Below are 113804 nucleotides of genomic sequence, written 5' to 3' on the forward strand. Positions count from 1 at the left end.
TCCGGCGGCACCGGCCCCAACGGCACCTCGCCGCAGGCCGCGTCCGCCATCAGCCGCACCAGCTCCGCCTTGCCCGGCACATGGCGGTACAGCGTCATCGTCGACACCCCGAGCGCCGTCGCCACCCGGCGCATCGTCAGCCCGTTCAGGCCCTCGGCGTCGGCCAGTTCCAGCGCCGCGTCGACCAGGCGCTGCCGCGTGAGGGGCTCCGCGTCCGGTCCCGCGCCCGGTCCTGTGTCCGGTCCCGCGCCCCGGTCCGTCCGTGCGACGACCACCGTGCCCACCCCCGGCTCGGGGCGCACCAGGCCCTCCTGGCGCAGCACCCCCAGCGCCTTCGTGGCCGTCGCCATCGCCACGCCCCACTCGCGCGTGACGGCCCGCGTCGACGGCACCCGGTCGCCCGGGGACAGTTCGCCCGACCGGATGCGGCGGCGGAGTTCGGCGGCGATGGCGAGGTAGGGCGGCTCGTTCGTCATCCGGTGGAGTGTACTAGTGCGGTCGGGACGGTGTACGCCCATGTGAGCTGGGGGTTTTGGGGTTCGCTGTGCGGTGCACTAGGGCGGGAGTGGCACCGTACGCGCCGCGCTGCTTTCTTCCTCCCATGACACTCACCGCACACCCCGGACACACCGCCGGACCAGGACCCGCCCGTGCCGGGCGCCGCGAATGGACCGCCCTCGGCGTCCTCATGCTGCCCCTGCTCCTCGTCTCCATGGACGTCTCCGTCCTCTACTTCGCCATCCCCTCCATCAGCGCCGACCTGCGCCCCGGAGCCACCGAACAGCTCTGGATCCTCGACACGTACGGGTTCGTCCTCGCCGGACTCCTCGTCACCATGGGCGCCCTCGGCGACCGCGTCGGGCGCCGCAGAGTGCTCCTCGGCGGCGCCGCCCTCTTCGGCGTCGCCTCCGTCGCCGCCGCCTACGCCCACAGCCCCGGCGCCCTCATCGGCGCCCGCGCCCTTCTCGGCCTCGCCGGCGCCTGCCTCATGCCCGCCACCCTCGCCCTGATCCGCAACCTCTTCCAGGACCCGGCCCAGCGCGCCACGGCCGTCACCGCGTGGACCTCCGTCATGGCGAGCGGCATCTCCCTCGGACCCGTCGTCAGCGGCGCGCTCGTCGAACACTTCTGGTGGGGGTCCGTCTTCCTCGTCAACCTGCCCGCGATGGCCCTGCTTCTCGTCCTCGGGCCCCTGCTGCTTCCCGAGTCCAAGGGCGCGGCCCGTGGCGGGCCGTTCGATCTGCTGAGCGCCGCGCTGTCGCTCGCCGCCCTGCTGCCCCTGGTGTACGGGATCAAGGAGATCGCCAAGGAGGGCTGGGCCGTCCTGCCCGCGATGGGCGTGGCCGGCGGGTTGCTGCTCGGGTTCGTGTTCGTTCGGCGGCAGCGTCGGCTCGACCAGCCCATGATCGACCTCGGGCTGATCCGCACCCGGGCCTACGGCGGCTCCCTCCTCGTCAACCTGCTCGCCATGGTCGCGACCGTCGGCTTCGCCGTCTTCCTCACCCAGTACCTCCAGTCCGTCCTCGGCCAGAGCCCGTTCGAAGCGGCCCTGTGGAGCCTCGTCCCCACCGGTGGCGTTCTTGTCGCCGCCCCGGTGGCCGCGGTGCTCGCCCGGCGGGTCGACCGGGCGTACGTCATGGGTGGCGGGTTCCTCGTCGCCGCCGGCGGCTTCGCCTGGCTCGCCGCGATCGACCGCGCCACGCCCCTCTGGGTGGTCCTGGTGGCCAGTGCCCTCTACGCCGCCGGGCTCGTCTCCGCCATGACCCTCGCCAACGAACTCGCCCTCGGCGCCGCCCCGCCCGAGCGCGCCGGCTCGGCCGCCGCCGTCCTCGAATCGGGGCAGGAGCTGGGCGGGGCGCTCGGCATGGCGGTCCTCGGGTCGATCGGCGCCGCCGTCTACACCGCGGCGATGCCCGCCTCCGCCCCCGCCGCCGCCCGGGAGACGCTGGGAGGTGCGCTGGAGGGCTCGGCGTCCGTCCTCGACGCGGCCCGGGGGGCCTTCACCGAGGCCATGGCCGGTGCTGCCCTGGGCGCCTCCCTGTTGATGGTGGTTGCGGCCGGAGTGGCCTTCGTGGTGCTGCGGCGGACCTGAGCGTGGGGGGCGTTCAGCCCACCAGGCTGTCCCGCCACGCCTGGTGCAGGCTCGCGTAGTGGCCGTCGCCCGAGACCAGGGCCTTGGGCGTGCCGTCCTCGACGATCCTGCCCTGCTCCATGACGAGGACCCGGTCCGCGACCTCGACCGTGGAGAGGCGGTGGGCGATGACCACCGCCGTACGGCCCGCCAGGACCGTGTCCATCGCCCGCTGCACCGCCCGCTCGCCCGGTACGTCCAGCGAGCTCGTCGCCTCGTCCAGGATCAGCACCGCCGGGTCCGCGAGGAGCGCCCGTGCGAAGGCCACCAGTTGGCGCTGGCCCGCCGAGATCCGGCCGCCGCGCTTGCGTACGTCCGTGTCGTAGCCGTCCGGGAGGCTCGCGATGAACTCGTGGGCACCGATGGCCCTGGCCGCCTCCTCGATCTCGTCGCGGGTCGCGTCCGGGCGGCCGATCGCGATGTTCTCCGCCACGGTGCCGGAGAAGAGGAACGCCTCCTGGGTGACCATGACCACGCCCTGGCGGAGGGAGGGGGTGGTGAGGTCCTTGAGGTCGATGCCGTCGAGGAGGACCCTGCCGTCCGTGGGGTCGTAGAAGCGGGAGAGGAGCTTGGCGAGGGTCGATTTGCCCGCGCCTGTCGCTCCGACTACCGCGACCGTCTGGCCTGCGGGGATCGTGAGGTCGAAGGCGGGCAGGACTTCGCCGCCCGTCCGGTACGCGAAGCGGACCTTCTCGAAGACCACCTCGCGGCCCGGTGTGCCCGGGCGTTCCGGCAGTCGGGTGGGGGCCGTCGTCTCCGGGACGCCCGGTTCCTGTGCCAGGAGGCCCGCGATCTTGGCGAGGCTGGCCGCCGCCGACTCGTACGAGTTGAGGAACATGCCGAGGCGGTCGATCGGGTCGTACAGGCGCCGCATGTACAGCACCGCCGCTGCCAGGACGCCCAGTTCCAGCGTGCCGTCCGCGACCCGGTACGCGCCCCACAGGCACATGCCCGCCACCGCCGTGTTCGCGACCAGGCGCGAACCGACCACGTAGCGGGCCATCTCGAGGAGCACGTCGCCGTTGCTGCGCTCGTGGCGCTGGTTGAGGGCCGCGAACTCGGTGTCGTTGGTCCGCTCGCGGCGGAACGCCCGGACCGGGCGGATCCCGTTCATCGTCTCCGCGAACTTCACGATCACGCCCGCGATCGCCGTGGACCGCTCGGCGTACACCTCGCCCGCGCGGCGCTGGTAGATCCGTACGAGCAGGTAGAGGGGGAGGAAGGAGGCCACGGCCACCGCTCCGATGCCGAGGTCCAGCCAGAGGAGGATGGCGGCGATGGAGACGAAGGAGAGGACGACCCCGATCAGTTCCTGGAGGCCCTCCGAGAGCAGCTCGCGGAGCGACTCGACGTCCGTCGTCGAGCGGGAGATCAGCCGGCCCGAGGTGTACCGCTCGTGGAAGTCGACGCTCAGGAGCTGCGCGTGGCGGAAGATCCGGCCCCGGATGTCCAACAGGACGTCCTGGTTGACGCGGGCCGCCACCCGTACGAAGGCGTACTGGAGGAGTCCCGAGAGCGTGGCGCAGAGCAGGTAGCCGAGCGCGACCGCCACCACCGGGCCGTGGTCTCCCGCGCGGAACGCCGGGACGCCCCGGTCGATGGCGTACGCGACGAGCAGCGGGCCCGCCTGGATCGCCGCCTCCTTGAGGAGGAGGACGAGCGCGGCCGTCGTGACCCGCAGGCGGTGGCCGGCGAGGAGGGAGCGCAGCAGCGCGCCCGTCGCGCCGGGGGGTGTCGGCAGGTCGTCGCGGTCGAAGGGGTCCGCGGGTGGTGTCCGGGGGAGTGTCGCCGGGGGTTCGTTCTTGGTGGCGACGGTCGTCTCCGTCATCGGTTCTCGATCCCCTCGTTGTCCTCGCCGGACATCAGCCAGGCGTACTCCTCGCTGCTCCGCAGCAGTTCCTGGTGCGTGCCGACCGCCGTGATGCGGCCCTCGGAGAGCAGCGCGACCCGGTCGGCGAGCATCACCGTCGACGGGCGGTGCGCCACGACCAGCGCCGTCGTCTCGCGCAGCACCTCCCGCAGCGCCGCCTCCACGCGTGCCTCCGTGTGCACGTCGAGCGCCGAGAGGGGGTCGTCGAGGACCAGGAAGCGGGGTTTGCCGACCACCGCGCGTGCCAGCGCGAGGCGCTGGCGCTGGCCGCCCGACAGGCTCAGGCCCTGCTCGCCGACCTGGGTCGCCGAGCCCTCCGGCAGCCGGTCGACGAAGCCGTCGGCCTGCGCCACGCCGAGGGCGCGCCGCAGTTCCGGCTCGCCGGCGCCGGTCGCGGCGCCCATGAGGACGTTCTCCCCGACGCTCGCCGAGAACAGCGTCGGCTCCTCGAAGGCCACCGACACGAGGGTCCGCAGCCGTTCCCGCTCCATCAGGGCGATGTCCTCGCCGTCCAGGAGGATCCGGCCGCCGGTCGCCTCGTGCAGGCGCGGTACGAGCGCGGTGAGCGTCGTCTTGCCGGAGCCGGTGCCGCCGACCAGGGCCAGCGTCTCGCCGGGGCGGATGTGCAGGTCGATCCCGTCCAGGACGGGCGGCGTGCCGTCCGGTGCGTCCGGGTAGCGGAACGACACGCCCTCGAAGCGGACCCCGTCGGGGCCGTCCGCCGCGGTGGGCGAGGCGGTGGCCGTCTCCGGTTCCTCCTCCGCGTCCATCACCTCGAAGTACCGTTCCGTCGCGGTCGCGGCCTCCTGGCTCATCGCGAGGAGGAAGCCGATCGACTCGACCGGCCAGCGCAGCGCGAGCGCCGTCGAAAGGAACGCGACGAGGGTGCCCGCCGACAGGTCGCCGTCCGCGACCTGCACGGTGCCGAGGACCAGGGCCGCCCCGATGGCCAGCTCGGGGACGACGGTGATGACCGCCCAGATCATGGCGAGCAGCCGGGCCTTGGTCAGCTCGGTGCCCCGCAGGAGTTCGGCGAGCGAGCGGAAGGCCCGGGCCTGGCTGCGGTGCCGGCCGAAGCCCTTGATGATCCGGATGCCCAGGACGCTCTCCTCGACGACCGTCGTCAGGTCGCCGACCTGGTCCTGGGCGCGGCGGGCCACGACCCCGTACCGGCTCTCGAAGAGCGAGCAGACGATGACGAGCGGTACGACGGGCGTGAGCAGCACCAGGCCGAGGGACCAGTCCTGGGCGAGCAGCAGCACGTAACCGGCGAGGATCGTCACGCCGTTGACCAGCAGGAAGGTCAGGGGGAAGGCGAGGAACATCCGGACCAGCATGAGGTCGGTCGTGCCGCGCGAAAGCAGCTGCCCCGACGCCCACCGGTCGTGGAAGGCGATCGGCAGCCGCTGGAGCCTGCGGTACAGATCGGCCCGCATCCGTGCCTCGACCCCGGCGAGCGGCCGCGCCACCAGCCAGCGCCGGTACCCGAAGAGGACGGCCTCGGCGATGCCGAGCAGGAGGAGGTAGAGCGCCCCCAGCCAGACGCCGCTCGGATCGTGGTCGGTGATGGGTCCGTCGACCATCCATTTCAGGACGAGCGGGATGACGAGGGACAGACAGGAGGCGACGATCGCGACGATCGCCGCCGTGACCAACCGCCCCCGCACGGGCCGCACGTACGGCCACAGCCGCAACAGCACGCGCACCGCGGAGCGGTCGGGGGACGGATTCTCTGGGGGCAAGGGTTTCTCGGGCATCAGGGCCGACCCTACGGTTCACCACTGACACGTCTCATCCGGTTTTCCCGCCGCCCTGCCGCGCGGGGGGTTCCCGGAGTCGCGGGCCGACCGTCGGACCCGGAGTCGTACCCGGCATCCACCGATCGGCTGATGCCGTTTCGAGCGCGATGGCCGATGCCCGGGATCTGCCGCGCTCGGCAGTCTGGGGACATGACAGCGATCGAAGTGCGGGGACTGCACAAGGCTTACGGCGGCCGGAAGGTCGTCGACGGGGTTTCCTTCGAGGTCGGCGAGGGGGAGATCTTCGGGATCCTCGGCCCCAACGGCGCCGGGAAGACCACGACCGTGGAGTGCGTCGAAGGGCTGCGGACCCCCGACGAGGGGCAGGTGCGCGTCTGCGGGTACGACCCTGCGACACAGCGGGACGACGTCACCCGGGTCCTCGGGGTCCAGCTCCAGGAGAGCGAGCTCCAGGCCAAGCTGACCGTCCGTGAGGCGCTCGACCTGTACGCCTCCTTCTACGAGCGGCCCGCCGACCGGCAGGCGCTCGCCGAGCGGCTCGGGCTGCTTCCGTACCTGCGGACCCGGTTCGGGAAGCTGTCCGGGGGCCAGAAGCAGCGGCTGTTCATCGCCCTCGCGCTCCTCGGCGACCCCCGGGTCGTCGTCCTCGACGAACTCACCGCGGGTCTCGACCCGCGCGCCCGCCGCGAGGTGTGGACGCTTGTCGAGTCCCTCCGCGACGCTGGGGTGACGGTGCTGCTCGTCACCCACTTCATGGAGGAGGCCCAGCGGCTCTGCGACCGGATCGCCGTCCTCGACCAGGGCCGGATCACCGCGCTCGACACCCCCCACGGCCTGATCGGCCGGGCCTCGGCCGCCAAGGAGATCTCCTTCGCCGCCGGCACCCCGCTCGACCCGGAGGCGCTGCGGGCCCTGCCCGGTGCCGTGTCCGTCGGGACGGCGGACGGGCGGACGGTCGTCGCCGGCACGGACGAGACCGTCGCCGCCTTCGTCTCGCTCCTCGCCCGCCAGGGCGTCACGGCCGGTCAGCTCCGGGTCGCCGACGCCACCCTCGACGACGCCTACCTCGACCTGACGGGAACCGATCTCCGATGAGCACTCCCAGCCCCGCCGTGGCCGTCCTGCGCACCGAGGCCCGGCTCTTCACCCGCGAACCGGGTTCCCTGTTCTGGGTGATGCTCTCGCCGACGGTGCTGCTCGTGATCCTCGGACTGATCCCCTCCTTCCGGGAGGCCTCCGAGGACCTCGGCGGGCGCCGCGTCATCGACGTCTACGTCCCTGTCTCCGTCCTGTTCGCCCTCATCATGTCCGGGCTCCAGGCCATGCCCCCGGTCCTCGCCGGCTACCGCGAACGCGGCATCTTGCGCCGGATGTCCACCACTCCCGTACGCCCCGGGGCGCTGCTCACCGCCCAGATCGCGCTGCACGGCGCCGCGGCGCTAGTCTCGTCGCTGCTGGTGATCGCGGTGGGCCGGATCGCCTTCGGCGTCGCCCTGCCGGGGAACCCCGCCGGCTACCTCCTCGCCCTGCTCCTCGCCGTCGCGGGCGGTCTCGCCCTCGGCTCGGCCGTGTGCGCGGTCTCCCGGACACAGAAGATCGCCACCGCCGTCGGTTCGTTCGTCTTCTTCCCCACCATGTTCACGGCCGGGGTCTGGGTGCCCGTCCAGGCCATGCCGGATACGCTGCAGCGGTTCGTCGGGCTCACCCCGTTCGGCGCCGCCTCCGAGGCCCTCGACGCCGCCGCCTCGGGAGGATGGCCCGGCTGGGCCGCGCTCGGTGTGATGGCCCTGTGGACGGCCGCGCTGACCGGCGCCGCGGCGCGCTGGTTCCGCTGGGAATGAGCCGGGAGCGGCCGGGGAACGAGCCGGGAACGAGAGGGGGCGGCGGGATGCCCGTCACCGTCGAGGAGCGCTGGCGCCAGTTCTTCCGCTGGGGGCCGTACGGACTGCTCGGCATCGCCGCCGTGATCGCCGGGGTGTCGGTGGACGTGTTCATGGACCGTACGGAGCGGGTGGCGGCCGGTGTTCTGCTGGCGGCGGTGATCCTCCTCCACGTGGTGTGGGACCTCCGCTGCCGCCGGGTGGTCGCGGCCACCGGGTGGGGGCCCGAGCTGCCCGGGTGCGGACCCGTTCTCGTGCCGGGGGCACCCGGACCCGCCTCCGCTGCCTACTTCCTCGTCCGTACCGCCCTCGCCTTCGCGCTGACCTGGCTCAGCCCCTTCTTCTCGATCTACGCCTGCATCGGCTACTTCGACGCCACCCATCTGCTGCCCCGCCGCCTCTCCCGGGCCGGGCTCCTCGTCACCGCCGTCATCATGGCCGGCTCCCAGTCCGGCAGCCTGCCGCCCGTCTCCCTCGTGCAATGGTTCGCCTTCGGCGGCCTGTTCGCCCTGAACGCCTGCCTCGCCGTGGGCTTCTCCCACCTCGGTACGAAGGAGGCGGAGAAGGCCGCCGAGCGAGCCGCCACCATCGCCGAACTCGGCCGCGCCAACAGCCGTCTCGAACAGGCCCTCGCCGAGAACGCGGCCCTCCAGGCGCAGCTCCTCCTCCAGGCCCGGGAGGCCGGGGTCGCCGACGAGCGGCGCCGGCTCGCCGCCGAGATCCACGACACGATCGCCCAGGGCCTCACCGGTGTCGTCACCCAGCTCCAGGCCGCGTCCGCCGCTGCCCCCGACGCCGGTCGCGCCGAGGCGCACCTCCGGCGGGCCGCCGACCTCGCCCGGCACAGCCTCGGCGAGGCCCGCCGCTCCGTGCGGAACCTCAGCCCGGTCGCCCTGGAGCACGACTCCCTCCCGGAGGCCCTCCGCAAGACGGTCGCCGACTGGGCCGACCGCACCGGCGTCGACACCCGGTTCACCGTGACCGGCGTCGAGGAGCCGCTCCACGACGAGGTGGCCGCCACGCTCCTGCGGATCGCCCAGGAGGCCCTGTCCAACGCCGCACGCCACTCCGGGGCCGACCGGGCCGGCGTCACCCTCTCCTACATGGGCGACGAGATCACCCTGGACGTACGGGACGACGGACGCGGCTTCGACCCGCTCGCCCTTCCCGCTCGGAGCGGCGGCGACGGCGGCGGGTTCGGGCTCGGCGGGATGCGGGCCCGCGCCGCGCGCCTCGCCGGTTCCGTCGTCGTGGAGACCGCACCGGGCGAGGGGACGGCGATCTCCGCTCGCGTACCGTTGGGCGCGCCATGACTGACATCACCCTTCTGATCGTCGACGACCACCCCGTCGTGCGGGACGGCCTGCGCGGCATGTTCGCCGCCGAAGGCTCCGGCTTCCGTGTCCTCGGCGAGGCCCCCGACGGCGTACGGGGCGTCGAACTCGCCCGGGAACTCGACCCCGACGTCGTCCTCATGGACCTGCGCATGCCGGGTGGCGGCGGCGTCGACGCCATCGCCGAGCTCACCCGGCGCGGCGCCCGCTCCCGTGTCCTCGTCCTCACCACGTACGACACGGACACCGACACCCTTCCGGCGATCGAGGCCGGTGCCACCGGCTATCTCCTCAAGGACGCGCCCCGGGAGGAGCTGTTCGCGGCCGTGCGGGCCGCCGCCGAGGGCCGTACCGTCCTCTCCCCGGCCGTCGCCTCGCGACTGGTCACGGCCGTCCGCGCCCCCGCCGCCGCGGCCGCGGGCACCGCGCTCTCCGCCCGCGAGGGCGAGATCCTCGCCCTCGTCGCGAAGGGCACCGCCAACCGGGCCATCGCCGCCGAGCTCTTCATCAGCGAGGCCACCGTGAAGACCCACCTCACGCACATCTACGGCAAGCTGGGGGTCAAGGACCGGGCGGCCGCCGTCGCCGCCGGCTACGACCGGGGGATTCTGGGCCGCTCCTGAGGTCCGGGCCTCACCCCCGGACCCGCAGCAGCACCGTCGAGCGGGCGCCCACCGTGATCGTCTCGCCGCCCCGGTGGAGTGTTCCCGGGGGCGCCGACTGGTCCTCGTGGGCCGTGTCGACGACCAGTTCGTACGACTCCGCCCACGGCGGGCCCGGAAGGCGGAACTCCAGCGGGCGGGGCCCGGCGTGCAGGACGGCGAGGAAGCTGTCGTCGGTGATCTGCTCGCCGCGTTCGTCGCGGCCCGGGATGTCGCGGCCCGAGAGGTAGAGGCCGAGCGTCGCCGTCGGCGCGTACCAGTCCCGTTCCGTCATCTCGCCGCCGTCCGCGCCGAACCAGGCCAGGTCCCGCAGCCCGTCCGCGCCCTGCGGACGCCCCGAGAAGAAGGCCCGGCGGCGCAGCACCGGGTGGTGGTGGCGCAGGGCGAGCAGCCGGCGGGTGAGGGCGAGGAGCTGGGCCCGGCCCGGGTCCTCCGGCAGGGACCAGTCGAGCCAGCCGATCTCGTTGTCCTGGCAGTACGCGTTGTTGTTGCCGCCCTGGGTGCGGCCCATCTCGTCGCCGGCGACGAGCATCGGGACCCCGGTGGACAGGAGGAGGGTGGTGAGGAGGTTGCGGAGCTGGCGGAGACGGAGGGACCGGATCTCCGGGTCGTCGGTCTCGCCCTCCGTCCCGCAGTTCCAGGAGCGGTTGTCGTGGGTGCCGTCCCGGTTGCCCTCGCCGTTGGCCTCGTTGTGCTTCCGCTCGTACGTGACGAGGTCCCGGAGGGTGAAGCCGTCGTGCGCGGTGACGAAGTTGACGGAGGCGTACGGCCGGCGCCCGCCCCAGGCGTACAGGTCGCTGGAGCCGGAGAGCCGGTAGCCGAGGTCCCGTACGTCGGGCAGCGCGCCCCGCCAGAAGTCCCGGACGGCGTCCCGGTAGCGGTCGTTCCACTCGGTCCAGAGCGGCGGGAAGGCGCCCACCTGGTAGCCGCCGTTGCCCACGTCCCAGGGTTCGGCGATGAGTTTGACCCGGCGCAGGACGGGGTCTTGTGCGATGACCGCGAGGAAGGGGGAGAGCATGTCGACGTCGTGCATCGAGCGGGCCAGGGCCGCCGCCAGGTCGAAGCGGAAGCCGTCGACGCCCATCTCCGTGACCCAGTAGCGGAGGCTGTCGGTGATGAGCCGCAGCACCTGCGGCTGCACGACGTGCAGGGTGTTGCCGCAGCCCGTGTAGTCGGCGTACCGGCGGGCGTCGGACTGGAGCCGGTAGTAGCCGCGGTTGTCGATGCCCTTGAGGGAGAGGGTGGGGCCCAGCTCGCCCGCCTCCGCCGTGTGGTTGTAGACGACGTCGAGGATGACCTCGATGCCGGCCGCGTGCAGCGCCCGCACCATCCTCTTGAACTCGCCGACCTGCTGCCCGGTCGTCCCGGAGGAGGAGTAGGCGGCGTGCGGGGCGAAGTAGCCGAGGGAGTTGTAGCCCCAGTAGTTGCGCAGGCCGCGCCGCAGGAGGTGGTCCTCGTGCGCGAACTGATGGACCGGCAGGAGTTCGACCGCCGTCACCCCCAGCTGTACGAGGTGCTCGATCGCCGCCGGGTGCGCGAGCCCCGCGTACGTGCCGCGCAGCCGCTCCGGGATGCCGGGGTGCTGTTGGGTGAAGCCCTTCACGTGCAGCTCGTAGATGACCGAGTCCTGCCAGGGCGTCTTGGGCCTGCGGTCGTCCGACCAGTCGTCGTCGTCATGGACGACGATCCCCTTCGGGACGTACGGGGCGGAGTCCCGGTCGTCGCGGACGGTGTCGGCGACGTGCTGCTGCGGCCAGTCCCGTACGTGCCCGTACACCTCCGGAGGGAGGGAGAAGTCGCCTTCGACGGCCCGCGCGTACGGGTCGAGGAGCAGCTTCGCCGGGTTCCAGCGGGCCCCCGTCCACGGGTCCCACCGGCCGTGCACCCGGTAGCCGTACCGCTGCCCGGCGCCGATCCCGGGCACGAAGCCGTGCCAGATCTCGTGGGTCAGCTCGGTCAGCGGAAGCCGCCGCTCCGTCCCGTCCCCGTCGAACAGGCACAGCTCCACGGCCTCCGCGCCCCCCGCCCACAGGGCGAAGTTGGTGCCGGTCACCCCACCGGGCCCGATCCGGCAGCGGGCCCCGAGGGGCGTCGGCGCCCCCGGCCATACCGGCGGCCCGGCCCGCTCCAGGGCACGTTCCTGTACCGCCTCCTGCTCGGCTGCGCTCGACACCGTCCCGGCCTCCCGCGGCTCGTGGGGCTCGTGGGGCCCGCACCGGGGGAGTGGCGGCGTCCCGGCCACCGCTCCCCCGCGTCGTTCTTTCGCGTCGTCCTCCCTGTTCTGCCCGCACGGCCGTGCTCCCAACATGGCCCGCACGCACGTTTCCCCTGGAGGGGGCCTGTCGTTGGGCCGAGCGTGAATCGTGTATGGAAGCGGGCGAGGTACGCCCTGGCGGTGGCGGGACTGATGGCGGGCCTTGCGGGCTGCACAGCAGCGGGCGGCGAAGGGGGCATCGACATCTCCCTGCCGGGCAAGGCGCGGGCCCCCGGAGATGTCATCCGGGTGAGTCCGGAGGACGGCAGCCGGGGGGTGCCGGCCGCGGGCCCCGTCGAGGTACGGGTGGACAGCGGGCGGCTCGAACGGGTGACGGTCGTCCAAGTGGAGGACGCCCAACGGACCCGGGTCGCCGGCGAGATCTCCGCGGACGGGCTGCGCTGGCGGCCCCGGGCCGACGCCCGGCTCGCGCTGGCCGCCAAGTACAGCGTGGACGCCGTCGCGCTCGACGCCCACGGCCGCCGCTCCGCCCGGCACACCACCTTCACGACCGTGGTGCCGGAGAGCCGGTTCATCGGCTATTTCAAACCGGAGAACCGTTCCACTGTCGGCACCGGCATGATCGTCTCCTTCTCCTTCAACCGGCCCATCGAGAACCGGGACGACGTCGAGCGGGCCGTCCGGATCACCTCGGACCCGCCGGTCGAGGTGGTCGGCCACTGGTTCGGCAAGGAGCGGCTCGACTTCCGCCCCGCCGCGTACTGGCAGCCGGGCACGAAGGTCACCGTCGAGCTCGCCCTGCGCGACGTCGAGGGCGCGCCGGGCGTGTACGGCATCCAGCGCAAGAAGGTCGGCTTCACCGTCGGCCGCTCCCAGGTCTCCCTGGTCGACGCCGCCGCGCACACCATGGAGGTCCGCAGGAACGGCGAGGTCCTGACGACCGTGCCGATCACCGCGGGCGCGCCGAAGACCACCACGTACAACGGGAAGATGGTCGTCACGGAGCTGTACGACGTGACGCGGATGGACGGGCGGACGGTCGGCTTCGGCGGCGAGTACGACATCAAGGACGTCCCGCACGCGATGCGGCTCACCGAGTCGGGGACCTTCCTGCACGGCAACTACTGGGCCTCGGACGACACGTTCGGCACCGCCAACGTCAGTCACGGCTGCGTGGGGCTGCGGGACGACAAGGGCGGCAGCGCGGATTCGCCGGCGGGCTGGTTCTTCGACCGGACGCTCATCGGCGACGTGGTGGAGGTGGTCAACTCCCAGGACCGAACGGTCGCTCCCGACAACGGGCTCGGCGGATGGAACCTGGACTGGACCCGGTGGAAGGCCGGTTCGGCGCTGCGCTGAGCCGAGCCCCTAGGGGGCGTCTTGTCGATCAGGCCGGGCTCGCGGCGTCCGGCACCGCGCCTCGCCGCGTTGTCGTCGGTCGCCAACGTCCCCCGTAGCCCTTCGGGCACGGGAGGTACCCCCACCGCGTTGACTCCCTCCTCCGCCTTGCGAGGCACGGCACCAGACGCCGCTCCCTGATCCGGCCTGATCGACAAGACACCCCCTAGCGCGTCCCCGCCCGTGTCCTTCCCGCGTCCCCCGTGCCCTCCCGCGTCCCTTTTGCCACCGGGTCATCACCCTGCCGCCCTAGCACGCCGATCGGGACGGAACGGTGACATTCGCGAGGATCTTTCGTGTCCTGCGGTGTGATTATCTAGCGCCGTGTGCGCGAGCGGATGCGCACGGGGGTGGGGCCGTGGCGTTGCCAGGCCGCGTGAGGGGAGAAGACCACAGTGAACGGGTTGCCGATATCGGGGGCATCGGTACGAGCGACGGGCCGGCGCGGCCGACGACGCGGGGGCGTCCGTCTGCAGGCGCTGGCCGCGGGGGCGCTGCTCATCGTCCTCACCGCCTGCGGCGGTGGCGAGACGGCCACCGGCGGTGGCAAGGGGGCCCAGGATCCGGCGTCGCAGGGGAGCGGCAAGCCGGAGAACGCCGCCTCGCAGGCGGTCGTGACGGTCCTTCCGAAGGACGGCGCCGACTCGGTGGCCACCAGCGGGGCCCTCAAGGTCACCGCCGAGCAGGGCAAGCTGACGACGGTCGAGGTCGCCGACTCCAAGGGCACCGCGATCGAGGGCAGGATCGCGGCCGACGGTGCCAGCTGGGCGCCCTCCGCGCACCTGTCCGCGGGGACCCAGTACAAGGTCCACGCGATCGCGAAGGACGCAGAGGGCCGCGAGTCGGCGAAGGACACCACCTTCACGACCCTGGTCCCGAAGAACACCTTCATCGGCCACTACACGCCGGAGGACGGTGCGACCGTCGGCGTCGGCATGCCGGTCTCCATCAACTTCACCCGGGGCATCACCGACCCCGAGGCGGTCGAGAAGGCCGTCAAGGTGACGGCCGAGCCGGCCGTGGAGATCGAGGGGCACTGGTTCGGCAACGACCGCCTCGACTTCCGCCCGGAGAAGTACTGGGCCGCGGGCACCAAGGTCACCGTGCACCTCAACCTGGACGGCGTCGAGGGCCGCCCGGGCGTCTACGGCAAGCAGAAGAAGACGGTCACCTTCACCATCGGCCGCCGTCAGGTCTCCACCGTCGACGCGAGCGCCAAGACGATGAAGATCGAGCGGGACGGCGCGATCATCAAGACGCTGCCGATCACCGCGGGCGCCCCGTCGACGACCACGTACAACGGCGAGATGGTCATCAGCGAGAAGTACAAGGTGACCCGCATGAACGGGGCCACGGTCGGCTTCGGCGGCGAGTACGACATCAAGGACGTCCCGCACGCGATGCGTCTGTCCACCTCGGGCACCTTCGTGCACGGCAACTACTGGGCCCCGAAGAGCACCTTCGGCTCCTCGAACGTCAGCCACGGCTGCGTCGGCCTGTCGGACACGCGCGGCGCGGGCGACAGCACGACCCCGGCGGCCTGGTTCTTCGACCGCTCGATCATCGGTGACGTGATCGTCGTGAAGAACTCCAAGGACAAGCAGATCCAGCCGGAGAACGGCCTCAACGGCTGGAACATGCCGTGGGCGGAGTGGACCGCCTAGTCCGCCTCCGCAGGTCACGCGAGGGGCCCGGTGCTGTGAGCAACAGCACCGGGCCCCTTCGCGTTAACGCCTACTAACCTTCCTCCCATGACTGTGAACCTCGAAGTCGCCGATGGCGTCGGCACGATCCGCCTCGACCGCCCCCCGATGAACGCCCTCGACATCGCCACGCAGGACCGGCTGCGCGAGCTGGCCCAGGAGGCGACCGACCGCGACGACGTGCGGGCCGTGATCCTCTACGGCGGCGAGAAGGTGTTCGCGGCCGGCGCGGACATCAAGGAGATGCAGGTCATGGACCACGTGGCCATGGTCAAGCGCTCGCGCGCCCTCCAGGACTCCTTCACCGCGATCGCCCGCATCCCCAAGCCGGTCGTCGCCGCCGTCACCGGCTACGCCCTCGGGGGCGGCTGCGAGCTGGCGCTCTGCGCCGACTACCGGATCGCCGCCGACAACGCGAAGCTGGGCCAGCCGGAGATCCTGCTCGGCCTGATCCCCGGCGCGGGCGGCACCCAGCGGCTTTCCCGGCTCATCGGCCCCTCCCGCGCCAAGGACCTCATCTTCACCGGCCGCATGGTGAAGGCGGACGAGGCCCTCACCCTCGGCCTGGTCGACCGGGTCGTCCCGGCCGCCGAGGTGTACGAGCAGGCGCACGCCTGGGCCGCGAAGCTGGCGCAGGGCCCGGCGGTCGCCCTGCGGGCCGCGAAGGAGGCGGTCGACCAGGGTCTGGAGGCCGACATCGACACCGGTCTCGCCATCGAACGCACCTGGTTCGCGGGGCTGTTCGCCACCGCCGACCGGGAGAACGGGATGCGCAGCTTCGTCGAGGAGGGCCCGGGCAAGGCGAAGTTCGCCTGAGCCGCTTCCGCGGGGGCCGATTCCGTCGGAACGGCCCCCGCGGACGGCTCCGTGCGGCCATGATGGGGGCATGGCGGGCCTGGAGGGTACGGAACAACCGTGGCAGCGCGGCAGCGCCGCCGCCGCACGGTGGTCACCGGCCGTGGATGACGAACAGGTCGCCGACGTACTGGAGTTGTACGGCAACCCGGCCGAGGAGGACGTGCGGCTGCCGTCCCGGCCCGAGTCCGCGTGGGTGGCCCGCCGGCTCACACAGGGCGTGGTCCTGCGCCAGTGGGGGCTCGGCCCGCAGATCGCCGAGCACGCGGTGCTGCTCGTCTCGGAGCTCGTCGGGAACGCCGTCCGGCACACCGGCGCCCGCTCCTTCGCGCTGCGGCTGCACCGGCGGCGCGGCTGGATCCGGATCGAGGTCCGCGACCCCTCGCGCGGGCTGCCCTGCCTGATGCCCGTGAGCGAGCTCGACACGAGCGGCCGCGGGCTCTTCCTCGTCGACAAGCTCTCCGACCGCTGGGGCGTGGACCTCGCGCCGCGCGGCAAGACGACCTGGTTCGAGATGCGCGTCGCCGACCGCGCCTGAACCGTCCGCGCCTGAGCCGACCGCGCCTGAGCCGTCCACGCCTGAACCGTCCGCGCCTGAGCCGTCCACGCCTGAACCGTCCGCGCCTGAGCCGACCGCGCCCGAGCCGTCCTCCGAGGCGCTCCGGGTGCACGAAAGCCCCCGTCCGCCGTAGTGGGGCGCCTGGGGGCTCTCGTGTGGTGCGCCGTGGACGGGGGGGTGTATCCACGGCTGCTATGTCGACCTGGCCCGGGTCAATGGGGGTCGTGTCTCCGACTATGGCAGACGGGTGGCCTCGTCGCCAAAAGTCCCTACCGGTAGAAAATCGGGCAAATGGGGATTGATCGTCTATGAATCATTGGTGACCTGCGGCACTCGCCTTGCAAACATTGAATGGCTATGCGGTTCATCGATTGTTTCCCCGGCCCGTCCGTATGGTGGACGCCCCGGAGTGGCCCGCAAACGTCCTGAATCGGCCTAATCATCACGATTCGGTCGACATCCTTCTTTACTGGACAGGTGAAGCCGACCGACCGCCGCGGCGCCCTCCGGACGGGCGCGGCCGCCGCCCTCGCGGGAACCCTCGCCACCGCCTGCGGTACGGAGCCCCGCCCCGCCCCCGCCGTCTCCCGCCGCCCCGGCACCGCGCCCGCCGCCGCCCCGGTCGCCGCGCCCGCCCCACGCCGCTTCCCCGGCCGGCCCGCCGAGATCGACCACGGCCCCCGCGACCGGCCCCGGGTCGCCCTCACCTTCCACGGCCAGGGCGACCCCGCCCTCGCCCGCACCCTCCTCGGCCAGGCGGAGAAGGCCGGCGCCCGCGTCACCGTCCTCGCCGTCGGCTCCTGGCTCGACGAACACCCCGGCATGGCCCGCCGCGTCCTCGACGGCGGACACGACCTCGGCAACCACACCCAGCACCACATCGACATCAACGCCATGACCGAGGCCGAGGCCCACGCGGAGATCGAGGCCTGCGCCACCCGCCTGCGCCGCCTCACCGGCTCCGTCGGCACCTGGTTCCGCCCCTCCAGGACCCAGCACGCCGCCCCCGCCGTCCTGCGCGCCGCCCACCGCGCCGGATACCCGCACACCCTCTCGTACGACGTCGACTCCCTCGACTTCACCTCACCGGGCGCCGCCGCGATCGTCCGCAACGTCACCGGCTCCGTCCGGCCCGGATCGGTCGTCAGCCTCCACTTCGGCTACCCGGACACCGCCGCCGCGCTGCCCCTCCTCCTCGCCGACCTCGACCGCCGCGGACTGCGCGCGGTCACCACCACGGAGCTGCTGACCTGATGGCACATCACACCGGGCGCACCGGGGCCCTCCTCGCCGCCGCCCTCCTCGTCACCCTCGCGGGCTGCGGCGGCGGGAACGACACCAAGGACGGCGCCGCCGGGGTCAAGAAGGCCGCCGCCCCCGCCGTACCCAAGCCGGCCGCGGCCCCCGCCGGCCTCCCCGGCATGCCGCCGCTCCTCGACCCGAACGACGTCTACGCCGCCGACCGGCCGAACAAGCTCTCCCCGGTGGTCCGGAACTTCCCCTCCCGGGTCTACGTCCCCAACACCACCTCCAACACCGTCTCGGTCATCGACCCCGCCACCTACCGGGTCGTCGAGACGATCCCCGTCGGCAACCAGCCCCAGCACGTCGTGCCCTCCTGGGACATGAAGACCCTCTGGGTCAACAACAACCGGGGCCACACCCTCACCCCCATCGACCCCGCCACCGGGATCGCGGGCAAGCCGGTCGAGGTCCACGACCCGTACAACCTCTACTTCACGCCCGACGGCAAGTACGCCGTCGTCATGGCCTCCCTAGACCGCGAACTCGTCTTCCGCGACCCGCACACCATGGAACGGAAGAAGACCGTCCCGGTGAGCTGCTACGGCGTCAACCACGCCGACTTCTCCGCCGACGGACGGTACTTCGTCGTCTCCTGCGAGTTCTCCGGCGAACTCCTCAAGGTCGACACCGAGAAGATGGAGGTGATCGGACAGCAGAAACTGCCCTTCCAGGGCGCCATGCCGCAGGACGTGAAGATCTCCCCGGACGGCAAGACGTTCTACGTCGCCGACATGATGGCCCACGGCATGTGGGTCCTCGACGGCGAGAAGTTCACCACCCCCACCCTCCTCCCCACCGGCAAGGGCGCCCACGGCCTCTACGTCAGCCGGGACTCGCGCGAGATGTACGTCCCCAACCGCGGCGAGGGCTCGATCTCCGTCTTCGACTTCGCGAAGAACAAGCTCACCAAGAAGTGGTGGCTCCCGGACGGCGGATCCCCCGACATGGGCGGCGTCTCCGCCGACGGCAAGGTGCTGTGGCTGTCAGGGCGCTACAACTCCGAGGTGTACGCCATCGACACCACGAGCGGCAAACAGCTCGCCCGCATCCCCGTCGGCGGCGGCCCCCACGGCCTCGCCGTCTACCCCCAGCCCGGCCGCTACTCCCTCGGCCACACCGGCGTCTTTCGCTAGGGCTCGGTTCACCTCCGGGGACTGCCGGCCCTGAGGGTGGCGGGAATCATCCCGCCACCAGCAGCGCCTCCGACGCCACCGGGCGGAAGCCCGTCGCCTGGAAGACGCGGACGCTGCGGGCGTTGCCCGGCGACTGCTGCGCCCACACCACCCCGCCCGGGGTGAGGTGCCGGGCCGCCGTCGCCAGGGCGCGCCCGAGACCCCGGTGCCGTACGTCCTCGTCGACCTCGATCGCCGCCTCCCAGCGGCCCGCGACGCCCCGGCCCAGGACCAGCAGCCCGCCGTCCGCCGCCCACACCCGGACCTCGTCGCGGAACTTCAGTGCCCGCGCCACCCGGGGATGGGACGGGTCCTCGATCGCGCGGAGCTCCAGCGGCGGAGGGCCCGGCAGGGCGTCGGCGACCGTGAGCAGATCGATCGTGTTCATGCCCCGGCCGGTGCGGGCCATCAGGGCCGCGAGGAAGCCCGGGTTCATGCTCGCCGCGAGCGGATCGCTCGCCGTGGCCGCCAGCTCGGCCCGTATCCACTCCGGATCGGCGTCCGTGAACACCACCGAATGGGCGGTGAAGGCGAGCACCCCCGCGTCCCGCGGGTTCGGCTGCGGCACCACCGTCGTCGAACCGTCCGGGGGCGGGAACTTCCCGCGTGCCGCGTTTGCCAGGATCCGTGCCACGTCGTCGTTCATCCCGCCATCATCCGGCAGGACGGGGGCCAGCTAATCTGACCCCCGTCAGAGAAGCACCGAGAAGGGGCGGAAGCAGTGGCGGACATCGACGCGGCACGCACGGCATTCAACAAGTTCGACGCCGACGGGGACGGTTTCATCACCGCCGCGGAGTACAAGAGCCTCATGGCGAAGTTCGGCGACTTCAACGTCACCGAGTCGGTCGCCGAGGTGCTCATCAAGCAGCGGGACGACAACGGCGACGGCGTCCTGTCCTGGGACGAGTTCTGGGCGCACTACAACAAGGCCTGATCCGCCCGCCCGGGCGGGCGGTGCAACGCTGAGTTGCCGCCCGTCCGGGGCTCGGTGACGATCGTCCGGTGACGCTTCCCGGACCCTTCGGCACCTTGAGCCGTCCGACCGCGGCGGTCCTCGCCGCGCTCGCCGCCCTCGCCGTCATCGGCCTCGCCCTGCTGGGCGCCGGCCTCGCCCGGACAGGTACCGGCGAGCTCCGGATACCCGCCGCCGGCACCACCGCGCTGCTGCGCTTCCTCGTCCTCACGGGCCTCGCCGTCCACATCGGCGAACTCGCCGGACGCCGCCTCGCCGGGGAAGGGCCCCGGCCCCGCGCCCTGTCCGTGCCCGCCGCGCTGCTCGGCGCGGCCGCCTCCGCCGGGCTCCTGCTGCTCCTCGCCGCCGTCAGCGGGCTGAGCCTGCCCGTCGTGTACGGGCTGTGGGAGGGCCGGCTGCTGCTCCTCACCGCCAACGCCTTCGCCCTCGCCGCCCTGTGCGCGGCCTCGCGGCGGCCGGGCCTCGCCGTCGTCCCGCTCGCCGTCGCGGTCGTGGCCGAGGCGGTGCGGGCCCACCCCGAGACGAACACCCCCGCCGTGGGCATCGGGCTCACCGTCGTCCACCTCACGGGCGCCTCGCTGTGGCTCGGCACGCTCCTGTACGTGCTTCGCACCATGCGGCTGCGGCGCGGGGGCCGCGAGGTCCTCGTCCGCTACGCCCGGATGGCCGCCGTCGCCTACGCCGCCCTCGCGGCCACCGGCACGGCCTCCACGCTGCGCCGACTGCCGTTGGACGCCGTCCTGACCACGGCGTACGGCCGGATCCTGCTGGTCAAGCTGCTGCTGTTCGGCGGGGTGAGCCTGCTGGCGCTCGCGGCCAGGAGCCGGATGCTGTCCGGCGGCGACGCCGAGGCCCCGGCCCGGATCGAGGTGGCCGCGCTGGCGGTGATCGTGGTCGTCTCGGCGCTCCTCACGGTGATGCCCGACCCGCACTGGATCGCACCCTGACACCGTGAAGGCACTCCGGCCCCGGGCCCCGTAGGCCCCGGGCCTCAGCCCCGCAGGGCGACGTGGAAGGACGAGGCCCACAGCACGACCGCCGTCCAGGTGTACTGCCGCTGGTCGAAGAGGCGGGCGCGGGGGCGTCCCTTTCGGAGTACCAGGGCCGCGTACGGGTCGCGTACGGGGCTTACCGGGAGGGGGAACGGTTCAGCACTCGATGATGTTCACCGCGAGACCGCCGCGCGCGGTCTCCTTGTACTTCACGCTCATGTCCGCGCCCGTCTCCTTCATGGTCTTGATGACCTTGTCGAGAGAGACCAGGTGGCTGCCGTCGCCGCGCATCGCCATCTTCGCGGCCGTGACGGCCTTGACCGCCGCCATGCCGTTCCGCTCGATGCACGGGATCTGCACGAGCCCGCCGACCGGGTCGCAGGTCAGGCCCAGGTTGTGCTCCATGCCGATCTCGGCCGCGTTCTCCACCTGCTCGGGGGAGCCGCCGAGGACCTCGGCGAGCGCGCCGGCCGCCATCGAGCAGGCCGAGCCGACCTCGCCCTGGCAGCCGACCTCGGCGCCGGAGATGGAGGCGTTCTCCTTGAAGAGCATGCCGATCGCGCCGGCCGCGAGCATGAAGCGGACGATGCCGTCTTCCTTCTCCTCCGGGGAGGCGCCGCCCGTCACGAAGTTCACGTAGTAGTGCAGGACCGCCGGGATGATGCCGGCCGCGCCGTTCGTCGGGGCGGTGACCACCCGGCCGCCCGCCGCGTTCTCCTCGTTCACGGCCATCGCGTAGAGGGTGATCCACTCCATCGCGAGCGCCGCCGGGTCGCCCTCGGAGCGCAGCTTGCGGGCCGTGTTCGCGGCGCGGCGGCGCACCTTCAGGCCGCCCGGCAGGATGCCCTCGCGGGACATGCCGCGCGAGACGCAGGCCTGCATGACCCGCCAGATCTCCAGGAGACCCGCGCGGATCTCCTCCTCGGTGCGCCAGGCCTTCTCGTTCTCCAGCATCATCGAGGAGATGGAGAGGCCGGTCTCCTTGGCGAGCCGCAGCAGCTCGTCACCGGTGCGGAAGGGGTACTTCAGGACGGTGTCGTCCGGGACGATCGGGTTCTCGCCGGCGACCGCGTCCTCGTCGACGACGAAGCCGCCGCCGACCGAGTAGTACGTCTTCTCCAGGACCAGGGCGCCCTCCGCGTCGTACGCGAAGATCGTCATCCCGTTGGCGTGGTACGGGAGCGCCTTGCGGCGGTGCAGGATCAGGTCGGCGTCGAAGTCGAAGGGGATCTCGTGCGCGCCGAGCAGGTTGATCCGGCCGCTCGTCTTGATCCGCTCGACCTCGTCGTCCGCCGTCTCGACGTTCACCGTGCGGGGCGAGCTGCCCTCCAGGCCGAGGAGCACCGCCTTGGGGGTGCCGTGGCCGTGGCCGGTCGCGCCCAGGGAGCCGTACAGCTCCGCACGTATGGCCGCCGTGTGGGCGAGCAGGCCCTCGTTCTTGAGCCGGCGGGCGAACATCCGGGCCGCGCGCATCGGGCCCACCGTGTGGGAGCTCGACGGGCCGATACCGATCGAGAACAGGTCGAAGACCGAGATGGCCACGGAGAGACTCCTTGTGGGGGCTAGACGCCGTTGTCTGCCGGGGTGGTGCAGAACGGAGCAGGAAGATCGAAACGGGGCACGACACGGGGTGGGGCACCGCACTCACCTTTCAGTGTGCGCGATGCCCCAAACGTTCGTACGAACAAAAGGGTACGAAATTACTTCAGGCCGGGGTACAGCGGGTGCTTGTCGGCCAGAGCGGTCACCCGGGCCTTGAGGGCCTCGGCCTTCTCGCCGTCGAAGCCCGGCTTCAGGGTCTCCGCGATGATGTCGGCGACCTCGGTGAAGTCCTCGGTGCCGAAGCCGCGGGTCGCGAGCGCCGGCGTACCGATGCGCAGACCCGAGGTGACCATCGGCGGCCGCGGGTCGTTCGGAACGGCGTTCCGGTTGACCGTGATGCCGACCTCGTGGAGACGGTCCTCGGCCTGCTGGCCGTCGAGCTCGGAGTTCCGCAGGTCGACCAGGACCAGGTGCACGTCCGTACCGCCGGACAGGACCGAGACACCGTGCGCGGTGACGTCGTCCTGGACCAGGCGCTCGGCGAGGATGCGGGCGCCGTCCAGGGTGCGCTGCTGGCGCTCCTTGAAGTCCTCCGAGGCCGCGACCTTGAAGGAGACGGCCTTGGCCGCGATCACGTGCTCCAGCGGGCCGCCCTGGAAACCGGGGAAGACCGAGGAGTTCAGCTTCTTCGCGAACTCCTTCTTCGCCAGGATGATGCCGCCGCGGGGGCCGCCGAGCGTCTTGTGCGTGGTGGAGGTCACCACGTCCGCGTACGGGACCGGGTTCGGGTGCAGACCGGCCGCGACCAGGCCCGCGAAGTGGGCCATGTCGACCCACAGGTACGCCTCGACCTCGTCGGCGATCCGGCGGAACTCCGCGAAGTCCAGCTGGCGCGGGTAGGCGGACCAGCCCGCGATGATGACCTTCGGACGGTGCTCCTTGGCGAGGCGCTCGACCTCGGCCATGTCGACCAGACCGGCCTCGTCCACGTGGTACGCGACCACGTTGAACTGCTTGCCGGAGAAGTTCAGGCGCATGCCGTGGGTGAGGTGGCCGCCGTGCGCCAGGTCCAGACCCAGGATCGTGTCGCCGGGCTGGGCGATCGCGAAGAGGGCGGCCTGGTTCGCGGAGGCGCCGGAGTGCGGCTGGACGTTGGCGTACTCGGCGCCGAACAGGTCCTTGACCCGGTCGATCGCGATCTGCTCGGCCACGTCGACGTGCTCGCAGCCGCCGTAGTAGCGGCGGCCCGGGTAGCCCTCGGCGTACTTGTTGGTGAGGACGGAGCCCTGGGCCTCCATGACCGCGACCGGAGCGAAGTTCTCCGAGGCGATCATCTCGAGGGTGGACTGCTGACGAAGGAGCTCGGCGTCGACGGCGGCGGCGACGTCGGGGTCCAGCTCGTGGAGGGGAGTGTTCAGAAGCGACATGAATCGATCCCTAAGGGGTCTCGGGCCCGGTCTCAGTTCCCGGCGGAGAACGCGGTGTACTCGTCGACGGAGAGCAGGTCGTCCGGCTCGCCCGCGACACGTACCTTGAACAGCCAGCCACCCTCGAACGGAGCCGTGTTCACCAGCGACGGGTCGTCCACCACGTCCTGGTTGGCGGCGACGACCTCACCCGTGACGGGGGAGTACAGGTCGCTCACGGACTTCGTCGACTCCAGCTCGCCGCAGGTCTCGCCCGCGGTGACGGTGTCGCCGACAGCGGGGAGCTGGGCGTAGACGACGTCACCGAGCGCGTTGGCCGCGAACTCGGTGATGCCGATCGTCGAAACGCCGTCCACGGCGTCCGACAGCCACTCGTGCTCCTTGGTGTAGCGCAGCTGCTGGGGGTTGCTCATGACCTGATTCTCCTGGATCGGGGGAGTACTGATGAACGTGGGTCTCGCGGGGTGAGACCCGGGATGAGACGACTGCGTCACTTCTGGCGCTTGTAGAACGGCAGCGCGACGACCTCGTACGGCTCGTGGGTGCCGCGGATGTCCACACCTACACCCTCGGTACCGGGCGCGGCGTGCGCCGCGTCCACGTACGCGATCGCGATCGGCTTTCCGAGGGTCGGGGACGGGGCGCCCGAGGTGACCTCGCCGATCACCACGCCGTCCTTGACGACGGAGAAGCCGGCGCGCGGGACCCGGCGGCCCTCGGCGATCAGGCCGACGAGCTTGCGCGGCGGGGCGGTCTCGGCGCGCTCGGCGGCCTTCTCAAGCGCCTCACGGCCGACGAAGCGGCCCTCGTTGGTCGTCTTCTCGAACTTGACGACCCGGCCGAGACCGGCGTCGAAGGGGGTGAGGGCCGTCGTCAGCTCGTGGCCGTACAGCGGCATGCCCGCCTCCAGGCGGAGCGTGTCACGGCAGGACAGGCCGCACGGGATGAGGCCGACCGGGGCGCCCGCCTCGGTCAGGGCCTTCCAGACGCCCTCGGCGTGCTCGGGCTTCAGGAACAGCTCGAAGCCGTCCTCGCCGGTGTAGCCGGTACGGGCGATCAGCGCGGGCACGCCCGCGACCGTGCCGGGCAGGCCGGCGTAGTACTTCAGCCCGTCCAGGTCGGCGTCGGTGAGCGACTTCAGGATGCCGGGGGACTCCGGGCCCTGGATCGCGAGCAGGGCGTACGCGTCGCGGTCGTCGCGGACCTCGGCGTCGAAGCCCTCCGCGCGCGCCACGAGCGCGTCCAGGACGATCTGGGCGTTGGAGGCGTTGGCGACGACCATGTACTCGGTCTCGCCGAGGCGGTAGACGATCAGGTCGTCGAGGATGCCGCCGTCCTCCTGACAGATCATCGTGTAGCGGGCACGGCCCACGCCCACCGTGGAGATGTTGCCGACGAGGGCGTGGTCGAGGAGCTCGACGGCCTGCGGGCCCGTGACCGTGATCTCACCCATGTGGGAGAGGTCGAACAGGCCCGCCCGGGTGCGGACGGCGTTGTGCTCGTCCCGCTCGCTGGCGTAGCGCAGCGGCATGTCCCAGCCCGCGAAGTCGGTCATGGTCGCGCCCAGCGAACGATGCAGCGCATCGAGGGCGGTCAGACGGGGGGCAGTGCTCATGGGGTGGCTCCCGGATCCCAAGGGCGGTTCGGTGACGAAACACATGACGGGCGAGGACGTCCTCCCCATCTGTCATGGAACCTGAGAGGTTCACCGAGAGCATCTCGTCACCGGAAGATCGGCACCGAGAGATCGGCTTGCACCTTGGGTGGGGACACGGCAGGGTGTCCCGCTTTTCAGATCTGCCTCATCCACGCGGTACGGGGCCTGAGAGATTCAAGGGAGGGTCTTGCTCCTTCGGCGTCCGGACGCCTGGGGCGGTCCGGAACTCTCCCGCGCGGATTCGAGCGGCCGGTATGCGGTTGTATTGGCGACTGAGCGCGCCTGGCGGGCACATCATTGCACGCGTGCTCCGCGCGGCACATCACTTGTATCTCATTACCGCTTCTTTACACTTTGTGGGCAAGGGTCTCCCGAGGCCCGGCAGGGGGAGCAGCGATGAGGATCCAGCACACCGGCGCATACGCGACGAGTACCGGTACCGGCATACCGTCCCAGCGGGCCCGGGCCCGGGCCCGGACCAGAGCCAGAACCCGCCGGCGCGGCCGGATCCTGCGCGACCTGCGCGAGCGCGGCGGCCGGGGGCCCCGGGCCCTCCTCTTCGCGGCCGGCGACCTCGTCGTCGTCTCCGGGCTGCCCGGCAGCGGCAAGTCCACCCTGATGAAGCGCGCCGCCGACGGCCGGGGCATCGACTCCCAGGACGTCCGCGAGCGCTGGGAGGCCCGCATGCCGCGCCTCCTGCCGTACGCGGTCTACCGCCCCCTGGTCCGGCTCGCGCACTACGCCGGGCTGCGCCGCGCACTGCGCTCCGGCGCGAGCGTGATCGTGCACGACTGCGGCACCCAGTCCTGGGTGCGCGGCTGGCTCGCCCGCGAGGCGGGACGCCGCGGCGCCGCCCTGCACCTCGTCCTGCTCGACGTCGAGCCGGGCACGGCGCGCGACGGCCAGCGCGACCGGGGCCGTGGCGTCTCCGCGTACGCCTTCGCCCGGCACCGGCGGGCCGTCGGCCGGCTCCTGCGGACCGCCGAGTCCGGCGGTCTGCCGCACGGCTGCGCCTCGGCGACCCTCCTCGACCGGGACGCCGCGGACGCACTTCGGAAGATCGGCTTCCGCGACGTGGCCTGAGGCCGGCCCCGCATCCGTACCCGCTGCTTTTGGCCACGGCGGCGCCAGGGCGGCGTTAGGGTGCTGCGGGGCGGTGCGGGAGGACGCGCCCCCGCGAGATAGGGGAAAAGGGACCGTGGACGTGACGTGGCCGGGCAATGAGCTCGAAGAGGTGCTGTCCGCCTCGCTCGGCAACCCCGCCGCAGGGGGCCGACTGGTCGAGGTGCTGAGCCGCAGCGAGGTCTGGGTGCCCCTGCCCAACGGCGGCGGCCCCGACAGCCCCGACCTGGACCTCGCCACCCTGGAGATCGACGGCGCGGCCTTCGTCCCCGTCTTCAGCTCCGAACAGCAGTTCCTCGCCTGCGTCGGCACGCACATGTCGTACACCGTCGCCCCCGCCCGCGACTTCGCCCGCGGCCTGCCCCCGCAGCTGGGCATCGCCGTGAACCCCGGCGGCACGGTGGGCGTCCCGCTGCCCCCGCCCGCCGTCGCGGAACTCTGCCGCGCCGGCCGCACCCCGCTCGACGGCCCCGCCAGCGGCGGCCGCGTCCGGCTCTTCGAGCCCGACTGGCAGGACGACCCCGTCGACTTCCTCGCCGCCGCCTCCGCCGAGTTCGAGGCCACCGGCGTCGTCGCCTCCGCCCGCCGCGCCCTCGCGAGCGTCGAGGGCACCGAACCGGCCCTCTTCATCGGCGTCCAGCTCGCCGCCTGGGACGGCGTCGACCGGAACGCGCCCCTGGACGCCCTCGGCCGCGCCCTCGGCCGCGTCGAGGTCGCCTGGCCGGTCAACCTCATCCTGCTCGACATGGCGCAGGACCCGGTCGGCGACTGGATGCTGGAGCGGGTACGCCCCTTCTACCAGCGCGCCGCCGGGTGAGCGGCACCCTGTTTAAGCTGAACTGAACCGAGCCGGACCGAATCGGCGGCCGGACAGACGTGGTGAACGGAAGAGGGGCGGGACACAGGGTGAGCGCGTCAGGCACCGCTGCGACCGGACAGGTCGAGCACATGCTGCGCCAGGTGGCACCCGGACGCTACGACGCGTACGAGAGGCTGCTGCACGCCCTGGCAGACGGCGAGGTCTGGATGCTGCTGTGGCAGGGCTCGCCCGGCTCGTCCGACGCCCAGTACGGGAACATGGAGGTCGACGGCTTCGGCTACGCGCCCTGCGTCACCTCCGCCCAGGAGCTCGCCGCCTCCGGCTGGAACCGCGCCCACGAGCTCGTCACCGGCCGCGAGATGGCCCGCGCCCTCTACCCCGACCGCTGGGGCATCTGGCTCAATCCGCACGCCCCCGGCGGCGGCGTCGGCATCCCCTGGGCCGACCTGCGCCGCATCGCCACCGGCCTCGACCGGATGCCCGCGGGACCGCTGCGCGTCAGCGAACCCGCCCTGGAGATCCCGCAGTTCTACGCTCTCCTCACGCAGAACGCGCACCGCACCCCGGCCGTCAGGTCGCTGCGCCGCGGCTGGGTGCAGCCCGCGCTCGGCTCCCCGTACCTCGCCGTCGGACTCGACCTGTACGACACCTCCCCGGCCGCCGTCGACGCCGTCCGCGCGATGATGCGCCAGTCGATCTCCGCCGTGCCCGACGGGCTGCCCGTCTCGACGGTCGCGCTCTCCGACGCGTACGACCCGGTGGCCCTCTGGCTGAGCGCCCACGCGCGCCCCTTCTACGACCGCGAGGCGCACGCCGGACGCGGATCCGCCGCCGTGCCGGGGTACGGCTACCCGCCGCCGGCTCCGTCCGGATACTGAGACGTCACCTTTTCCCCCTCGTACCCCAGCGGCCTCCGGAGTCCTCTCCCGAGGCCGTTGTTCGTACCAATACCGCACCTCGAACGCCCAGTTGGGCGACATGTCCGATTGCGGTGAAGAGGACCCGAGATGGTCCGCTCAGGTGATCACGACGTCCGGATAACGGAAGTCGCAGCACCGCATCACGTTTGAGCAAACATTCCTCGTCAGGGCTGGCGGGTGATCGCAAGCGCATTGAAGACTCCCCGGAACACCGGGCGTTCGGCTCCTTTCGAACCGATGCCCAGCAGGTTGTTCCACCGAGCCGCTACCCGCGGCGGGCAAGGGCCGGCTACCGGCGGCCGAGAGGGGTCCTCACCACGATGACGGCACCACTGCACGAGACGAGTGCGGGCGAGTCGACCGCCACCGTCGTCGGCGCGCCCGACGCTTCCGGCACTCCGGACAACTCCGGCACCTCCGAAGCCTCCGGCAAGGCGATCCAGGGCCGCTCGCCCTGGCAGATCGCCTGGACCCGGCTGAAGCGCGACAAACTCGCCCTCGCGGGCGCCTTCGTCGTCGTCTTCCTCATCCTCGTCGCGATCTTCGCCCCGGTCATCGTCGGCCTCCTCGGCCACCCGCCGAACGAGTTCCACGAGGACCAGATCGACCCGCTCTTCGGCACCCCGATCGGCTCCTGGGGCGGCATCAGCTCCGACTTCCTCCTGGGCGTCGAGCCGGTCAACGGCCGCGACGTCTTCAGCCGGATCGTCTACGGCGCCCGGATCTCGCTGCTCGTCGCCTTCCTCGCGGCGGTCTTCGCGGTCTTCCTCGGCACCGTCCTCGGCATCGTCGCGGGCTACTTCGGCGGCTGGATCGACGCCGCCCTCAGCCGCGTCATGGACGTCATGCTCGCCTTCCCGCAGCTGCTCTTCACGATCGCCCTGGTCTCGGTGCTGCCCACCGAGTTCCTCGGCCTCGAAGGCTCGGGCGTCCGCATCGCCGCGCTGGTGCTCGTCATCGGCTTCTTCGGCTGGCCGTACGTGGGCCGCATCGTCCGCGGCCAGACCCTCTCGCTTCGCAACCGCGAGTACGTCGAGGCCGCCCAGAGCCTGGGCGCCGGCCGCTTCTACATCCTGCGCCGGGAGCTGCTCCCCAACCTGATCGCCCCGATCATGGTCTACGCGACCCTCATGATCCCCACCAACATCCTCACCGAAGCGGCGCTCAGCTTCCTCGGTGCGGGCGTGAAGCCTCCCACCGCTTCCTGGGGCCAGATGCTGTCGACGGCCATCACCACGTACGAGGCGGACCCCGTCTTCATGGTGATCCCCGGCCTCGCGATCTTCATCACCGTCCTTGCGTTCAACCTCTTCGGCGACGGCGTGCGTGACGCGCTCGACCCGAAGGGCTCCCGCTGACCGCTCGCCGACGGCGACACCCACGACCCGCCCCTGCCGCTGGCGACAGGAGGCTCATCCCCCAACGGCGGACCGACATGACGGCCGCCACTACTCCGGAGGTTGCGAGACCCATGACTCTGATGAGCTCTCAGAGGCGCAGAATCGCCGCGGGCGCACTGCTGGCGGCGGCCGTGATGGTCGTCACCACCGCGTGCGGCGGCGACGGCGGCAAGTCGGGCGACAAGGACGGCAAGACGGGTGCGGCCGGCTTCAACGCCGCCGTGAACAAGGTCTCCAACGCCTCGGACAAGAAGGGCGGCGAGCTGAAGTTCATCGGCTCGCAGGAGGCCGACAACTGGGACCCGCAGCGCGGCTACTACGGCTTCGTGTGGGACTTCGCCCGCTACTACACCCGCCAGCTCGTCACCTTCAAGGCCGAGCCGGGCGCCGCCTCCACCGAGCTCGTCTCGGACCTCGCCACCGACACCGGCAAGGTCTCGGCCGACGGCCTGACCTACACCTTCACGCTGAAGGACGGGATCGCCTGGGAGGACGGCAAGCCGATCACCTCCAAGGACATCAAGTACGGCATCGAGCGCATCTGGGCCCAGGACGTCATCTCCGGCGGCCCGATCTACCTGCAGCAGGTCCTGGACCCCAAGGGCGACTACAAGGGCCCGTACAAGGACACCTCCGCGGACAAGCTCGGCCTGAAGGCGATCGAGACCCCGGACGACAAGACCATCATCTTCAAGCTGCCGGTCGCCAACGGTGACTTCCTGCAGATGCTGGCCATGCCCGCCGCCTCCCCGGTCCGCCAGGACAAGGACACCAAGGCCAAGTACGGCCTGAAGCCCTTCTCCTCCGGCCCGTACAAGTGGCAGTCGTACACCCCGAACAAGTCGATCAAGCTCGTCCGCAACGACAAGTGGGACGCGAAGACCGACACCGTCCGCAAGGCGCTGCCGGACAGCGTCAGCGTCACGTTCACCACGAACGCCGACGACATGGACAACCGTCTGGTCGAGGGCGAGTACGACCTCGACATCAACGCGACGGGTGTCGGCGCCGCCGCGCGCCAGAAGGTGCTCCAGCAGCACAAGGGCAACGTCGACAACCCGCAGACGGGCTTCATCCGCTACGCGGTCTTCCCGCAGACGGTCATCCCCAACATCGAGTGCCGCAAGGCCATCATCTACGCGGCGGACTCCAAGTCCCTCCAGACCGCCCGTGGTGGCCCGCAGGGCGGTGGCGACATCGCCACCAACATGCTGCCGCCGGCCCTCAAGGGCGCCGACCCGAAGGCCGACCCGTACGGCAAGCTCGCGGGCGCGCCGGACCTCGTCAAGGCCAAGGAGGCCCTGAAGAAGTGCGGTAAGCCGGGCGGCTTCAAGACCAAGATCGCGGTCCGCAACAACAAGAAGGTCGAGATCGCGACCGCCGAGTCCCTCCAGCAGTCGCTGCTGAAGGCCGGCATCGACGCCCAGATCGAGCAGTTCGACGGCGCCCAGACGTCCGGCATCATCGGTTCGCCGAAGGTCGTCAAGGACAAGGGCTACGGCATCATCATCATGGGCTGGGGCGCCGACTTCCCGACCGGGCAGGGCTTCCTCCAGCCGCTGGTCGACGGCCGCTTCATCCTCCAGAGCGGTAACAACAACTTCTCCGAGCTGAACGACAAGGCCGTCAACGGCCTGTTCGACCAGGCGCTGAAGGAGACCGACCCGGTCAAGGCCGGCGAGCTCTACAAGCAGATCAACACGAAGGTCTCGGAGGCCGCGGTCTACCTGCCCTTCACCCACGAGAAGAACATCATCTGGCGCAGCTCCCGGCTGACCAACGTCTACACGGCGGACGCCTACAACGGCCGCTACGACTACGCGTCGCTCGGCGTCGTCAAGTAATCCGACCCGCTTCACCGGCGCACCACCCGCCGCCAGGTCCGAAGGGCAGGTGATGGCCGAGGGCGGCGGCAGGGGAATCCGATCGGGTTCCCCTGCCGCCGACCGGCCGACCGCATGCTTGCATACATAGTCCGACGGCTCTTCGCAGTCGTCGTGATGCTGCTCGTCGTCACGCTCGTGACGCTCAGCATCTTCTTCCTCATCCCCAAGATGACCGGCAGCGACCCTGCCGCGATGTTCGTCGGCAAGCAGGCGGATCCGGCTTCCATTGAGGGCATCCGTCAGAAGCTGGGCCTGGACGAGCCGATCCTGGTTCAGTTCTGGCACTTCGTCTCCGGCATCTTCGTCGGCCGGGACTACACGGGCGGTGGCGACACCATCCACTGCGCGATGCCCTGTTTCGGCTACTCGTTCCGCACCGAGCAGGACGTGTGGACGATGCTGGTCGACGCCTTCCCCGTCACCCTGTCCATGGTCCTCGGCGCCGCGGTGCTGTGGCTGGTCCTGGGTGTGTCCACGGGCGTGATCTCCGCACTCAAGCGCGGCACGATCATCGACCGCGCGGCCATGATCACCGCGCTCGCGGGCGTCTCGCTCCCCATCTTCTTCACCGCCATGCTGGCGATGCTCGTCTTCCGCACCCAGCTCAAGTGGGTCGACGCCTCGTACACGCCGATCACCGAGTCCTTCACCGGCTGGTTCGGCGGGCTCCTCCTGCCCTGGGTCACCCTCGCCTTCCTGTACGCGGCGATGTACGCGCGGCTCACCCGCGCCACCATGCTGGAGGTCCTCGGCGAGGACTACATCCGTACCGCCCGGGCCAAGGGTCTGCCGGAGCCGGTCGTGCTCGGCAAGCACGCGATGCGCTCCACCATGACCCCCATCCTGACCATCTTCGGCATGGACCTCGGCGCCCTCGTCGGCGGCGCGATCCTGACGGAGACCGCGTTCAGTCTCCACGGCCTCGGTGGCCTGGCCATCAAGGGCGTGAGCGAGCGTGACCTGCCGCTGATCCTGGCCGTCACCCTCATCACCGCCGCCTGCGTGGTCCTCGCCAACCTCGTCGTGGACCTTCTGTACGCGGTGATCGACCCCCGAGTGAGGCTCGCATGACGGACAAGCTGACGAAGACGGGCGCGGCGCTCGGAGAGCCCGTCGCGCCCGCGAAGGACGCCCCGTCGGACGCCTTCCTCGACGTACGCGACCTGAAGATCCACTTCCCGACCGACGACGGTCTGGTCAAGTCGGTCGACGGCCTCAGCTTCCAGCTGGAGAAGGGCAAGACCCTCGGCATCGTGGGCGAGTCCGGCTCCGGCAAGTCGGTCACCTCGCTCGGCATCATGGGCCTGCACACGGTCGGCCAGTACGGCCGGCAGAAGGCGAAGATCTCCGGCGAGATCTGGCTCAACGGCCGCGAACTGCTCTCCGCGGACCCCGACGAGGTCCGCAAGATGCGCGGCCGCGAGATGGCGATGATCTTCCAGGACCCGCTGTCCGCGATGCACCCGTACTACACGATCGGTCACCAGATCGTGGAGGCGTACCGCGTCCACAACAACGTGGACAAGAAGACGGCACGCCGGCGGGCCGTCGAACTCCTCGACCGGGTCGGCATCCCCGAGCCCGCCAAGCGGTTCGAGAACTACCCGCACGAGTTCTCCGGCGGCATGCGGCAGCGCGCGATGATCGCCATGGCGCTCGTCAACAACCCCGAACTGCTCATCGCGGACGAGCCGACCACCGCGCTCGACGTGACCGTGCAGGCGCAGATCCTCGACCTGATGCGGGACCTCCAGAAGGAGTTCGGCTCGGCGGTCGTCATCATCACCCACGACCTCGGCGTCGTCGCCGAGCTCGCCGACGACATCCTCGTGATGTACGGCGGGCGCTGCGTCGAGCGCGGGCCGGCCGAGTCCGTCTTCTACGAGCCGCAGCACCCCTACACCTGGGGCCTGCTCGGCTCGATGCCGAGGATCGACCGCGAGCAGACCGAGCGGCTCATCCCGGTCAAGGGCAACCCGCCCAGCCTCATCAACATCCCGAGCGGCTGCGCCTTCAACCCCCGCTGCCCGTACGCGGACGTCCCCAAGGGCGGCATCACGCGCACCCAGCGACCGGAGCTGGCCCTGGCCGGGGACCGCCACTTCTCGGCCTGCCACATGCCGCAGGAGGAGCGGACCCGTATCTGGACCGAAGAGATTGCGCCGAAACTGTGAGCGAGACCATGGAACCCCTCCTCAAGGTCACCGGCCTGAAGAAGCACTTCCCCATCAAGAAGGGGCTTCTCCAGCGGCAGACCGGTGCGGTCAAGGCGGTCGACGGGATCGACTTCGAGGTCCTGCCCGGTGAGACCCTCGGCGTCGTCGGCGAGTCCGGCTGCGGCAAGTCCACGATGGGCCGGCTCATCACCCGGCTCCTCGAACCGACCGACGGCACGGTCGAGTTCCAGGGCAAGGACATCTCCCACCTGGGAGTCGGCGGGATGCGCCCGCTCCGCCGCGACATCCAGATGATCTTCCAGGACCCGTACGGCTCGCTGAACCCGCGCCACACGGTCGGCACGATCGTCTCCGCGCCCTTCAAGCTCCAGGGCGTCGAGCCCGAGGGCGGTGTGCGCAAGGAGGTCCAGCGCCTCCTCGGCCTCGTGGGCCTCAACCCCGAGCACTACAACCGCTACCCGCACGAGTTCTCCGGCGGTCAGCGCCAGCGCATCGGCATCGCCCGCGCGCTGGCCCTGAAGCCGAAGCTGGTGGTGGCGGACGAGCCGGTGTCGGCCCTGGACGTCTCCATCCAGGCGCAGGTGGTCAACCTCCTGGACGACCTCCAGCAGGAAATGGGCCTCACGTACGTGATCATCGCCCACGACCTGTCGGTCATCCGGCACGTCTCGGACCGCATCGCGGTGATGTACCTGGGCAAGATCGTGGAACTCGCGGACCGCAAGTCCCTCTACGAGAACCCGATGCACCCGTACACCCGCGCCCTGATGTCCGCGGTCCCGATCCCGGACCCGCGCCGCCGGGGCGCCAAGAGCGACCGCATCCTGCTCACCGGCGACGTCCCGTCCCCGATCGCCCCGCCGCCCGGCTGCCGCTTCCACACGCGCTGCTGGAAGGCGACGGAGGTCTGCAAGACCCAGGAGCCCCCGCTCCTGGAACTCCGCCCGGGCCAGCGCGTGGCCTGCCACCACCCGGAGAACACGGACGCCCTGACGATCCCGGGAGCCCGGGAATCGGTAGAGATCACCAAGCCGGAGGAGAAGCCGACGGAGCCGGCGTCGACACCGAAGGCCACGGAGCCGCCGGCCGAGGCGGGTCCCAAGGCCGAGGCGGGATCCAAGGCCACGGCCAAGGCCGAGCCCGAGGTCGAGACGGACGCGGCCGAGGCAGACGCGGCCGAGCCCGATGTCGATGCGGCGGAGCCCGCCGCTGAGGCCGAGGCGCAGTCGTCGCCCGAGGGCGACGCGCCGAAGGCGTGACACCGAGAGGCCCCTGCCGCACCACTGCGGCAGGGGCCTCTGGCGTACGCGCCGTCCGGCTGCGGCGGGGTGCTGCCCGTGGTCTGTCGGCGGACGGCCTGCGGGCCGGGTGTGCGGGTTCTGGGCGGAGTCCCGGTTCCCCGTCTCGGCTTGCTGCGGCAGGGGCCTCTGGTGTGCCGCCCGCAGGTGGGTGCGCGGGGCGGGGGCGGGTGTGTCGCGCCGTGCAGCGGGCGCGTGGGCGGGGGGTCGGGGGCGGAGCCCCCGGTCCCGTCAGGGTTTCGGGGAGGGGGGTGGGGGAGTCACCGACCCCGCCCCGAACACCCGGCACAATTGGGCGGTGCTCCACGATCTGTTCAGCCCCGATGTCCAGCACGCCCTGGATCTCGTCGGCATCTTCGTCTTCGCCATCTCCGGCGCCCTCCTCGCCGTCCGCAAGAACTTCGACGTCTTCGGCATAGCGGTCCTCGCCGAGGTCACCGCCCTCGGCGGCGGGCTCCTCCGCGACCTGATCATCGGCGCCGTACCCCCGGCCGCCTTCGCCGACCTCGGCTACTTCGTCATGCCGCTGGTCGCGACCGTCCTCGTCTTCTTCCTCCACCCGGAGGTCGAGCGGACCCAGACCGCCGTCAACGTCTTCGACGCCGCCGGCCTCGGGCTCTTCTGCGTGACCGGCACGACGAAGGCGTACGACTACGGCCTCGGTCTCACCTCCTCCGCCGCGCTCGGGCTCGCGACCGCCGTCGGCGGCGGTGTCCTGCGGGACGTGCTCGCCAACGAGGTGCCGTCGCTGCTCCGCTGGGACCGCGACCTGTACGCCGTCCCCGCGATCGTCGGCGCGACGATGGTCGTCCTCTGCATCCGCTTCGACATGCTCAACGCCTTCACCAGCGGCGCCGCCGTCCTCACGGCCTTCGTCCTCCGCCTCCTCGCGATGCGCTACCACTGGCGCGCGCCCCGCGCCTGGAACCGCCGCTCCTCCGCCCGTGAGGAACCAGAAAAAGCTACCGCTCAGTAATGGGCTGGGGTACCGTCGACGGTATGAGCACGAGCACCGAGACGACCGCCTCCGAGGCGACCGCCGTCGAGACCGCGAGCGAGTTCGACCGCGACACCGCCGTCACCCTCCGGGCCCCCGGCGTCTACGACGCCGACCTCTCCGCCGGCTGGACGATCATCCAGGCCGTCAACGGCGGCTACCTCCTCGCCCTGCTCGGCCGCGCCCTCGGCGACCACCTACCGCACCCCGACCCGTTCACGATCTCGGCGCACTACCTCACGCCGTCCGTGCCCGGCCCCGCGGTGATCCGGACCGAGACCGTCCGTACCGGCCGGACCCTCTCCACCGGACAGGCCTCGCTCTTCCAGTACGCCGAGGACGGCACCGAGGTCGAGCGCATCCGCGTCCTCGCCTCGTACGGCGACCTCGACGCCCTCCCCGACGACGTCCGCACCACCGCGACGCCGCCCGCGATGGCCGCGATCGAGAACTGCTTCAGCGCCGCGGACAACCCGGCCCCGAGGATCCCCGGCTCCTCCGCCATCGCCGACCGGCTGGACCTCCGCCTCGACCCGGCCTGTGTCGGCTGGGCCGTCGGCGCCCCGTCCGGCAAGGGCGAGATGCGGGCCTGGTTCGGCCTCGCCGACGGCCGCGAGCCGGACGCGCTCTCCCTGCTGCTCACGGTCGACGCGCTCCCGCCGACCTCCTTCGAGCTCGGCCTCAAGGGCTGGACCCCGACCGTGGAGCTCACCACCCACATCCGCTGCCGCCCGGCCCCCGGCCCGCTGCGGGTCTCCATCACGACCCGCAACCTCGCCGGCGGCTTCCTGGAGGAGGACGCCGAGGTCTGGGACAGCGCCGACCGCCTGGTGGCCCAGTCCCGCCAGCTGGCCCGCGCCCCGCGCGGCTGAGCCTCCGGGCGACCCGCGCGACGAGGCGGGCGGACGGGGGGCGGACAGGCAGGCGGACGGGGGGCGGACAGGCAGGCGGACGGGGAGCGGACAGGCAGGCGGACAGGGCGGCGGACGGTGCGCGCAGGGGCGTAAACAGGCCAGACGCCGAGGCCGCCGCGGTGGACTCGTAGAATCGACCCACCATGGCTTACCTCGACCACGCCGCGACCACGCCCATGCTGCCCGAGGCGATCGAGGCGATGACCGCCCACCTCGCCGTCACGGGCAACGCCTCCTCCCTGCACGCCGCCGGACGGCGCGCCCGGCGGACCGTCGAGGAAGGGCGCGAGACGCTCGCCGCCGCGCTCGGTGCGCGGCCCAGCGAGGTCGTCCTCACCTCCGGCGGCACCGAGGCCGACAACCTCGCCGTGAAGGGCCTCTACTGGGCCCGCCGCGACGCCGACCCGCGCCGTACCCGCGTCCTCGCCAGCCCGGTCGAGCACCACGCCGTCCTCGACGCCGTGGACTGGCTCGCCACGCACGAGGGCGCCGAGGTCGAGTACCTGCCCGTCGACCGCTACGGCCGCGTCCACCCCGAGGCCCTGCGCGAGGCGATCGCCCGCGACCCCGATTCCGTCGCGCTCGCCACCGTCATGTGGGCGAACAACGAGATCGGCACCGTCATGCCGGTCCGTGAACTCGCCGACGTCGCCGCCGAGTTCGGTGTGCCTCTGCACGCCGACGCCGTACAGGCCGTCGGTCAGGTTCCGGTCGACTTCGCCGCCTCCGGCCTCGCGGCGATGACCGTCTCCGGCCACAAGATCGGCGGCCCGTACGGGATCGGCGCCCTGCTCCTCGGCCGCGAGTACACCCCCGTGCCCGTCCTGCACGGCGGCGGCCAGGAGCGGCACGTCCGCTCCGGCACCCTCGACGTGCCCGCCGTCGCCGCCTTCGCGGTCGCCGCCCGGCTCGCCACCGAGCGCCGCGAGGAGTTCGCCCGGGAGGTCGGCGCCCTACGCGACGAGCTCGTCACCGCCGTCCGTACGGTCGTGCCCGACGCGATCCTCGGCGGCGACCCCGCCGAGCGGCTCCCCGCCAACGCCCACTTCACCTTCCCGGGCTGCGAGGGCGACTCCCTGCTCCTGCTGCTCGACGCCGCCGGCATCGCCTGCTCCACCGGCTCCGCCTGCACCGCCGGCATCGCCCAGCCCAGCCACGTCCTGCTCGCCACGGGCGCCGACCCGGACCTGGCCCGGGGCACCCTGCGCTTCTCCCTGGGCCACACCTCCACGGAGGAGGACGTGGCGGCGGTCGCCGAGGCGATCGGCCCGGCCGTGGAACGGGCGAGGACCGCGGGCCTCAGCTGAGGCGCGAGCCGTCACGGCCTCACACGGGCTTCTTCGACGCCTCGCGCACCAGCCGCAGATAGCGGTCCCAGTCCCAGTGCGGCCCGGGGTCGGTGTGGTCGGTGCCCTCGACCTCCACGTGCCCGATGACGTGCTCCCGGTCCACGGGTATCCCGTACCGGGAGCAGATGTCGGCCGTCAGCCGCGCCGACCCCGCGTACATCTCCGCCGTGAAGTCCTGCGGCCGGTCGACGAAGCCCTCGTGCTCGATGCCGACGCTCCGCTCGTTCATGTCGCGGTTCCCCGCGTGGAACGCGACGTCGAGCTCCCGGATCATCTGCGCCACATGACCGTCCTTGCGGACGACGTAGTGCGCGGCGGCCCCGTGCCCCGGGTTCTTGAAGACCTTCAGCGCCGTCGCGTAACTGCCCTGGACGACATGGATCACGACCCGGTCTATGACGTAGTCGTCCGGCCGGTCGGCCCGCCGCCAGTTCGCCCGCGCCGCCGACGTCCACTCCGCGCCCTTGTGGTCGAGCTCGCCGTCGACCCGCTTCTTCTCCATCCCCGGCAGCCGCCACCACGCGCGCGCCAGCTCGTCCCTGGCCAGTGCGGCCGTCCCCAGGACGGCGACCCCGCCGCCGAGCAGCACGGCCCGCCGCCCCACCCGCCTGTCCGACCCGCTTCCGCCGCTCCCCTTGCTCCCCATGCACCAGAGAACGCTTACTCCCGCGACCTTGGTTCCCGCGCCCCGTACCCTGGTAGGGCTATGACTCAGACTCCGCCCCCGCGCCCCCTTCGCGTCCTCGCCGCCATGTCGGGCGGCGTGGACTCCGCCGTCGCCGCCGCCCGTGCCGCCGAAGCAGGCCACGACGTCACCGGCGTGCACCTCGCGCTCTCCGCGAACCCGCAGTCGTTCCGTACCGGAGCACGCGGCTGCTGCACGATCGAGGACTCGCGCGACGCGCGCCGGGCCGCCGACGTCATCGGCATCCCGTTCTACGTGTGGGACCTCGCCGAGCGGTTCCGCGAGGACGTCGTCGACGACTTCGTCGCCGAGTACGAGGCCGGCCGCACGCCGAACCCGTGCCTCCGCTGCAACGAGAAGATCAAGTTCGCGGCGCTGCTCGACAAGGCCCTCGCCCTCGGCTTCGACGCGGTCTGCACCGGTCACTACGCCACGGTCGTCCTCAACGACGACGGCACGCGCGAGCTGCACCGCGCCTCCGACATGGCCAAGGACCAGTCGTACGTCCTCGGGGTGCTCGACGAGAAGCAGCTCGCGCACGCGATGTTCCCGCTCGGCGACACCCTCACCACCAAGGACGAGATCCGGGCGGAGGCCGAGCGGCGCGGGCTCGCGGTCGCGAAGAAGCCCGACAGCCACGACATCTGCTTCATCGCCGACGGCGACACGCAGGGCTTCCTCGCCTCCCGCCTGGGCAAGGCCGAGGGCGACATCGTCGACGAGGCCGGCGCGAAGGTCGGCACCCACGAGGGCGCGTACGGCTTCACCATCGGCCAGCGCAAGGGCCTGCGGATCGGCCACCCGGCCGCGGACGGCAAGCCCCGCTACGTCCTCGACATCTCGCCCGTGAACAACACGGTCACGGTCGGCCCGGTCGAGGCCCTGGACGTCACCGCCCTCACCGCGATCAGGCCCCGCTGGTGCGGCACCGCCCCGGAGGGCGAGGGCCGCTACACCGCCCAGCTCCGCGCCCACGGCGGCGAGACCGAGGTGACGGCCGCCCTCGTGGACGGCGAGCTCACGGTCGCCTTCGACGAGCCGGTCCGCGGCGTCGCCCCCGGCCAGGCGATCGTGCTGTACGACGGCACGCGCGTCGTCGGCTCGGCCACGATCGCCACGACGACCCGCCGCACGACGGAGCCCACGCCGACGCCCACGCCCGCGTAACCCCAGGGCCGCACAGGTCCTAGCCAGCCCCGCTCGTCTCCCGCTCCTCCGCCAGGAACTCCTCCAGGACCGGAGCCAGGACGTGCGGGGCCACCTCGTAGGTCTGGCCCGTCAGGGTGCGGTGGCGGGCCCGGGGGAGCGCCGCCGTCAGGGCGCGGGCCGCCCGGCGCGTCCACGCCGGGCTCGCGCCCCCGTCGACGACCAGCACGCGCGCGTGGACCCCGGCGAACCGCCGCTCCGGCACCGTCCCGTCGCCGAGGACGGCGTGGTCGTACGCGAGCGTGGCCGCCAGCTCCTCCCGCCCGAGCCACGCCTCCGCCGGTACGGCCGACTCCGCCAGGAACAGGTCGAAGGCCGCGCCCCGCTGCCCCCGGTCGAGCAGCGCCGCTGCCCGGCCGTGCAGCGCGGCGGCCTCCGCCGAGTACGGCGGCTCGTACACCGACACCGGCCCGGCCGACAGACCGGCGGCCACCGCGGCGAGCACCAGGGCGCCCCCCGTGCCCACCCCGTGCAGGGCCGCGCCGCTCCCGGCCTCCCCGACGACCGCCGCCAGGTCCTCGATCTCCCGCTCCACCGCGTACGGCCCGGTGTCACCGCTCCCGCCGCGCCCCCGCCGGTCGTACGTCACGACCGAGAAGCGCCCGGCCAGGAGCCCCGCGAGGGGCCGCTCGCTCGCGGCCGTGCACAGCGCCCCGCTCACCAGGACCAGCGGCGGTCCGTCCCCGGCCCCGTACCGCTCGTACGCGATCGTCGTCCCGTCCCGTGACGTGACCCGTCCCCGGACCCTGCTCAGCGTGGTGTCCACCTCGTCCATGGCAGTGCAGACCCGGCCCGGCACCGGAACTCATCGCCGCGCGCCGAGATTTCCCGAAGAATCTTGGAAGCCGCTGGTCAGGCCCGGACACCCTCTACCGTGGAGCGCATGAACATCTGCGTCTTCCTCTCCGCCGCCGACCTCGACGAGCACTACACCGCTCCGGCGCGCGAGTTCGCCGGCCTCCTCGGCAAGGCCGGCCACACCCTCGTCTGGGGCGGCTCCGACACGGGCCTGATGAAGGTCGTCGCGGACGGCGTCCAGGGGGCGGGCGGCCGGCTCGTCGGCGTCTCCGTCGAGTTCCTCCAGTCCAAGGCCCGCCCGGGCACGGACGAGATGGTCGTCGCCCGGGACCTGGCCGAGCGCAAGGCGCTCCTCCTCGCCAAGTCCGACGCGATCGTGGTCATGGTCGGCGGCATCGGCACGCTCGACGAGGCCACCGAGATCCTGGAACTGAAGAAGCACGGCAAGCACACCAAGCCGGTGGTCCTGCTCAACACGGCGGGCTTCTACGACGGTCTGAAGACCCAGCTCCGCCGCATGGAGGACGAGGGCTTCCTGCCGATGCCGCTCGCCGACCTCGTCCTTTTCGCGGAGGACGGCCCGACGGCCCTCGCGTACCTGGAGGGGAACATCGCCTCCCGCTGATGCGAGCATGGTGCCCATGGCTACACATGTGATCACCGGAGCCGGTTCCGGCATCGGCGCGGCCGTCGCGCGCCGCCTCCACGCGCGCGGGGACGAACTCGTGCTGCACGCGCGCGACGCGGGGCGGGCCAAGGAGCTCGCCGCGCGGTTCCCCGGCGCGCGGACCCTCGTCGGGGACCTGGCCGACCCGGACCGGCTGTCCTGGGCCTTCTCGCACCAGAGCATGCCGGAGCAGGTGGACAGCCTGCTGCACATCGCGGGCGTCGTCGACCTCGGACCGGTCGGGGACCTCACCCCGAAGACCTGGCACCACCAGCTCAACGTCAACCTGATCGCCCCGGCCGAGCTGACCCGGCACCTCCTGCCCCAGCTGCGGGTCTCCCAGGGCCACGTCGTCTTCGTGAACTCGGGCGCCGGGCTCGCCGCGCACGCCGAGTGGAGCGCGTACGCCGCCTCCAAGCACGGCCTCAAGGCCCTCGCCGACTCCCTGCGCCACGAGGAGCACGCCAACGGCGTGCGGGTGACCTCGGTCTACCCGGGCCGCACCGCGAGCCCGATGCAGGCGAAGGTGCACCAGCAGGAGGGCAAGGAGTACGAGGCGTCGAAGTGGATCGACCCGGAGTCGGTCGCGACGGCGATCCTCACCGCGATCGACCTGCCGCGCGACGCCGAGATCAACGACCTGACCGTCCGTCCGGGCCGGTAGGACGGTGGACATGAGCGACCCCGACACGAGCGACACGAGCACCACGAGCGCCACGAGCGTCTTCGGCCCCGCCACCGGCGTCGGGTCCCTGCCCGGCGGCGACGCCCGGGAGGCCGCCAGGGCGGCCACGGGCTCCTTCGAGCACTTCCCGTTCCTGCCGGAGCTGCCGGCCCGCGGGCCCGGCGCCGACATGATCGGCCGGACCATCGGGATGCTCGTCGACCTGTACGCGCACGTCGAGCCGAGCGGCTGGCGGATCAGCGACCGGCCCGGCCGCGACACCAAGCGGGCCCGCTCCTGGCTCGGCGAGGACCTGGACGCCCTGGAGGAGTTCACCCAGGGGTACGAGGGCCCGCTCAAGGTCCAGGCCGTCGGCCCGTGGACGCTCGCCGCGGCCCTGGAGCTGCGCGGCGGCGAAGCGGCCCTCCGCGACGCGGGCGCCTGCCGCGACCTGGTGGGCTCCCTCGCCGAGGGGCTCCGCACCCACCTCGCGGAGCTGGCCAAGCGGATCCCCGGGGCCCGGATCGTCCTCCAGCTCGACGAGCCCTCGCTCACCGCCGTCCTGCGCGGGCAGGTCCGCACCGCCAGCGGCTACCGCACCTACCGGGCCGTCGACCGGCAGGTCGTGGAGAGCGCCCTGCGGGACGTCGCCACGGTCCACGACGGTCCGGTCGTCGTCCACTCCTGCGCCCCCGACGTCCCCTTCGCGCTGCTGCGCAGGGCCGGCGTCGCCGGGGTCTCGTTCGACTTCGGGCTCCTCACCGAACGTGACGAGGAGACGATCGGCGAGGCCGTGGAGGCCGGGACGAAGCTCTTCGCCGGTGTGGTGCCGTCCACCGACGGCCCGTTGTCGGACCCGGGCGGTAGCGTCATGGGTGTCAGGACGCTGTGGCGCAGGCTGGGGCTGAATCCGGGGACTCTCGCGGAGTCCGTGGTCATCACTCCCACGTGCGGGCTCGCGGGCGCTTCGCCCGCCTATGCCCGTGCGGCGCTCGCCCATTGCGCCAAGGCGGCGAGATCGCTCGCGGACAACCCAGAGTGACCGGGTTTCGAGGCACGGGAGGACGGACGAAGGTGGCAGTCGAACAGGGGGCCCTGCCCGCCGAGGCACGGGAGAAGCACGCCGAGCTCGCGGAGCGGGTCGAGGAGCACCGCTTCCGGTACTACGTGAAGGACCAGCCGGTCGTCAGCGACGGCGAGTTCGACACGCTCCTGCGCGAGCTTGAAGCGCTGGAGGAGGCGTACCCGGAGCTGCGGACGCCGGACTCGCCGACCCAGAAGGTCGCCGGGCAGTACGAGACCGACTTCACCTCCGTCGAGCACCGCGAGCGCATGCTCTCGCTGGACAACGCCTTCGACGACGAGGAACTCGCCGCCTGGGCCGAGCGGATCGCGCGGGACGTCGGCACCCCCGACTACCACTACCTGTGCGAGCTCAAGGTCGACGGCCTCGCCGTGAACCTGACGTACGAGCACGGGCGGCTGACCCGGGCCGCGACCCGCGGCGACGGCCGCACGGGCGAGGACATCACGCCCAACGTGCGGACGATCGCCGACATCCCGGACCGGCTGCACGGCGACCGCGTCCCGGACCTCGTCGAGATCCGCGGCGAGGTCTACTTCCCGATGGAGGCCTTCGAGGGGCTCAACGCCCGCCTGGTGGAGGCGGGGGACAAGCCCTTCGCCAACCCGCGCAACGCGGCCGCCGGTTCGCTGCGCCAGAAGGACCCCAAGGTCACGGCCTCCCGCCCGCTCCACATGGTGGTGCACGGCATCGGCGCCCGCGAGGGCTTCGAGATCTCCCGGCTCTCGGAGACGTACGAACTGCTCCACGAGTGGGGCCTGCCGACCGCCCGGCACAACCGCGTGGTCGACTCGCTCGACGGCGTGCGGGATTTCATCGCGTACTTCGGCGAGAACCGCCACTCCGTGGAGCACGAGATCGACGGGGTCGTCGTCAAGCTCGACGAGATCCCCCTCCAGGGCCGGCTCGGCTCCACGGCGCGCGCCCCCCGCTGGGCCATCGCCTGGAAGTACGCGCCGGAGGAGGTCAACACCAAGCTGGTCGACATCAAGGTCGGCGTCGGCCGCACCGGGCGCGTCACGCCGTACGCGCAGGTGGAGCCGGTGACGGTGGCCGGGTCCGAGGTCGAGTTCGCCACCCTCCACAACCAGGAGGTGGTGAAGGCCAAGGGCGTGCTGATCGGCGACACGGTCGTGCTGCGCAAGGCCGGTGACGTGATCCCCGAGATCCTCGGGCCCGTCGCCGACCTGCGGGACGGCAGCGAGCGGGAGTTCGTGATGCCCGCCGAGTGCCCCGAGTGCGGGACGCCGCTGAAGGCGATGAAGGAGGGCGACATCGACCTCCGCTGCCCGAACGCCCGGACCTGCCCGGCCCAGCTGCGCGAGCGGCTCTTCTTCCTCGCCGGGCGGCAGTGCCTGGACATCGAGAACTTCGGCGCGGTGGCCGCGGCGGCGCTGACCAACCCCCTTCCGCCGTCCCCCAAGCTCTCGGCTTCGCTCGAGCAGGGGGCACCCCCATCGCCGCCGCTCGTCGACGAGGGCGACCTCTTCGACCTCACCATCGAGCAGCTCCTTCCGATCAAGGCGTACGTCCTCGACCCGGACAGCGGGCTGCCCAAGCGCGACCCGAAGACCGGCGAGGAGAAGATCGTCACGATCTTCGCCAACCAGAAGGGCGAGCCGAAGAAGAACGCCCTGGCGATGCTGGAGAACATCGCGGCGGCCAAGGAGCGGCCGCTCGCCCGCTTCATCAACGGCCTGTCGATCCGGCACGTGGGTCCGGTCGCGGCCGAGGCGCTGGCCCGTGAGTTCCGCTCCCTGGAGCGGATCGAGCAGGCGAGCGAGGAGGAGCTGGCGGCCGTCGACGGCGTCGGCGGGATCATCGCGACCGCGGTGAAGCAGTGGTTCGCCGAGGAATGGCACCGCGAGATCGTGCGCAAGTGGCGCGCCGCCGGAGTGTCGCTTGAGGACGAGGGCGCCGGGGAGGACGTGGGACCGCGTCCGCTGGAAGGTCTCACGGTCGTCGTGACCGGCACCCTGGAGAAGTTCACCAGGGATGGCGCAAAAGAGTCCCTCCAGGCGCTCGGAGCGAAGGTGACCGGTTCCGTTTCGAAGAAGACCGCCTTCGTGGTGGTCGGCGAAAACCCTGGTTCGAAGTACGACAAGGCGATGCAGCTGAAGGTTCCGGTTCTGGACGAGGAAGGCTTCTCGGTCCTGCTCGAACAAGGTCCCGAAGCCGCTCGCGAGGCCGCGGTGGCGGTCGCCGAATAGCCGCTGCCGGCCCCGCCAGAGGTCACCCGTTCGGCGCATACCAGATCGTTACGGGTGGCCAGGCCGCATTCGGGCAAGAGAGGGAGAGCGCTGCCCGTCGGAGCCCTCGGCGGCCTACTGTGGTGACTGTGCGTCCTGTCCCGCACGTCCGCGCGAGGGCTGCCGGTCGTGCGCGCAAGGACGAACGGCCCGGTGGCGGTCGCATGGCGGACGGCCGGACGACGGACCGGCCGCGCGAGCGCGGCCCATCGCACACCGACGGCACCGCCGCCTGTGAGAGGGACGGGAATGGAACCGACCGAGAGCGCCGCCCCGGCCCCACGGCCGTACGGCCGTGTGGTCCCCACGGGCCTGACCTCCCGGCTGCCCGCAGCCGTGGTGGGCATCGCCGCCGTCGTGCTCGTCGTCGGCCTCCAGCGGGCCCTGAGCACCGGCCATGGACTCTTCCCCGGCGGCGGCACCGGCTGGTCCCTCGCCGTCCTCACCGGCCTCATCGTCGGCCACCTGGTCGCGCTCGGCCGCGACCGCTGGTGGGGCGGCACGGGCTCCGGCGCCGCCCTCACCCTCGCCGTCCTCCTGCTGTACGGCTGGGTGCCCGCCGGACTCGTCTCGCTGACCGTCGTCGCCCTCGTCGGCGCCGCCCGCCGGCACCGCTGGCGACAGGGCCTGCTGCACGGCGCCGCCGACGTCCTCGGGGTCGGCGCCGCCGCCCTCGTCCTCGCCCTCTTCGGCGACGTACCGTCCGTCGAGCAGCCCTGGCAGCCCCTCGACTGGACGATCGGGGACGTCCCGGAGGTCGTCCTCGCCGCGGCCGCCTACCTCGTGGTGACCCGGGTCCTGCTGTGGTACACGCTCGCGCCCCAGGGCCGCGGACTGCCCACCATCGCCCGCACCGCCCTCCTCCGGCAGGGGCTCGTCGCCGTCGCCCTGCTCGGCATCGCCCCGCTCATCTGCGTCGTCGCCGCCACCCGGCCCGTCCTCCTGCCCCTCTTCGCCGTCCCCCTCATCGCCCTCGACTCCACCCTCTGGATCGCCCGCGCCCGCGCCGAGGAACAGCTGCGCGACCCGCTGACCGGGCTCCCCAACCGCCAGTGGCTCCTGGAGCGGGCCTGGACGGCCCTGGAGGAGGCCGAGGGAGAAGGCGCCCGCGCCGCCCTCGTCCTGATCGACCTCGACCGGTTCCGCTCGGTCAACGACACCCTCGGACACCTCGCGGGCGACCGGCTGCTCCTCCAGATCGCCGAGCGGCTCCGCCTCGCCCTGCCCCGCGGCGCCGAGGCCGCCCGGCTCGGCGGCGACGAGTTCGCCGTCCTGCTGCCCACCTGCGACTCCACCACCAGCGCCCAGCGCGTCGCCCGCCACCTCGTCGCCGAACTCTCCTCCCCGCTCGACCTCGACGGACTCACCCTCGTCCTGGAGGCCAGCGCCGGCGTCGCCGTCTTCCCCGACCACGCCCTCGACGCCGAGGGCCTGCTGCGCCGCGCCGACGTCGCCATGTACCAGGCCAAGCGCGACCGCACGGGCGTCGAGGTCTACGAGTCGAAGCGCGACTCCAACACCCCCGACCGGCTCGGACTCCTCGGCGACCTGCGCCGCGCCCTCGACGCCGGCGAGGTCGAACTCCACTACCAGCCCAAGGTCCGCTTCGACGGCCAGGTCGCGGGCCTGGAGGCGCTCGTCCGCTGGGTCCACCCGGAGCGCGGAAAGGTCCCGCCGGACGAGTTCATCGCCATCGCCGAGTCCTCCGGCCTGATGCCCCACCTCACCGAGTACGTCCTGGAGACCGCCCTCGCGCAGGTCGCCCGCTGGCGCGCGCAGGGCCTCAACGTCCCGGTCGCCGTCAACGTCTCGCCGCGCGACGTCCACACCCCCGGCTTCGCGGGCGCCGTCGCCGCCCGCCTCGCCCGCCACGGCGTCCCGGCCGGCGCCCTCCAGCTGGAGATAACGGAGCACGTGCTCCTGGAGGACCCCCAGCGGGCCGCCGACACGCTCAACGGCCTCACCGGCCACGGCGTCAAGATGTCCCTCGACGACTTCGGCACCGGCTACTCCTCCCTCGTCCACCTGCGCCGGCTGCCCGTCAGCGAACTGAAGATCGACCGCTCCTTCGTCGCCCGGCTCGCCGTCGACACCGAGGACGCCGAGATCGTCCGCTGCACCCTCGACCTCGCCCACTCCCTCGGCCTCCTCGTCGTCGCCGAGGGAGTGGAGGACGACGAGACCTGGGAGCGCCTCCGCGACCTGGGCTGCGACGCGGTCCAGGGCTGGCTGGTCGCCGCCGCGATGCCGCCCGCCGAGGCGACCGCCTGGCTCCTGGCCCGCGGCGAGCACGGCTGGCGCCGCCCCGTCGACATCGCCGCCGACCTCGCCGCCGAGGTCGACCTCGACCACCCCTCGGGCCAGGTCGTGCAGTAGGGGCGACCCGGCCGGGGGCGGAGAGGGGTAACGGCACGGGGAGCGGCACCGGCCCCATAGGATGGGCCAACACCATCAAGCTCACCCCGTGAGGATCCGCATGCCTGGCATCACGCGCGAGGAGGTCGCCCACCTCGCACGGCTGGCGCGTCTGGAGCTGAAGGGCGAAGAACTCGATCACTTCGCCGGCCAGCTCGACGACATCATCGGCGCGGTCGCCCGCGTCTCCGAGGTCGCCGACCAAGACGTACCGCCGACCTCCCACCCGCTGCCGCTGACCAATGTCATGCGCGCGGACGAGGTCCGTCCGTCGCTCACCCCCGAGCAGGCGCTCTCCGGCGCCCCGGCCCAGGAGCAGCAGCGTTTCAAGGTGCCGCAGATCCTGGGGGAGGACTAAGAAGTCATGACGGACAACATCATCATCAAGCTCACGGCCGCCGAGATCGCCGGGAAGATCGCCGCGGGCGAGCTCACCGCCGTCGAGGTCACCGAGGCCCACCTCGCCCGTATCGAGGCCGTCGACGAGAAGGTCCACGCCTTCCTGCACGTCGACCGCGAGGGCGCCCTCGCGCAGGCGCGCGCCGTCGACGAGAAGCGTGCCCGCGGCGAGAAGCTCGGCCCGCTCGCCGGCGTCCCGCTCGCGCTCAAGGACATCTTCACCACGGTCGGCATTCCGACGACCGTCGGTTCGAAGATGCTGGAGGGCTGGATCCCGCCGTACGACGCGACCCTGGTCAAGAACCTCAAGGCCGCCGACGTCGTCATCCTCGGCAAGACCAACATGGACGAGTTCGCGATGGGCTCCTCCACGGAGAACAGCGCCTACGGCCCGACCGGCAACCCCTGGGACCTGACCCGGATCCCCGGCGGCTCCGGCGGTGGCTCCTCGGCCGCCCTCGCCGCGTACGAGGCCCCGCTCGCCATCGGCACGGACACCGGCGGCTCCATCCGCCAGCCCGCCGCCGTCACCGGCACCGTCGGCGTCAAGCCGACCTACGGCGCGGTCTCCCGCTACGGCATGGTGGCCTTTTCCTCCTCCCTCGACCAGGGCGGCCCCTGCGCCCGTACGGTCCTGGACGCGGCCCTCCTGCACGAGGCGATCGCCGGGCACGACCCGCTCGACTCGACGTCCATCGACGCCCCGGTCCCGCCGGTCGTCGAGGCCGCGCGCAACGGCTCGGTCGCCGGCATGCGCGTCGGCGTCGTCAAGCAGTTCCGCGGCGAGGGCTACCAGGCCGGTGTCGTGCAGCGCTTCGACGAGTCCGTCGAGCTGCTCAAGTCGCTGGGCGCCGAGATCGTCGAGCTGGACTGCCCGACCTTCGACCTGGCCCTCTCGGCGTACTACCTGATCGCGCCGTCCGAGTGCTCCTCGAACCTGGCCCGCTTCGACGCCATGCGTTACGGCCTGCGGGTCGGCGACGACGGCACGCGGTCCGCCGAGGACGTCACCGCCCTCACCCGTGAGGCCGGCTTCGGCGACGAGGTCAAGCGCCGCATCATCCTCGGTACGTACGCGCTGAGCTCCGGCTACTACGACGCGTACTACGGCTCGGCCCAGAAGGTCCGCACCCTCATCACCCGCGAGTTCGAGAAGGCCTTCGAGGAGGTGGACGTGATCGTCTCCCCGACGACCCCCACCACCGCCTTCCCGATCGGCGAGCGCGCCGACGACCCGATGGCGATGTACCTCGCGGACCTGTGCACCATCCCGACCAACCTGGCCGGCAACGCCGCGATGTCGCTTCCCTGCGGTCTCGCGCCCGAGGACGGGCTGCCGGTCGGTCTGCAGATCATCGCTCCCGCCCTCAAGGACGACCGTCTGTACAAGGTCGGCGCCGCCGTCGAGGCCGCGTTCGTGGAAAAGTGGGGGCATCCGCTGCTCGAGGAGGCTCCGTCGCTGTGAGTACCAGTGCACTGCAGAAGGCCAAGGGCTTCAAGAAGTCCAAGACCGGCACGTACCTGTCCATCGGCACCACCGCGTTCGGCCTGCTGGGCGTGGTCAAGCGGGGCCGCGCGGCCCGCAGTGAGCACGACACGCTCAAGCTGCTCGACGCCGTCGTCTCCGCCGCCGCCATCGCCACCGGCGTCGCTCTCCTCGTGCGCGAGCTCAAGCGCATCGGTGACGACGACGTCCTGTTCGGCTGAGGCCGAAGGCATCAGAGGGAATTCTCACCGTGACTGTCACTGAACTGCTGTCGTACGACGCGGCCCTCGCGGCGTTCGACCCCGTCATGGGCCTGGAGGTCCATGTCGAGCTCGGCACCAAGACGAAGATGTTCTGCGGCTGCTCGACCGAGCTGGGCGCGGAGCCGAACTCGCAGACGTGCCCGACCTGCCTCGGCCTGCCCGGCTCGCTGCCGGTCGTCAACGCGATCGGCATCGAGTCCGCCATCAAGATCGGTCTCGCGCTGAACTGCGAGATCGCCGAGTGGTGCCGCTTCGCCCGGAAGAACTACTTCTATCCGGACATGCCGAAGAACTTCCAGACCTCCCAGTACGACGAGCCGATCGCCTTCAACGGCTATCTGGACGTCCAGCTGGAGGACGGCGAGATCTTCCGCGTGGAGATCGAGCGCGCCCACATGGAGGAGGACACCGGCAAGTCCACCCACATCGGTGGCGCGACCGGCCGCATCCACGGCGCCTCGCACTCCCTGCTCGACTACAACCGGGCCGGCATCCCGCTCATCGAGATCGTCACCAAGCCGATCGAGGGCGCGGGCGAGCGGGCCCCCGAGGTCGCCAAGGCGTACGTCGCCGAGCTGCGCGAGCTGATCCGCGCCCTCGGTGTCTCCGAGGCGCGCATGGACAAGGGCCAGATGCGCTGCGACGTGAACCTGTCGCTGCGCCCGCACGGCGTCGAGAAGTTCGGCACCCGCTCGGAGACGAAGAACGTCAACTCGCTCCGTTCGGTGGAGCGCGCGGCGCGCTTCGAGATCCAGCGCCACGCGGCCGTGCTCACCTCCGGTGGCACGATCGTGCAGGAGACCCGTCACTTCCACGAGGACGACGGCTCCACCACCTCCGGCCGCATCAAGGACAACGCCGAGGACTACCGGTACTTCCCGGAGCCCGACCTCGTGCCCGTCGCCCCGGCCCGCGCCTGGGTCGAGGAGCTGCGGGGCGGTCTGCCCGAGCTGCCGCGGGTTCGCCGCAACCGGCTGCGCGAGGAGTGGGGCGTGTCCGAGCTGGACATGCAGTCCATCCTCAACGCGGGCGCGGTCGACTCGATCGTCGCCACGATCGAGGCGGGCGCGGACGCGACCTCGGCCCGCAAGTGGTGGATGGGCGAGCTCGCCCGCTCCTCCAACGAGCAGGGCGTCTCCCTGGAGGAGCTGGCGATCACGCCGTCGGACGTGGCCCGGGTCTCCGCCCTGGTCGCCGCCGGCGATCTGAACGACAAGCTGGCCCGCCAGGTCATCGAGGGCGTTCTCGCGGGCGAGGGCACCCCGGACGAGGTCGTCGAGAAGCGCGGTCTGAAGGTCGTCTCCGACGACGGCGCGCTCGGCACGGCGGTCGACGAGGCCATCGCGGGCAACGCGGCCATCGCGGACAAGATCCGCGGCGGCAAGGTCGCGGCGGTCGGCGCTCTCGTGGGCGCGGTCATGAAGGCCACCCGCGGCCAGGCGGACGCGGCGAAGGTCAAGGACCTGATCCTGGAGAAGCTGGGCGTCAGCGAGGGCTGAGGCCCGAAGGACGCGTGACGAGGGGCGGTACGGCTGTCGTGAGACGGCCGTACCGCCCCTTCCTCATGGGGCGGTACGGCCTGTCCGGCGGATCAGAGACGGACAGGCGCTAGGCGAGCACCTCGTAGGTCAGGGTGTAGTCGGCGTCGTCCTCGGTGAACTTGTACTCCAGTTCTCCTTGGCCCAGTTGTGACCGGCCCGCGTAAAAGCGGCCGAGAAGGTCGTCGTCGTCCGGGGAATCGTCGTCGAAGAGTTCTACGCGGGCGCGGGTGCCGAAGTCGACCAGCGGGACGGCGGACAGGTCCGCGGTGTCTCCGTTGTTCAGGCCCGGCGATTCCGCACCCCACACCTGAACCCCGTTGACCAGCAGGCGCTGTTCGTCCTCCCCCCTGTCGTCCTCCGTCGTCGTGCAGTGGAGAGAAATCAGGCGAAGCCTCATTACCACCCCCAAGGAATTGTCGAGCAGGTGATTCGAGGGTAGAGGCGTATTCGGGTGCCGGGCAATGGAGCGCTGCCCGGCGCAATAGCGGCGCATTGCCCGTGAATTGATGCGCCCCCGGCGTTCCCGAATGGGCGGCCCATAAACTGGAATGTTTGTGCGTGGGCGTTCACCGCCGTGTCCCCGAGGGGTCTTCTCGGCGTCATCCCGCCTCACTACCGTCCCCGGCGTACCAACCAATGGCTCGAAGGCGAACCATTGGCCGTCGACTGGAGGTCGGTCTTGTCATCCGAGAAGTCACCCGAGCTGTCCCGCAGAAGGCTCCTCGCACTGGGCGGCGGCGCCCTCGGTGTCGCCGCGGCCGGCTCGCTGCTGCCGCCGTCCTTGCAGGCCGCGATGGCCGCGGAGCCGCCGGCCGGCGGGCTGGGGGCGGTCCGGCACGTGGTGATCCTCATGCAGGAGAACCGTTCCTTCGACCACTACTTCGGCACCCTCCGCGGCGTCCGCGGATTCGGCGACCGCAACGCCATCGAACTGCCCTCCGGAAAGCCGGTGTTCGAGCAGCCGGCCGCGCTCGGCCGGACCGTGCTGCCGTTCCCGATCCGTGGCGCCGCCGAGACGCAGCAGAAGGACCTCCAGTACATCGGCGACCTCGACCACTCCTGGAGCGGCGGCGGCAAGGCCTGGCGCGGCGGCTGGATGGACGGCTGGGTCTCGGCCAAGACCGCCGCCACCATGGCGTACTACGACCGGCAGGACATCCCCCTGCACTACGAGCTCGCCGACACCTTCACCATCTGCGACGCCTACCACTCGTCGATCCACACCTCGACGAGCCCCAACCGCAACCACCTCTGGTCCGGCTGGACCGGCTTCGAGGCCGACGGCAGCCGAGCCGTCACCAACGCCGCCTACGCCGAGGGCACCCACCCCGGATACGGCTGGCCCACCTATGCCGAGCGGCTCGAAGCCGCCGGGCGGAGCTGGAAGACGTACACGGAGTGGGAGAACTTCACCGACAACAACATCGAGTTCTTCACCACCTTCAAGAACATCGCCCGCAAGGCGCTCGCCGGGACCGGCGGACACACCTTCATGGAGTCCTTCTACGCGGCCGTCCGCGACACCGACGACCCGACCGAGCGGACCCGCCTCCTCGGCCTCCTGGAGGAGGGCGTCGCCGGCCTCACCGAGGCCGAGCGCTCCCTCTTCGAGCGCGGACTGCGCCGTGTCGAGAGCGGCACCCTCGCCGACGCCTTCCGCGCCGACATCGCCGCCGGCACGCTCCCCGAGGTCTCCTACCTTGTGCCCTCCGCGATCGACTCCGAGCACCCCGGCTCCTCCTCGCCGGTCGCCTCCGCGAGCCTGGTCTACAAGGTGCTCGAAGCCCTCGGCTCGCACCCGGACGTCTGGCGCCACACCGTCGTCCTGATCAACTACGACGAGAACGACGGCTTCTTCGACCACGTGCCGCCGCCCGTCCCGCCGGCCGACAACACGGACGAGCGCTGGAAGGGCCAGCCCACCGGCCTCGGCATCCGTGTCCCGCTGCTCGTCGTCTCCCCCTGGTCGGTCGGCGGCTACGTCTGCTCCGAGACCTTCGACCACACTTCCGTGATCCGCTTCCTGGAGAAGCTGACCGGGATCGCCGAGCCCAACATCACGCCCTGGCGCCGGGCCGTCACCGGCGACCTCACCTCCGCGTTCGACTTCAAGCGGGGCCGCCGGCAGCCGCCCGTCGAGCAGCCCGGCCCGATCCCGCCGTTCACCGGCCGCTGGCGGCCCCAGCCCCCGGCCGTCCAGCGGATGCCCGTCCAGGAGCCCGGCTCCCGCCCGGCCCGCCCCCTGCCGTACCAGCCGGACGCCGCCGCGACCGTCGCGCCGGGTGCCGTGACCGTGGCCCTGCGGAACACCGGCAGGGCGAGCGCGCACTTCGCCCTCTATCCGTACGCGGGCGAGTTCGCCGTCCCGCAGCACCGGGACGTCAGGGGGGCGGGGGAGTGGACCGTCCCCGTTACGGGTGATCATTACCGCTTCACGATCACCGGCCCGAACGGCTTCCGCCGCGAGTTCGAGGGCCCCGCGGCCGGCGGCGCCGAGCTCGCCTCGCGCCTCGACCACCACGACCGTGACCTGCACCTCACCGTACGGAACACGGGCCCGGCCGCGCTCGCCTTCACCGTCCGGCCGCTCGGGTACGTCGACGAGCGCGACCTCGCCGACTGGACCCGCACGGTCACCGTGAAGCCCGGGAAGACCCGTACGGTCGTGCACTCGGCCGCCGACGCGCACGGCTGGTACGACGTCGAGGTCACCGCGCCCGGTGGCTTCCGCCGCCGCCTCATGGGCCACATCGAGAACGGGCGCCCCAGCGTCTCCGGCTGACCCCACCGTCTCCGGGCGACTCCCCTCCGTGTGCGGGGGCAGGGACTTCGGTCCCGAACCCCGCACACGGCTGTGAGCATCGACACGAAAGGGGCAAACGATCAGTTTTGGCTGCAAGAGTGGGCGCAATTAGGTCATGCGTTCTTCTCGGGCCGCTCCCGTGCAAGATCCACGAACCATCCAGGGAGCACGTCCTTTGGCAGCCATCGCCCGATGGTGCATCCGGCACCGTCTCGTCGTCGTTCTCCTCTGGCTCCTCGCCCTCGGCGGAGTCGGCACCGGTGCGGTCCTGGCCGGAAACGCGTACTCCAACGACTACGAGGTCCCCGGCACCGAATCCGGCCGGGCCACCGCACTCCTCGACCGCGGCTTCCACGGCCTCGGCGGCGACAGCGACACCATCGTCTGGCACACCGAGCAGGGCAGCGTCCGCGCCGACGCCGTCGAGCAGCGCATGACCGCGATGCTCGACAAGGTCGCCGAGCTCCCCGGGATCGCCGCCGTGACCTCTCCTTACGGAGACACCGCGGCCGCCGCGGACACCGCGGGGCAGATCAGCGAGGACGGGCGCACCGCCTACGCCACCGTCACCTTCGACGCGCAGGCCGACGACATCCCCCCGGCCCAGGCCGAGGCCCTCGTCGACACCGCGAAGGCGGCCGAGGCGGGGAGCGAAGGCCTCCAGGTCGAGCTGGGCGGCACCGCCGTCGCCCTCACCGAGGCCCCCGGCGGCCACATCGCCGAGGTCGTCGGCGTCGCCGTCGCGGCCCTCGTCCTCTTCCTCGCCTTCGGCTCGCTCGCCGCCTCCGTGCTCCCCATCGCGACCGCGCTGGTCAGCGTCGGCATCGCGTACTCCGGAATCGTCCTGCTCGGCCACCTGATGACCGTCGCCGACTTCGCCCCCATGCTGGGCATGCTCGTCGGCCTCGGCGTCGGCATCGACTACGCGCTCTTCATCGTCACCCGGCACCGGAAGGGCCTCAAACGCGGTCTCCCCGTCCCCGAGGCCGCCGAGATCGCCGTCGCCACCACCGGCCGCGCCGTCGTCTTCGCCGGGGCCACCGTCTGCATCGCCCTGCTCGGCATGCTGATCCTGCGGCTCAGCTTCCTCAACGGCGTCGCCATCGCCGCCTCCCTCACCGTCGTCCTCACGGTCGCCGCCTCCATCACCCTGCTGCCCGCGCTCCTCTCGCTCATCGGCATGCGCGCCCTGTCCCGGCGCGAGCGGCGGGCCCTCGCCGAGCGCGGGCCGCAGCCCGAGCTCCCCACCGGCTTCGCCGCCCGCTGGTCCGCCTTCGTCGAGCGCCACCCGAAGCTGCTCGGGGCCGTCGCCGCCGTCGTCATGACCGTCCTCGCGCTGCCCACCCTCTCGCTCCACCTCGGCACCTCCGACCAGGGCAACGGGCCGGCCACCGCGACCACCAGGCAGGCGTACGACCTGATCGCCGACGGCTTCGGGCCGGGCGTCAACGGGCCCCTCACCCTCGTCGCCGGGCTGGACGGCGCCGACGACCGGGTCGCCCTCGACCAGCTGCCGGCCGCGCTCTCCGCCACCCACGGGGTCGCGTCCGTCTCCCCGGTCACGTACAACAGCGCCGGCGACACCGCCGTCCTCACCGTCGTCCCCGACTCCTCGCCCCAGTCCAAGGCGACCAGCGAGCTCGTCGACCGGCTCCGCCAGGACGTCCTCCCGAAGGCCGAGGCCGGCACCTCGCTGGACGTGCACGTCGGCGGCGTCACCGCCTCCTACGACGACTTCGCCGAGATCATCGTCGGCAAGCTGCCGCTCTTCGTCGGCGTCGTCATCGCGCTCGGCTGTCTGCTGCTCCTGCTGGCCTTCCGCTCGATCGGCATCCCGCTCAAGGCCGCCGCCATGAACGTCGCCGCCGTCGCCGCGGCCTTCGGCATCGTCGTGGCGATCTTCCAGTGGGGCTGGGGGAGCGAGCTCCTCGGTCTCGGCAGCGCCGGACCGATCGAACCCTTCCTCCCCGTGATCATGGTCTCCGTCCTCTTCGGGCTCTCCATGGACTACCAGGTCTTCCTGGTCAGCCGGATGTACGAGGAGTGGCTGGAGACCGGCGACAACCGGCGGGCGGTCCGGGTCGGCCTCGCCGAGACCAGCCGGGTGATCAACTCCGCCGCCGTCATCATGATCGCGGTCTTCCTCGCCTTCGTCCTCTCCGGCGACCGCGTCATCGCGATGTTCGGCATCGCGCTCGCCGCGGCCGTCGCCCTCGACGCCTTCGTCCTGCGCACCCTGCTCGTCCCCGCGCTCATGCACATGCTCGGCGGGGCGAACTGGTGGCTGCCGAAGCGGCTCGACCGGATCCTGCCCCGGATCAGCATCGAGCCGCCCGAGTGCCGCGCCGCGGCGGACGCCCGTGCGAAGATCCCGGGGCAACGCATGACGACGATTCCGACGGTCGAGGAGAACGACGATGTTCGCGATATCGCTGGGTGACGACGGCGCCGAGCTGCGGCCCCTGGAGCCCTGGCAGGCGGAGGAGTTCCTCGCCCACATGGACCGGGGCCGGGAGTTCGTCGGGCAGCACATCGGCCTCCCGGACGTCGTCGCGGACCTCGACTCCGCCCGCGCCTACCTCCAGTCGTACGCCGAGAAGGCCGCGAACGACGCCGGACGCATCTACGGCATCTGGACCGACGGCACGCTCGTCGGCGGCGTCCTCTTCCGGACCATGGACGTCGCGTACGGCATGGCCGAGGCGGGCTGCTGGCTGGAGCCCTCCGCCGCAGGGAAGGGCCTGATCACCCGGGCCTGCCGGGTCATCATCGACTGGGCGATCGAGGAGCGCGGCATCCACCGCGTCGAATGGCACGCCTCCTCCAAGAACGAGCCGAGCATCGCCGTCGCCCGCCGCCTCGGGATGACCCGGGAGGGCGTGCTGCGCGAGAACTACCCGTACCGCGGCACCCGCTCCGACACCGAGATCTGGGCCGTCCTCGCGCCCGAGTGGCGCGCGGCCAAGACCGCCGCCGAGACCGCTGCCGAGATCACCGCCGAGACGGCGGCCACGGCGTCTTAAGGCCGTTCTCATGTGGGCCGCCTAGCGTGCGCCGCATGGACATCACGAAGACCGACGAGAAGACCGAAGAGACGGCGACGGAGCCGAAGACCGAGGCCTCCCCGGAGGTCGAGGCGGCTGCGGAGGCCTCCGCGGAGCCGGCCGCCCAGGACGCCCTTGACGACGCCGACGAGGCGGACGACGCGGACGACGACGAGGTGCCGGCCGAGGTCTCCGCCGGCACGGGCGTCGGCGCCGGCGGCGCGGCCGTGGTCTCCGCCGCCCTCGGCGCCGTCGCGCTCACCGGCACCTGGACGGGCAAGGTCGTCTCCGAGCGCGAGACGCTCATCGGGCAGATCCACTCCCAGTCCGGCACCCCGGCCCAGCAGATCTCCGAGATCTACGGAGACGCCTGGCACAGCACCGCCCTGGTCAACGGCGTCTTCGCGCTGCTCGCGCTCGTCACCGCCGTCCTCGTCCTGGTCCTCGTCCGCCCCGAGCGCCCCGCCTGGGTCCGGGCGGTCGCCCTCGCCGGCGCCGTCCTGGGCGGCCTCGGGCTGCTCCTGTCGGTCGGTACCTACTTCGACCTCTTCCTGAGCCTGCCCACCACCGGGTCCTGAGTCGGGTACCGAGCCGTCTAAGGACCCCCCAGGGCCCGCCTAAGGCCCCCCGTACCCCGAACATGCGGCACTCGCCCGATGTGACCGCACCCCCTGGGAGCCGAGAGTAGAGGCATCGCAAGGAGCGATACCGAAACCCGAAGCCACCAGGGAGCACACGATGTTCGAGTACGAACTCCACCGCATGAACCACGCCCAGCTCGTCCGTGAGGCCGCCGCACAGCGACTGACCCACGAGGCCGCCGAGTCCACCGGCTCCGCCCGGGGCCTGCGCCGCTTCGGTCGCCGCAATGGGGGCCATGACACGGAGGGGCAGGTGAGCGGCGCCGGACGCGGTCACTTCGTCCGGGCCGCGTGACCCCCGTATGAGCGACCGTACGGATGGTTGTGCGATGCTCGGCGCCGTGGAGACCAGGTCAGTCAGTCCCGTCTTCGTCGGCCGAGCCGGCGAACTCACCGCCCTCACCGAGGCGCTCTCCCGCGCGACCGCGGGAGAGCCCCAGGCCCTGCTCGTCGGCGGGGAGGCGGGGGTCGGCAAGACCCGGCTCATCGAGGAGTTCCTCGACACCGCCTGCGACCGGGGAGCCGTCGTCGCCGTCGGCGGCTGCGTGGAGCTCGGCGCCGACGGACTGCCCTTCGCGCCCTTCGCCACCGCCCTGCGCTCGCTCCGCCGCAAGCTGCCCGACGAACTGACCGCCGCCGCCGACGGCCAGGAGGGCGAGCTCGCCCGGCTGCTGCCCGAACTCGGCGACCCCGGCAGCCACGAGTCCTCCGAGGAGGACTCCACCGCACGCCTCTTCGAACTCACCGTACGGCTCCTGGAGCGGCTCGCCGCCGACCGTACGATCGTGCTCGTCCTGGAGGACCTGCACTGGGCCGACACCTCCACCCGGCACCTGCTCACCTACCTCCTCCGCACCCTCCGCCGCGGCCGGATCGTGGTCGTCGCCAGCTACCGCGCCGACGACATCCACCGCCGCCACCCCCTGCGCCCCCTCCTCGCCGAACTCGACCGGCTCCGCACCATCCGCCGCATCGAGCTCTCCCGCTTCACCCGCACCGAGGTGCACCGCCAGCTCACCGGCATCCTCGCCGCCGAACCCGCACCCGGGCTCGCCGAGGAGATCTTCGAACGCTCCGACGGCAACGCCTTCTTCGTCGAGGAGCTCGTCGTCTCCCACGAGGCCGGCTGCGCCCCCGGCCAGCTCAGCGACTCCCTGCGCGACCTCCTGCTCGTCCGGGTCGAGACGCTCTCCGAGGACGCCCAGCGGGTCGCCAGGATCGTCGCCGAGGGCGGCTCCACCGTCGAGTACGGCCTGCTCGCCGCCGTCTCCCGGCTCACCGAGGACGAGCTCATCGAGGCGCTGCGGGCCTGCGTCGGCGCCAACATCCTGCTCGCCGTCCCCGACGGCGACGGCTACCGCTTCCGCCACTCCCTCGTCCGCGAGGCCGTCAGCGACGACCTGCTCCCCGGCGAACGCTCCCGCCTCAACCGCCGCTACGCCGAGGCCCTGGAGGCCGACCCCGCGCTCGTCCGGCCCGACGAGCGGGCCACCCGGCTCGCCACGTACTGGTACCACGCGCACGACCCGGCCAAGGCCCTGCCGGCCGTCCTCCGCGCCTCCGTCGCCACCCGCAAGCGCCACGCGTACGCCGAGCAGCTCCGGCTCCTGGAGCGGGCCATGGAGCTCTGGGACGAGGCCCCCGCCGAGATCCGCCGCGGACTCCGGCCCATGGACTACGCCGAGGCCTACCCCGCGTGCGGCTGCGACCCCGAGACCACCCCGCTGAGCTACCTCGACCTCCTCGCCGAGGCCGCCGTCGCCGCCCGGTTCAGCGGCGAACACGAACGCGCCCTGAAGATCGGCCGGATGGCGCTGCGCCTCCTCGACGGCGAGGAGGTGAACGACCCCCTGCGCGCCGCCTGGTTCTGGACCGAGAGGGCCCGCTTCCAGTCCAACCTCGGCCGCGGCGACGGCTGGGAGGAGATCGCCCGCGCCCAAGAACTCGTCAAGGGCCTCCCGCCGTCCGCCGTCCACGCCGTCGTCCTCGTCGGCGCCGCCGGCTGGGGCATGCTCCGCAACCCCGGCCCCGAGGCCCTCACCGCCGCCGAACGCGCCGTCGAGTACGCCCGGCACGTCAAGGCCGAGTCGATCGAACTCAACGCCCGCCTCACCCTCGGCACCATCATGACCGCCGCGGGGGACGTCGAGGCCGGCCTCGCCGAGATGCACGAGGTACGGGAACGGACCACGTCCCTCGGCCAGTTCAGCGAGGCCGCGCGCGCCCACATCAACATCTCCTCCGCCCTGGAGTCCCTCGGCCGCTCCGGCGAGGCCGTCGAGATCGCCGACTCCGGCATCCGCCTCGCCCGCACGTACGGACTCGTCGGCAGCGTCGGCTGGATCGAGGCCAACCGCGCCGAGTCCCTCCTCTCCCTGGGCCGCTGGGACGAGGCCCGGGAGGCCGCCGAGCGGCTCCAGAGCTCGGCCTCCGGCACCAAGCCCCGGGGCTCGGCCTCCCTCCGCCTCGCCCAGCTCGCCGCCGCGCGGGGCGAGCTCGACGCGGCCACCCGCCACCTCGCCGCCGCCTGCGCCGTCTACGGCACCCGCGACCCGATCCCGCAGTACACCCTGCCCATGGCCCAGGTCGCGATCGCCGTGGCCGCCGCCGAGGGCCGCGTCCAGGACGTCCGGGCCCAGCTCGCCGCCGCCACGGAGGCAGGATTCCCGCCCGGCACCCACCGCTACGGCTGGCCGCTCCTCCTCACGGCCGCCGCCGCCGAGGCCGACAGCCGGGGCCTGCCCGCGGCCGACGAGGGCCGCGCCGAGGCGCTCGCCATGATCCGCCGCGGCCTCCGTGCCCTCGCCGCCCCCGCCCCGATCTGGGCCGCCCACTCCCTCCAGGTCTCCCAGGAGCTGGCCCGCGCCGAGGGCCGCGAGTCAGCCGCCCGCTGGACCGAGGCCGTCGCCGCCTACGAACCGCTGGACCGCCCCGCCCAGCTGGCCCGCGCCCGCCACCGCCTCGCCGACGCCCTGCTCGTCGAGGGCGGCCACCGGGAGGAGGCCACGGCCCTGCTCCGCGAGGCCCACGCCACCGCCGTCCGTCTCGGGGCCCGCCCGCTCCGCGAGGACGTGGAACTCCTCGCCGCCCGTGCCCGCCTCTCCCTGGCCCCCGACAAGCAGCCCCCGGCGGCCGCGGAGCCCGGCGACGACAGCTTCGGCCTGACCCCGCGCGAGCAGGACGTCCTGCGCCTGGTCGCGGCCGGCCGCACCAACCGGCAGATCGCCGAGGAGCTCTTCATCTCACCGAAGACGGCGAGCGTCCACGTCTCCAACATCCTCGCCAAGCTCGGCGTCGCCGGCCGAGGCGAAGCCGCCGCCCTCGCCCACCGGCTCCACCTCCTCGGCACGACCCTCTGACCCCGGTCGGGGGATCCGTATCGTCACGCGGCCCGAGGTCAGGTCTATCGGGCCGCGCGACGGATCCGCGTCCCCCGGGTCCTCCCGGGTGAGGGCCTGCCGCCGCAGCTCCTCCTCGGCGTGCCGGCGTCCCGGCGCGAAGAGCTCCGCGATCGGATCGAACACGGTCACCACCTCCCTCACCTCACCTCCAGCCGGAGGATCCTGTCGTCCCCGGGCTCGGGCGTGCCCCGGGTGTCGGTCTCGCTGCTCACCAGCCAGAGCCGGCCGTCGCCCCCGGCGAGAACCGTGCGCAGGCGTCCGTACTCACCTGACAGGAACGCCTCGGGGTCCCCGGAGCGTTCCGCTCCGGAGAGCGGAACGCGCCACAGCCGCTCACCCCTGAGCCCGGCCATCCAGATCGCGCCCCGTGCGTACGCGATGCCGCTCGGGGAGGCCTCCGACGTCGGCCACTGGGCCACCGGGTCCACGAACCCCTCCCGGCCCGCCTGCCCCTCGGCCTCGGGCCAGCCGTAGTTCTTCCCCGGCTCGATCAGATTCAGCTCGTCCCAGGTGTTCTGCCCGAACTCGGCCGCCCACAGCCGCCCGGCCGTGTCCCAGGCGATCCCCTGCACATTGCGGTGCCCGTACGAATAGACCACCGAGCCGGCGAAGGGATTGCCCGGCGCCGGTCTGCCCTCCGGCGTCATCCGCAGGATCTTCCCGCCGAGCGAGCCCCGGTCCTGCGCCAGGCCCGTCCGGCCCGTCTCGCCGGTCCCCGCGTACAGCATCCCGTCCGGGCCGAACGCGATCCGCCCGCCGTTGTGCACGACGCCCTTCGGGATGCCGGTCAGCACCGGCTCCGGCGCCCCGAGCCGGTCGCCGTCCCCGCCGCCGTACCGCATGCGCACGATGCGGTTGTCCGAGGCGGCCGTCAGATACGCGTACACCCAGCCGTCGTGGACGGCGAGCCCCATGAGCCCGCCCTCGCCCTCCGGGACCACCCCCGGCACCTCGCCGAGCGGGGTCTTCGCGCCGCTCTTCCCGTCGACCCGGGTGATCGTCCGCTCGTCCCGCGAGGAGACCAGCAGGTCGCCCCCCGGCAGCTCGGCGAGGCCCCAGGGAGACTTCAGCCCCTCGGTGAGCGTGCCCGCCACCGACACCCGCCCGCCGCCCGGAGACGCGGTCCCGGACGCGGACCCCGAGGCCGGCACCGACGCGGAGGCCGTCGCCGACGTCGGCGGAGCCGTACCCGGACGGTCCTCCGTACCGCCCGAGGAGCAGCCCGCCACGAGCGCCAGCACGGCGGCGCCCCACAGGGCCTTCAGCACAACTGGACGGCTCATGGTCCGGTCCCCTTCGACGAGTCGAGCGGCATCCTCACACCCTTGATACACCGCTCGCCCCGATCGGGTTCCCGCCCACCGACGCCGGTTTCCGCGCGGCGCTCAGTCCCACGACCCCCGGGGCGCCGGCAGCGCCGCGATCTCCGCGAGGTCCCCGGCCGTCAGCCGCAGCCCGGCCGCCCGCGCGTTCTCCACCACCCACCGCTCCCGCTTCGCGCCCGGCACCGGCACGACGTGCTGCCCGCGGCCGAGCACCCACGCCAGCGCCACCTGCGCCGGGGTGACCTCGGTCCCGTGGCGCGCGGCGACCCGCCGCAACCCCGCCACCAGCGGCTGGTTCGCCGCCATCATCTCGGCCGTGAACCGGGGGTGCCGGGCCCGCGGGTCGTCCGGCTCGAAGCCGCCGCCCGGGGTCAGCGTGCCCGTGAGGAAACCGTTCCCCAGCGGCATCGCCGCCAGGAAGCCGACCCCGCGGGCCGCGCACCACGGCAGCAGCCGGACCAGCGCCTCCTGCGACCACACCGACAGCTCGGCCTCGACGGCCGCCACCGGGAACACCTGCTGGATCCGCTCCAGTTGGCGAATCGTTCCCTCGTATCCGTCGCGGCTGACGCCCGTCGCGCCCCTGCGGGCCGACCGCGTGCCGACCGCACAGAGCCCGAGCGCCCGCACCTTGCCCGCCGACACCAGCTCGGCCATCGCGCCCCAGGTCTCCTCGACGGGCACCTCGGGGTCCGCGCGATGGAGCTGGTAGAGGTCGATCACATCGGTCTGGAGGCGCCGCAGCGAGGCGTCGCAGGCCCGACGCACGTACCCCGGCCTGCCGTTGGCGACCACGTGCCGCCGCCCGCCGCCGTCGCCGACGAGCAGTCCGCACTTCGTCGAGACGAAGGCCTCCGCCCGCCGCTCCTTCAACACCCGCCCCAGCAGCAGCTCGTTGGTGAACGGCCCGTACATGTCGGCGGTGTCGAGCAGGGTCACCCCGGCGTCCAGTGCCGTGTGCACGGTCCGCAGCGAGCGGTCCCCCCGTTGTTGCGAACGGCTGTACGCCCAGTTCATCGGCATGCACCCCAGGCCGATCGCACCCACGCCGAGCGCCGTCGCCCCGATAGTCCTGCGCTCCACCTGCCGGTACCCCTCCCTGTGCCGTCCCCCAAAGTAACCAATGGCCCACGGGATTCTTCGCATAGCCTCCCGGTCATGACATTCGAAGACAGCACCGCCGACGTGTGGCTTCCGGTTCCCGCGGACGAGATCGAAGGACTCCCCGCACCGGGCGAGTCGGGCCTGAACTACCGCTTCTGGGACGGCGGACCGACCTTCCCGGCCGATCCCGCGCGCTGCGCCTTCTACGTGGTCCCGTACATGAAGGGCTCGGAGATCGCCGTACGGCCGCTGGCGGCGATGACCTCGGTCCGGGCCGTGCAGACCCTGTCCGCGGGCATCGACCACGTCACGCCCGGCATCGGCTCGCTGCGGCCCGGGGTCGCCGTCTGCAACGCGAAGGGCGTGCACGAGGCCAGCACCGCCGAGCTCACGCTCGCGCTGATCCTGGCCTCGCTGCGCGGCATCCCCGGGTTCGTGCGGGGCCAGGACGCCGAGGAGTGGCGGGCCGGCTTCTACCCCGCGCTCGCCGACAAGTCCGTGCTGATCGTGGGGTACGGGTCGATCGGCGCCGCCATCGAGGACCGGCTCGCGCCGTTCGAGTGCGCGCGGGTGGCGCGCGTCGCGCGCTCCGCGCGCGCCACCGAGCGCGGCCCGGTCCACGCGCTCGCGGAGCTGCCCGCCCTGCTCCCGGAGGCCGACGTGGTCGTGCTGTCCACTCCGCTCACGCCCGCGACCCACCATCTCGCCGACGCCGGCTTCCTCGCCAGGATGAAGGACGGCGCGCTGCTCGTGAACGTCGCCCGCGGCCCGGTCGTGGACACGGCCGCGCTGCTCAAGGAGGTCGAGAGCGGACGGATCACGGCGGCGCTCGACGTCACCGACCCGGAACCGCTGCCGGCCGGGCATCCTTTGTGGCACGCTCCCGGTGTCCTGATCAGTCCCCATGTGGGCGGTTCCACTTCGGCGTTCATGCCGCGCGCGAAGCGGCTGATCGCGGGGCAGCTGCGGCGGTTCGCGGCGGGGGAGGAGCTGGCGAACGTCCTCCTCACCACCGGCTGAGCCCCAGGGGCCCGGCCGGTCCGGGGCGGGCGGAGTGCGCCCCCGACGCGCGCCGCTCACAAGCCCCCAGGTAGTCACGGAGAGTACTCCACCCCTGTCCCTGAGTGACGGTCCTGGTGTATCGTCCCGGAGTGGGGGGCTGCGTCGATGACGGGCTGACGCTGGGGAGCGAAGTGACGGGTCATCAGATTTCGAGGGGGGCGACGGGTGAAGCACGGCCGGAGGACCGACGATCCGGCCCGGCGGCGACGCCGCCGGCCGGCCTCCCGCACCCCGCAGCCGATCTCGCGCGCTCGGTGCCGGGCCAGGCCACGCCGCTCCGCGCACCCCGCTCCGCCGGACCGCACGACTGCGACGGGCACGCCCCCGGGGGTGCCGAGGAGCCGCCCGCGCGTCCGCACGAGCCGTCCGGGTGCGGTGGCGCGACGCCGGAGGGACCGGTGAGCGCGCCCGGGGCCGTCATCGTGCGCGGCCCCGTCGGCGGCGACTCCAAGAACCCCGGCCGCGACCGCTCCGGAATCGGCTCGATCGTCTCCCAGGTCGCCCTGGTGCTCATCTGCGCGGGCTACACGACCGGCGCGTCGCTCGGCTGGGGATCGCCGGAACTCGCCCTCTTCATGGGTGACTTCGGGCTCAGCATCGCCGCGCTCACCGCCGCGGTCTCCTGCTTCCTCTACGCCCGCGCCCACCGCGGCAGCGACCGCCCCGCGTGGCTGCTCTTCGCCTTCTCCTCCTTCATGGCCGCCGCGGGGAACGCGGTGTGGGGGTGGTACGAGGTCGTCCTGCGGACGCAGGTGCCCGACTCCTCCGTCGCCGACCTCTTCTTCTTACTCTTCGCGCCGCCCGCCATCGTCGGACTCCTCGTCCTGGCCAAGAAGCCCGTCACCCGGGCCGGCTGGGTCTGCCTCGGGCTCGACGCCTGGCTCATCGGCGGCTCCCTGCTCACGCTCTCCTGGAGCCTCGCCCTCGCGCGTACCGCGCACTTCGACGGCGAGTCCGTCGCCCAGGCCGCCCTGTCGCTCGCGTACCCGCTGCTCGACATCGTCCTGGTCAGCATGGTCCTGGCCCTGCACTTCCGGCGCTCCCAGGCGAACCGCTCGGCGACCAACACCGCGATCGCCGCGCTCGCCCTGACCGTCCTGTGCGACGCCCTGTTCACCTCGCCGCTGCTCCGCGAGAACTACGCCTCGGGCCAGCTCCTCGACGCCGGCTGGTTCGCCGGCTCCCTGCTCCTGGCGTACGCGCCCTGGGGCGTGCGGCGCCTGCCCGACAGCGCCGCCCCCGCCCGCGGTCCGTGGCTGCACAGCCGCCCGGTCGCGGGCTCGCTCGCCGCCCTCACCCCGTACCTCGCCGCCGCGGTCTGCACCCTCGGCATCCTGTACAACGTCGTCGAGGGCCGCAGGGTCGACCGGGTCGTCGTCCTCACCGGCTGCACGGTCGTGCTCGCCCTCGTCGTACGGCAGGGCATCATGCTCCTCGACAACATCGCACTGACCCACGAACTGGCCCAGAAGGAGAACCACTTCCGGTCCCTCGTGCAGGGTTCGAGCGACGTCATCATGATCGCCGCGCCGACCGGGATACTGCGCTACGTCAGCCCGGCCGCCACCGGCGTGTACGGACGCGAGGCCGAGGAGCTCATCGGCTCCGAGCTCGCCTCCCTCATCCATCCCGAGGACCTCGGCGCCGTCGTCCACGAGGTGCGCCGGTTCCTCGCGGCCTCGCCCGCCGAGGAGCCCACCACCCGCATCGAGTGCCGCTTCCGCTCGGGCCGCGGCGACTGGCTCAACGTCGAGTCGACGGTCAACCGCCACCAGGGCGGCCTCATCTTCAACAGCCGGGACGTGACCGAACGGGTCCGCCTCCAGGCCCAGTTGCAGCACAACGCCGAGCACGACCCGCTCACCGACCTGCCCAACAGGGCGCTCTTCACCCGGCGGGTCCGGCAGGCGCTCAGCGGCCGCAGGGCCTCCGACCCCGGCACCGCCGTGCTCTTCATCGACCTCGACGGCTTCAAGGGGGTCAACGACCGCCTCGGCCACCAGGCCGGCGACGACCTCCTCGTCCAGGCCGCCCGCCGCCTCCAGGAGTCCGTCCGGGCCGGCGACACCGCCGCCCGGCTCGGCGGGGACGAGTTCGCCGCCCTCATCCTCGGCGACGGCGGCCGCGAACAGGACGCCCGGGAGACCCAGGTCCAGGAGATCGCCGACCGGCTCCGGCTCACGCTCTCCCGGCCGTACCGCGTCGACGGCGGCAACGAGGTGCGGGTCGCCGCCTCCATCGGCGTCGCCTTCGCCGAGCCCGGCATGGAGGCGGGCGACCTCCTGCGCAACGCCGACCTCGCGATGTACCGCGCCAAGGCCGCGGGCAAGGACCGGGTCGAGCTGTACGCGCCGCAGATGCAGGCCGAGGTCGTCCGGCGGACCGAGCTGGCCGCCCGGCTGCGCACCGCCCTCCACGACGGCGAGTTCGCCCTGCTCCACCAGCCCGTCGTCGACCTCGGCACCGGCCGGATCTCCGCCGTCAGCGCCCAGGCGCGCTGGCGCTCGACCCAGGGCATCCTCTTCACTCCCGCCGAGTACCTCCGCGTCACCGACGACGGCGAGCGCACCGCCGAACTCGGCCGCTGGCTGCTCGAAGAGGCGGTGGAGCAGGCCGCCGAGCGGGCGGGAATCGGCCACCGCGCGCCCGTGTCCATCCGGCTCTCCGCCCGCCGCCTCCTCGACCGCTCGCTCCCGCTCGGCTCGATCGAGTCGCTGCTCACCCGGCACGGGCTGCCGTCCGGCTCGCTGATCATCGAGCTCGCCGACAGCGACCCCCGGACCTCGCTCGACGAACTCGAACAGCGCCTCGTGACCCTGCGCCGTCTCGGCGTGCGGATCGCCCTCGACGGATTCGGCAGCGGACATGTCGCGATCGACGCCCTCCGGCGGCTCCCCGTCGACATACTGAAGCTGGACCGAGGGCTCGTCGAGGGCGTGGTCGAGTCCGCCAGGCTCCGCAAGATCACCAGAGGGGTGCTCCGCATCGCCGGCGAACTGGGGATGCAGACCGTCGCCGAGGGCGTCGACGTACCGGAGCAGGTGCTCGCGCTGCGCGCCATGGGCTGCAGTCACGCCCAGGGCATGGCCTTCTCGGGCCCGCTCGACGAGTACCGCCTGCGCAGGGCCCTCGTACGGGACGAGTACCCGCTCCCCGGAGGGGTCCCCGTACGGGCCGGAAACCGTCCCCCGTTCCGCTCAAATACTGAGACGCCCGTCCCACCCACTTGACAGTCGTGAGGTGGGAGAGGGAGGGTCAGTGCCATGCGCACCCGAATTCTCGTACTTGGAAAGCGCGTCGGCTGAAGCGGGGCCACCACAGGCCCAGCTGAGAAAGCACCCGACGCGCTCCCCTCGCTTGCCTCACGGCACGAGGGGTTTTTTGTTGCACTGGATCACCCCCAGAGCAACGCAAACCCTCGCAAAACGCCTCGCAAACACCCTCTGCTTCGAGAAGAGATGCTGATGACCGACCAGGCCACCGGGCACCATCCGCAGCCGCGGCCCCGTAACGGCGCGCAGCCCGCCTCCGCCGTCGAGCACGTCACGGGCGCGCAGGCCCTCATCCGCTCTCTCGAGGAAGTCGGGGCCGACACCGTCTTCGGCATCCCGGGCGGCTGCATCCTCCCCGCCTACGACCCGATGATGGACTCGAAGAAGGTGCGCCACATCCTGGTCCGTCACGAGCAGGGCGCGGGCCACGCCGCCACCGGCTACGCGCAGGCCACCGGCAAGGTCGGCGTCTGTATGGCGACCTCCGGCCCCGGCGCGACCAACCTCGTCACCCCGATCGCCGACGCGCACATGGACTCCGTCCCGCTCGTCGCGATCACCGGCCAGGTCGCCTCCAAGGCCATCGGCACGGACGCCTTCCAGGAGGCGGACATCTGCGGCATCACGATGCCGATCACCAAGCACAACTTCCTGGTCACCAAGGCCGAGGACATCCCGCGGACGATCGCCGAGGCCTTCCACATCGCCTCCACCGGCCGCCCCGGCCCGGTCCTGGTCGACATCGCGAAGGACGCCCTCCAGGCGAAGACCACCTTCAGCTGGCCGCCGCAGACCGACCTGCCCGGCTACCGCCCGGTGACCAAGCCGCACGCCAAGCAGATCCGCGAGGCCGCGAAGCTGATCTCCGCCGCCAAGCGGCCCGTGCTGTACGTCGGCGGCGGCGTCATCAAGGCCGGCGCCACCGCCGAGCTGAAGATCCTCGCCGAGCTGACCGGCGCCCCGGTCACCACCACCCTGATGGCCCTCGGCGCCTTCCCCGACAGCCACCCGCAGCACGTCGGCATGCCGGGCATGCACGGCTCGGTCACCGCCGTCACCGCGCTCCAGAAGGCCGACCTGATCGTCGCCCTCGGCGCCCGCTTCGACGACCGCGTCACCGGCAAGCTCGACAGCTTCGCCCCGTACGCCAAGATCGTCCACGCGGACATCGACCCGGCCGAGATCGGCAAGAACCGCACCGCGGACGTCCCGATCGTCGGTGACGCCCGCGAGGTCATCGCCGACCTGGTCCAGGCCGTCCAGGCCGAGCACAGCGAGGGCAACAAGGGCGACTACACCGCCTGGTGGAGCGACCTGGGCCGCTGGCGCGAGACCTACCCGCTCGGCTACGACATGCCGGAGGACGGCAGTCTCTCGCCGCAGCAGGTCATCCAGCGCATCGGCGCGCTCGCCCCCGAGGGCACGATCTTCACCGCGGGCGTCGGCCAGCACCAGATGTGGGCCGCCCACTTCATCGACTACGAGCAGCCGGCCACCTGGCTGAACTCCGGCGGCCTCGGGACGATGGGGTACGCGGTCCCCGCCGCGATGGGCGCCAAGGCCGGCATGCCGGACCGCACGGTCTGGGCGGTCGACGGCGACGGCTGCTTCCAGATGACCAATCAGGAGCTCACCACCTGCGCGCTGAACAACATCCCGATCAAGGTCGCCATCATCAACAACGGCGCCCTTGGCATGGTCCGCCAGTGGCAGACGCTGTTCTACAACCAGCGCTACTCCAACACCGTCCTGCACTCCGGCCCGGACGACGTCCAGGCGAACAAGGGCACCCGCGTCCCCGACTTCGTCAAGCTCTCCGAGGCCATGGGCTGTGTCGCCCTGCGCTGTGAGGACCCGGCCGACCTGGACAAGGTCATCGCCGAGGCGAACGCCATCAACGACCGTCCGGTCGTCATCGACTTCATCGTCCACGAGGACGCCCAGGTCTGGCCGATGGTCGCCGCGGGCACCTCGAACGACGAGGTCATGGCCGCGCGGGGCGTGCGCCCCGACTTCGGCGACGGCGAAGACGACTGACAGCGAAGAGCGACAAGGAAGAGACCCAGACATGTCCACCAAGCACACGCTCTCCGTTCTCGTCGAGAACACGCCCGGCATCCTCGCCCGGATCGCCGCGCTCTTCTCCCGCCGCGGCTTCAACATCGACTCCCTCGCGGTCGGTGTCACCGAACACCCCGACATCTCCCGCATCACCATCGTGGTCAATGTCGAGGACCTGCCCCTGGAGCAGGTGACCAAGCAGCTCAACAAGCTGGTCAACGTCCTGAAGATCGTCGAACTCGAGCCCAGCGCCGCGATCCAGCGCGAGCTCGTCCTGGTGAAGGTCCGCGCCGACAACGAGACCCGCTCCCAGATCGTCGAGATCGTGCAGCTGTTCCGCGCCAAGACCGTGGACGTCTCGCCCGAGGCGGTCACCATCGAGGCCACCGGTTCGAGTGACAAGCTCGACGCGATGCTCAAGATGCTGGAGCAGTTCGGCGTCAAGGAGCTCGTCCAGTCCGGCACGATCGCCATAGGGCGCGGCTCCCGGTCCATCACGGACCGGTCGCTGCGCGCCCTCGACCGCAGCGCCTGAGAGTCATCGGAGGTCAACCGCCGGTCCATCCGGCGGTCCGACTGCCGAGACCCCAAAGCTTCCCTCAAGCGCTCCCCCGTACGGTGGGACGCAACACCAGCACCTCAAGGAGATTTCCAGTGGCCGAGCTCTTCTACGACGCCGACGCCGACCTGTCCATCATCCAGGGCCGCAAGGTCGCGGTGATCGGCTACGGCAGCCAGGGCCACGCCCACGCGCTGTCGCTCCGTGACTCCGGTGTCGACGTCCGCGTCGGTCTCCAGGAGGGCTCGAAGTCCAAGGCCAAGGCCGAGGAGCAGGGCCTGCGCGTCGTCTCCGTCGCCGAGGCCGCGGCCGAGGCCGACCTCATCATGATCCTGACCCCGGACCCGATCCAGGCCAAGGTCTACGAGGAGTCCATCAAGGACAACCTGAAGGCGGGCGACGCCCTCTTCTTCGGCCACGGCCTGAACGTCCGCTACGGCTTCATCGAGGTCCCCGAGGGCATCGACGTCGCCCTGGTCGCCCCGAAGGGCCCGGGCCACCTGGTCCGTCGTCAGTACGAGGAAGGCCGCGGCGTTCCGTGCATCGCCGCCGTCGAGCAGGACGCGACCGGCAACGCCTTCGCGCTGGCGCTCTCGTACGCCAAGGGCATCGGCGGCACCCGCGCGGGCGTCATCAAGACGACCTTCAAGGAAGAGACCGAGACCGACCTGTTCGGTGAGCAGGCCGTCCTCTGCGGTGGTACCGCGGCGCTGGTCAAGGCGGGCTTCGAGACGCTGACCGAGGCCGGCTACCAGCCGGAGATCGCGTACTTCGAGTGCCTCCACGAGCTGAAGCTCATCGTCGACCTCATGTACGAGGGCGGCCTGGAGAAGATGCGCTGGTCGGTCTCCGAGACCGCCGAGTGGGGCGACTACGTCACCGGCCCGCGGATCATCACCGACGCCACCAAGGCCGAGATGAAGAAGGTCCTCGCGGAGATCCAGGACGGCACCTTCGCCAAGGAGTGGATGGCCGAGTACCACGGCGGCCTGAAGAAGTACAACGAGTACAAGACCCAGGACGCCAACCACCTCCTGGAGACCACCGGCAAGGAGCTGCGGAAGCTCATGAGCTGGGTGAACGACGAGGAGGCGTAAGCCTTCGGGAGAGGGGCCGGACAGTGTGTCCGGCCCCTCCCCCCATCGTTGGACACCTCGTCCAACCACGGACGGGTGATCCTTCCAACGAGGCGTATGAGCTGCGCCGACACACCACTACACTTCTCAACAACATACGCGTCAGGCCCACAGCGTCGTGCGCTTTCACGCGGCAAGCCCCCTCCACCGCCTGCGGCCGTCGGGACGGCCGTCCGCACTGGATCTGTGAGGACTCACGTGAGCTCGAAACCTGTCGTACTCATCGCTGAAGAGCTGTCGCCCGCCACCGTGGACGCGCTGGGCCCGGACTTCGAGATCCGGCACTGCAACGGCGCGGACCGTGCCGAGCTGATCCCCGCCATCGCGGACGTGGACGCGATCCTGGTCCGTTCCGCGACCAAGGTCGACGCCGAGGCGCTCGCCGCCGCGAAGAAGCTCCGCGTCGTCGCCCGTGCCGGTGTCGGTCTGGACAACGTCGACGTCTCCGCCGCCACCAAGGCCGGCGTGATGGTCGTCAACGCGCCGACCTCGAACATCGTCACGGCCGCGGAGCTCGCGTGCGGTCTGCTCGTCGCCACCGCGCGCAACATCCCGCAGGCCAACACCGCGCTGAAGAACGGCGAGTGGAAGCGCAACAAGTACACGGGCGTCGAGCTGAGCGAGAAGACCCTCGGCGTCGTCGGCCTCGGCCGCATCGGCGTCCTGGTCGCCCAGCGCATGTCCGCCTTCGGCATGAAGATCGTCGCGTACGACCCTTACGTGCAGCCGGCCCGCGCCGCCCAGATGGGGGTGAAGCTGCTGGCCCTGGACGAGCTCCTGGAGGTCGCGGACTTCATCACCGTCCACCTGCCGAAGACCCCGGAGACCCTCGGTCTCATCGGTGACGAGGCGCTGCACAAGGTCAAGCCCTCCGTCCGCATCGTCAACGCCGCGCGCGGCGGGATCGTGGACGAGGCGGCGCTCTTCTCCGCCCTCAAGGAGGGCCGGGTCGCCGGCGCGGGCCTCGACGTGTACGCGAAGGAGCCCTGCACGGACTCCCCGCTCTTCGAGCTCGACCAGGTCGTCTGCACCCCGCACCTCGGCGCCTCCACGGACGAGGCCCAGGAGAAGGCCGGCATCGCCGTCGCCCGCTCGGTGCGCCTGGCGCTCGCCGGCGAGCTGGTCCCGGACGCGGTCAACGTCCAGGGCGGCGTCATCGCCGAGGACGTGAAGCCGGGTCTGCCGCTCGCCGAGAAGCTCGGCCGGATCTTCACCGCCCTCGCGGGCGAGGTCGCGGCCCGTCTCGACGTCGAGGTCTACGGCGAGATCACCCAGCACGACGTGAAGGTGCTCGAACTCTCCGCGCTCAAGGGCGTGTTCGAGGACGTGGTCGACGAGACCGTGTCGTACGTCAACGCCCCGCTGTTCGCGCAGGAGCGCGGTGTCGAGGTCCGGCTGACGACGAGCTCCGAGTCGCCCGACCACCGCAACGTCGTCACCGTGCGCGGCACGCTGTCGAACGGCGAGGAGGTCGCGGTCTCCGGCACGCTGGCCGGCCCCAAGCACCTCCAGAAGCTCGTCGCGGTCGGCGACTACGACGTGGACCTGGCGCTCGCCGACCACATGGTCGTGCTGCGCTACGAGGACCGCCCCGGCGTCGTCGGCACGGTCGGCCGGATCCTCGGCGAGGCCGGTCTGAACATCGCGGGCATGCAGGTCTCCCGCGCGGAGGAGGGCGGCGAGGCGCTCGTCGTGCTCACCGTGGACGACACGCTGCCGGCGGCCGTCCTGGCGGAGATCTCCGAGGAGATCGGCGCCACCTCGGCCCGCTCGGTCAACCTGATCTGACGCACCACCCCGTACGCACGCGTGTACGTGTACCCGGCTTCTAGACGTTCGTCTTACACGATTGTCTATCGGCCGGGTACAGTGCTGTCATGGGACACAAGGAAGACCTGCTCGAAGGCGCCAAGCGCTGCCTCCTGGAGAAGGGGTACGGGCGCACCACGGCGCGCGACATCGTCGCCGCCTCGGGCACCAACCTCGCCTCCATCGGCTACCACTACGGATCCAAGGACGCCCTGCTCCAGCAGGCCTTCCTGACCCTCACCGAGGAGTGGGGGGACCAGGCCGGGGCAGCCGGCGCGGAGGGCGCCGAGGCACTGCCGGCCGACCCGTACGAGCGTTTCCACGCCGTCTGGGAGCAGGTGATCGCCGCGGCCGGGGCGAGCCGGCCGGTCTGGAAGCTCCAGACCGAGGTCGTCACCCGCATCGATGACGACGAGAAGCTCCGCGAGGCCATCAAGGAACCCCAGCGCGAGGGCCGCCTCGGCATGGCCCAGGGCTTCCTCGGCATCGACCCGGAGCGGGACCCCGAGAAGGCCCGCGTCGCCGGACTGCTCTGCCAGGCCCTCGCGACCGGCGTGATGATCCAGTGGATGGTCGACCCGGAGACGGCTCCCAGCGCGGACGACCTCACCGCCGGTCTCAAGGTGCTGATGGAAGAGGGCTGACGGGCCGGAGCCGATGGCGGGTCATGAGCGCGGGGAACGACGGGAGATCACCGATTCCCCGGACGCCCCGCCGTTCGGGTGCCACGATGGGACACCAGGGCATCCGGTGCGACGGATGCCGATCCCGGGAAACCGAGAGGGTCGCCGATGACGGACGTCTCCCCCGTGGCCGGACTCGCCGAGTGGATCGGGGCGCTGCGCAGCGAGCTCCGCAGGGCCCAGGACGCGGCGAGCGGACAGGACCTCCACTTCAGCGTGGGGCCGGTGGAACTGGAGCTGGAGATCGCCACCACCCGGGAGGCCGGCGCCACCGGAGAGCTCAAGTTCTGGGTGGTCGGCGTCGGCGGCTCGGGGAAGCAGACCGCCGAGTCCCGGCAGCGCATCACCCTCTCCCTCACCCCCGAGAGCGTGAACGGCCCGGTCAAGGTCGGCGACCGGCTGCCCGGGCAGCCTCGCTGACGGGTCATGACCGTCTCCGTCGGGTCCATCGGACAGCCCGCCCTGGAGCGCGTGGCCGAGATACTCGTCGGCCCGGACGGCGGCGGGTGCGTCTTCGGCTCCGGCTACCTCCTCGGCGAGCGGCTGGTGCTGACCGCCCGCCACCTGCTCGACGACGCCCCCGCGGACAGCAGGGTGTCCGTACGTCTCGGAGGGCGCCCCGCACTCCATCCCGCCGAGCCCGTCTGGCGGTCGGCCGCGCCCGAGACCGACCTGGCCCTCGTCCGGCTGACCGGACCGTCCGCCCCGGGCGGCGCCTCCCCGCCGCCGGCGCTCGGCCGGCTGGACGCCGACCCCGCCCGTATCGTCCCCGTCACGGCGACCGGCTTCCCCGCGCTTGCCGGTCTCGTCGACGCCGACCGGGTCGCGGTCCGCGACAGCTACCAGGTGACCGCCGAGGTCGCGACCCACTCGTACGTCAAGACCGGCCGCCTCGAACTCCGGGGCCACGCACGGTCCGACGCGGTCGGAGCGCGCTGGCGCGGCTTGTCCGGTGGGGCCGTCTTCGCCGAGGACACCCTGATCGGCGTGGTCGTCTCCGCGGCCGGTGACGCCCCTGTCCTGCACGCCACCCCGCTCTCCGCCGTCGCCGCCGACCCGGACCTGCGGTCCCTCCTCCTCGCCGACGGCGTCGAGCCCGACCTGCGTCCCGTGCGCCGCACGGCCGCCTACACCCGGCGGGTCCGGCGGCTCGCCCGCCAGGCGGGGGAGCTGCAGGACAGGGAGACGGAGCTGGCGGAGATCGAGAGGTTCGCGCGCTCCCACCCCTGGTGGTACACGCGCGGCGGGCCGGACCCCGGTCCCCTCCTGTGGCAGCCCGACCGCGACCGCTCCGACCGCGACCGCTCCCACCGCGACCCGTCGTACGCACCTCCCCATGCCTCGTACCAGTGGATCACCGGTCCGCCCTGGGCGGGGAAGACCGCCCTGGCCGCACGCTTCGCGGCCTTCCCGCCGCCCGACATCGACGTCGTGTCGTTCTTCGTCTCCCGCAGCTTCGGCGAACAGACCCGGCAGTTCCAGCAGGAGGTCTGCGACCAACTGGCCGCACTGCTCGGCGACCCCCCGCAGACGTTCTCCGGGCAGGGCGCCCTGGACAGCCTCTGGCAGCGGGCGAACGACCGGGCCGCGTTCCACGGCCGGAACCTGTTGCTGCTCGTCGACGGCCTCGACGAGAACGACGAGTCGCCGCCGATCGCCGCCCTGCTGCCCACCGAGACCGGCGCCACCGGCCACGTCCTCGTCCTCAGCCGCGCGATGCCGCCGATCCCGGCGGCCGTGCCACGTGACCATCCCCTGCGCGACGAGGAGCGGTGTCCCAGGGTGCCGCTGTCCCCGACCCGCCGGGCGGACCAACTCCGCGAACGGGCCACGGACGAACTCACCACCCTGCTGCCCGACCGCGACGTACGCACGGTCCTCGGCACCCTCGCCGTCGGCGGCCCGATGACCCTGGACGACCTGGGTGCCGTGCTGGAGACGGCGGGCGGCGCCCCCGACCCGTACGACCTCAGGACCCTCGTCCGCTCGGTCCCGGCGCGGGTGCTGTCCTCGGTCGCCGACCTGTCCTCGGTCGCCGACGCGGCCGGCGGGGCCGAGGGGACCGCCGAACGCTTCGGTTTCGCCCACGACGAGCTGCGCCGCGCCACCCTCGCCGAGATCGGTGCCGCCGCGGCACGGCACCGCGAGGCCCTGCACACCTGGGCGGACGGCTACGCGCGCCGCGCCTGGCCCGACGACACCCCCGACTATCTCGTCGCCCACTACCCGGCCGTGCTCCTTACCTCCTCCGACACGGCCCGCCTCACGGTCCTGCCGTCCCCCGAGCGGGTGGCGCTGTGGCAACGCCGCACCGGCCACGACACCGACGCCGCGCGGGAGATCACCGGCGCGCTCCAGGCGCTGGCCGAGTGGGAGGGAGACGGCCTGGGCGCCGCGGCCGTCCTGGCGATGCGCCGCTACCGGCTCTTCGAGGTCCCGGCCGACCCCAGCTTCGGGTTCCCCGCCGAGATCCCGATCGGCTGGGCCGAGCAGGGCCAGTGGGCCAGGGCGGACTATCTGGCCTCCGTGATCTGGTCCTCCGCGCGGGCGTACGCGGGCATCGCCCTCGTCGCCGCGCACCTGGGCGAGCGTGAACGCTTCCACGGCCTCGCCCAGCAGGCCTGGGAAGCCGCCCGGCACAGCCCCGCGGGCGCGGTCTGGGACGCTCCCGGGCTGGCCGCCGTCGGCCGGGCCGCCTTCGGCCTTGACGCACCGAAGCTGGGGCGGCAGCTGCTGTACGCGGCCGCGGAGTCCCTGAGGACGCAGGACGACGACAGCGCGAACCTGACGGCGAAGGCCCTCGCCCAGACGGCCGGGGAGCACGCGGCGGTCGGTGAGAGGGACGCCGCCCTCGCGCTCATCGGCACGGCGGAGCGGCTTGTCCGCACCGAGCGCTCCGTCGCCTCCGCTCAGCAAGGCGAGGTCGCCTACCGGTCGGCGCTCGTCAGGGGGCTCGACGGGGCCCTCGCCGCCTTTCCCGTGCCTCGCGAGGGGGCGGAGCGGGCGAGGGTGCTGGCGTGCTTCGCACGCGCGGCCGGACAGCGCGGCGACGTGGCCGACTGCCTGCGCGCGCTGGCGGCGGCGGAGGCGGCGCTGCGGGGGCTCGATTCCGACACGTATCTGTTCGTGGTGCCGGACGTCGTCGAGGCCGCCGCGCGTACGGGTCACGAGGGCACCGCCCGGCGGCTGGCCGAGGAGGCCGTCACGCGCATGCCTTCGGCGACCGGCCCAGGACACCGGGACCGGGCGCGGGCGCGGCTCGCCCCCTTGTACGAGCTTCTCCGGGATCAGGAGCGGGCCGACGCCCTGACCGACGAGGTCGGCGAGGTGCGGCAGCGGCCGGCCGCTCTCTCCGCGTGCGCCGAGGCGGCGTACGAGCGAGGGGACGCGGAGCGGGCGGGAAAGCTCCTCGACCGTGCCGAGCGGCTGCCCGCATCGGGCTCGCCGGCAGGCAGTCAGCAAGACCCGCGCCGGGATCTCGCCGCCGTCAACGCGAGATGCGGGCGCCCGGACCGGTCCGAGCGGATCCTGCGGGCGCTGACCGTTCCGGGACGCCACTTCTGGGAACGACTGGCCCTGGCCGAGGCGGTCGGCCGCACCGGGCGGCTCGACCAGTCGGAGCGGGTGCTCGCCCTCGCCGACGGCGACGACGACTGGGCGCAACGCGCGGCGGCCGCGCTGGCCGTCGGTGCGGCGCGGGCGGGTGACCTGGACCGGGTGCGGACGCTCGCCGCGTTCAGCGACAGCGCGCACCGCGGTCTCCTGCTGCGGTTCGCCGCCGTCGGTGCCGCCGAGGGCGGGTACTTCGACCTGACCGCACGCCTGATCGGCCTGGCGCGGGAGGCGCACCCGGCCTCGGGCCAGGTCGTCCACCGCGGCAGGGAGGACGACCCTGTCGCGACGGCCGCCTTCCTGGCCGTACGGGCCGGGGAACCGGGCTGGGCCCAGCACTTCGCCGAGCTCGTCCGCCCGCTGGGTGCCCCGTGGCCGCCGTCGGGCCCCGCGATCACCCTCGCGGTCCGCTGGGACTTCGACGGGGCGCGGCGGAGAGCGCTCGGGATCTCCATGCCCCCGGACCGGGCGGAGGCACTGGCCGTCGTGGCGGAGATCGCCGCCATCCGCGGGCACGAACCCCTCGCCGACGAACTGTTCGACCTGGCGCGGCAGGCCGTCGACCTGTGGGACGCGGCCGCGTACGCGCGCTCCCGCGCCTCGTCGCGCCTGGCGGTCGCGGCCGCCCGGACGGGGCGCCTCGGGCAGGTCCGCGGACTCCTGCGACGGATGCACGCGGCCCACCCGGACCACCGGGTGCCGGCGCTCGCGGCCCTGGCGGAGGCCCTGGCCCGGCGGGGCGAGCACGCGGGGGCGGTCGCTTCCCTGGACGAGGCCTTCGCCTGCTTCGTCTCACGCCAGGGCGGAGCGGACGAGGAGAAGGCGCTCGCAGCGCTGGTGACGGCCGGGACGGCCGTCGATCCGGCGCGCTCCCGACGCCAGGTGGTCCGTCTCCTCGCCGACCGGCAGCGCACCCCGGCCCTGCTGTCGGCGGTGCTCCTCGCGGACCCGGAACTGGCGCCGCTGACGATCGATCTGCTCGGCGGCTCCCCGGACCCCGACGCGGCTCCCGGAGGCTTCTCCTAGAGCCGGGCCGACTTCAGGGACATGTGGAGCAGGAGGCGGTCCTCGCCGTCGTCCAGGTCCAGGCCGGTGAGCTGTTCGACCCGGGACAGCCGGTAGTAGAGGGTCTGCCGGTGGATGCCCAGGGCGGCGGCCGTACGGCCCGCCTGGCCCGCGTTGTCGAGGAACACCTCGGCCGTGCGGGCCAGTTCGGCGTGGGCGGGGGCGAGCAGCGGTGCGACGGCCGGGTCGATCTCGGGGTGGTAGAGCGCCGCGAGCAGCCGGTACGGGCCGATCCCGGCCCACTCCGCGACCGGGCCGAGCTTCGGCTGCGCCGTGGCGGCCCGGGCCGACGTGCTGGCTTCGCGCCAGGCCGCCGGGAGCTCCCCGAGACCCCGGCGGGGCGTCGCGATACCGGCCGGCGCGGCGGCGCGCAGCCGGTCCGCGGCCGTGTGGGCGGGGGAGAGGTCGTCGGCCGTGCGCAGCCGTACGAGGACGGCGAGGGACTGGGCCTCCGGGAGCGTGGCCACGGCCGCCGCGCCGGGGACCGCCCGGATCGCGGGGGCCTCGCCCTGCCAGGGGGTGACGCAGACGACGGTGTGCAGTCCCTCCGCGCTGGGCCCCAGGGCCGCCCGGAGCGCCGCGACGGCCATGTCGTTCTGCCAGCCGCGCCCGGCGGTCAGCACCGCGGCGAACTCGCGGGAGAGGTCGGCGCCCGCGCGCTCCTCGTCGGCGAGGAGCCCGCCGATCCGGGTGGCGACCTCCATCGCGGCCGCGAGCTGGGCGGGCGTGGGGCCGGGCTCGGCGTCGAGCAGCCAGACGTATCCGAGGACGACGCCCCGATGGCGTACGGGAAGACAGATCCGGTCCCGGAAGACCCCGGCGTCCGGGGCGGCCGGGATGCGGACCGGGCCCGTCGCCCGGGTGATGCCGAAGCCCTCGAACCAGGCGCGGACCGCCGGCGTCGACTTCCGGGTCAGGATCGACCGGGTCCGGACGGGGTCCATCGCGGCGTCGTCGTCGCTGTCGTGCGCCCCGAAGGCGATCAGCCCGAAATCGCGGTTCTCCAGCGTCGCCGGGGCGCCCAGGAGCGCGGAGATCTCGTCGACCAGTTCTTGGTAATCGCCCTTCACGACGCCATTCTCGCACCCCTTCAGACATGTGTATGAGATGCCGCGCACGGATGCGTGACAGCTGTCGATGGCAGAGGATCGGAGCGATCCATAGGTTTCACGGTGGTTCTCCGTGCTGTTCCCGTTTTCTTACGAAAGATCGGGTAGGCACTCTTCGTCACCCTGTCCTTCTGGAGGTGCCCCGTGCTGGGTCCCGTGATCCTTGCTGCGTCGCGTAGCGACAAGATGCGCCGTCTCGTGTCGGCCGCCCCCGGGACCAAGCAGGTCGTCGCCCGCTTCATCGCCGGCGAGACGGTCGGCGACGTCGTCCCGATCGTCCAGGAGCTGAGCGACCGCGGCCTGGAGGTCACCCTCGACGTCGTCGGTGAGGACATCACCACCGTCGAGCAGTCCTACGCCGCCCGGGACGCCTACCTGGAGCTCATCGGCCGCCTCAAGGAGCTGGGCCTCGGCGCCCGCGCCGAGATGTCCGTGAAGCTGTCGATGTTCGGCCAGTCGCTGGATGTCGAGGGGGGCGAGCCCGCAGGGCTCTCGGCTGAGGGTGGTGGCGGGCGACGGGAGGGCGGCCACGAGCTCGCTCTCGCGAACGTGCGCCCGGTCGTCGAGGCCGCCGCCGAGATCGGCACCACCGTCACCCTCGACGCCGAGGACCACACCACCCTCGACTCGATGTTCGCCATCCACGAGGAGCTGCGGAAGTCCTTCCCGCAGACCGGCTGCGTCATCCAGGCGTACCTCTTCCGCACCGAGGACGACGCCCGCCGCCTCGCCGCGAACGGCTCCCGCGTCCGGATCGTGAAGGGCGCCTACAAGGAGCCCGCCTCCGTCGCCATCCAGGACAAGCCCGAGATCGACAAGGCGTACGTCCGGATCATGAAGATCCTGATGGACGGCGAGGGCTACCCGATGATCGGCTCCCACGACCCGCGCCTGATCTCCATCGGCCAGGAGCTGGCCCGCCGCGCCGGGCGCAAGCTGGACGAGTACGAGTTCCAGATGCTGTACGGCATCCGCAGCGAGGAGCAGAACCGTCTCGCCGCCGAGGGCCACCGCATGCGCGTGTACACCGCCTACGGCACCGACTGGTACGGCTACTTCATGCGCCGTCTCGCGGAGAAGCCGGCCAACCTGCTCTTCTTCGTCCGCTCCATCCTCACCAAGGGCTGAGCCCCCCACCTCTCACAAGGAGTAACGCGACTCATGGACGCTGTCACCCAGGTCCCCGCTCCGGTCAACGAGCCGGTGCACAGCTACGCCCCCGGCTCGCCCGAGCGCGCCCGTCTCGAGGTCAAGCTCAAGGAGCTGGCCGAGAACCCGCGCGAGCTGCCGATGACCATCGGCGGCGTGAAGCGCCTCGGCGGCGGCGAGGAGTTCAAGGTCGTCCAGCCGCACAACCACAAGGCCGTCATCGGCACCTTCCGCGGCGCCACCACGCAGGACGCCCAGGACGCGGTCGACGCCGCCCTGGCCGCCGCTCCGGCCTGGCGCGCGATGGCCTTCGACGACCGCGCCGCGATCATCCTGCGCGCCGCCGAGCTGCTCGCCGGCCCGTGGCGCGAGACGCTGGCCGCGTCCACGATGCTCGGCCAGTCGAAGACCGCCCAGCAGGCCGAGATCGACACCCCGTGCGAGCTCGTCGACTTCTGGCGCTTCAACGTGGCGTACGCCCGCCAGATCCTGGCCGAGCAGCCGCCGGCCAACTCCCCGGGTGTGTGGAACCGTCTGGACCACCGCCCGCTGGAGGGCTTCGTCTACGCGATCACGCCGTTCAACTTCACGGCCATCGCGGGCAACCTGCCCACCGCCCCGGCCCTCATGGGCAACGTCGTGGTGTGGAAGCCGTCCCCGACGCAGACGCACTCCGCCGTGCTCCTCATGGAGCTCCTGGAGGAGGCCGGCCTGCCGAAGGGCGTCATCAACCTGGTGACCGGCGACGGCATCGCCGTCTCCGAGGTGGCCCTGAACCACCCCGACCTGGCCGGCATCCACTTCACCGGTTCGACCAAGACCTTCCAGCACCTGTGGAAGACGGTCGGCACCAACATCGAGAAGTACCGCTCGTACCCGCGGATCGTCGGCGAGACCGGTGGCAAGGACTTCGTCGTCGCGCACCCCAGCGCCGACCGCGCCATCCTGAAGACCGCGCTGACCCGTGGCTCCTTCGAGTTCCAGGGCCAGAAGTGCTCCGCGTCCTCGCGTGCGTACGTCCCGGCCTCCATCTGGAACGACGGCTTCAAGGAGGAGTTCGCGGCCGAGGTCGACGGCATCACCATGGGTGACGTCACCGACCTGTCGAACTTCATCGGCGCCGTCATCGACGAGCGTTCGTTCGCCAAGAACAAGGCCGCGATCGACCGTGCCGCGGCCGACCCGACCTGCACGATCGTCGCCGGTGGCACCTACGACGACTCGGTGGGCTACTTCGTCCGTCCGACCGTCATCGCGTGCACCGACCCGGAGAACGAGGTCTTCAAGGCCGAGTACTTCGGCCCGATCCTCGCGATCCACGTGTACGAGGACGAGAAGTACGAAGAGATGCTGACCCAGATGGAGTCGGTCTCGGACTACGCCCTCACCGGCGCGGTCATCTCCGGCGACCGCGCCGCGGCCGCGTACACGATGGAGAAGCTCCGCTTCGCGGCGGGCAACTTCTACATCAACGACAAGTCGACCGGCGCCGTCGTCGGCCAGCAGCCCTTCGGTGGCGGCCGTGCCTCGGGCACGAACGACAAGGCCGGCGCCCCGCAGAACCTGATGCGCTGGACGCTGACCCGCGCCATCAAGGAGACGCTGGTCCCGCCGACCGAGTACGGCTACCCCCACATGGGCTGACGCCCTCCGGGCCTCCGTGAGGCCCGCCCCTGACACCGCCCCCCTCCTCGGTCCCCCAACTGAGGACGGGGGCGGTTCTCATGCCCGCCTCCTCATGCCGCCTTCTCATGCCGCCTTCACCACGCGCCGCTTCAGGAAGTCGCCGATCAGCGCCGCGATCTGCGGGGCGTGGGTCTCCAGGGCGAAGTGGCCCGTCGGGAGCAGGTGGATCTCGGCGTCCGGGAGGTCGCGGCGGAAGGCCTCGGCGCCCGCCGGGACGAAGACCTGGTCGCCCTCGCCCCAGACCGCGAGGAGCGGGACCCGGGAGGTGCGGAAGTACTCCTGGAAGGCGGGATAGAGGGCGAAGTTGGAGCCGTAGTCGGCGATGAGGCCGAGCTGGATCTCGTCCTGGCCCTCGCGGGCCATATGGGCGGCGTCCTGGTGCCAGGCGTCCGGGTCGAGGAGGTCGAGGTACTCGGAGGGGACGCCGGTCTCGTACTGCCAGCGGATGCCGTCGAGGGAGCGGATGCCGCGGACCGGCTCCTCGGTCTCGGGCGTGCGGTTCTCGATCAGGGCGAGGACCGGGGCCCAGGCCTCGGCGCCGAGGCCCTCGTCGTAGGCGTTGCCGTTCTGGCTGATGATCGCGGTGATCCGCTCGGGGTGGGCGAGCGCGAGCCGGAGGCCGATGGGGGAGCCGTAGTCCTGGATGTAGAGGGCGAACCGCTCCAGGCCGAGGGCCTCGGTGAACTCGGCGGTGAGCGCGGCCAGCTCGGCGAAGGTGTAGGCGAACGCGGCGGCGGAGGGGGCGTCACTGCGGCCGAAGCCCAGGTGGTCGGGGGCGATCAGCCGGTAGTCGCCGGCGAGCCGGGGGATCAGGTCGCGGAACATGCGCGAGCTGGTGGGGAAGCCGTGCAGCAGGAGCAGGACGGGGGCGTCGGCCGGGCCCGCCTCGCGGTAGGCGATCTCGTGGCCGCGGACGGTGACGGTGCGGTGGTGGGTCGGCAGCACGTTCATCGTTCTAACCCCTTAGGTGTTCCTGACTGGTTATGGGTTGACTCAATCAGGCCCGCAGTAACCTGTCAATGGCGTGTGAGAGGTTAGAAACGCGCTCGGCGGTGTCCACGCCTGGATCGAGGGCGGGCGGGGCGTCGCCGCCCATGGCGCGGTCGTCATGCGCCGCGTGCTCCACCGGGGCCGTTCGTACCGCGTCGGGTACGTCGAAGGGGTCGCCGTCCGGGGTGACCTCAGGCGGCGGGGGCTCGGCGGGGCGGTGATGGACGGGCTCGGGCGGGTGATCGACGGCGCGTACGCCTTCGGGGCGCTCAGTGCCTCGGACGACGGGGCCGCGCTCTACCGGGCGCGCGGCTGGCGGGTCTGGGAGGGGCGGATCGAGGTCCTCGCGCCCGAGGGGATCGCTCGGCTGGCGGAGGAGGAAGGGTCCGTCTTCCTGCGTCCGGCGGCGGGTGGGCCGGGCCTGCCGGACCCCGCCCATCCGCTCGTCTTCGACTGGCGCGACGGGGACGTGATGTGAGGGCGGGCCGGGGCGGTCGGGGTGGTCGGGACGGTCGGGGCGGTCAGGGTGTGGTGCGGCCCTGATCCACCCGCCCCTTGGTCGTCTCCAGCTGGGAGGTGAACAGGGCGGAGAACATGGAGGCGAGGGCGATGGTGATCGCGAGCCCGCCGGTGCCGAGCGTCCCCATGAAGCACGCCGCCATCGCGCCGCCGACCAGTACGGCCCACACCGCGAGCGCCACCTTGCCGCGGCGGCTCAGGAACAGCCACCGGAGCGGGGCGGCGGGCCGGGCCTCCAGGGCGCCCGCCGGGCCCGTCGTCGCCGCGCGCGGCCGCTTGAAGTAGCCGTACGCCAGCCACTCGCCGCACAGCTCCCAGCCCTCGGGCTCCAGCTCGGCCAGGACCTTGGCGCGGCGCCGGGCGCCGATGACCTCGCGGCGGTACTCCCAGCGCAGCGTCGCCGTCGCGGAGCGGCGGCAGACGAACCGGCCGAGGGAGTCCAGGGACTCCACCTCCCAGCCCTGGTCGCCGTGGACGGCGAGCATCCGGCGGTCGTTGAAGATGTCGGCCGTCCAGGTCCAGCTCTCCGCCTGCTCGTCCGGCTCGGCGGGCCGCGGGGCGAGCCCTCCGAGCTGCGCCGCGAAGGCGGCGGCCGGGCCGAACTCCTCCTCCGGGTGCGCCCCGGTCTCGGTGAGGTGGCCGCGGAGGTCCTCGACGGTGGCGGCGATCTGCTCGTCCGGCACGCCCGCGGTGCGCAGCGCGTCGGTGAGCTCGGTGAAGTAGCGGTCGGATTCGCTGGTCATGCGGTGCTTCCCCCTGGATGCAGCGTGGTCTCGACGGCGCGGTGGAAACGCAGCCAGTCACGGCTCTCGGCGGCGAGGTGCTCGCGCCCCCGCTCGGTGAGCCGGTAGTAGCGGCGGCCCGGTCCGCGCTCGGCGGCGCGGAACTCGGCCTCCACCAGACCGGCTTCCTCCAGGCGGTTCAGTACGGGATAGAGCGTCCCGCCCTTGATCTCGCCGAGTCCCGCCTCGGCGAGCGCCTTGGCGATCTCGTACCCGTAGCTCTCGCCGTCGGTCAGGCGGGAGAGGACGAGCAGGTCGAGGACTCCCTTGAGCCAGCTGGATCTGCGGTCTGCGGCCATGGGTGTATTGCAGCACCAGCTAGGTAGGAATGCAAGCTAGATAGGAGTGGTGGGGTCACGCGGCGACCAGCATCTTTCCGAGGTTCTCGCCGCGCAGCATGCCCAGGAACGCCTCGACGATGTGCTCGAACCCCTCCACCACCGTCACGTCCAGGGGCAGCGCCCCGCTGCGCAGGTGCGGGACGGCGACGTCGTACAGCTCCTCCAGGGCGTCCATGTGGTCGCGTACGAGGAAGCCTTCGAGCCGGATGCTCTTGCCGACCACGTCGAAGAGGTTGCGCGGGGCCGGCGGGGGAGTCGCGAGCGAGTGGTACTGGCCCACCGCGCCGACCCAGGCGATCCGGCCGAACGGGCGCAGCGCGGCGATCGAGGCCTCCAGATGGTCGCCGCCCACCCCGTCCAGGACCGCGTCGAGCCCCGCCGGGGCCGCCTTCGCGAGCAGCTCCGCGACCGGCCCGTCGTGGTAGTCGAAGGCCGCGTCGAAGCCCACCTGCTCCGTCAGGTACGCCACCTTGCGCGCCGTGCCCGCGCTGCCGACGAGCCGTCCCGCGCCGAGCAGCCGGGCGAGCCGTCCCGCCGCCGTGCCCACCCCGCCCGCCGCCGCGGACACGAAGAGGTCCTCGCCCGGCTGGAGCCGCGCGATCCGGGTCAGCCCCACGTAGGCCGACAGGCCCGTACCGCCGAGCAGGCTCAGGTGTGCGGCGAGGGGGACTCCGGGGCCGAAGTCCGGGACCGGCCGCGTCTCGTCCCTCGTGACCAGGGCGTGGGTGCGCCAGCCCTTGCGGTGCAGGACGAGGTCGCCGGGGCGCAGGGCCGGGTCGCGGGAGTCGAGGACGCGGCCCAGGGCGCGGCCCTCCATGGGGGAGTTCAGGGTCCACAGCTCGTCCGAGTCCATCGCCTCGCGGTGGTACGGGTCGACGGACCACTGGAGGTTCTCGACGAGGGCGGTGCCGGGCTCCGGCGCCGGGACGGGGGACTCGACGAAGGAGAACAGGTCGGGGGTGGGGAATCCGGCGGGGCGGGCGGTCTGCTGGACGGTGATCATGGTGTCGTTCGGCAGGGTGTCGTTCGTCATGGGGGTGACGGTAGGAGGGGATCCGCGGCCCGGGCAGGGGGTAGCGTCGATGGCCGCGGCCGATCCATGAATGCCGCTCATACAGCAAGGTGGGAGCCGCCGTGATCGATGACCTCGCCCCGCGTGAGCTGCGCGTCCTGGTGGCCGTCGGCCGCGAGCACGGCTTCTCCGCCGCGGCCGTCGTGCTCGGCATGACGCAGTCCGCCGTCTCGCACTCGGTGCGGGGGAGCGAACGCAAGCTGGGTGCCGTCCTCTTCGACCGGGGGCGCACCGGTGCCACGCCGACGGCGGCGGGCGAGCGGGCCCTCGCGCACGCCCGGCGGGTGCTGCGGCTGCTTGAGGTGATGGCCGCCGAGGTGCGCGGGGCGGGGCGGGACGGCGGGTCGGGCGGCGGGCCGGGCGGCGGTTCGGTGACCCTCGCCGGGCCGCTGCGGATCGCGGCCTTCCGCAGTGCGGCGCTGCATCTGCTGCCGCGCGCCCTGGGGCGGCTGACGGCGCGGCACCCGGGGATCGTGCCCGAGGTGCGGATCGTGCGGGAGGTCGGGCGCGGCACGGCGGGCGAAGTCCTCGACGGGCGGGCGGACCTGGGGATCGCGACCATCGGGACCACCTCGCCCGTACCGCCGGAGCTGGTCGGGGGTGTGCTGGTGGAGGAGGGGTACGCGCTGGTGCACCCGGCGGGGCACCCGGCGCCGCGCTCGCTGCCGCTGGTCGACTGGACGGAGAACTGCACCTCGTACACCCGGGAGTGGTGGGCCGGGCAGGAATGGCTGCCGCCGGCGACGGTGCAGGCCGAGGACGACGGAGCGGTGCTCTCGATGGTGAGCACCGGTTACGGGATGGCCGTGATGCCGGAACTCTCCCTGATCGGAGCACCGCCCTCCGTCGAGATCACCGATCTCGGTCCGGAGCGCCCGACGCGCTCGGTGGGCTACGTCACCACCCCCGAACTGGCCTCCTCCCTGGCCGTACGGGCGCTCATCAGGGAGTTGCGGGCCGTCGCGGGGTGACCCTCGGGCGACCCCGGGAGGACCCTGAGTCCCACGCCGTCTCAGATAGTAGGAAGTCCGAGTAATTGTGGAGACAGATGCGGCACCCTGCCCTAGCTTTGTAGAAGCCGAACGTCTCGCTACATCAGCGAATGGCGGTCGAGAGCGCGACGCCCCTGTGCAGGCAACCCCTGCGGCGGCGCTCCCCGCCCCTGCCGGCACCTTCGATCACCACTGATCTCCGCACTTTCGGATCATCACTGATCTCAAGGAGTCGATCCCTCATGGCCACTCAGACCACCCGCCGCGTCCGCCACTCCGCCGGCCGTTCCAACGACGAGGCCCGCCAGAACGCCGCCGCCGCCCTCCAGCGCGCCCTCGACCGCCGTGACAACGGCGGCTCCACCGGCCACTGATCCGCAGGGGTTCCCCGCCGCGCCCGCGCCGGGGACCCGCGTCCGTTCGGGCTGTCCGTTCGTCCACATGATGGACGGAACGTGTCAGACGATGGGACGAAGAGTAGGGTGCCGACATGTCTCACAGCATCAATCTCGCAGTCATTCCCGGCGACGGCATCGGCCAGGAGGTCGTGGCCGAGGGCCTCAAGATCCTCTCGGCCGTCCTTCCCCAGGACGTGAAGCTGGAGACCGAGGAGTACGACTTCGGCGCCAAGCGCTACCACGCCACCGGTGAGACCCTCACCGACGCCGATCTCGACTCCCTCAAGAAGCACGACGCCATCCTGCTCGGCGCCATCGGCGACCCGTCGGTGCCGTCCGGCGTCCTGGAGCGCGGCTTCCTGCTGAAGCTCCGCTTCGCCTTCGACCACCACGTGAACCTGCGTCCCTCGAAGCTGCTCCCCGGCGTCGCCACCCCGCTCGCCGGGCAGCCCGAGATCGACTTCGTCGTGGTCCGCGAGGGCACCGAGGGCCCGTACACGGGCAACGGCGGCACCATCCGCAAGGGCACCCCGCACGAGGTCGCCACCGAGGTCTCGGTCAACACCGCCTTCGGTGTCGAGCGGGTCGTCCGGGACGCCTTCGCCCGCGCCCAGGCCCGTCCGCGCAAGAAGCTGACGCTGGTCCACAAGAACAACGTGCTGACCTTCGCCGGCCACCTTTGGACGAACATCTTCACCAAGGTCGCCGCGGAGTTCCCCGAGGTCACCACCGACTACCTGCACGTCGACGCCGCGACGATCTTCCTCGTCACCGACCCGGCCCGCTTCGACGTCATCGTCACCGACAACCTCTTCGGCGACATCATCACCGACCTCGCCGCGGCCGTCTCCGGCGGCATCGGCGTCGCCGCCTCGGGCAACATCAACCCGAGCGGCGAGTTCCCGTCCATGTTCGAGCCGGTCCACGGCTCCGCGCCGGACATCGCGGGTCAGGGCAAGGCCGACCCCACGGCCACCGTCCTCTCCGTCGCCCTCCTGCTGCGCCACCTCGGCTACGAGTCCGAGGCCGTCCGGGTCGAGGAGGCCGTCGCGGCCGACCTCACCGAGCGGGGCACCGCCGTCCGTACGACGGCCGAGATCGGCGACGCGCTCGCCGCGCGAGTAGCGAGCTGACCCGCGCAGCCGACTGACATCTGACAGCAGCCGCCGGGTCGCACCTGCACCCGGCGGCTGTACCTGTGCGGCCGAAGGGTGCCACCATCGAACCCTGGACCGCGTTCACCCGTTTCGTGCACCGGTCCCCGCGAGCGATAATCGAACGTGGGGCCGCGGCATGCGGGCATGCTCGGACGTCCACACAGTCATGGACATCAGCCGATGACTGAGGCGTGAGCGCGGTCCGACACACACAACCGGTGAAGGACACGCACTCATGACGACGCCCACGATCGAGCTCAAGCCCTCCTCCAGCCCGCTGTCCGACGCGGAGCGCGAGGCGATCCTGGACAACCCGGGATTCGGCCGCCACTTCACCGACCACATGGTCACCATCCGGTGGACCGAGGGCCGCGGCTGGCACGACGGCCAGCTCGTGCCGTACGGCCCGCTGCACCTGGACCCGGCGACGAACGTCCTGCACTACGCGCAGGAGATCTTCGAGGGCCTGAAGGCCTACCGCCGCCCCGACGGCTCGGTCGCCAGCTTCCGCCCCGACGCCAACGCGCGCCGCTTCCAGGCCTCGGCCCGTCGTCTGGCCATGCCGGAGCTGCCCGTCGAGGCCTTCGTCGAGGCCTGTGACCTGCTCGTCCAGCAGGACAAGGCGTGGGTCCCGGCGCACGGCGGCGAGGCCTCGCTCTACCTGCGCCCGTTCATGATCGCGACCGAGGTCGGCCTGGGCGTCCGCCCGGCCAACGAGTACCTCTTCGTCGTCATCGCCTCCCCGGCCGGCCCGTACTTCCCCGGTGGCGTGAAGCCCGTCTCCATCTGGCTCTCCGAGAACCGCGTCCGCGCCGTCCCCGGCGGCGTCGGCGACGCCAAGACCGGCGGCAACTACGCGGCCTCCCTGCTCGCGCAGGCCGAGGCGGCGGCCAAGGGCTGCGACCAGGTCGCGTACCTCGACGCCGTGGAGCACAAGTGGGTCGAGGAGCTCGGCGGCATGAACCTGTACTTCGTGTACGGGGCTGAGTCCAATGAAAAGCCCAAGCTGGTCACGCCCACCCTCACCGGCTCGCTCCTCGCCGGCATCACCCGTGACTCGCTGCTCAAGCTGGCGGCGGACCTCGGTCTGGAGCCGGAGGAGGGCCGCGTCTCCATCGACCAGTGGCAGGCCGACACCGCGAACGGCACCCTGACCGAGGTCTTCGCCTGCGGCACCGCCGCCGTGATCACCCCGGTCGGCACGGTCAAGTCCGAGCGGGGCGAGTGGCAGCAGTCGGGCGGCGAGCCCGGCGAGGTCACGATGAAGCTGCGCGACGCGCTGCTCGCCGTCCAGACGGGCAAGGCCGAGGACGTCCACGGCTGGATGCACGAGCTCGGCAAGTAGGTCCTACCTACTCGGTCGAGCAGGACCTACTCGGTCGCCGCCAGGGCTTCCGGGGCCGTCACGGTTCCGGGAGCCCTGTGCGGCGTCAGTACGGCGTACAGCGCGCCGCCCACCAGCCCCGACAGCACGAAGCTGCAGTCGATCCCGCCCGTCAGGGCGAGCAGCGGCCCCTCGTAGAGCGGCGTCGACACCCCGGCCAGGCCGACCGCCGCGCCGATCGCCCAGGAGGCGGTGGCGCGCGGGTGCCAGCCCGCCGAGAACCAGTAGATCCCGCCGCGCGAGCGGCGGTTGTAGACCTGGAGCGCCTCCGGGTCGTACGTCCCCCCGCAGCGCGCGTGCCCGATCAGGGTGATCACGGCCCACGGGGTGCCGATCGCGGTGAGCAGCAGGACGAACGAGGTCATCGCCGTCTGGGCGTCCGAGGCGAAGTGGCCCAGGAAGACGAAGGCCGTCGCCACCGCCGCGACCACGAGCGTGGCGCGCGCCCGGGTGGCCCGGGGCAGGATCGCGTCGAGGTCGAGCCCCATCGAGTACAGCATCAGTCCCGCGTTGCCGACGGACCCGGCCGTGGCCGCGAGCAGCAGCGGCACCAGGTACCAGACGGGGGAGGCGGCGACGAGCGGCCCGGCGTAGTCGAGGGCACCGCGGGCCGCGAGAGCGGTGAACGTGCCGAAGAGCTGGGGGACCAGCAGGCCGACGAGGAGGCCGAGGCAGGTGGCGCGCCAGACCTTCTTCGCGCTGTGCCGTTCGGGTGAGATGTAGCGGGTGTAGTCGCCGAGCAGGGTGATGAAGGCGACCGGCCCGCTGAGCCCGGCGGCGACCGCGGCGAGCAGCCAGGTCGGCCAGAACGAGCCGAGGAGGTACGGGGTCTCCGGTACGGCGGCCGTCGTGAAGTCCCCTGCGTACGCGACCAGGCCGACCGCGAGGAGCACGGTCATGCCGACCGCGAGCGCCTTGCTCAGCTTGAGCAGCAGCCGGTAGCCGTAGACAGCGGCGACCACCGTGCCCGCGGCGAGCAGCGCGTAGACGACGGCGTGCGAGGCACCGCCGGTGGGCAGGCCGGCCAGCCGGGCCAGCGTCCCCACCATGACGTCTCCGCCGATCCACAGCGTCAGCGCGGTGTAGCCGAGCGACAGCAGCAGTCCCACCACCGAGCCGACGAGCCGGCCGCGGACGCCGAAGAAGGCGCCGGAGGAGGTGGAGAGGTTGGTGGCGGTACGGAGCGAGACGAGCGCGAGCGGGGCGGTGACGGCGACGCCGACGACGGTCCCGGTGACGACCGAGGTGACCGAGGCCCAGAAGCCGAGGCCGAAGGAGACCGGGAGCCAGCCGAAGACGATCACCCCCAGACAGAGGTTGGAGCCGAGCAGGATCGACACGAGATCACGGGGGCCGCTGGTGCGTTCGGCCTCGGGGATGGTGTCGACTCCGCGCTGTTCGATCGGCATGGGGCCTCCTGGGAGGGGAGCGGGGCGAGAGCGGCTCGCGCATTTAGAGTGGCGCTCAATGTGACCTAGACCTGTCGGCCACGTCAATGCTTGGCTCATGGCGTCTCAACATTTAGAGTGTCGCTCAAACAGGAGGTGTTTCGGACGTGCGACTGACCCCCACGGAACGCGACCGGCTGCTGCTCTTCGGCGCCGCCGAGCTCGCCCGCGCCCGCCGGGCCCGGGGCCTGCGGCTCAATGTCCCCGAGGCGACCGCGCTCATCGCGGACACGGTCTGCGAGGCGGCCCGCGACGGCAAGCGACTCGCCGAGGCGATCGCCGAGGCCCGCTCCGTCCTCGGCCCCGACGACGTCCTCCCCGGCGTCGCCGACGTGGTCACCGAGGTCCACGTCGAGGCCGTCTTCGACGACGGATCCCGCCTCGCGGTCGTCTCCGACCCGATCGGCTGGGGGTCCCCCCACGAAGCAGGGGGAGGACGGCTGGGCGCGGCGGCGCCGGGCGCCCTGCTGCCCGGCCCCGCGCACCCGGAGCCCGCGCCCGCGGTCACCCTCCCCGTACGGAACACGGCGACCGTGCCCGTGAGCGTCACCTCCCACTTCCACTTCTTCGAGGCCAACCCGCGCCTCGACTTCGACCGCGCCGCCGCGTACGGCATGCGGCTCGCCATCCCGGCCGGCGCGTCCTTCCGCTTCGACCCGGGCGGCGAGGCCGAGGTCGGCCTCGTGCCGATCGGCGGCGCGCGCGTCGCCATCGGTTTCGCCGGCCTGGTCGACGGCCCGCTGGACGCGCCCGGCGCGAAGGAAGAGGCCCTGCGGCGCGCGGCGGCCTGCGGCTACCTCGGAGTCGAGAGCGGAGACGAGAACTGATGGACCCGTACGAGTACGCCTCCGTGCACGGCCCCCGCGCCGGCGACCGCGTCGTCCTGGGCGACTCCGGGCTCGTCGTCCGCGTCGAGTCCGACTCCCAGAAGCAGGGCGACGAGTTCCTCGCCGGCTTCGGCAAGACCGCCCGCGACGGCCTCCACCTGAAGGCCGCGGCCGTCCGCGAGACCTGTGACGTCGTCATCAGCAACGTCCTCGTCATCGACGCCGTGCAGGGCGTGCGGAAGGTGTCCATCGGCATCCGCGAGGGCCGGATCCACGCGATCGGGCGGGCCGGCAACCCCGACACCCTCGACGGCGTCGACGTCGTCGTCGGCACCGGCACCTCGATCGTCTCCGGCGAGGGCCTGATCGCCACGGCCGGCGCGATCGACACCCACGTCCACCTGCTCTCCCCGCGGATCATGGAGGCGTCACTGGCCTCCGGCGTCACCACGATCATCGGCCAGGAGTTCGGCCCGGTCTGGGGCGTGGGCGTCAACTCGCCCTGGGCGCTGCGCCACGCCTTCAACGCCTTCGACGCCTGGCCCGTCAACATCGGCTTCCTCGCCCGGGGTTCGTCCTCGGACCCGGCGCCGCTCGTCGAGGCCCTGGCCGAGGGTGGGGCGTCCGGCTTCAAGGTGCACGAGGACATGGGCGCCCACACCCGGGCCCTGGACACCGCGCTGCGGGTCGCCGAAGAACACGACGTACAGGTCGCGCTGCACAGTGACGGCCTGAACGAGTGCCTGTCGGTGGAGGACACCCTGCGGGTCCTGGACGGGCGCACCATCCACGCCTTCCACATCGAGGGCTGCGGCGGCGGGCACGTACCCAACGTCCTGAAGATGGCGGGCGTGCCGAACGTCATCGGCTCCTCCACCAACCCCACCCTGCCCTTCGGCCGCGACGCGGTCGCCGAGCACTACGGGATGATCGTCTCCGTCCACGACCTGAAGACCGACCTCCCGGGCGACGCCGCGATGGCGCGCGACCGGATCCGGGCCGGGACGATGGGCGCGGAGGACGTCCTGCACGACCTCGGCGCGATCGGGATCACCTCGTCCGACGCGCAGGGGATGGGAAGGGCCGGCGAGACCGTACGCCGGACCTTCGCCATGGCCGGGAAGATGAAGGCCGAGCTGGGCCCCCTGGAGGGCGACGGCGCGCACGACGACAACGCGCGCGTCCTCCGCTACATCGCCAAGCTCACCATCAACCCGGCGATCGCCCACGGCCTCGCCCACGAGATCGGCTCGATCGAGGTCGGCAAGCTGGCCGACATCGTGCTGTGGCGGCCGGAGTTCTTCGGCGCCAAGCCGCAGCTGGTGCTGAAGTCCGGCTTCCCCGCGTGGGGGGTCGTGGGCGATCCGAACGCCGCCACGGACACCTGTGAACCGCTCGTCCTCGGACCGCTGTTCGGCGCCCACGGCGCCACGGCCGCCGATCTCTCCGTCGCGTTCGTGGCGCAGGCCGCCGTCGACCTCGGCTCCGACGCGATGCCGACCCGCCGCCGCCGCGTCCCCGTGCGCGGCACGCGCGGCATCGGCCCCGCCGACCTGGTGTTCAACTCCCGCACCGGAGACGTGCAGGTCGACGGCCACACGGGCCTCGTCTCGCTCGACGGCTCGCCGATCCGCTCCGAGGCAGCCGAGTCGGTCTCCCTCAACCGCCTCTACTTCCTCTGACCTCCCCTGACCTCCTCTGCCCCCCTGCCCCCCCTGACCTTCCTTAGGACCCTCTGATGACCTTCCGCATGCCCGCCGAGTGGATGCCGCACGAGCGCACCTGGATGGCCTGGCCCAGCACCAACCCCACCTTCACCAACGAGGAGGAGCTCGCCGAGGCGCGCGCCGCCTGGGCGTCCGTCGCCCGGGCCGTACGCCGCTACGAGCCGGTGACGATGGTCGTCGCCCCCGGCGACACGGAGTCCGCGCGTGCCCTCCTCGGCGAGGACGTCGAGCTCGTCGAGCGCGACCTCGACGACGCCTGGATGCGGGACATCGGCCCGACCTTCGTCACGAACGGCACCGAACTGGCCGCCGTGGACTGGGTCTTCAACGGCTGGGGCGGCCAGGACTGGGCCCGCTGGGAGCACGACTCCAAGATCGCCCGCCATGTCGCGGACGCCGCGGGCGTCCCCGTACTCTCCTCCCCCCTCGTCAACGAGGGCGGCGCGATCCACGTCGACGGCGAGGGCACGGTCCTGCTGACCGACACCGTCCAGCTCGGCCCGGGCCGCAACCCGGAGTGGACCCGCGCGCAGGTCGAGGCCGAGATCCACGCCAAGCTCGGCACCACCAAGGCCATCTGGCTCCCGCACGGCCTGAGCGGCGACTACGGCCTCTACGGCACCCAGGGCCACGTCGACATCGTCGCCGCCTTCGCCCGCCCCGGCACGGTCCTCGTCCACAGCCAGCAGGACCCGGCCCACCCGGACTACGAGCGCTCGCGGATGTACGTGAGCATCCTCCGCGGCCAGACGGACGCCCAGGGCCGCCCCCTGGAGGTCGTCGAGATCCCCGCCCCCACCGTCCTCAAGGACGAGGAGGGCGACTGGGTCGACTACTCCTACATCAACCACTACCTGTGCAACGACGGCGTGGTCCTGTGCGCCTTCGACGACCCGCACGACGAACTCGCCGCCGAGATCTTCCGCCGCCTCTTCCCGGAGCGCACGGTGACCCTGGTCGACGCGCGCGCCATCTTCGCGGGCGGCGGCGGCATCCACTGCATCACGCAGCAGCAGCCGCGCGTGTAGGCAATGCCGCCCTCGTCCGGGCCTTTCATCTGGCGAGTAGTGCTGAAGCCAGACCTGGTCGGGCGTGGTTCTGCATGATCATCTCCCATGGGAGAACCCCCGGCCGGGAGGATCCGGCCGGGGCCGACCTCGCGCGGCTAGCCCGCGATGACGAAACCCCTGGTGGGCTGCTGAAGGTCGGCAGCGGCCACGCGGGCGCGGACGGCGTCAGTGATGTCCCGCTGGTCGACGGGGTCGACTACCCGCCAGGCCCCTGCGCGGTTCCACGGGTCCACCGGTACGAAGACCCCCGGGATCCCGTACTTGCGCATCGAGTCGTGCAGTGACGAGACGTCGATCGCGTCCATGGGCTCTCCTTACGTCGGAAGGCTGTCGAGCCTATTCACCGCCGCCGCCGCTGGTGGCGCAGTTGCCGGGGTTGATCGGGCCGCACCCACCGGGCTTCTGGGTGTGCGAGCAGTTGGCGGCAACCGTGACGAGCGGCTTCTCCGGCCCCGTCCAGAGTTCGGCGTCGGGGGTGTAGCCCGCCTGTTCGATGAGGGCCATGGTGCGCGTGATGACGTTCGGGTCGTGGCGGGACGCGTCGGGACGCTCGGGGTAGTGGTGGACGGTGCGACCGAGGCGGCTGCACAGGCTCGCGTACATGTACGTGTGGAGGATGAGGGCGTGCCACCCCTCGTCGACCTCGCGGGTGGGCGCGATGCGCACCGTCGGGAACAGGCTGGCGGCGTGCACGAACTTGAGGGCCTCGACGACGATCCGGTCAGCCATCGAGGCATCCACGCCGGGGTTGTTGTCGAGGACCGTGTGCATCACGCCGTTGAACGCCGCATCGCTCAACAGGGCCCGGGCTCCGGGCGGGTTGCCGGGCTCGGGGCTGGACGAGCAGGGCGTCGGGTTGCCGTCCTGCGGCTGGTTCTTGCAGGCCATGGGGTCTCCTTCTGGTGGATTGCCGATGGTGCGTGGACCCGCCTCATGGGGGCGGGAGTCAGTAGGTGACCTTCTTCATCGAGGCACCCCGGGCGTCGGCTCGTCGATGAACAGGTACAGAGGGAGCACCCCGCGCGCGGCGGCGCACTCCTGGTGGGCGTAGATGTGGACACCGCCGTGCTGCTCGCTGCGCTGCGTACGGACGCACGCGTCGGCGTACGGCTTGGGACAGTACGTGCAGGGCCGTGGCCTGCGTGTTCGCGTCGCCATGACCAGGACGGTAGGCCGACCATTCGCTTGGCTGCCGACCGATTGAGCCGGATTGCGCGAGTCTCCCGGGGGCTTTCGCCGGATTGCTCAGATCGCCCTGAGAGACGCCCGGACACGGCCGATGAGCCGCTGTGCCCGGAGACCGGAGACCGCGGCCGCCGCGAGCTGGTCCCAGACGCGGGTGTAGAGGGCGAGGTCGTCGGATGTGTCGTACTGGAGCTCGGTGTTGATGGTCTCGACGATGACCCGCTGCTCGTCGAAGATCCAGAATCCGTGTTTCGGCGTGAGCGGCATGACGGCCCGCAGGGGCACGATGCCGAGCTCGACGGTCGACATGCCGATGAGGCCGACGAGCCGGTCCAGTTGCCCGGCCATCGTGTCGGCGGTGCCCACGTGGGCGTACAGCGCGGCTTCCCAGATCAGGACGCGGAACAGCTTGCCCGGTTCGTACAGGACTTCCTGCCGGCGCATGCGGGATTGGACAGCGGCCTCGGTGTCCCGGGGCGAGCGCATCAGGGCCGCGTTCTGCACGAGGAGGTGCCGGGCGTAGTCCGCCGTCTGGAACAGGCCCGGGATCACGCTCGTCTCGTAGCCGCGGGCCGTGGCGGTGCGTCGGTACTCGGCGACGTACCGGTCCTGCACGGGCGCGTGGCCGGCGGAGAGCTGGCGGCGCCAGCTCCGGTCCTGTGACTCCAGGCCCCGGAGGCGCGTGAGGAGCCCGGCGAGGGCGTCGGGTCGCGTGGCGTTCGCCCAGGTCTCCAGGTCCTCGGAAGTGGGCTTCTGCTTGCCGTTCTGGAGGCGGGAGACCTTCGACTCCTGCCAGCCGAGGCGGAGGGCGAAGTCCTTCTGGTTCAGGCCGGTCTCGGCGCGGAGCTCGCGGAGCCGCGCGCCGAGGGCCTCGCGGCTGCTCTGGAGATCCGACGTCACGCGGTGGACCGTACCGCCGCCCAGACCTCGGCAGTAGGCGCAGAGGCCGCCTGCGCGGCGTCGCGCGCCTTGCACGCGGCGAGGACGGTGGTCGGGTCGGTGATGGCCTCGACGCCGACCGTGGTGTCCGTGTCGTCGATGTGCATCCGGACGAGGGTGCGCGAGTCGAAGAGCCAGAAGTCCCAGTCCGGCACCCCGAGGCGCTCGGCCTCGGCGCGGGCCAGGACGCGGATGTCCTCGCCTGCCGCAACGTTGCCGGCGGCGGCCGCCATGAGGAACCGTTGCCCGTCCGTGGGCGGATCGTCGATCAGGCGGACGCGCGCGAACCGCGCGCCCTCCTCGGCCTTGGCCCGCACGTTCACGTTCCACGGGTGATCCGGCTCCGGCGCCGGGTCGATGCCGCGCATGAACGCCTGGAAGCGGGCGCCGGTCCGGTCAGTGGCGTAGCCGCGGCGGGTCTCCAACCGGAACGCGCTGTGCTGGAACTCGGCGAACAGGTGGGTGATCTCCTCGAAGGGGATCAGCGGGGGCACAGTCACTCCTTGGGGGCGAAGCGGCTCAGCAGCTCGCGGGGGATGACGACGGCGGTCTCGGCGACGCCGAGGTCGCGGAGCTGCGCGCGGTGCTCGGCGTCGATCTCGTCGCCTTGGACGACGAGGTCTCCGGTCTCGACCACTTCGTACAGGGTGGGGCAGTTGCCGTGCTCGCTGGTGGTACCGATGAACCTGAGCGTCATGGTGGGCTCCGTCCTCGTCGGGTGGCGTCCCAGCATGCTCGGAACCTGCGCCACGCGCCGGCGAGTTGCGCGAGATTGCGCGGAGACCGCGTGCCCTTCCATCACGCAGCAGCAGCAGCCCCGCGTGTAGTCCGCAGCGTGGCGGCCAGGGCCAGGACGCTCAGGGCGAACATCGTGATGCCCAGGGGGACGTGGAAGGCCGGCAGGTGTGCGACGCCGAGTACCACCTGTACCGAGGCGAGCACGAGGAAGCCGGTGGCGTAGAGGATCGGGCGGGGGGAAGCTCCGCCCGGCTTCCACGCCAGGATCGCGGCGAGCACGTACAGCATCGACGCGCCGTACATCACCCTCGATCCGACCTCGTGCAGCTGGTAGCCGAGGGACCCGGACAGCAGCATCCCGGCGGTGACCGACTGGAAGAAGAGGGACAGGGTCTGCAGCGCGACCGCGACCTGCGAGAACGTGAACCTGCCCGGTGCCGGAGTCGTCTGGACGGCCATGATGTGGTCCCTTCTTCTGCCTCGCGGCGGTGGATCGGTACTCTCTCGGCAGTCCGACGACGCAGCCCCGCGAAATGTGAGGTGAGGTGTCGGGCTCACGGGGAAACGGGGAGCGGTCGCGCGTATGAGTACACAGTCCGAGGTGGAAACGGGCCCGGTCTTCGGTGAGCGGCGCCATCTGATCAATCTCTGCTACCGGCTGCTCGGTTCGCTCGCCGAGGCCGAGGACGCCGTACAGGAGACGTACACCCGCTGGTACGCGATGACGCCGCGGGAACAGGCGGCCATCACGACGCCCGGCGCCTGGCTGACGACGGTGGCCGGCCGCGTCTGCCTCGACGTGCTCGGCTCGGCGCGGGCCCGGCGCGAGCGGTACGTCGGCGCCTGGATACCCGAGCCGCTCCCCGACCGCGCCGAGTGGGCCGGCGGGGGCGACCCCGCCGACCGGATCGCCCTGGACGAGTCGGTGAGCATGGCCTTCCTCGTCGTCCTGGAGTCGATGACACCGGCCGAACGCGTGGCGTTCGTCCTCCACGACGTCTTCCGCTACCCCTTCGCGGAGATCGCCGAGATCATCGGGCGGACGCCCGCCGCCTGCCGCCAGCTGGCGACCTCGGCCCGGCGGCGCGTCAGCGCCGCGCGGACGCCGGCGGCGCCCTCGGCCGGGCAGGCCGGCCTGGTGCGGCACTTCAAGGAGGCGTGGGAGGCCCGGGACATCGAGGCCCTCGTCGGCCTCCTCGACCCCGACGCCGCGATGGTCGCCGACGGCGGCGGTCTGGTCGGCACCGTCCTGGAGCCGGTCGTGGGCGGCGAGAACATCGCCGCGTACCTGATCCACATCGCCGACAAGGCGCCGGGGCTGAAGCTCCTGGAGCGGACGGTCAACGGCGTGCCGGGGCTCGTCGCGCAGCACACCGGCATGACCGTGACCGTGGCCGCCTTCGAGCTCGACGGCGACCGCGTCACCCGCATCTGGGCGGTCCGCAACCCGGAGAAGCTCCGCGCGTGGACGGGGACCGGGCCGGTCTGACCTCCGCGCGTGGACGGGGACCGGGCCGGTCTGACCTCCGCGCGTGGACGGGGACCGGGCCGGTCTGACCTCCGCGCGTGGACGGGGACCGGGCCGGTCTGACCTCCGCGGGGCCATCCTGTAGAACATACGGGTGAGTCAGAGCAGCAACCCGGCCCCACCCCCGCCCCGCCGCCGCAACCAGGCCGCCCCGCCCCGCGAGGACGTGCTCGCCGCGGCCATGGACACCATCGCCGAGCGCGGGCTCGACGGGCTCACCATGGCCGGGCTCGGGCGGCAGGTCGGGATGAGCAGCGGGCACCTGCTCTACTACTTCCGCACCAAGGACGAGCTGCTGCTCCAGACCCTGGAGTGGAGCGAGGGGCGGCTCGGCGCCGCGCGGAGCGCGCTGCTCGCCCGGCCGGGGACCGCGCGCGAGCGGCTCGACGGGTACGTCGACGTGTACGTGCCCGACGGGCCGCGCGACCCGCACTGGACCCTGTGGCTGGAGGTCTGGAACCGCTCGCAGAACGCCGACGACGACGCCCGCACCCGGCAGGCCGCCATCGAGGGGGCCTGGCACCGGGACCTCGTCGCGATCCTCGCCGAGGGGGTCTCGCGCGGGGAGTTCCGGGCGGTCGACCCGGACCGGTTCGCCACCCGTACGAGGGCTTTGCTCGACGGCTTCAGTGTGCATGTGGCCGTCGGGATCCCGGGCACCGGGCGGGACCAAGTCCTTGCCCACGTAAGGGAGTTCATCGAGCAGGACCTGGTCCCGCGACCGTAACGCACGTAAGTACACAGGATCGTTGTCCGCTACAGCCTTGTTGCCCGTGCGGGAACTCCGGCACGGTTCCGGTCCATGGGACGAGAGCACTGGAAGAAGATCTGGGTCGGCTCGGCCGGCAACATGGTCGAGTGGTTCGACTGGTTCGTGTACGCGAGCTTCGCCACCTACTTCGCGGGGTCCTTCTTCCCCGAGGGGAACGACACCGCCAAACTCATGAACACCGCCGGCATCTTCGCCGTCGGCTTCTTCATGCGGCCCGTCGGCGGCTGGCTCCTCGGCCGGGTCGGCGACCGCAAGGGCCGCAAGGCGGCGCTCACCCTCACCGTCACCCTGATGTCCGCCTCGGCGCTCCTCATCGCCGTCGCCCCCACCTACGCCGTCGCCGGCTACGGCGGCGCCGCCGTCCTCCTGATCGCCCGCCTCCTCCAGGGCCTCTCCGTCGGCGGCGAGTACGCCGCCAGCGCCACCTACCTCACGGAGGCCTCGGCGCCCGAGCACCGCGGCTTCGCCTCCAGCTTCCAGTACGTGTCGATGACCGCCGGCCAGATCCTCGGCCTCGGCCTGCTGATCGTCCTCCAGCACACGATGTCCAGCGAGGCCCTGCACAGCTGGGGCTGGCGCATCCCCTTCATCGTGGGCGCCCTCGGCGCGGCCGTCGTCTTCTACCTGCGGCGCACGATGCTGGAGACCGAGGTGTACGAGGAGAGCGCGGGCGACGGCGTCGCCGCGGGCGAGCAGGGCACCCTCAAGGCGCTCTGGGCGCACCGGCGCGAGGCCTTCCTCGTCGTCGCCCTCACCATGGGCGGGACCGTGGCCTACTACACGTACACGACCTACCTGACCAAGTACCTCTCCAACTCCGCCGGCCTCCCCAAGCAGACCGCGACCCTGGTCTCCTTCTGCGCCCTGATCGTCTTCGCCTGCCTCCAGCCGCTGGCCGGCCGGCTCTCCGACCGGATCGGCCGCCGCCCGCTCCTCATCACCTTCGCGGTCGGCTCCACGCTCCTCAGCGTGCCGATCCTGGCGATGCTGAAGCACGCGGGCTCCTTCTGGCCGGCCCTCGGCCTCTCCCTGCTCGCCCTGCTCGTCGTCACCGGCTACACCTCCATCAACGCCTGCGTGAAGGCCGAGCTCTTCCCGACCGGCATCCGCGCCCTCGGCGTCGCCCTCCCGTACGCCATCGCCAACGCGCTCTTCGGCGGGACCGCCGAGTACGTCGCGCTGTGGTTCAAGGACGCGGGCATCGAATCCGGCTTCTCCTGGTACGTGGCGGGCTGCGCGGCCGTCTCCCTGGTCGTCTATCTCGCGATGCGGGAGACCCGGGACATCGACCTGGGCCGGGTCGGCGCCTCCGGATCCGGCGGCCCCGACACCCTGCCCGGCCAGAAACGAGATCAGCTGCCCGTATCGTGAGATCGCCGTCCCGGCGGCTCCCCACCTGTGTCAGACTTCCGGCGTGCTTGCTACCACGATGATTATCGGCAGCGGCGCGCCGGTCCGCAGTGGCCACTGATCCGCGGCACAACCACCCGCGGCAGTGGACACCGTGCCTCAGACCCGCGCGCAGACCTCTCGCACCCGCGAGGGGTTTTTTCGTTTTCCGGCCCCACCCATGCCGGAAACGGACAGCGCGTGAGAATGGGGGCAAGTGGATCCAGACCTTCCGGAGCCACATCCGACAGGAGCCATCACAGTCATGACCACGGAGAACGGCGAGAGCCCGCGCCTCGACGACCGCCATGTCGACGACAGCTTCCACGTCTTCGACACCACGCTGCGCGACGGAGCGCAGCGTGAGGGCATCAACCTCACCGTCGCCGACAAGCTGACCATCGCGCGCCACCTCGACGACTTCGGCGTGGGCTTCATCGAGGGCGGCTGGCCCGGCGCCAACCCGCGCGACACGGAGTTCTTCGCCCGCGCCCGCCAGGAGATCGCGTTCAAGAACGCGCAGCTCGTGGCCTTCGGCGCCACCCGCAGGGCCGGCGGCAACGCGGCCGAGGACCCCCAGGTCAAGGCGCTGCTCGACTCCGGCGCCCCGGTGATCACCCTCGTCGCCAAGTCGCACGACCGGCACGTCGAGCTCGCCCTGCGCACCACGCTCGACGAGAACCTGGAGATGGTCCGCGACACCGTCTCCCACCTGACCTCCCAGGGCCGCCGCGTCTTCGTCGACTGCGAGCACTTCTTCGACGGCTACAAGGCCGACCCCGACTACGCCAAGGCCGTCGTCCGCGCCGCGCACGAGTCCGGCGCCGACGTCGTCATCCTCTGCGACACCAACGGCGGCATGCTCCCCGCCCAGATCCAGGCCGTCGTCGCCACCGTCCTCGCCGACACCGGCGCCCGCCTCGGCATCCACGCCCAGGACGACACCGGCTGCGCCGTCGCCAACACCCTCGCCGCCGTCGACGCGGGCGCCACCCATGTGCAGTGCACCGCCAACGGCTACGGCGAGCGGGTCGGCAACGCCAACCTCTTCCCCGTCGTCGCGGCCCTGGAGCTCAAGTACGGCAAGACGGTCCTCCCCGAGGGCGCGCTCGCCGAGATGACCCGGATCTCGCACGCCATCGCCGAGGTCGTCAACCTCACGCCCTCCACCCACCAGCCGTACGTCGGCGTCTCCGCCTTCGCGCACAAGGCCGGGCTGCACGCCTCCGCCATCAAGGTCGACCCCGACCTCTACCAGCACATCGACCCCGAGCTCGTCGGCAACACCATGCGGATGCTCGTCTCCGACATGGCCGGCCGCGCCTCGATCGAGCTCAAGGGCAAGGAGCTCGGCGTCGACCTGGGCGGCGACCGCGCGCTCGTCGCCCGCGTCGTCGAGCGGGTCAAGGAGCGCGAACTCCAGGGCTACACGTACGAGGCCGCCGACGCCTCCTTCGAGCTGCTGCTCCGCGAGGAGGCCGAGGGCCGCGCCCGCCGCTACTTCCGTACGGAGTCCTGGCGCGCGATCGTCGAGGACCGCCCCGACGGCACCCACGCCAACGAGGCCACCGTGAAGCTCTGGGCCAAGGGCGAGCGGATCGTCGCCACCGCCGAGGGCAACGGCCCGGTCAACGCCCTCGACCTGGCGATGCGGGTGGCCCTGGAACGGATCTACCCGCAGCTCGCCAAGTTCGAGCTCGTCGACTACAAGGTCCGGATCCTGGAGGGCCGCCACGGCACCGAATCCACGACCCGCGTCCTGATCACGACCAGCGACGGCAACGGCGAGTGGGCCACGGTCGGCGTCGGCGAGAACGTCATCGCGGCCTCCTGGCAGGCCCTGGAGGACGCCTTCACGTACGGGCTCCTCCGGGCCGGGATCGACCCCGCCGAGTAAACCGGATCGGCCACCTATGTCTTGTTTGTTGCCATTCGGGTAGCTTCGATACATGAGGACCAGGCCGCTCACCGCACTCTCGGCCCTCGCCGGGCTGATGCTCCTGCTGCTCCTGGCCCTGGCCCCCTCCGTGGGCGCCAGGGCCACCGGGGTCTCCGACGCGGCCGCCGCCCTGAAACAGGGCCCGGTGTACGTCGACCCGGGCGCCGCCGGCCAGCTGTCGAAGGCCGACGCGGACGCCCTCGCCCGGAAGATCAAGGACGCGGACAAGCCGCTCTTCATGGCCGTCCTGCCGGCGAACGCCGAGTTCCCGCCGAAGGGCCTCATCGACAACCTGCGGGCCCAGACCGGCGCCGCAGGCCTGTACGCGGTGCGCCTCGGCGACCGGTTCGACGCGGGTGTCGACCCCTCCGTGATGTCCCCCGCCGCCGTGCAGAACCTCGTCACCTCCGTCGACCGGCCCGGCGCCGACGCGGCCACCGAGCTCAACAACTTCGCCGACCAGGCCCTCCCCGCCATGCGTGGCTCCGCCCCTTCCACCTGGGGCGCCGTCGGCAAGGACTCCGGGGTCCCCGTCGCCGGACTCGTCACCCTCGGCGCGGTCGTCGCCCTGAGCGGCGGAGCCGCCTACACCGTCGTCCGCCGCAAGAGGCTCCGCAAGGAGGCCGAGGAGCGCGAGGCCCTCGACAAGCTGCGGGTCGTCGTCGACGAGGACATCACCGCCTTCGGCGAGGAGCTCGAACGTCTCGACTTCCACCCCGCCGAGCCCGGCGCCGACGACGCCCGGCGCGGAGACTACGAACGCGCCCTCGACTCGTACGACGACGCCAAGTCCCTCATGGGCTCCGCGGCCCACCCGCACGACGTCCGCGCGGTCACCAAGGCCCTGGACGACGGCCGCTTCTCCCTCGCCCTCCTCGCCGCCCGCCGCGAGTCCCGCCCGCTGCCCGAGCGGCGCGCCCCCTGCTTCTTCGACCCGCGCCACGGCCCCTCCACCGAGGACCGCGACTGGACGCCGGCCGGCAGCGCCACCCGCCAGGTCCCGGTCTGCGCCGCCGACGCCGCCCGCCTCGACGACGGCCTCGACCCCCTCACCCGCACCGTCGACACGGACACGGGCCGCCGCCCCTACTGGGAGGCGGGCCCCGCCTACGGTCCCTGGGCCGGCGGCTACTTCGGCGGCGGCCTCCTCCCCGGCCTCCTCGTCGGCACCATGCTCGGCTCCGCGCTCTCCACCCCGGCGTACGCCGCCGAGTACGGGGGCGGCGACTTCTCCGGAGGCGACTTCTCGGGCGGCGACTTCTCCGGTGGGGACTTCTCCGGCGGCGACTTCGGCTCGGGCGGCGGCTTCGGCGGCGGCGACTTCGGCGGAGGCGGCGGATTCGACGGCGGCGGCGGTTTCTGACCGCGGCATCTCCGGGCCGGACGACTCCCGCGCGTTGAACGCGTTGAGTAAACGTGCCCGCACGAACGGTGATCGGTGACAGTGCTCGCGGCGGTGCGGCCCGCGCCGCCGCGAGCACACGAAAGGTCGCACCACCGTGCCGAACAGCATCACCGCACCGCTGGACGTCGACGGCCTGATCTGCGTCGAACCCCCCTACTTCGCCCTCCGCGACCTGCGCGGGGACGCGCCCGGCGAGGTCTCCGCCGAGATAGCCGTCGAGGCCGACGCCGGCCGCCAGGCCACCCCGATCGGCATCTCCGAGATCGGCCGCCACCTCGCGATCGCCGGACTCTGCGCCGCCGCCACCGTCAACCCCCGCGAGGGCCGCCACTTCTACCTGGCCCGCGCGGCCAAGGGCAGCTGGCACGCCCCCGCCACGCCGCAGGGCGCACCGGCGGCCGACGGGCTGACCGGCAGGGCCAGCGCCTTCTTCGCCTCCCCCCGACGCGCGGTGGCGGCCACCCGCCTCACCGACCGGGACGGCACGCTCCTCGCCACCCTCGACGTCGAGTACGACGTGCTCGCACAGCCCGTCTTCGAACGGGTCCTCGGCGACCGGGTCCCCGACGTCCCGGTCACCGTCAACCCGTACTCCCTGCCCATGCCCCTGCGGGAGCCGGAGGTCCGGGGCGGCCACGGAACGGCCACGCTGACCGTCACCCCCGAGATGTGCCCCGGCCACTTCGCCGGCCATCCGGTGCTCCCCGTCGCCACGCTCTCCGTCGGCATGACCACGCTCATCGACCACACCGTCGCCGCGCGCGGCCGCCATCTCCGGTGGCTGCCCGTCACCTGGTTCCTCAGCGCCGACAAGCTGGTGCACGCGGGCGAGACCGTCGTCTTCGAGGGCGAGGTCACCGCTGCCGCGGAGGACCCGAAGGGCGCCCTCGGCGCGGCCGGCGCCGCCGCCTCGTTCCGGGGCACCGCGCGGGTGGGCTCCGAGACCGTCGCGGAGGCCGGCGTCGAACTCGTCCTCGTCGACGACGGCGCCCCCGGGCCCGTGCGGGCCGCACCGCTGCCCGCCTCCCGACCGGCTCCGCACTCCTGACCGTGCGTCCTGCCAGCAGCACGACGCGCCGGCACGCGCGGATCGTCTCGGTCGCGGCGTACCACCCGGTCCGCTCCGTCGGCAACGCCGAACTCATCGACGACCACCGTCTCGACTCCACCGACGCGTGGATCCGCGCCCGCACCGGCATCGGCGCGCGCGGCCTCGCGGCCCCGCACGAGACCCTCGCCTTCATGGGGGCGCGGGCGGCCGAACGGGCCGTGCGGCGGGCGGGCCTCGGGGCGGGCGACATCGACTGCGTCCTCGCCGCCACGATGAGCCACCTCACGGGCGGCACCTCGCTCGCCCGGGAGATCGCCGACCGGCTCGACCCGGTGCCGCGCGCCGCCCTGGACGTCTCCGCCGCCTGCGCCGGCTTCGCCACCGGCCTCGAACTGGCCCGCTGCCTGGTCTCCGGAGGCGTGTACGGCCGCGTCCTGCTCGTGGGGGCCGAGCGGATGTCCGACATCGTCGAGGCCGCCGACCGCACCACCAGCGTCATCTTCGGCGACGGCGCCGGCGCGGTGGTCGTCGGCGCCGCCGACGAGCCCGGGATCTCGGCCGCCGCCTGGGGCAGCGACGGGGCACAGGGCGATCTGCTCAGCCGGGCGCCCGGCGACCCCCGGCACCCGCCGGAGGGCAGCACCGGACCTCCGTACCTGCGGATGCGCGGTCCCGAGCTGTACCGCTGGGTCATGGCCCACGTGCCCGACAACGCGCGGCAGGCCCTGAAGCGGGCCGGGATCGCCGCGGGGGAGCTCGACGCCTTCATCCCGCACCAGGCCAACGACCGCATGATCACCGGTCTGGCCAAGGCGCTCGGACTGCCCCCGACCGTGGCCGTGGCCAGGGACGTGGTCCGGCGCGGCAACACCTCCGCGGCCTCGATCCCGCTGGCCATGGAGGCCTTGCTGAGCGAACGGCCCGAACTCTCCGGGGGCCTCGCCCTCTTGTCGGGCTTCGGCGCCGGCGTCGCGTACGCCGCCCAAGTGGTCAGGCTGCCGTGAGGGGAGGGCTCCCGGGAGGGGGGGGGGCAGGTTCATCCCGGGGCGACGGCGTCACCATGGACAGGACGGACGCGGACCGGACGGACGCGGAAGAGAAGGAGGACGGGGTCGTGACCACTCGACGTACGGGTCATCTGCTGAACGGTCTGCTCGCCGAGGCGCGGTGGAGCGCCGGCGACCTCGCGCGGGCGGTGAACGCCCTCGGCACCCGGCAGGGCATCCCCCTGCGGTACGACCGCTCGGCGGTCGCGCACTGGATGGCGGGTTCCTTCCCCCGCCCGCCGGCGGGCGAACTGGCGGCGCAGGCGCTGAGCCAACGCCTCGACCGGGTGGTGACGCCCGAGGAGACCGGGCTCGTCAGGGCCCGGGGCGGCGCGGGGGCCGAGGTTGCCGCTCCGCCGGCCCGGGCCGACCCGGTGCGGGAGCTGATGGCGCTCTGCCGGAGCGACGCCAGCCCCACGCGCCGCGGCCTGCTCGCCGAGATCGTGTACGACGCGGCCTACGTCCCACCGCCGGGACGCCGTGCCGGTACGGGGCGGCCGGCGCCCCGCATGACCCACCGGGCGGGCGCCGGGGACGTCGAACTGATGCGGCGGCTGACCCAGGTCTTCAGCGACCTCGCCGCCGCCCACGGCGGCGGGCACGCCAGGACCGCGCTCGCCGCCTATCTCGGCGACGACGTGGCCCGGGCGCTGCGCTCCACCGCCCCGCCCGGGCTGCGCGCCGAACTGTTCACCAGCGCGGCGCAGTTGACCCACGTCCTGGCCGCGTCGACGGACGACGCGGGCCGGGCGGGGCTCGCCCAGCGGTACTACCGGCTGGCCCTGGGGCTCGCGGCCGAGGCGGAGGACCTGCGGATGCGCGCGATCGTGCTGCGCTCGCTGAGCGCCCAGGCGGCCCGGCTCGGGCACCGGGGGAGCGCGGCGGCCTACGCGGACGAGGCCGTGCGCGCGGCCCGGGCCACCGGGGACGACGTCACCGTCTCCTTCGCGCTGGTCCAGCGCTCGCTCACGTACGCCCTCAAGCGGGAGGAGCGGGCGGCGCGGGCCGACATGGCCGCCGCGGAGCGGCTGCACGACCGGGCCACGGCCCGGCCCGGCCCCTTCACGGCCTATCCGCGCTCCGGCCTCGACTACCAGCGGGCGGAGGTCTTCCACGCCCTGGGGCAGCGGAAGGACGCCGTGCGGGCGCTGCGCGAGGCCGTCGCCCTGCGCCCGCCGGACCAGCATCGCGCCCACGCGCTCACCCAGGCGCGGCTCGCCGAGGTCCTGCTCGGCGACGGGGAGACGGAGGAGGCCTTCGACCACTGGAACCTCTTCCTCGACCACTACCCGCACATCCGGTCGGCCCGCGCCGAACAGGCCCTCGCCCGCCTGCACTACGGCCTGAGCACCGTGCCCCACCAGGCCGACGGGGCGGCGCTCAGGGAACGGGCCAGCGCCCTGGCGCGCACGCGGAGAACATCAGAGGAGTGACAACTCGGGCAAAAGGGATCGTCCATGGGGCAGAGGTATCACGCGGCGCGGTGGGGGTGCGGCAGGCCAGCGCGAGAAGGATCATGCGATTTTATGAGCATCTGAAATGGCCGGAGGGCGGCCGGAATTCGGCTCAGACCAGCGGCTTCACCGACATCAGCAGGTGTCGGTGGGTCGGGTGCTCGCCGTCGGTGAGCAGGGCCCGCTGGCCGGGGCCGAGGAGGTGGAAGCGGACCTCCGGGGCGTCCAGGGAGGTCAGCGCGTCCAGGAGGTAGCCCGGGTTGAAGGCGACCGTCATGGAGTCCGTCCCGGCGAGGGTGCCCGGGAGCTGCTGGGAGGCCACGTCGTCCTCGTACCCCGCCTGGAGGTGGACGCCCGAGGCGCTGAAGGTCAGTTGGACCGGGCTGTCGCCCTCGGCGACCACCGCCACCCGCTTCACGGCCTCGGTCAGCGGCGCCCGCTCCGTGACCGCCAGGGCGTGGTCCCCGAGGGCGAACAGCTTGTCGTGGCGGGGGAGCCGGCCGTCCAGCAGTCGCGTGGTGGTGCGCAGGCCCGCGCTCTCGAAGCCGATCGAGCCGGCGTCGAGCGCGAGGCGGGCCGGGCCGCCGCCCGCGAGGGAGCGGGCGATCTCGGTCAGGCGCCGGGCCGGGACGACCACATCGGCGGGCTCCGGGTGGGCGTCGCCCTCGGGCTTCCACTCCAGCGTGCGCACCGCGTACCGGTAGCGGTCGGTGGCGGCCAGGGTCATGGCCGGGCCGTCCAGGGCGAGCCGTATCCCGGTCAGGACCGGGAGGGAGTCGTCCCGGCCGGCCGCCACGGCCACCTGCGCGACCGCCGAGGCGAAGGCGTCGCCGTCGACCAGGCCGCGCACCTCGGGCAGCGCGGGCGCGGCCGGGTAGTCGTCGAGCGGCAGCAGCGAGAGGCCGAAGCGGGCGTCCCCGGAGGTCACCGTGAGGCGGGCGCCCTCCACGGCGAGCTCCGCGTGCCCCCGGGGGAGCACCTTGCAGATGTCGAGGAGCCGGCGGCCGAGTACCAGGGCCCGGCCCTCGGCGAGGGTGTCGGCCTCGACCTCGACGCGGGCGGAGGCCTCGTGGTCGAGGCCGGAGACCCGCAGCCGGCCCTCCGACGCCTCCAGGAGCAGACCGCCGAGGACGGGCATCGGCGAACGGGCGGGGAGGACGCGCGCGGCCCAGGCCACGGCGTCGGTCAAGGTGCTGCTGTCGATACGGAATTCCATGCCGCCGACGCTAGCGACCGCCACTGACAACGGTGTTGACCAGCAGTTTCAGGCGCCCTTCGGCGAGGTCGGGCAGGAGCCGGTCGCTGCCTTCGAGGGTGGCGAGGCCGTGCAGGGTGCTCCAGACGAGTTCGGCGAGGGTGCCGGGCGCGCGCCCGCCCGCCAGCGGTCCGACGACGTGCAGGAACTCGGCGAAGGCGGCCTTGAGGATCGCGGGCGAGTCCTCGGTGGCGAACTCCAGGGCGGTGCGCCGGACGAACATCGCCTCGTACAGCGCGGGGTGGGCGCGGGCGAAGGCGAGGTAGGCGGCGGCGAGGGCGGCGAGTCCCTCCGCCGGGCCGGCGGCGCCGGTGCGGGCGGTCCGCAGGGCGGTCGTCAGTTCCTCGATGCCCTGGGCCGCGACGGCCGTGACGATGGCCTCCATGCCCGTGAAGTGGCTGTAGAGGACGGGCTGGCTGTAGGCGACCCGCTCGGAGAGGCGGCGGGTGGTCACGGCGGCCCATCCCTCCGCTTCGGCGAGTGCGCGGGCGGCGTCGACGATCAGACGGTGGCGTTCGGCTCGTTCGCGCCCTCGGCGCTGCTGGTGCAGGGGCATACCGGAACGCTAGCACTGCTAGACAAGAGAGCGGTGGTAGGTCTAGCGTTGCCACCAGTCCTAGCGCCGCTAGATCGGCGCCAGATCGATGTTCTGGGGGATCCATGAACCTGCACCGCGTCACCACCGTCCTGTCCGTGCTCCTCGGCCTCGCCTGCCTCTGGTTCGGCATCAACTTCCTGTTCGCCCCGGAGACGGCCGCCGCCGGCTTCGGCATCCCCTCCTGGCCCGAGGGCGACGCCGCCGGATACTTCGCGGTCAAGGCGGTCCGCGACCTCGCCAACGGCGCGATCGTGCTCACCCTGCTCGCCCTCGGCAAGCGCCGCCCGCTGGCCTGGGTGATGCTGCTCCTCGCGATCGTCCCCTTCGGGGACTCCCTCGCCGTCCTCGCCCACGGAGGCGGATACGCCGCCGCGCTCGGCATCCACGCGGCGACCGGCGTCGTGGTCCTCCTCACCGCCGGCCTGCTCTTCCGGACGTCCCGGGACGGAGTCGGGACGAACTCGGCCGCGCGGGAAGGGAATCACGCCCTCCGCGGTTCTACGGTCTGACTGATCACGCCACGGCACCCAGGGGGAGAGAGCACGATGAGCGACGTCCGCGTCCACGGCACGGTGGAGCCCGGATTCGAGTCCGTACGAGAGGTGTTCGCGGAGATCGCCGCGCACGAGGCGCGGGACGGCGGTGCACAGCTCGCCGTCCACCACCGCGGCCGTCTCGTCGTCGACCTCTGGGGCGGTGACGGCGTCGACGGGGACTCCCTGCTCGGGCTCTACTCCTCCTCCAAGGGCGCCATGGCCCTGGTCACCGCCCTCCTCGTCCAGGAGGGCGCCCTCGACCTGGACCGCGAGGTCGCCTCCTGGTGGCCCGAGTTCGCCGCCGAGGGCAAGGCGGGGATCACGCTCCGCCAGCTGCTCGCCCACCGCTCCGGTGTGATCGGCGCCGACGGCGGCCTCTCCGCCGAGGAGCTCGCCGACGACCGGCTGATCGCCGCCCGCCTCGCGGGCCAGCGCCCGTTCTGGGAGCCGGACACCGGGCACGGCTACCACGCCACGGTCATCGGCGCCCTGGTCGGCGAGGTGGTCCTGCGGGCCACCGGCCGGACGGTCCAGGACCTGTACGAGGAGCGGGTCCGGGCCCCGTACGGCATCGACTACCACCTCGGCCTGCCCGAGGAGCTGGAGCCCCGCTTCCGTACGGCCCTGCCGATGCTGCCCACCCCTGCCGAGCAGGCGCTCCTCGCGGAGAACCCGATCGCCCCGGACAGCCTCATGGCCATCGCGTTCAACTTCCACGCCGACCCGCCCTTCGACATCGTCGGCTACGCCAACTCCCGGGCGGTACGGGAGCGGGCGCCGCTCTCCGGCGGCGGCATCGGCACCGCGCGCGGCCTCTCCCGGATGTACGCGACGATCGCGGGCGAGCTCGACGGCCGGCCCCCGCTCCTCGCGCCGGGCACCCTGGCCGAGGTCGCCCGGATCCACTCGGCGGGCAAGGACCTGGTCACGGGGGAGGAGAACGCCTTCGGGCTCGGCTTCGTCCCGCTCGCCACCCGCTACCCGTCCCTGAGCCCGGCCGCCGTCGGCCACAGCGGCGCCCCCGGCTCGCAGGCCTTCGCCGACCCGGCGACCGGCCTCGCCTACAGCTACGCGCGCCGCCGCTTCGCCTTCGCCGGAGGCCCGGGCGCCGCCGAGAACGACCGGCTGGTCCCGGCCGTCGTCGAGGCGGCGGCGAAGGCGGTCTGACCGGCCCCGTACCCGCACGAACGCCGAGCGCCCGCCTTCCGCTGCTGCGGAGGGCGGGCGCGCTCGTGTGTCCGGTCGATCAGACGGCGTGAACCGGTCGGCCGGGTGACCGGTCGATCAGGCGGCGGCCTTGATCGCGGAGATGTCGAAGTTCAGCTTGACCTTGTCGCTGACCATCACGCCACCGGTCTCCAGGGCGGCGTTCCAGGTCAGGCCCCACGCGGAGCGCAGGATCTCGGCCGAGCCCTCGAAGCCGACGCGCTCGTTGCCGTAGACGTCCGTGGCCGTGCCGTTGAACTCCAGGTCGATGGCGAGCGGCTTCGTGACGTCCTTGATCGTCAGGTCGCCGGTGACCCGGTACTTGTCGCCGCCGAGCTGCTCGGCCTGCGTCGAGCGGAAGGTCATCAGCGGGAACTGCTCGGCGTCGAAGAAGTCGCCGCTGCGCAGGTGGCCGTCGCGGTCGCCGATGCCCGTGTCGATGGAGGCGATCTTGACCTCGATCGAGGCGGAGGAGGCGCCCGGGTTCGCGCCGTCCAGCTTCAGTGCGCCCTCGTGCTCGGCGAACGTGCCGCGGACGTTCGTGACCATGGCGTGGCGGACGGTGAAGCCGATGCTGCTGTGGGCCGGGTCGATGGTGTAGTCGCCGGTCAGGGCGGCCAGGGCCGGGTCGACGGGGAGGGTGGCGGTGGCGACGGCGGACTCGTTGCTCTTGCGGTTGAAGAGACCCATGACTGACAGCTCCTTGATCGGTGTTTGTTGAACCTTCAACGAGAATGACTGTAGACCTATTCCGTTC

Annotated in this window: 99 protein-coding genes, 1 pseudogene and 2 riboswitches (1 of these 102 cut by a window edge); of the genes and pseudogenes, 69 read left to right on the forward strand and 31 right to left on the reverse strand. The window is 72.2% G+C overall.

Features of this window, described 5'->3' with window-relative positions; genetic code table 11:
- On the reverse strand, nucleotides 1–476 hold the 5' portion of the coding sequence (locus ACZ6K0_RS07240) for a TetR/AcrR family transcriptional regulator C-terminal domain-containing protein (protein ID WP_469227592.1). 457 nt of this gene lie to the left of the window's left edge; only the first 476 of its 933 coding nucleotides appear in the window; it begins with the start codon at nucleotides 474–476; the stop codon falls past the left edge of the window.
- 125 nt (nucleotides 477–601) lie between these two features.
- Here ACZ6K0_RS07240 and ACZ6K0_RS07245 point away from each other — a divergent pair, with 125 nt between their 5' ends.
- Nucleotides 602–2092: an MFS transporter gene (locus ACZ6K0_RS07245; RefSeq protein ID WP_469227591.1), complete on the forward strand. Its 1491-nt coding sequence runs from the start codon at nucleotides 602–604 to the stop codon at nucleotides 2090–2092.
- Between the two features lie 13 nt (nucleotides 2093–2105).
- Here the strand turns inward: ACZ6K0_RS07245 and ACZ6K0_RS07250 are convergent, their stop codons facing one another.
- Nucleotides 2106–3959, reverse strand: coding sequence for an ABC transporter ATP-binding protein (locus tag ACZ6K0_RS07250; protein WP_469227590.1), 1854 nt, complete (start codon nucleotides 3957–3959; stop codon nucleotides 2106–2108).
- Entirely contained in the window at nucleotides 3956–5758 is a 1803-nt protein-coding gene (locus ACZ6K0_RS07255; protein ID WP_376399800.1) for an ABC transporter ATP-binding protein, read from the reverse strand. Before ACZ6K0_RS07255 ends, ACZ6K0_RS07250 begins: the two co-directional genes overlap by 4 nt.
- Before the next feature lie 192 nt (nucleotides 5759–5950).
- On the opposite strand from ACZ6K0_RS07255, the gene ACZ6K0_RS07260 reads away from it, so the two are divergent.
- Genes ACZ6K0_RS07260 through ACZ6K0_RS07275 form a run of 4 tightly spaced genes read left to right on the forward strand, consistent with a single transcriptional unit; the run spans nucleotide 5951 to nucleotide 9598 of the window.
- Nucleotides 5951–6856: an ABC transporter ATP-binding protein gene (locus tag ACZ6K0_RS07260; protein WP_376399797.1), complete on the forward strand. Its 906-nt coding sequence runs from the start codon at nucleotides 5951–5953 to the stop codon at nucleotides 6854–6856.
- Complete coding sequence (locus ACZ6K0_RS07265) at nucleotides 6853–7602, forward strand: ABC transporter permease (protein ID WP_376399795.1); 750 nt, start codon at nucleotides 6853–6855, stop codon at nucleotides 7600–7602. Before ACZ6K0_RS07260 ends, ACZ6K0_RS07265 begins: the two co-directional genes overlap by 4 nt.
- Before the next feature lie 47 nt (nucleotides 7603–7649).
- Entirely contained in the window at nucleotides 7650–8954 is a 1305-nt protein-coding gene (locus tag ACZ6K0_RS07270; protein WP_376399793.1) for a sensor histidine kinase, read from the forward strand.
- Nucleotides 8951–9598, forward strand: a complete 648-nt coding sequence (locus ACZ6K0_RS07275; protein WP_376399790.1) for a response regulator — start codon at nucleotides 8951–8953, stop codon at nucleotides 9596–9598. The genes ACZ6K0_RS07270 and ACZ6K0_RS07275 overlap by 4 nt, the downstream gene beginning before the upstream one ends.
- Before the next feature lie 10 nt (nucleotides 9599–9608).
- Here the strand turns inward: ACZ6K0_RS07275 and glgX are convergent, their stop codons facing one another.
- Entirely contained in the window at nucleotides 9609–11810 is a 2202-nt protein-coding gene (glgX, locus tag ACZ6K0_RS07280; protein ID WP_376399787.1) for a glycogen debranching protein GlgX, read from the reverse strand.
- A gap of 234 nt (nucleotides 11811–12044) precedes the next feature.
- Between glgX and ACZ6K0_RS07285 the strand changes: the two genes are divergently transcribed.
- The 6 genes from ACZ6K0_RS07285 (at nucleotide 12045) to ACZ6K0_RS07310 (ending at nucleotide 18805) form a co-directional block, all read left to right on the forward strand.
- Complete coding sequence (locus ACZ6K0_RS07285; RefSeq protein WP_376399785.1) at nucleotides 12045–13211, forward strand: L,D-transpeptidase; 1167 nt, start codon at nucleotides 12045–12047, stop codon at nucleotides 13209–13211.
- A gap of 434 nt (nucleotides 13212–13645) precedes the next feature.
- Nucleotides 13646–14914, forward strand: coding sequence for a L,D-transpeptidase (locus tag ACZ6K0_RS07290; protein WP_376399782.1), 1269 nt, complete (start codon nucleotides 13646–13648; stop codon nucleotides 14912–14914).
- 87 nt (nucleotides 14915–15001) lie between these two features.
- Nucleotides 15002–15769, forward strand: a complete 768-nt coding sequence (locus ACZ6K0_RS07295) for an enoyl-CoA hydratase/isomerase family protein (protein ID WP_024755207.1) — start codon at nucleotides 15002–15004, stop codon at nucleotides 15767–15769.
- Between the two features lie 70 nt (nucleotides 15770–15839).
- Nucleotides 15840–16346 carry an ATP-binding protein gene (locus ACZ6K0_RS07300; protein WP_376399779.1) on the forward strand — a complete coding sequence of 169 codons (507 nt, stop codon included), beginning with the start codon at nucleotides 15840–15842 and terminating at the stop codon, nucleotides 16344–16346.
- A gap of 498 nt (nucleotides 16347–16844) precedes the next feature.
- Nucleotides 16845–17621, forward strand: coding sequence for a polysaccharide deacetylase family protein (locus ACZ6K0_RS07305; RefSeq protein ID WP_376399776.1), 777 nt, complete (start codon nucleotides 16845–16847; stop codon nucleotides 17619–17621).
- Nucleotides 17621–18805: a YncE family protein gene (locus ACZ6K0_RS07310; RefSeq protein ID WP_469227589.1), complete on the forward strand. Its 1185-nt coding sequence runs from the start codon at nucleotides 17621–17623 to the stop codon at nucleotides 18803–18805. Before ACZ6K0_RS07305 ends, ACZ6K0_RS07310 begins: the two co-directional genes overlap by 1 nt.
- 46 nt (nucleotides 18806–18851) lie before the next feature.
- Here ACZ6K0_RS07310 and ACZ6K0_RS07315 read toward each other — a convergent pair whose 3' ends face one another.
- Nucleotides 18852–19490, reverse strand: a complete 639-nt coding sequence (locus ACZ6K0_RS07315) for a GNAT family N-acetyltransferase (protein ID WP_469227588.1) — start codon at nucleotides 19488–19490, stop codon at nucleotides 18852–18854.
- Between the two features lie 75 nt (nucleotides 19491–19565).
- Between ACZ6K0_RS07315 and ACZ6K0_RS07320 the strand changes: the two genes are divergently transcribed.
- Both ACZ6K0_RS07320 and ACZ6K0_RS07325 read left to right on the forward strand, forming a co-directional pair.
- A complete protein-coding gene (locus ACZ6K0_RS07320) occupies nucleotides 19566–19781 on the forward strand; it encodes an EF-hand domain-containing protein (RefSeq protein ID WP_376399766.1) in 216 nt (71 codons plus the stop codon).
- A gap of 95 nt (nucleotides 19782–19876) precedes the next feature.
- Nucleotides 19877–20767 carry a CopD family protein gene (locus ACZ6K0_RS07325; RefSeq protein WP_376399763.1) on the forward strand — a complete coding sequence of 297 codons (891 nt, stop codon included), beginning with the start codon at nucleotides 19877–19879 and terminating at the stop codon, nucleotides 20765–20767.
- 201 nt (nucleotides 20768–20968) lie between these two features.
- On the opposite strand, the gene ACZ6K0_RS07330 is transcribed toward ACZ6K0_RS07325, so the two are convergent.
- The 4 genes from ACZ6K0_RS07330 to gcvT all read right to left on the reverse strand — a co-directional run bounded on the left by ACZ6K0_RS07330 (nucleotide 20969) and on the right by gcvT (nucleotide 25396).
- Nucleotides 20969–22354 (reverse strand): L-serine ammonia-lyase, encoded by a 1386-nt coding sequence (locus ACZ6K0_RS07330; protein WP_376399760.1) that lies wholly within the window; start codon nucleotides 22352–22354, stop codon nucleotides 20969–20971.
- Between the two features lie 158 nt (nucleotides 22355–22512).
- Entirely contained in the window at nucleotides 22513–23781 is a 1269-nt protein-coding gene (gene glyA, locus ACZ6K0_RS07335) for a serine hydroxymethyltransferase (RefSeq protein WP_376399757.1), read from the reverse strand.
- Nucleotides 23782–23813: 32 nt separating this feature from the next.
- Complete coding sequence (gcvH, locus tag ACZ6K0_RS07340) at nucleotides 23814–24194, reverse strand: glycine cleavage system protein GcvH (protein ID WP_376399754.1); 381 nt, start codon at nucleotides 24192–24194, stop codon at nucleotides 23814–23816.
- Nucleotides 24195–24271: 77 nt separating this feature from the next.
- The gene (gene gcvT, locus ACZ6K0_RS07345) at nucleotides 24272–25396 is read right to left on the reverse strand and encodes a glycine cleavage system aminomethyltransferase GcvT (RefSeq protein ID WP_469227587.1); all 1125 of its coding nucleotides are present in this window, start codon (nucleotides 25394–25396) and stop codon (nucleotides 24272–24274) included.
- A gap of 59 nt (nucleotides 25397–25455) precedes the next feature.
- A riboswitch (glycine riboswitch) is annotated at nucleotides 25456–25581 on the reverse strand.
- Between the two features lies 1 nt (nucleotide 25582).
- Nucleotides 25583–25682: riboswitch (glycine riboswitch) on the reverse strand.
- A 152-nt stretch (nucleotides 25683–25834) separates the two neighbouring features.
- Here gcvT and ACZ6K0_RS07350 point away from each other — a divergent pair.
- From ACZ6K0_RS07350 to ACZ6K0_RS07400, 11 genes are all read left to right on the forward strand, one after another.
- Nucleotides 25835–26521, forward strand: a complete 687-nt coding sequence (locus ACZ6K0_RS07350) for an AAA family ATPase (RefSeq protein WP_469227586.1) — start codon at nucleotides 25835–25837, stop codon at nucleotides 26519–26521.
- A gap of 115 nt (nucleotides 26522–26636) precedes the next feature.
- Nucleotides 26637–27377 carry an enhanced serine sensitivity protein SseB gene (locus tag ACZ6K0_RS07355; RefSeq protein WP_376399745.1) on the forward strand — a complete coding sequence of 247 codons (741 nt, stop codon included), beginning with the start codon at nucleotides 26637–26639 and terminating at the stop codon, nucleotides 27375–27377.
- A gap of 89 nt (nucleotides 27378–27466) precedes the next feature.
- The gene (locus tag ACZ6K0_RS07360; RefSeq protein ID WP_376399742.1) at nucleotides 27467–28258 is read left to right on the forward strand and encodes an enhanced serine sensitivity protein SseB C-terminal domain-containing protein; all 792 of its coding nucleotides are present in this window, start codon (nucleotides 27467–27469) and stop codon (nucleotides 28256–28258) included.
- A 362-nt stretch (nucleotides 28259–28620) separates the two neighbouring features.
- Entirely contained in the window at nucleotides 28621–29658 is a 1038-nt protein-coding gene (locus ACZ6K0_RS07365) for an ABC transporter permease (protein WP_376399739.1), read from the forward strand.
- A gap of 113 nt (nucleotides 29659–29771) precedes the next feature.
- Complete coding sequence (locus tag ACZ6K0_RS07370; RefSeq protein ID WP_376399736.1) at nucleotides 29772–31544, forward strand: ABC transporter substrate-binding protein; 1773 nt, start codon at nucleotides 29772–29774, stop codon at nucleotides 31542–31544.
- Between the two features lie 114 nt (nucleotides 31545–31658).
- Nucleotides 31659–32657 (forward strand): ABC transporter permease, encoded by a 999-nt coding sequence (locus ACZ6K0_RS07375; RefSeq protein ID WP_376399733.1) that lies wholly within the window; start codon nucleotides 31659–31661, stop codon nucleotides 32655–32657.
- The gene (locus tag ACZ6K0_RS07380) at nucleotides 32654–33760 is read left to right on the forward strand and encodes an ABC transporter ATP-binding protein (RefSeq protein ID WP_376399730.1); all 1107 of its coding nucleotides are present in this window, start codon (nucleotides 32654–32656) and stop codon (nucleotides 33758–33760) included. Before ACZ6K0_RS07375 ends, ACZ6K0_RS07380 begins: the two co-directional genes overlap by 4 nt.
- A gap of 8 nt (nucleotides 33761–33768) precedes the next feature.
- Nucleotides 33769–35022 carry an ABC transporter ATP-binding protein gene (locus ACZ6K0_RS07385; RefSeq protein ID WP_376400485.1) on the forward strand — a complete coding sequence of 418 codons (1254 nt, stop codon included), beginning with the start codon at nucleotides 33769–33771 and terminating at the stop codon, nucleotides 35020–35022.
- A 337-nt stretch (nucleotides 35023–35359) separates the two neighbouring features.
- The gene (locus ACZ6K0_RS07390; RefSeq protein WP_376399727.1) at nucleotides 35360–36037 is read left to right on the forward strand and encodes a trimeric intracellular cation channel family protein; all 678 of its coding nucleotides are present in this window, start codon (nucleotides 35360–35362) and stop codon (nucleotides 36035–36037) included.
- A 23-nt stretch (nucleotides 36038–36060) separates the two neighbouring features.
- Complete coding sequence (locus ACZ6K0_RS07395) at nucleotides 36061–36930, forward strand: thioesterase family protein (RefSeq protein ID WP_376399724.1); 870 nt, start codon at nucleotides 36061–36063, stop codon at nucleotides 36928–36930.
- Between the two features lie 185 nt (nucleotides 36931–37115).
- A complete protein-coding gene (locus ACZ6K0_RS07400; protein ID WP_469227585.1) occupies nucleotides 37116–38279 on the forward strand; it encodes a cysteine desulfurase family protein in 1164 nt (387 codons plus the stop codon).
- A gap of 19 nt (nucleotides 38280–38298) precedes the next feature.
- Here the strand turns inward: ACZ6K0_RS07400 and ACZ6K0_RS07405 are convergent, their stop codons facing one another.
- Entirely contained in the window at nucleotides 38299–38967 is a 669-nt protein-coding gene (locus ACZ6K0_RS07405) for an N-acetylmuramoyl-L-alanine amidase (protein ID WP_469227584.1), read from the reverse strand.
- Between the two features lie 60 nt (nucleotides 38968–39027).
- Here ACZ6K0_RS07405 and mnmA point away from each other — a divergent pair, with 60 nt between their 5' ends.
- The gene (mnmA, locus tag ACZ6K0_RS07410; protein ID WP_469227583.1) at nucleotides 39028–40173 is read left to right on the forward strand and encodes a tRNA 2-thiouridine(34) synthase MnmA; all 1146 of its coding nucleotides are present in this window, start codon (nucleotides 39028–39030) and stop codon (nucleotides 40171–40173) included.
- A gap of 19 nt (nucleotides 40174–40192) precedes the next feature.
- Here mnmA and ACZ6K0_RS07415 read toward each other — a convergent pair whose 3' ends face one another.
- Entirely contained in the window at nucleotides 40193–40987 is a 795-nt protein-coding gene (locus ACZ6K0_RS07415; RefSeq protein WP_469227582.1) for an alpha/beta fold hydrolase, read from the reverse strand.
- A gap of 108 nt (nucleotides 40988–41095) precedes the next feature.
- On the opposite strand from ACZ6K0_RS07415, the gene ACZ6K0_RS07420 reads away from it, so the two are divergent.
- From ACZ6K0_RS07420 to gatB, 9 genes are all read left to right on the forward strand, one after another.
- Nucleotides 41096–41635, forward strand: a complete 540-nt coding sequence (locus ACZ6K0_RS07420; RefSeq protein ID WP_376399710.1) for an LOG family protein — start codon at nucleotides 41096–41098, stop codon at nucleotides 41633–41635.
- A gap of 7 nt (nucleotides 41636–41642) precedes the next feature.
- Complete coding sequence (locus ACZ6K0_RS07425) at nucleotides 41643–42341, forward strand: SDR family oxidoreductase (RefSeq protein ID WP_469227581.1); 699 nt, start codon at nucleotides 41643–41645, stop codon at nucleotides 42339–42341.
- Nucleotides 42342–42351: 10 nt separating this feature from the next.
- Nucleotides 42352–43383 carry a methionine synthase gene (locus tag ACZ6K0_RS07430; RefSeq protein ID WP_469227580.1) on the forward strand — a complete coding sequence of 344 codons (1032 nt, stop codon included), beginning with the start codon at nucleotides 42352–42354 and terminating at the stop codon, nucleotides 43381–43383.
- Between the two features lie 32 nt (nucleotides 43384–43415).
- The gene (gene ligA / locus ACZ6K0_RS07435) at nucleotides 43416–45635 is read left to right on the forward strand and encodes an NAD-dependent DNA ligase LigA (protein WP_469227579.1); all 2220 of its coding nucleotides are present in this window, start codon (nucleotides 43416–43418) and stop codon (nucleotides 45633–45635) included.
- A gap of 288 nt (nucleotides 45636–45923) precedes the next feature.
- A complete protein-coding gene (locus ACZ6K0_RS07440; protein ID WP_376399699.1) occupies nucleotides 45924–48050 on the forward strand; it encodes a putative bifunctional diguanylate cyclase/phosphodiesterase in 2127 nt (708 codons plus the stop codon).
- A gap of 100 nt (nucleotides 48051–48150) precedes the next feature.
- Nucleotides 48151–48447: an Asp-tRNA(Asn)/Glu-tRNA(Gln) amidotransferase subunit GatC gene (gene gatC / locus ACZ6K0_RS07445; RefSeq protein WP_015036350.1), complete on the forward strand. Its 297-nt coding sequence runs from the start codon at nucleotides 48151–48153 to the stop codon at nucleotides 48445–48447.
- 6 nt (nucleotides 48448–48453) lie between these two features.
- Nucleotides 48454–49953 (forward strand): Asp-tRNA(Asn)/Glu-tRNA(Gln) amidotransferase subunit GatA, encoded by a 1500-nt coding sequence (gatA, locus tag ACZ6K0_RS07450; RefSeq protein ID WP_024756531.1) that lies wholly within the window; start codon nucleotides 48454–48456, stop codon nucleotides 49951–49953.
- A complete protein-coding gene (locus ACZ6K0_RS07455) occupies nucleotides 49950–50195 on the forward strand; it encodes a hypothetical protein (RefSeq protein WP_267045990.1) in 246 nt (81 codons plus the stop codon). Before gatA ends, ACZ6K0_RS07455 begins: the two co-directional genes overlap by 4 nt.
- A gap of 29 nt (nucleotides 50196–50224) precedes the next feature.
- A complete protein-coding gene (gene gatB / locus ACZ6K0_RS07460; RefSeq protein ID WP_376399693.1) occupies nucleotides 50225–51736 on the forward strand; it encodes an Asp-tRNA(Asn)/Glu-tRNA(Gln) amidotransferase subunit GatB in 1512 nt (503 codons plus the stop codon).
- 109 nt (nucleotides 51737–51845) lie between these two features.
- Here gatB and ACZ6K0_RS07465 read toward each other — a convergent pair whose 3' ends face one another.
- Complete coding sequence (locus ACZ6K0_RS07465; protein WP_376399691.1) at nucleotides 51846–52175, reverse strand: hypothetical protein; 330 nt, start codon at nucleotides 52173–52175, stop codon at nucleotides 51846–51848.
- A 282-nt stretch (nucleotides 52176–52457) separates the two neighbouring features.
- Here ACZ6K0_RS07465 and ACZ6K0_RS07470 point away from each other — a divergent pair, with 282 nt between their 5' ends.
- From ACZ6K0_RS07470 to ACZ6K0_RS07495, 6 genes are all read left to right on the forward strand, one after another.
- Nucleotides 52458–54560 (forward strand): phosphocholine-specific phospholipase C, encoded by a 2103-nt coding sequence (locus ACZ6K0_RS07470; RefSeq protein WP_469227578.1) that lies wholly within the window; start codon nucleotides 52458–52460, stop codon nucleotides 54558–54560.
- Nucleotides 54561–54756: 196 nt separating this feature from the next.
- Nucleotides 54757–57021 carry an MMPL family transporter gene (locus ACZ6K0_RS07475; RefSeq protein WP_469227577.1) on the forward strand — a complete coding sequence of 755 codons (2265 nt, stop codon included), beginning with the start codon at nucleotides 54757–54759 and terminating at the stop codon, nucleotides 57019–57021.
- The gene (locus ACZ6K0_RS07480) at nucleotides 56999–57604 is read left to right on the forward strand and encodes a GNAT family N-acetyltransferase (RefSeq protein ID WP_376399683.1); all 606 of its coding nucleotides are present in this window, start codon (nucleotides 56999–57001) and stop codon (nucleotides 57602–57604) included. Before ACZ6K0_RS07475 ends, ACZ6K0_RS07480 begins: the two co-directional genes overlap by 23 nt.
- Nucleotides 57605–57639: 35 nt before the next feature.
- Nucleotides 57640–58203, forward strand: a complete 564-nt coding sequence (locus ACZ6K0_RS07485; protein ID WP_469227576.1) for a hypothetical protein — start codon at nucleotides 57640–57642, stop codon at nucleotides 58201–58203.
- Between the two features lie 160 nt (nucleotides 58204–58363).
- A complete protein-coding gene (locus tag ACZ6K0_RS07490; protein ID WP_376399677.1) occupies nucleotides 58364–58561 on the forward strand; it encodes a hypothetical protein in 198 nt (65 codons plus the stop codon).
- A gap of 7 nt (nucleotides 58562–58568) precedes the next feature.
- Nucleotides 58569–61625: a helix-turn-helix transcriptional regulator gene (locus tag ACZ6K0_RS07495; RefSeq protein WP_469227575.1), complete on the forward strand. Its 3057-nt coding sequence runs from the start codon at nucleotides 58569–58571 to the stop codon at nucleotides 61623–61625.
- Here ACZ6K0_RS07495 and ACZ6K0_RS07500 read toward each other — a convergent pair.
- The 3 genes from ACZ6K0_RS07500 to ACZ6K0_RS07510 all read right to left on the reverse strand — a co-directional run bounded on the left by ACZ6K0_RS07500 (nucleotide 61509) and on the right by ACZ6K0_RS07510 (nucleotide 64075).
- Entirely contained in the window at nucleotides 61509–61808 is a 300-nt protein-coding gene (locus ACZ6K0_RS07500) for a DUF6191 domain-containing protein (protein WP_469575405.1), read from the reverse strand. The two genes, ACZ6K0_RS07495 and ACZ6K0_RS07500, sit on opposite strands and share 117 nt — an antisense overlap.
- Nucleotides 61805–62950, reverse strand: coding sequence for a PQQ-dependent sugar dehydrogenase (locus ACZ6K0_RS07505; protein ID WP_376399672.1), 1146 nt, complete (start codon nucleotides 62948–62950; stop codon nucleotides 61805–61807). Before ACZ6K0_RS07505 ends, ACZ6K0_RS07500 begins: the two co-directional genes overlap by 4 nt.
- A gap of 102 nt (nucleotides 62951–63052) precedes the next feature.
- Nucleotides 63053–64075 carry an aldo/keto reductase gene (locus tag ACZ6K0_RS07510; RefSeq protein ID WP_376399669.1) on the reverse strand — a complete coding sequence of 341 codons (1023 nt, stop codon included), beginning with the start codon at nucleotides 64073–64075 and terminating at the stop codon, nucleotides 63053–63055.
- Nucleotides 64076–64177: 102 nt separating this feature from the next.
- Here ACZ6K0_RS07510 and ACZ6K0_RS07515 point away from each other — a divergent pair, with 102 nt between their 5' ends.
- The 9 genes from ACZ6K0_RS07515 (at nucleotide 64178) to ACZ6K0_RS07555 (ending at nucleotide 79316) form a co-directional block, all read left to right on the forward strand.
- Entirely contained in the window at nucleotides 64178–65116 is a 939-nt protein-coding gene (locus tag ACZ6K0_RS07515; protein WP_469227991.1) for a 2-hydroxyacid dehydrogenase, read from the forward strand.
- A gap of 440 nt (nucleotides 65117–65556) precedes the next feature.
- Complete coding sequence (locus ACZ6K0_RS07520) at nucleotides 65557–68388, forward strand: putative bifunctional diguanylate cyclase/phosphodiesterase (RefSeq protein WP_376399666.1); 2832 nt, start codon at nucleotides 65557–65559, stop codon at nucleotides 68386–68388.
- A gap of 228 nt (nucleotides 68389–68616) precedes the next feature.
- Nucleotides 68617–70467, forward strand: a complete 1851-nt coding sequence (locus ACZ6K0_RS07525; RefSeq protein WP_469227574.1) for an acetolactate synthase large subunit — start codon at nucleotides 68617–68619, stop codon at nucleotides 70465–70467.
- Nucleotides 70468–70498: 31 nt separating this feature from the next.
- Nucleotides 70499–71026, forward strand: coding sequence for an acetolactate synthase small subunit (ilvN, locus tag ACZ6K0_RS07530; protein WP_024756291.1), 528 nt, complete (start codon nucleotides 70499–70501; stop codon nucleotides 71024–71026).
- Nucleotides 71027–71145: 119 nt separating this feature from the next.
- Nucleotides 71146–72147, forward strand: coding sequence for a ketol-acid reductoisomerase (gene ilvC, locus ACZ6K0_RS07535; RefSeq protein ID WP_024756290.1), 1002 nt, complete (start codon nucleotides 71146–71148; stop codon nucleotides 72145–72147).
- A gap of 237 nt (nucleotides 72148–72384) precedes the next feature.
- A complete protein-coding gene (gene serA, locus ACZ6K0_RS07540; protein ID WP_376399660.1) occupies nucleotides 72385–73974 on the forward strand; it encodes a phosphoglycerate dehydrogenase in 1590 nt (529 codons plus the stop codon).
- Nucleotides 73975–74063: 89 nt separating this feature from the next.
- The gene (locus tag ACZ6K0_RS07545) at nucleotides 74064–74639 is read left to right on the forward strand and encodes a TetR/AcrR family transcriptional regulator (RefSeq protein ID WP_376399657.1); all 576 of its coding nucleotides are present in this window, start codon (nucleotides 74064–74066) and stop codon (nucleotides 74637–74639) included.
- 147 nt (nucleotides 74640–74786) lie between these two features.
- Complete coding sequence (locus ACZ6K0_RS07550; protein ID WP_376399654.1) at nucleotides 74787–75098, forward strand: trypco2 family protein; 312 nt, start codon at nucleotides 74787–74789, stop codon at nucleotides 75096–75098.
- A 6-nt stretch (nucleotides 75099–75104) separates the two neighbouring features.
- A complete protein-coding gene (locus ACZ6K0_RS07555) occupies nucleotides 75105–79316 on the forward strand; it encodes a trypsin-like peptidase domain-containing protein (RefSeq protein ID WP_469227573.1) in 4212 nt (1403 codons plus the stop codon).
- On the opposite strand, the gene ACZ6K0_RS07560 is transcribed toward ACZ6K0_RS07555, so the two are convergent.
- A complete protein-coding gene (locus ACZ6K0_RS07560) occupies nucleotides 79313–80425 on the reverse strand; it encodes a PucR family transcriptional regulator (RefSeq protein ID WP_469227572.1) in 1113 nt (370 codons plus the stop codon). The genes ACZ6K0_RS07555 and ACZ6K0_RS07560 overlap by 4 nt on opposite strands.
- Nucleotides 80426–80608: 183 nt before the next feature.
- Here ACZ6K0_RS07560 and ACZ6K0_RS07565 point away from each other — a divergent pair, with 183 nt between their 5' ends.
- Together ACZ6K0_RS07565 and pruA are read left to right on the forward strand one after the other, a co-directional pair.
- Nucleotides 80609–81592, forward strand: coding sequence for a proline dehydrogenase family protein (locus ACZ6K0_RS07565; RefSeq protein WP_376399645.1), 984 nt, complete (start codon nucleotides 80609–80611; stop codon nucleotides 81590–81592).
- A gap of 33 nt (nucleotides 81593–81625) precedes the next feature.
- Nucleotides 81626–83257: an L-glutamate gamma-semialdehyde dehydrogenase gene (pruA, locus tag ACZ6K0_RS07570; protein ID WP_376399642.1), complete on the forward strand. Its 1632-nt coding sequence runs from the start codon at nucleotides 81626–81628 to the stop codon at nucleotides 83255–83257.
- 105 nt (nucleotides 83258–83362) lie between these two features.
- Here pruA and ACZ6K0_RS07575 read toward each other — a convergent pair whose 3' ends face one another.
- A complete protein-coding gene (locus ACZ6K0_RS07575) occupies nucleotides 83363–84250 on the reverse strand; it encodes an alpha/beta fold hydrolase (protein ID WP_469227571.1) in 888 nt (295 codons plus the stop codon).
- A gap of 88 nt (nucleotides 84251–84338) precedes the next feature.
- Between ACZ6K0_RS07575 and ACZ6K0_RS07580 the strand changes: the two are divergent.
- Nucleotides 84339–84767 (forward strand): annotated as a pseudogene (locus tag ACZ6K0_RS07580) (GNAT family protein); the annotation flags it as partial.
- A 43-nt stretch (nucleotides 84768–84810) separates the two neighbouring features.
- Here ACZ6K0_RS07580 and ACZ6K0_RS07585 read toward each other — a convergent pair.
- From ACZ6K0_RS07585 to ACZ6K0_RS07595, 3 genes are read right to left on the reverse strand one after another with little or no spacing between them, the layout of a single operon-like run.
- A complete protein-coding gene (locus ACZ6K0_RS07585) occupies nucleotides 84811–85551 on the reverse strand; it encodes a hypothetical protein (RefSeq protein ID WP_469227570.1) in 741 nt (246 codons plus the stop codon).
- Nucleotides 85548–85889 (reverse strand): PadR family transcriptional regulator, encoded by a 342-nt coding sequence (locus ACZ6K0_RS07590; RefSeq protein ID WP_376399633.1) that lies wholly within the window; start codon nucleotides 85887–85889, stop codon nucleotides 85548–85550. The genes ACZ6K0_RS07585 and ACZ6K0_RS07590 overlap by 4 nt, the downstream gene beginning before the upstream one ends.
- Before the next feature lie 55 nt (nucleotides 85890–85944).
- A complete protein-coding gene (locus ACZ6K0_RS07595; RefSeq protein WP_469227569.1) occupies nucleotides 85945–86964 on the reverse strand; it encodes a zinc-binding dehydrogenase in 1020 nt (339 codons plus the stop codon).
- Nucleotides 86965–87068: 104 nt separating this feature from the next.
- Here ACZ6K0_RS07595 and ACZ6K0_RS07600 point away from each other — a divergent pair, with 104 nt between their 5' ends.
- From ACZ6K0_RS07600 to ACZ6K0_RS07615, 4 genes are all read left to right on the forward strand, one after another.
- Entirely contained in the window at nucleotides 87069–87974 is a 906-nt protein-coding gene (locus ACZ6K0_RS07600) for a LysR family transcriptional regulator (protein WP_469227989.1), read from the forward strand.
- Nucleotides 87975–88237: 263 nt separating this feature from the next.
- Complete coding sequence (locus tag ACZ6K0_RS07605) at nucleotides 88238–88369, forward strand: hypothetical protein (RefSeq protein WP_260605541.1); 132 nt, start codon at nucleotides 88238–88240, stop codon at nucleotides 88367–88369.
- 116 nt (nucleotides 88370–88485) lie between these two features.
- The gene (locus tag ACZ6K0_RS07610; protein WP_376399626.1) at nucleotides 88486–89526 is read left to right on the forward strand and encodes a 3-isopropylmalate dehydrogenase; all 1041 of its coding nucleotides are present in this window, start codon (nucleotides 88486–88488) and stop codon (nucleotides 89524–89526) included.
- Between the two features lie 259 nt (nucleotides 89527–89785).
- Nucleotides 89786–90895, forward strand: coding sequence for a branched-chain amino acid aminotransferase (locus ACZ6K0_RS07615; RefSeq protein ID WP_469227568.1), 1110 nt, complete (start codon nucleotides 89786–89788; stop codon nucleotides 90893–90895).
- A gap of 26 nt (nucleotides 90896–90921) precedes the next feature.
- On the opposite strand, the gene ACZ6K0_RS07620 is transcribed toward ACZ6K0_RS07615, so the two are convergent.
- Entirely contained in the window at nucleotides 90922–92343 is a 1422-nt protein-coding gene (locus ACZ6K0_RS07620; RefSeq protein ID WP_469227567.1) for a cytosine permease, read from the reverse strand.
- Nucleotides 92344–92489: 146 nt separating this feature from the next.
- Between ACZ6K0_RS07620 and ureA the strand changes: the two genes are divergently transcribed.
- Genes ureA through ACZ6K0_RS07635 form a run of 3 tightly spaced genes read left to right on the forward strand, consistent with a single transcriptional unit; the run spans nucleotide 92490 to nucleotide 95964 of the window.
- The gene (ureA, locus tag ACZ6K0_RS07625; RefSeq protein ID WP_376399617.1) at nucleotides 92490–93209 is read left to right on the forward strand and encodes an urease subunit gamma; all 720 of its coding nucleotides are present in this window, start codon (nucleotides 92490–92492) and stop codon (nucleotides 93207–93209) included.
- Nucleotides 93209–94891 carry an urease subunit alpha gene (locus ACZ6K0_RS07630; RefSeq protein ID WP_376399614.1) on the forward strand — a complete coding sequence of 561 codons (1683 nt, stop codon included), beginning with the start codon at nucleotides 93209–93211 and terminating at the stop codon, nucleotides 94889–94891. Before ureA ends, ACZ6K0_RS07630 begins: the two co-directional genes overlap by 1 nt.
- Before the next feature lie 56 nt (nucleotides 94892–94947).
- Nucleotides 94948–95964 (forward strand): agmatine deiminase family protein, encoded by a 1017-nt coding sequence (locus ACZ6K0_RS07635; RefSeq protein WP_376399611.1) that lies wholly within the window; start codon nucleotides 94948–94950, stop codon nucleotides 95962–95964.
- A 137-nt stretch (nucleotides 95965–96101) separates the two neighbouring features.
- On the opposite strand, the gene ACZ6K0_RS07640 is transcribed toward ACZ6K0_RS07635, so the two are convergent.
- The 7 genes from ACZ6K0_RS07640 to ACZ6K0_RS07670 form a co-directional block, all read right to left on the reverse strand.
- Complete coding sequence (locus ACZ6K0_RS07640) at nucleotides 96102–96311, reverse strand: hypothetical protein (RefSeq protein WP_469227566.1); 210 nt, start codon at nucleotides 96309–96311, stop codon at nucleotides 96102–96104.
- Between the two features lie 31 nt (nucleotides 96312–96342).
- Nucleotides 96343–96894 carry a glycine-rich domain-containing protein gene (locus ACZ6K0_RS07645; RefSeq protein ID WP_469227565.1) on the reverse strand — a complete coding sequence of 184 codons (552 nt, stop codon included), beginning with the start codon at nucleotides 96892–96894 and terminating at the stop codon, nucleotides 96343–96345.
- Between the two features lie 75 nt (nucleotides 96895–96969).
- On the reverse strand, nucleotides 96970–97164 hold the full coding sequence (locus ACZ6K0_RS07650; protein WP_376399603.1) for a hypothetical protein: 195 nt from the start codon (nucleotides 97162–97164) through the stop codon (nucleotides 96970–96972).
- An 87-nt stretch (nucleotides 97165–97251) separates the two neighbouring features.
- The gene (locus ACZ6K0_RS07655) at nucleotides 97252–98091 is read right to left on the reverse strand and encodes a helix-turn-helix domain-containing protein (protein ID WP_469227564.1); all 840 of its coding nucleotides are present in this window, start codon (nucleotides 98089–98091) and stop codon (nucleotides 97252–97254) included.
- Nucleotides 98088–98624, reverse strand: coding sequence for a DUF6879 family protein (locus ACZ6K0_RS07660; RefSeq protein ID WP_376399598.1), 537 nt, complete (start codon nucleotides 98622–98624; stop codon nucleotides 98088–98090). The genes ACZ6K0_RS07655 and ACZ6K0_RS07660 overlap by 4 nt, the downstream gene beginning before the upstream one ends.
- A gap of 2 nt (nucleotides 98625–98626) precedes the next feature.
- Entirely contained in the window at nucleotides 98627–98827 is a 201-nt protein-coding gene (locus ACZ6K0_RS07665) for a hypothetical protein (protein WP_376399596.1), read from the reverse strand.
- A gap of 101 nt (nucleotides 98828–98928) precedes the next feature.
- The gene (locus tag ACZ6K0_RS07670; protein ID WP_469227563.1) at nucleotides 98929–99327 is read right to left on the reverse strand and encodes a hypothetical protein; all 399 of its coding nucleotides are present in this window, start codon (nucleotides 99325–99327) and stop codon (nucleotides 98929–98931) included.
- A 124-nt stretch (nucleotides 99328–99451) separates the two neighbouring features.
- Between ACZ6K0_RS07670 and sigJ the strand changes: the two genes are divergently transcribed.
- The 8 genes from sigJ to ACZ6K0_RS07710 all read left to right on the forward strand — a co-directional run bounded on the left by sigJ (nucleotide 99452) and on the right by ACZ6K0_RS07710 (nucleotide 109431).
- Entirely contained in the window at nucleotides 99452–100357 is a 906-nt protein-coding gene (sigJ, locus tag ACZ6K0_RS07675; RefSeq protein ID WP_469227562.1) for an RNA polymerase sigma factor SigJ, read from the forward strand.
- A 220-nt stretch (nucleotides 100358–100577) separates the two neighbouring features.
- Nucleotides 100578–101123, forward strand: a complete 546-nt coding sequence (locus tag ACZ6K0_RS07680) for a TetR/AcrR family transcriptional regulator (protein WP_469227987.1) — start codon at nucleotides 100578–100580, stop codon at nucleotides 101121–101123.
- Between the two features lie 75 nt (nucleotides 101124–101198).
- A complete protein-coding gene (locus ACZ6K0_RS07685; protein WP_469227561.1) occupies nucleotides 101199–102539 on the forward strand; it encodes an MFS transporter in 1341 nt (446 codons plus the stop codon).
- 283 nt (nucleotides 102540–102822) lie between these two features.
- On the forward strand, nucleotides 102823–104454 hold the full coding sequence (cimA, locus tag ACZ6K0_RS07690) for a citramalate synthase (protein ID WP_376399585.1): 1632 nt from the start codon (nucleotides 102823–102825) through the stop codon (nucleotides 104452–104454).
- A 52-nt stretch (nucleotides 104455–104506) separates the two neighbouring features.
- A complete protein-coding gene (locus tag ACZ6K0_RS07695) occupies nucleotides 104507–105859 on the forward strand; it encodes a hypothetical protein (protein WP_469227560.1) in 1353 nt (450 codons plus the stop codon).
- A gap of 136 nt (nucleotides 105860–105995) precedes the next feature.
- A complete protein-coding gene (locus ACZ6K0_RS07700) occupies nucleotides 105996–106949 on the forward strand; it encodes a hypothetical protein (protein WP_469227559.1) in 954 nt (317 codons plus the stop codon).
- Nucleotides 106950–106951: 2 nt separating this feature from the next.
- Nucleotides 106952–107956 carry a beta-ketoacyl-ACP synthase 3 gene (locus ACZ6K0_RS07705; RefSeq protein ID WP_469227558.1) on the forward strand — a complete coding sequence of 335 codons (1005 nt, stop codon included), beginning with the start codon at nucleotides 106952–106954 and terminating at the stop codon, nucleotides 107954–107956.
- 110 nt (nucleotides 107957–108066) lie between these two features.
- Nucleotides 108067–109431, forward strand: coding sequence for a hypothetical protein (locus tag ACZ6K0_RS07710; RefSeq protein WP_469227557.1), 1365 nt, complete (start codon nucleotides 108067–108069; stop codon nucleotides 109429–109431).
- Nucleotides 109432–109564: 133 nt separating this feature from the next.
- On the opposite strand, the gene dnaN is transcribed toward ACZ6K0_RS07710, so the two are convergent.
- The gene (dnaN, locus tag ACZ6K0_RS07715; RefSeq protein ID WP_469227556.1) at nucleotides 109565–110668 is read right to left on the reverse strand and encodes a DNA polymerase III subunit beta; all 1104 of its coding nucleotides are present in this window, start codon (nucleotides 110666–110668) and stop codon (nucleotides 109565–109567) included.
- Between the two features lie 10 nt (nucleotides 110669–110678).
- Complete coding sequence (locus ACZ6K0_RS07720) at nucleotides 110679–111263, reverse strand: TetR/AcrR family transcriptional regulator (RefSeq protein WP_376399576.1); 585 nt, start codon at nucleotides 111261–111263, stop codon at nucleotides 110679–110681.
- Nucleotides 111264–111367: 104 nt separating this feature from the next.
- On the opposite strand from ACZ6K0_RS07720, the gene ACZ6K0_RS07725 reads away from it, so the two are divergent.
- Both ACZ6K0_RS07725 and ACZ6K0_RS07730 read left to right on the forward strand, forming a co-directional pair.
- On the forward strand, nucleotides 111368–111814 hold the full coding sequence (locus ACZ6K0_RS07725; RefSeq protein ID WP_376399573.1) for a DUF4267 domain-containing protein: 447 nt from the start codon (nucleotides 111368–111370) through the stop codon (nucleotides 111812–111814).
- 36 nt (nucleotides 111815–111850) lie between these two features.
- Complete coding sequence (locus tag ACZ6K0_RS07730; protein WP_469227555.1) at nucleotides 111851–113008, forward strand: serine hydrolase domain-containing protein; 1158 nt, start codon at nucleotides 111851–111853, stop codon at nucleotides 113006–113008.
- Nucleotides 113009–113125: 117 nt separating this feature from the next.
- Here the strand turns inward: ACZ6K0_RS07730 and ACZ6K0_RS07735 are convergent, their stop codons facing one another.
- On the reverse strand, nucleotides 113126–113737 hold the full coding sequence (locus ACZ6K0_RS07735; RefSeq protein WP_376399567.1) for a YceI family protein: 612 nt from the start codon (nucleotides 113735–113737) through the stop codon (nucleotides 113126–113128).
- Nucleotides 113738–113804: the final 67 nt, after the last annotated feature.

Source organism: Streptomyces sp. NPDC042346 (genome assembly GCF_055581845.1).

Excerpts from the sequence above, each read along its gene's own strand:
- ACZ6K0_RS07615 (WP_469227568.1), top strand. The coding sequence starts at position 89,786 with ATGACGACGCCCACGATCGAGCTCAAGCCCTCCTCCAGCCCGCTGTCC.
- ACZ6K0_RS07480 (WP_376399683.1), top strand. The coding sequence starts at position 56,999 with ATGTTCGCGATATCGCTGGGTGACGACGGCGCCGAGCTGCGGCCCCTG.
- ACZ6K0_RS07425 (WP_469227581.1), top strand. The coding sequence starts at position 41,643 with ATGGTGCCCATGGCTACACATGTGATCACCGGAGCCGGTTCCGGCATC.
- ACZ6K0_RS07430 (WP_469227580.1), top strand. The coding sequence starts at position 42,352 with ATGAGCGACCCCGACACGAGCGACACGAGCACCACGAGCGCCACGAGC.
- ACZ6K0_RS07695 (WP_469227560.1), top strand. The coding sequence starts at position 104,507 with ATGAGGACCAGGCCGCTCACCGCACTCTCGGCCCTCGCCGGGCTGATG.
- ACZ6K0_RS07505 (WP_376399672.1), bottom strand. The coding sequence starts at position 62,950 with ATGAGCCGTCCAGTTGTGCTGAAGGCCCTGTGGGGCGCCGCCGTGCTG.
- glyA (WP_376399757.1), bottom strand. The coding sequence starts at position 23,781 with ATGTCGCTTCTGAACACTCCCCTCCACGAGCTGGACCCCGACGTCGCC.
- ACZ6K0_RS07415 (WP_469227582.1), bottom strand. The coding sequence starts at position 40,987 with ATGGACGAGGTGGACACCACGCTGAGCAGGGTCCGGGGACGGGTCACG.
- ACZ6K0_RS07590 (WP_376399633.1), bottom strand. The coding sequence starts at position 85,889 with ATGGCCGCAGACCGCAGATCCAGCTGGCTCAAGGGAGTCCTCGACCTG.
- pruA (WP_376399642.1), top strand. The coding sequence starts at position 81,626 with ATGGACGCTGTCACCCAGGTCCCCGCTCCGGTCAACGAGCCGGTGCAC.
- ACZ6K0_RS07250 (WP_469227590.1), bottom strand. The coding sequence starts at position 3,959 with ATGACGGAGACGACCGTCGCCACCAAGAACGAACCCCCGGCGACACTC.
- cimA (WP_376399585.1), top strand. The coding sequence starts at position 102,823 with ATGACCACGGAGAACGGCGAGAGCCCGCGCCTCGACGACCGCCATGTC.
- ACZ6K0_RS07285 (WP_376399785.1), top strand. The coding sequence starts at position 12,045 with ATGGCGGGCCTTGCGGGCTGCACAGCAGCGGGCGGCGAAGGGGGCATC.
- ACZ6K0_RS07315 (WP_469227588.1), bottom strand. The coding sequence starts at position 19,490 with ATGAACGACGACGTGGCACGGATCCTGGCAAACGCGGCACGCGGGAAG.
- ACZ6K0_RS07585 (WP_469227570.1), bottom strand. The coding sequence starts at position 85,551 with ATGACCAGCGAATCCGACCGCTACTTCACCGAGCTCACCGACGCGCTG.
- ACZ6K0_RS07680 (WP_469227987.1), top strand. The coding sequence starts at position 100,578 with ATGGACACCATCGCCGAGCGCGGGCTCGACGGGCTCACCATGGCCGGG.
- ACZ6K0_RS07255 (WP_376399800.1), bottom strand. The coding sequence starts at position 5,758 with ATGCCCGAGAAACCCTTGCCCCCAGAGAATCCGTCCCCCGACCGCTCC.
- ACZ6K0_RS07550 (WP_376399654.1), top strand. The coding sequence starts at position 74,787 with ATGACGGACGTCTCCCCCGTGGCCGGACTCGCCGAGTGGATCGGGGCG.
- ACZ6K0_RS07735 (WP_376399567.1), bottom strand. The coding sequence starts at position 113,737 with ATGGGTCTCTTCAACCGCAAGAGCAACGAGTCCGCCGTCGCCACCGCC.
- ACZ6K0_RS07645 (WP_469227565.1), bottom strand. The coding sequence starts at position 96,894 with ATGGCCTGCAAGAACCAGCCGCAGGACGGCAACCCGACGCCCTGCTCG.
- ACZ6K0_RS07265 (WP_376399795.1), top strand. The coding sequence starts at position 6,853 with ATGAGCACTCCCAGCCCCGCCGTGGCCGTCCTGCGCACCGAGGCCCGG.
- ACZ6K0_RS07685 (WP_469227561.1), top strand. The coding sequence starts at position 101,199 with ATGGGACGAGAGCACTGGAAGAAGATCTGGGTCGGCTCGGCCGGCAAC.
- ACZ6K0_RS07670 (WP_469227563.1), bottom strand. The coding sequence starts at position 99,327 with ATGGCCGTCCAGACGACTCCGGCACCGGGCAGGTTCACGTTCTCGCAG.
- ACZ6K0_RS07370 (WP_376399736.1), top strand. The coding sequence starts at position 29,772 with ATGACTCTGATGAGCTCTCAGAGGCGCAGAATCGCCGCGGGCGCACTG.
- ACZ6K0_RS07420 (WP_376399710.1), top strand. The coding sequence starts at position 41,096 with ATGAACATCTGCGTCTTCCTCTCCGCCGCCGACCTCGACGAGCACTAC.
- ACZ6K0_RS07640 (WP_469227566.1), bottom strand. The coding sequence starts at position 96,311 with ATGGACGCGATCGACGTCTCGTCACTGCACGACTCGATGCGCAAGTAC.
- ACZ6K0_RS07270 (WP_376399793.1), top strand. The coding sequence starts at position 7,650 with ATGCCCGTCACCGTCGAGGAGCGCTGGCGCCAGTTCTTCCGCTGGGGG.
- mnmA (WP_469227583.1), top strand. The coding sequence starts at position 39,028 with ATGACTCAGACTCCGCCCCCGCGCCCCCTTCGCGTCCTCGCCGCCATG.
- ACZ6K0_RS07730 (WP_469227555.1), top strand. The coding sequence starts at position 111,851 with ATGAGCGACGTCCGCGTCCACGGCACGGTGGAGCCCGGATTCGAGTCC.
- ACZ6K0_RS07395 (WP_376399724.1), top strand. The coding sequence starts at position 36,061 with ATGAGCACGAGCACCGAGACGACCGCCTCCGAGGCGACCGCCGTCGAG.
- ACZ6K0_RS07555 (WP_469227573.1), top strand. The coding sequence starts at position 75,105 with ATGACCGTCTCCGTCGGGTCCATCGGACAGCCCGCCCTGGAGCGCGTG.
- ACZ6K0_RS07375 (WP_376399733.1), top strand. The coding sequence starts at position 31,659 with ATGCTTGCATACATAGTCCGACGGCTCTTCGCAGTCGTCGTGATGCTG.
- ACZ6K0_RS07725 (WP_376399573.1), top strand. The coding sequence starts at position 111,368 with ATGAACCTGCACCGCGTCACCACCGTCCTGTCCGTGCTCCTCGGCCTC.
- ACZ6K0_RS07350 (WP_469227586.1), top strand. The coding sequence starts at position 25,835 with ATGAGGATCCAGCACACCGGCGCATACGCGACGAGTACCGGTACCGGC.
- ACZ6K0_RS07720 (WP_376399576.1), bottom strand. The coding sequence starts at position 111,263 with ATGCCCCTGCACCAGCAGCGCCGAGGGCGCGAACGAGCCGAACGCCAC.
- ACZ6K0_RS07385 (WP_376400485.1), top strand. The coding sequence starts at position 33,769 with ATGGAACCCCTCCTCAAGGTCACCGGCCTGAAGAAGCACTTCCCCATC.
- ACZ6K0_RS07635 (WP_376399611.1), top strand. The coding sequence starts at position 94,948 with ATGACCTTCCGCATGCCCGCCGAGTGGATGCCGCACGAGCGCACCTGG.
- ACZ6K0_RS07300 (WP_376399779.1), top strand. The coding sequence starts at position 15,840 with ATGGCGGGCCTGGAGGGTACGGAACAACCGTGGCAGCGCGGCAGCGCC.
- gatA (WP_024756531.1), top strand. The coding sequence starts at position 48,454 with ATGACGGACAACATCATCATCAAGCTCACGGCCGCCGAGATCGCCGGG.
- ACZ6K0_RS07495 (WP_469227575.1), top strand. The coding sequence starts at position 58,569 with ATGAGCGACCGTACGGATGGTTGTGCGATGCTCGGCGCCGTGGAGACC.
- ACZ6K0_RS07665 (WP_376399596.1), bottom strand. The coding sequence starts at position 98,827 with ATGACGCTCAGGTTCATCGGTACCACCAGCGAGCACGGCAACTGCCCC.
- ACZ6K0_RS07380 (WP_376399730.1), top strand. The coding sequence starts at position 32,654 with ATGACGGACAAGCTGACGAAGACGGGCGCGGCGCTCGGAGAGCCCGTC.
- ACZ6K0_RS07490 (WP_376399677.1), top strand. The coding sequence starts at position 58,364 with ATGTTCGAGTACGAACTCCACCGCATGAACCACGCCCAGCTCGTCCGT.
- ACZ6K0_RS07545 (WP_376399657.1), top strand. The coding sequence starts at position 74,064 with ATGGGACACAAGGAAGACCTGCTCGAAGGCGCCAAGCGCTGCCTCCTG.
- ACZ6K0_RS07405 (WP_469227584.1), bottom strand. The coding sequence starts at position 38,967 with ATGGGGAGCAAGGGGAGCGGCGGAAGCGGGTCGGACAGGCGGGTGGGG.
- ACZ6K0_RS07365 (WP_376399739.1), top strand. The coding sequence starts at position 28,621 with ATGACGGCACCACTGCACGAGACGAGTGCGGGCGAGTCGACCGCCACC.
- ilvN (WP_024756291.1), top strand. The coding sequence starts at position 70,499 with ATGTCCACCAAGCACACGCTCTCCGTTCTCGTCGAGAACACGCCCGGC.
- gcvT (WP_469227587.1), bottom strand. The coding sequence starts at position 25,396 with ATGAGCACTGCCCCCCGTCTGACCGCCCTCGATGCGCTGCATCGTTCG.
- ACZ6K0_RS07610 (WP_376399626.1), top strand. The coding sequence starts at position 88,486 with ATGTCTCACAGCATCAATCTCGCAGTCATTCCCGGCGACGGCATCGGC.
- sigJ (WP_469227562.1), top strand. The coding sequence starts at position 99,452 with ATGAGTACACAGTCCGAGGTGGAAACGGGCCCGGTCTTCGGTGAGCGG.
- ACZ6K0_RS07525 (WP_469227574.1), top strand. The coding sequence starts at position 68,617 with ATGCTGATGACCGACCAGGCCACCGGGCACCATCCGCAGCCGCGGCCC.
- ACZ6K0_RS07620 (WP_469227567.1), bottom strand. The coding sequence starts at position 92,343 with ATGCCGATCGAACAGCGCGGAGTCGACACCATCCCCGAGGCCGAACGC.
- gcvH (WP_376399754.1), bottom strand. The coding sequence starts at position 24,194 with ATGAGCAACCCCCAGCAGCTGCGCTACACCAAGGAGCACGAGTGGCTG.
- ACZ6K0_RS07275 (WP_376399790.1), top strand. The coding sequence starts at position 8,951 with ATGACTGACATCACCCTTCTGATCGTCGACGACCACCCCGTCGTGCGG.
- gatC (WP_015036350.1), top strand. The coding sequence starts at position 48,151 with ATGCCTGGCATCACGCGCGAGGAGGTCGCCCACCTCGCACGGCTGGCG.
- ACZ6K0_RS07605 (WP_260605541.1), top strand. The coding sequence starts at position 88,238 with ATGGCCACTCAGACCACCCGCCGCGTCCGCCACTCCGCCGGCCGTTCC.
- ACZ6K0_RS07485 (WP_469227576.1), top strand. The coding sequence starts at position 57,640 with ATGGACATCACGAAGACCGACGAGAAGACCGAAGAGACGGCGACGGAG.
- ACZ6K0_RS07245 (WP_469227591.1), top strand. The coding sequence starts at position 602 with ATGACACTCACCGCACACCCCGGACACACCGCCGGACCAGGACCCGCC.
- ACZ6K0_RS07595 (WP_469227569.1), bottom strand. The coding sequence starts at position 86,964 with ATGACGAACGACACCCTGCCGAACGACACCATGATCACCGTCCAGCAG.
- ACZ6K0_RS07400 (WP_469227585.1), top strand. The coding sequence starts at position 37,116 with ATGGCTTACCTCGACCACGCCGCGACCACGCCCATGCTGCCCGAGGCG.
- ACZ6K0_RS07630 (WP_376399614.1), top strand. The coding sequence starts at position 93,209 with ATGGACCCGTACGAGTACGCCTCCGTGCACGGCCCCCGCGCCGGCGAC.
- ACZ6K0_RS07575 (WP_469227571.1), bottom strand. The coding sequence starts at position 84,250 with ATGAACGTGCTGCCGACCCACCACCGCACCGTCACCGTCCGCGGCCAC.
- ACZ6K0_RS07440 (WP_376399699.1), top strand. The coding sequence starts at position 45,924 with ATGGAACCGACCGAGAGCGCCGCCCCGGCCCCACGGCCGTACGGCCGT.
- ACZ6K0_RS07295 (WP_024755207.1), top strand. The coding sequence starts at position 15,002 with ATGACTGTGAACCTCGAAGTCGCCGATGGCGTCGGCACGATCCGCCTC.
- ACZ6K0_RS07260 (WP_376399797.1), top strand. The coding sequence starts at position 5,951 with ATGACAGCGATCGAAGTGCGGGGACTGCACAAGGCTTACGGCGGCCGG.
- dnaN (WP_469227556.1), bottom strand. The coding sequence starts at position 110,668 with ATGGAATTCCGTATCGACAGCAGCACCTTGACCGACGCCGTGGCCTGG.
- ACZ6K0_RS07650 (WP_376399603.1), bottom strand. The coding sequence starts at position 97,164 with ATGGCGACGCGAACACGCAGGCCACGGCCCTGCACGTACTGTCCCAAG.
- ACZ6K0_RS07465 (WP_376399691.1), bottom strand. The coding sequence starts at position 52,175 with ATGAGGCTTCGCCTGATTTCTCTCCACTGCACGACGACGGAGGACGAC.
- ACZ6K0_RS07310 (WP_469227589.1), top strand. The coding sequence starts at position 17,621 with ATGGCACATCACACCGGGCGCACCGGGGCCCTCCTCGCCGCCGCCCTC.